Source organism: Pseudoduganella sp. GW821-FHT12E03, assembly GCF_058807115.1.
Genome location: NZ_JBXAQJ010000002.1, coordinates 647622 through 762964 on the forward strand (window position 1 = coordinate 647622; position 115343 = coordinate 762964).

The window sequence follows — 115343 nt, forward strand, 5'->3', positions numbered from 1 at the left end:
TTTTCACGCGCCGTCAGTTCCACGATTTCCGGCGTCAGGCCATAGCCGTATTCGAAGCGGTTGGGAACGATGAAGTCCACCATTGCGCCCAATTGCCGCAAGCCGCGCAGCGCCACCGCGCAGGCGGTCGCGCCGTCGCAGTCATAGTCGGCCACGATCACCATGCGTTTATTCGCGGCAATCGCATCGGCCAGGAAGACGGCGGCCTTGTCGATGTGCAGCAAGCCACCGGGCGGTGTCAACGCGCCCAGTTCACTGGACAATTCCTTCGGGTCGGCCAGCCCGCGCGCCGCGAACAGGCGCGCCAGCACAGGGTGGATGCCACCCTGGCGCAGCATTTCGGATTCGCGGAAAGGAATGGGGCGGATGGCAATACGGGTCATGCGATTAAACCTTGCAGGGAAGGGCTGCGCCAGAATTTGCGCAAGGCGCCTTTGGTGATCGTGTACGTGACGGCATGGGTGCGGCTGGTCAGCACCAGGTCGAGGGCCTTGACGCGACCGCTGCGGAGCGCCTCCAGCAGCGGCGCAAACCATTGTTCCTCCAGCTGCTGCATGTGCATCAGCCATGCCGACCAGTCGGCCTCTTTGCCGGAGGGCAGGGCGGCGCCCAGCACGGCGATGGTGTCGGCCGGGCCAGCCAGCACCGCAGCGGCATCGGCGCCACGCAACGCCGGCGTGGCCAGCACGGACAGCCATGGCAGGCATGCGATTTCCGCCAGTTCCGGCAACGCAGGCGGCGCACCTTCGGATCCGCCCCACATCCAGAACGAATTCACCGGCGCCAGCCCGCGCTGTTCACGGGCCTCGTTGACAGCCTGCGCGTGCCACAGCATTTGCACTTCATTTTGCAGCTTGCGGAAGTCGCGTTTGGCCGGGCCGTCCGGCATCCAGTCGGCCAGGTTTTCACCGATGGCGGCATCGGGTGACGCGGTGCGCATGGTGCGCCAGTCGTCGGCGCGCATGAACCACGTGGTGGCGTCGCCATACAGCAGGGTCTTGCCCACTTCGTCGAAATACGGTTTCGCGGCATCGAACAGCGCGCGGGCATCGGCGTCGTCCAGGCGCAGGTTGCGCAGGTCGCCCAGCACCATGTGGGTGCGGGCCAGCGCCAGGTGCACCGGATGGACCATGAACCACCAGCCTTCCTGCTGCGGAAGGCCGAGCGCGCGCATGGCGGCATGGGCCAGTGGCGGCTGGTCGCCGGCGGTTCCGGCCAGGCGCTGCGCCAGCCAGGCTTCATGCGGCAACAGCCGCGCATCCGGTTCGGTGACAGTGAGGGTGCGTGTGGAATGCCTGCCGAGCAACATTGCCAGTGCCGGCGCGGTATAGGCGCGGGTCAGGTCTTTGGCAAGTTCGGTGGGGATCAGCGCGTGAGGGACGACGACGGTAAGCTGCTTCATAGCCTTCCATTTTACCGTAGCCGACCGCCGCGATGGCCGCAACGTTATCTGTTTCACGCATGAAACGCTGCCAATGTGGCAAAATTCGGGCTCATTCTGATTTTGACCGGGTCCCATGACTTCACCCAGCAGTACCGGCGGCGCCAGCAAGCCAGCGAATGTGTCATTCGAATGGCTGGTCGGCCTGCGCTATACGCGCGCCGGCAAGCGCAGTGGCCGCAACAGTTTCATTTCCTTCATCTCGGCCATTTCCATGACCGGCATCGCGCTGGGCGTGGCGGCGCTGATCGTGGTCTTGTCGGTGTATAACGGCTTCCAGAAGGAAGTCACGGAACGCATGCTGTCCGTGCTGGCGCACATTGAAATGTATGACGTGCGGGGCGGCGGCATGAAGGACTGGCAAGCGGTGGCGCGCCAGGTGGCGCAGCACAAGGAAGTCAAGGCCGCCGCGCCGTTCGTGGAAACCCAGGCCATGCTGGTGCATGGCAGCGATAAACTGCGGCCCGCCATCGTGCGCGCCATCCTGCCTGAATTCGAAGGCAAGGTATCCGGCGTCACGCACCTGGCCAAGCAGGGCAGTTTCGACGGGCTGCGTCCCGGTTCCTACAACATCGTGCTGGGCGTGGAGCTGGCCAAGGCGCTGGAAGTCACGGTGGGCGGCAAGGTCGCCATGGCGCTGGCGCAAAGCGGGGCCAATCCCGCCGAGGCTTTGAGCGCCGCGCCATCGATGCGCATCTTCACCGTGGTGGGCACCTTCGAGGCCGGTCACAATGAATTCGATTCCGGCCTGGCGTACATCGCGCTGGAAGACGGCGAACGCCTGCTGGGCTTCGACGGCCCGTTCGGCCTGCGCCTGCGCGTGGCCGATACGCACCGCGCACCCGTGGTGGCGGCGGAACTCAAGCAGATGATGGCGGGCGGCATGCTGGTGCGCGACTGGTCGCAGTTGAATGCCAACTGGTTTGCCGCCGTGCACACGCAAAAGAACATGATGTTCATTATCCTCACGCTCATCATCGCGGTGGCGGCCTTCAACCTGGTGGCCACGCTGGTGATGACGGTGACCGACAAGCAGGCCGACATTGCCATCCTGCGCACCCTGGGCGCGTCGCCAGCCTCGGTCATGAAGATCTTCATGGTGCAGGGCGCGCTGGTGGGCGTACTGGGAACGGCCTTGGGCGTGGCGGGCGGCGTGCTGCTGGCGCTGAACGTGGATGTGATCGTCCCGGGCATCGAACGCCTGCTGGGCATGAAGTTCCTGTCGAAGGACATTTATTTCATCAGCGCGGTGCCGTCCGACCTGCGCTGGGGCGATGTGGGCGCGATTGCCGCCACGGCGGTCGGCCTGGCGTTCGTCGCCACGCTGTACCCCAGCTGGCGCGCGGCGAAAGTCAAACCAGCCGAAGCGCTGCGCTACGAGTAAGGGCTTGAGCATGTTATTGAAAAAACTCCCTTACGAATGGCTGATCGGCTTGCGCTATACGCGCGCCGGAAGGCGCAGCGGCCGCAATGGTTTTATTTCGTTTATCTCGTTTATTTCGCTGGCCGGCATCGCGCTCGGCGTGGCGGCGCTGATCATCGTGCTGTCGGTCATGAACGGCTTCCAGAAGGAAGTCACGGACCGCATGTTGTCGGTGCTGGCGCACGTCGAAGTGTTCGAGCCCGACACGGGCATGCCGGACTGGCGCGCCAGCGCGCGGCAGGCGTTCAAGCACCCGGAAGTCAGGGGCGCCGCACCCTACGTGGAAACCCAGGCCATGCTGCAGCATGGCGCCGAAGCGCTGCGCCCGGCCGTGGTGCGCGGCGTGCTGCCGCAGGAGGAGCCCAAGGTGTCCGACGTGGCGGGCCGCACGCGCTATGGCAGTTTTGACGCGTTGCAGCCGGGCGAATTCCGCATCGTGCTGGGGATCGACCTGGCGCGCTCGCTGCAAGTCAATATCGGCGACAAGGTCACCATGATGCTGGCGCAGGGCACGGTGACGCCGGCCGGCGTGGTGCCGCGCATGCGGGCCTTCACGGTGGCCGGGGTGTTCCAGGCGGGCCACCAGGAATTCGATGCCGGCATGGCGTTCATCCACATCGAGGATGCGCAGCGCATGCTGCGTTTGTCCAGCCCCGCCGGCCTGCGTTTAAAACTGGCCGACATGCACCGCGCGCCGGAAGTGGCGGCGGAATTGAAAACCATGATGGGCGGCGGCTTGCAGGTGCGCGACTGGTCCAAATTGAACGCCAACTGGTTCGCGGCGGTACAGACGGAAAAACGCATGATGTTCATCGTGCTGGCGCTGATCGTGGCGGTGGCCGCGTTCAACCTGGTATCGACCCTGGTGATGACGGTGACCGACAAGCAGGCCGACATCGCCATCCTGCGCACCCTGGGCGCGTCGCCGGCGTCGATCATGAAAATCTTCATGATCCAGGGCGGCATTGCCGGGATCATGGGGGCGGCGGCCGGTGTGCTGGGCGGCGTCGTGGTGGCGCAAAACATCGACATCATCGTGCCGTTCATCGAACGCGCGCTGGGTATCCAATTCCTGTCGCGAGACATTTATTACATCAGCACCGTGCCGTCGGACATGCGCTGGCCGGACGTGATCCGGATCGGCATCGTGTCCGTGATCCTGGCCTTCGTGGCCACGATTTACCCCAGCTGGTGGGCGGCCCGTGTGAAACCTGCAGAGGCATTGCGCTATGAATGACATCAACAATGGCGCCGCCGTACTGTCGTGCCGCGGCCTTGGTAAAACCTTTACGCAGGGCGCGTATTCCGTGCCGGTCCTGCGCGGCATCGACCTCGATGTGCGGCGCGGCGAACGGGTCGCCATCGTCGGCGCCTCCGGTTCCGGCAAATCCACCTTGCTGCATTTGCTGGGCGGGCTCGATACGCCAAGCACCGGCATGGTGTCCCTGCTGGGCAAGGATTTCGCCAGCCTCGGCGAAGCGGCGCGCGGCGATTTGCGCAATGCGTCGCTGGGCTTTGTCTACCAGTTCCACCACTTGCTGCCGGAATTCTCGGCGCTGGACAATGTCGCCATGCCGCTGATGATCCGGCGCATGAAGCGGACAACGGCGCATGAACAGGCGCAGCAGATCCTGGCGCGGGTCAACCTGGCCAAGCGCGTCACGCACGTGCCGGGCGAACTGTCGGGCGGCGAACGGCAGCGCGTGGCGCTGGCCCGCGCGCTGGTGACGCAGCCGGCCTGCGTGCTGGCCGACGAGCCGACCGGCAACCTCGATCACCAGACGGCCGAACAGGTGTTCGACCTGATGCTGGAATTGTCCCGTACCCTGGGCACGGCCTTCGTCATCGTCACGCACGACGTGGAACTGGCGCGCCGCTGCGATCGCGTGCTGCGCCTGACCGACCAGGGGTTGCAGCAGGAATCCTGAGGAGCCGGACCATGTGGATCGATACCCATTGCCACCTCGACGCCCACGAATTCGGCACCCGTGCGCACGACATCGCGGACGAAGCGCAACAGCAGGACGTCGGCATGATCGTGATCCCCGCCATCGACCGGGGCAACCTGGCAACAGTGGCGCAGTTGGCGGCACAGCGCGGCAACACCTGTTATGCGCTGGGCATCCACCCGATCTGCGTGCCGAATGCGGCGCAAGACGATCTCGCCGTGCTGCGCGCGCGCGTGGAAGCGGCCATGGACGATCCGCGTTTTATCGGTATCGGCGAAATCGGGCTGGATTTCTTTATCCCGCTCCTCAATGAACCGGCCATGCGCGACAAACAAATCCTGTTTTTCCGCGAACAGTTGCGCATCGCGCGCGATTTCAACCTGCCGGTGCTGACGCACGTGCGCAAGTCGCAAGACCAGGTCTTAAAACACGTGCGGCAAATCACGCCGAATGGCGGCATCGCGCACGCCTTCAACGGGAGTTTCCAGCAGGCGCAGGGTTATATCGACGTTGGCTTCAAGCTGGGCTTCGGCGGCAACCTGACCTTTACCCGCGCCTTGCAAATTCGGCGGCTGGCCACGGACTTGCCGCTGTCGGCCATCGTGATGGAAACCGATGCGCCCGACATCGCACCGGCTTGGGTCCATCCGGGTGTCAATACGCCGGACCAGGTGCCGCGCATTGGTGACGTGCTGGCGCAGTTGCGCGGTGTTGGCGTGGATGAGGTGAGGGATGTGACGACGGCCAATGCCAGGGCGATCTTGCCGAGGATGGCGGCGTTGCTGGGCGGTTGAGCCGGTAGCTGCTGACACCTGGTCATGGGGCCACCTATCCCTCAAATGCGGTATGACTAACGGCTGCTACGCTATACGAAGCCGCACGATCCGCTGATATCGCATACTAAAATCCCGCCGGTGTAGTGGTCCGGGATGATCCGTGCATCCGCGCTCCTGTGCCAAGTCAATTCCTTACGGCTCGCGCGCTCCGATACTGACCCTTTCCCCCAAGGGAGGGCGCCATGGCCCGAAGCGCGATGGTAGGGTTCGTTTGCGGCGCGTTGTTGCTGCAAACGCAGGCGGCACTGCCGTCCCATCCCGCTGCCGCACTGGCTGGCGTGCTGGCACTGGCCACGTTGATGCCTTGCGTCTTGCACAGGTTGCCCAGGCAACGCGGTGTCACCCTCCCGCGGCACGGCGCCAGCGTCGCCTGCGGGCTGGCCACCGGCTTTTTCTGGGCCGCGCTGCTGGCCGCTGGCGCGCTGTCCGATCAATTGTCCCAAGCCGACGAAGGCAGCGACCTCACCATCACCGGCATCATCGCCAGCCTGCCCAACCGCTCGGCGCAGGGTGTGCGTTTTAATCTCGATGTGGAACAGGTCAAGGGCAACAGCACGCCCATCCCGCCCCGCATAGCACTGTCCTGGTTTGCCGGCTATCGAGGGGAGGTCAACGAGATCGGCGACGTACAGCCGGGTGAACGCTGGCAACTGACGGTGCGCTTGCAGCGCCCGCATGGCAACGCCAACCCCCATGGCTTCGATTACGAACTCTGGCTGCTGGAGCAAGGTATCCGGGCCACCGGATATGTGCGGCAGCAGGCCGGCAACCGGCGTTTGTCCACTTTCATCCCTGGCTTCGGTATTGTGGTGGAGCGGGCCCGAGCGACATTGCGCGAGCGTATCTGGCGCGCTTTGCCGGACCGTGACTATGCCGGCGTCATTGTGGCACTGGTGATCGGCGACCAGCGCGCCATCAGCCAGTCCGACTGGGAAGTATTCAACCGCACCGGCATTGCCCACCTGGTCAGCATTTCCGGGCTCCACATCACGATGATCGCGGGGTTGGTGGCATGGGGCGCGGCGGCGCTGTGGCGGCGGTCGTTTTTCACGCAAGCGCAATTGCCGTTGCTGCTGCCCGCGCAAAAGGTGGCGGCGGTGGCGGGTTTGCTGACGGCATTGACCTATGTGCTGCTGGCCGGATTCGGCGTGCCTGCGCAACGCACCTTGTACATGCTGGCCGTGATTGCCGTGGCGCTGTGGCTGGACCGGCTGGCCGGTATTACGCACGTGCTGTGCCTGGCCGCTTCCGTCACCGTGCTGCTGGACCCGTGGGCCGTGATGTGGCCGGGTTTCTGGCTGTCGTTTGGTGCGGTCGCGGCGATCCTGTACGCGACGGCGGGACGGCCGGGGCGCCCGTACGTGATGGCTGTGGCGGGCGACTTAAATATGCAATTAACGAACAGTCGTGGAGCGGCGGCCACCCCGGTCACCAACGGCGGCGGCAGGGCAGGTGGCGAACCCGGCGCCAGGTTGCGTGGCTGGCTGGCCAGGGCCGTTGCCGGACTCAAGGCGGCGGCTCATGTCCAATATGCGGTGACGGTTGGGCTGGTGCCGCTGACCATGCTGCTGTTTGCCCAGTTTTCACTGGCCAGCCCGATTGCCAATGCCATAGCGATTCCCGTGATCAGCCTGCTCGTCACGCCGCTGGCGCTGATCGGCAGTTTGCTGCCGGAACTCATTGGTTTTCCATTGCTGCGGCTGGCGCACGGCGCCGTATGGCTGCTGGCGCAGGCATTGCAATGGATCAGCGCGTGGCCGCACGCGGTCTGGTCGGCGCCTGCGCCGCCGGTGTGGGCATTTATCTGGGCATTGGCAGGAACCGCCTGGATGCTGGCGCCGCGCGGCTGGCCGGTACGCTGGCTGGGCCTGGCCACTTGGCTGCCGCTGTTGCTGGCGCAGCCGGACCATCCGCCGTCCGGGCAATTCCGCGTGATTGCCTTTGATGTCGGGCAGGGCATGGCGCTGCTGGTGGAGACCGCAAGTCATCGCCTGCTGTACGACACCGGGCCGGCGTATGCCGCCGAATCAAACGGCGGTAACCGGGTCATCCTGCCGTACTTGAAAGCACGCGGCATTCACCGTCTCGACGGCGTGGTCGTCAGCCATAGCGATAGCGATCATGCCGGTGGCGCGCTGACGGTCTTGCAAGGCAGGGAGATCGGCTGGATGGCGTCGTCGCTGCACCGCCACCACCCGCTGGTGCAGGCCGCCCGGCAGCATGTACCCTGTGCGGCGGGCCAGCACTGGCGCTGGGACGGCGTGGACTTTGAGTTCCTGCATCCGCCGGCGGGCAGTTACGGCGACTCCGCACTGAAACCCAACGCGCGCAGCTGCGTGCTGAAGATCGGCGCCGGCGGCAGGGCGGTGATCCTGGCCGGCGATATCGAGGCAGCCCAGGAAGCGCAATTGCTGGCGGGCGTCCCGGGCAGCCTGCGTGCGGATGTATTGCTGGCGCCGCACCATGGCAGTGGCACGTCGTCTACAGAAGCCTTCCTGCGTGCGGTGGGGCCATCCGTCGCGTTGTTCCAGGTCGGCTACCGCAATCGATATCACCATCCACAGCGCCAAGTCTGGGCACGTTATGATGCGCTGGGCATCCGGTCGCTACGGACGGACGAAGAGGGGGCTGTCACGCTGTCATTCAGTAAGACGATTTCGGTGGACGCTTATCGGCGCGACCATGCGCGGTATTGGTATGGGCGCTGAAGTATTAACCACTTGCAAAACAACCAAGCGCCCTGATCTTCTCTGTCTGCCCAGCCACGAAGGATCGCCATGCTGTTCCCCCGCCACCCGAAACCCGTGGTCCCGCAAAAAGCCGTCGCCACCCAGGTCGTGCAGCAGCGCCAACAGGACAAGACCGTGGACAAGCACGTCCTTATCATCGACAAACCCGCACCACCAGCGCCGCCAACATCGGCCAGGGATTAGAGCAAGCGTTCTATTTATTAATGACGCAGCCTCTTTACAATGTATTCAAACGAGGAGGCGCACGCCGTGAAAAAACCACAAATCCATTTTGCCCACGCCAACAGCTACCCGGCGGGCACCTACCGCAAGCTGTTCGACTTGCTGGGTGAGCATTACCACATCGGTGCGCTCGACATGCATGCGCACAACCCCGCCTATCCGGTCCGGACCGGCTGGCCGCACCTGGTGCGGGAACTGGTCGATGAACTGGAAAAAAACTACACGGAACCCGTGATCCTGCTGGGCCATTCGCTGGGCGGCATGCTCAGTGTCATGACGGCGGCCCGGCGGCCGGACCTGGTGCGTTGCGTGGTGATGCTCGATTCGCCGGTGGTGGCGGGCTGGCGTGCGCTGGTGCTGCGCGTGATGCGCAAGACGCCGATTGCCGACAAGTTTTCGCCCGCGCGCTTTTCCGCGCGGCGCCGCAATGTCTGGCCCGATGCCGACGCGGCCTACCAGCACTTCGCATCGAAAGATTTATTCGCCGCGTGGGCGCCAGGCGTGTTGCGCGACTATATCGATGCCGGCCTGACGGCGCACCCGGACGGCGTGCAACTGCGCTTTACGCGGGAAAACGAGACCGCGGTGTACCGCAGCCTGCCGCACCATGTGGGCAAGCTGGTGGGCGGCGGCTTGCAGGTGCCGGCCGGTTTCATAGGCGGCACGGAATCCGAGGAAAACCGCATGGCGGGGCTGGAAGCGACGCACCGACTGGTCGGCAAGCATATCCGCATGCTGCCCGGCGGCCACCTGTTCCCGATGGAGTCGCCGGAATTGACGGCGCAAACCGTGCATGAACTGATCACGGAATTGCTGGCGACAACCGGCAGCCGTGACGCGTATCATCGCCGCCGCAGGGCGTAAGAAATAGGCCGTAGATTGCAAAATTATTCTTGAACTCGGGGCTTTCTTGTAAAATCCCGGGTATTCGGGCCCTGGCGCCTGCCTGCAATCTTGAATAAATGGTTTTGCGATGACGATTAAGAGCGACAAATGGATACGCCGCATGGCGGAGCAGCATGGCATGATCGAGCCCTTCGAACCGGGCCAGGTCCGCACCCAGGATGGCCGCAAAGTGATTTCATATGGCACCTCGTCCTACGGCTACGACATCCGCTGTGCTGATGAATTCAAGGTCTTCACCAACATCAACAGCACCATCGTCGATCCGAAGAACTTCGATTCCAATTCATTCGTGGACATCAAGAGCGACGTTTGCATCATCCCGCCGAATTCGTTCGCGCTGGCCCGCACCATTGAGTATTTCCGCATCCCGCGCAATGTGCTGACCGTGTGCCTGGGCAAATCGACCTACGCGCGCTGCGGCATCATCGTCAACGTGACGCCGTTCGAACCGGAATGGGAAGGCTACGTGACGCTGGAGTTTTCCAACACCACGCCGCTGCCGGCAAAGATCTACGCGGGCGAAGGCTGCGCCCAGGTACTGTTCTTCGAGAGCGATGAAATTTGCGAAGTCTCGTACAAGGACCGCAACGGCAAATACCAGGGCCAGCATGGCGTGACCCTGCCGAAAGCGTAAGCTTACGCCAGGCATCCAAACAGCGCGGCTTGTGCAAACAAGGCGCGCTGTTTTTTATTCGGCAACCGGTAAGGTAATTTGCACGCACAGCCCGCCGCCTTCGCGGTTGGCGGCGGCCAGCGTGCCGCCGTGGGTGTGCACCACTTGCTGTGCGATGGCCAGGCCCAGGCCGTGACCCTCGACATCTTTTGGCGTGTCGGAGCTGCGGTAGAAGGGCTGGAATATGGTCTGCAAGTCTTGCTCCGCCACGCCCGGGCCCCGGTCCAGCACGCGGATATGCAGGCGCTGCTTCGCTTCATCGGCGTCCAGTTCCACCCGCACCGTGCCGCCTTCCGGGCTGTGCTTGATCGCATTGCGCACGATGTTTTCAATCGCGCGCGCCAGCAAGTCGGCCTGGCCCAGTACGGCGACATCGGCTTCGCCGCGCAATTCGATCGCGCGGTCCGACGATGCCGCTTCGAATTCCGCGTCCGCCACGATTTCATCGAGCAGTTCGGCCATGTTGACGGCTTCCTTGGGCGTCGTGACGGAACCGGATTCCAGGCGCGCCAGTGTCAGCAGCTCGCCCACCAGCTTATCCATGCGCACGCTTTCACGTTCAATGCGCTGCAGGGTGGCATGGGCTTTGTCCGGCTGCTGGTGCGCCAGTCCGATCGCCGCTTGCAGCCGTGCCAGCGGCGAGCGTAGTTCATGCGACACGTCATGCAGCAGCCGCGTCTGGCCATCGATCAGGCTGCGCAGGCGCGCGGTCATGTGATCGAAATCGCGGCCCAGGTCGGTCAGTTCATCGCCGCGCTTGCCCGCCGTGTGCGCAAAGCGGGCTTGCAGGTCGCCGTGCGACGCCGCTTCGAATGCCTGGCGCAGTGAACGGATCGGCCGGGCGAAATACCAGGCCAGCAGGGCGGCGAACAGCAGGCTCGCGATGATCGCTGCCGCAATCGGAATGAATGGCGTCAGGGGCTGGAAGCGCTGCGGCGGTCCGCCAGGTCCGTCGCCCCCGCCGGGACCACCCGGCCCCCCAGGTCCGCCCGGCCCGCCGAAGCCTTCCGGTCCGCCCGGGCCACCGGACCCGCCGGGGTTGCCGAATCCGCCTCTGCCACCATGGCCGGCAGATCCGTCCGGCCCGCCCGGCGCACCGGCACGCCCGGTGCCACCGGCCATCGGCGGCTCGGCGCCTTCGCCGGCGCCGGGAGCGCGGCCGCCCGCATCGTAGCCGGGACCGCCGCGCGGCCCGTAAGGCCCACCGTCGCCGGCATGCAGCATGTCGTTGCGTGGCCCATGGCGTCCGCCGGGGCCGTCTGGCATCTCGCCGGGACGGGGACCACGCATACGTGGTCCATCCGGTGGCGGCATCCCCGGCTGGCCGAATGATGCCGATGCCGCCGTGGTGATACCGGCCAGCCCCGCGCCGGAAAACAATTCCGGGGATCCGGGCCCGATCGGGCCGGGCATGTCCCGCTGCGGCAGGAACAGCAGATAGCGGTGCCCGTCGGGCGCCTTGACTTCGCGTACCACGCGCTGGCGGTCGCCCTGTTTCAGCAGATCGCGCGCTTCCAGCACGGCGTTTGGCTTGACGATCCGGCCCAGCAATTCATGGCCCAGTTCATCGACCGCATGGACGCGGTGCCGGTCCATATTTTCCAGCAAACTTTGCATGGCTTTGACGCCGCCAAATTCCAGCGTGGCGGCGGCCGAGGCGATCGCATCTTCCGCGCGGGGACCGGTATCGATATCGAGCCGGCGCTGTTGATAGGCGTCGCGGTTTTTCAGCCACACGGCGCCGCCGATGGCCACCGTGGCTGCCAGCTGCGCCAGCAGGATGGAAAAGAAAAACTTCCAGAACAGGCGGCCCACGTTTAATCCTTGATCAGCTGGTATCCGAGCCGGTAGACGGTTTGCAGGCAGGAACGGCCATCGGCGATGGTGCCGAGCTTGTGGCGCAGGCTGCTCAGGTGGACATCGATATTGCGGTCAAAGCGCGCCATTGGCCGCCCCAGGCCCTGTTCCGACAAGATGTTCTTGCTGACGGGCTTACCCGCATTCCGGGCCAGCACTTCCAGCAAATTGAATTCCGTGCTGGTCAGGTCGATGTGGTTGCCGGCCCAGGTGGCACGGCGCTGTTCCGGCCACATCGTCAACTGGCCCACCACCAGCGGCGCGTTGTTGGCGGTGTCCGCGGGGGCGGCCAGCGTGCGGCGCAGGATGGCGCGGATGCGGGCCGTCAGTTCGCGCGGGGTGCAGGGTTTTGCCACGTAATCGTCGGCGCCCAGTTCCAGTCCCACGATGCGGTCGGTGTCGTCGCCGCGCGCGGTCAGCATCAGCACCGGGATATTGCTGTGGGCGCGGATGCGGCGCAGGGTTTCCAGGCCGTTCATGCGCGGCATCATCACATCCAGTACCGCGATGGCATACAGCCCCGACAGCGCGGCGGCCGCGCCGGCCTCGCCGTCGTGCGCGGTTTTCACGTCAAAGCCCTCCTGCTCCAGGTATTCCTGGAACATGCCCGTCAGTTCGATGTCGTCATCTATCAGCAGAACCTTGCTCATCTTGCGGCTAATCGTAAAAGTGGTTGAATTTTGATGATTCATCATACCCCACAAGGATGAAGCGATTGTGGGCATTTACCCGCTTTTACACCCACCCCGGTAGGGTGTCTTTACACGGTTTTACGTTGTGCTTACCGCGCTTTACATACCCTCGCCGGACAATGGCTGCACTGATCAATCAACGAGGAGTCGCGATGAAAACCAATCAAAAGCATCACCGCATCGTACAACAATGCATGCTGGCCGCCGTACTGGCGCTGCCGTTCGCCATGGCCACCGCCGAAGATGCACCGGCCGTGGCGGCGCCAGGCGGCTACGGCGGTGCACCCGGCATGAGCGCCGATGCGCCGCCACCACCGGGCATGGATGGCAATATGGGCGCCATGGGCGGCATGGACGGTGGCCGCATGGGCCGTGGCCATGGCGGCCCCGGCATGCCAGGCCGTGGCGCACCCGGTGGCGCCGAAGGCGGTCCAGGGCCCCATGGCCCGCAAGGCCACGCGAACGGCCCGCAACGCTTGGGCCCGCCGCCGGGCGGTCCCGGCATGCCGCCGCCATTCCTGCATGGATTGAGCTTGACGGAATCGCAGCAAGACAAAGTCTTCACCATCCTGCACAGCCAGGCCCCGTACGTCCGCGAACAGGACAAGGCGCTGCACAAGGCGCGCGAAGCGTTGCATGTGCTGGCGTCCGCCGCGCAGTATGACGACGCAAAAGCCGCCACGCAGGCCCAGGCCGCCGCGCAGGCCATGTCGAACCTGGAACTGGCCCGGGTCCGGACCGAACAGAAATTGCTGGCGGTGCTGACCACGGAGCAGCGCAAGCAAGTCGAGCAGCGCCTGGCCGGTTTGCCGCAACGCGGTCCACGTTCCTGATCGGAGGCGCCATGACGATCGGTTCCGTGACTTCTTCCAGCGCCGTCAGCCAGGCCGCGTGGGTATCTCAAGTGCAACAACAATCCGGCGCGGGCAGCGCCGGTCCCGTCCATCGTCCGCCGCCACCACCAGACGGGGGCGCCTTGATTGGCGCCGTGGCGGATGCGCTGCAATCCATCGGTGTGACCACCACTGGTGCGGCGGACGATGGTTCGCAGACGGCTGCCAGTACGGAGACGCAAGGCAACGCCGCGCAGGCGCTGGGCAGCTTCCTGCATGAATTGATGGGCGCGCTGCATGAACAGGGGAGCGCCGCGCCATCCGGCGGGCAGGGTGGCCAGCCACCGGATGGCCAGGCGTATGGCCCGCCAGGCGGCGGCCCCGGCGGGCCGGGGGGCCCCGGTGGCGGTCCGGGCCGCCTGGCGGCGGACTTGCAGAGCCTGATTTCCAAACTCGCCAGTGGGTCCACGGACAGCACCGGCAGCACGGATGCGGCGGACAGTGCGGACAGCACGGCAAGTACGGACGACGCGGACAGCGCCGGCACGGCGTCCGCCACCGCCACCAGCACGCTGGAAAGCGCATTTGACAACCTGTTGCAGGCACTGGGCGCCGACTCTTCCGACGCCGGCGGCAAACTGTCCAGCTTCCTGCAGACGCTGGCGGACAAATTGCCCGGTGCGGGCAGCAGCGGCAACCTCATCAACACTTCGGTATAAGGAAACACCATGCACTCCCACGACCATGACCACGGCCTGCAGGCCGATCTCGATAAAATGCTCAAGCTGTCCATGGGCCGGCGCAAATCCATGCTGTGGCTGATGGCGGGTTCCGCCGCCGCGCTGCCGGTACTGGGTTGTGGCGGGGGCGGCAGTGACGCCACCACCAGCAGCACCACCAGTACATCCACCAGCACGTCCACCAGTGGCACCACCACCACCACCGGCACCACCGGCACCGGCACGGGCACGGGCACCAGCACCACGGGCTCTTGCAGCGTGATTCCGGAAGAAACCGGCGGCCCGTATCCAGGCGACGGCACCAACAGCAACAGCAGCGGCGTGGTCAATGTGCTGACCATGAGCGGCGTGGTGCGCAAGGATATCCGCAGCAGTTTCAATGGTCCGACCGGCACGGCGGCAGGCGTTCCGCTGACCATCAAACTGAAGATCCTGAACGCCAACAATGCGTGCGGCAATGCAAGCAACTTTGCCGTGTACCTGTGGCATTGCGACCGCGAGGGCCGCTATTCGCTGTATTCGTCCGGCGTCACGGACCAGAATTACCTGCGCGGTGTACAGGAGGCCGACGCCAACGGCGAGCTCACGTTTACCACCATCTTCCCCGGTTGTTACGATGGCCGCATGCCGCATGTGCACTTTGAAGTGTATGCGACCCTGGCGAAGGCGGCGAACGCATCGAACCGGATCAAGACGTCGCAGTTCACGTTCCCGATGGCAAGCTTGAACGAAGTCTATGCCACCAGCGGCTATGCCACCAGCGTCACCAACCTCAGCCGCATCAGCTATGCGACGGATAACATCTTCAGCGATGGCTATTCGCTGCAGCTGGCTAGCATGACGGGCAATGCCACCGATGGTTATGTGGCGACGCTGACCCTGGCGGTGGTGGCCTAACCCGGCCGGCGGGACGACATCCCAGGTTCCTGCCTTCACTGCAAAATCCGCAGGGCGGTTCGCATGCGAGCCGCCTGCATGCGCCCCGTTGTCGCCGGCATGGCGGCTTCCGCCGTGCGGAAACCGCCCTACGGACGCCGCGCCGAAGCTACTTTCGCCGGTATCCCCGCATTCCTCGGCGAGCGCGAAGCTACGTTCGCCGCCATCTCCCCGTTTCCCCGCTAATCCTTCTGGCACGGTGCTTGCACCAACCCCTGCACAGGCGCCACGGCGCCATGCCCAGGGAACCCGCCATGAACGCCAACCGCCGCCTGCTCAGTTACCTGCCCGATCCCGCCTGGAGCGTGTACACGCCCAGCGGCCGTGAATCCGACGCGGAGCTTGCCGATGGCGCAGCCTTGCTGGAAGCAGCCGACACCGGCCGCTTGCCGGCTTTCAGCGCCGGCCTGGTGGCCGATGGCCACCCCAGCGGCCGCACGGTGCTGCGGACCGCGCCGGGCCGCCTGCTCAGCAGCACGCTGGCCACGCTGGCGGGCCAGCTCTGGCCGGCTGGCGGCGCGGGCGTCAAGCGCAAGGCCATCGCCCTGTTCGGGCTGGAGCTGGAAGGCTTGAGCCCTGAAGACAAGCAATTTGAATATGCGCGCCATCTGGCCCGCTTCATGCGCGAAGCCGTGCACGAATTGCAGGCCGGTGGCGCCGCGTCCGATGCGCCACGGCGGGTACAGGCCGCGCTGGCGCTGGCGGCGCGGCGCCACGCGCCGGGCTTGCTGCACTATGCGGGCCGCGCCACCGCACCGGAATAAACCGATTGTTGGTCCGGGCGGCGTGTCCGTTCCGGCGTTTGTCGTTGTACCTTCACCGGAGACTATCATGCATGACATCGATCGCACGACCCTGGAATTCGGCCAGGAAATGGGTTACGAAGGCGAACAGTTCGAGTTCGGCCAGGGAGAGTGGGGCGGCGAAACGGGCTTGCTGTCCGAAGCCGAGGAAATGGAGCTGGCCAACGAATTGCTGTCCGTGACCAATGAAGCGGAACTGGAACAATTCCTGGGCGGCTTCCTGAAAAAAGCCGCAAACTTCGCCGGCAATGTGATCCGCTCGCCGGTCGGCCAGGCAGTGGGCGGCGTGCTGAAAGGCGTGGCGAAAAAAGCCTTGCCAATGGCGGGCGGCGCGATTGGCGGCTACTTTGGCGGCCCGCTGGGCGCCAAGATCGGCAGCGGCCTGGCGTCCGCCGCAGGCAGTGCGCTGGGCCTGGAAGCGGAAGGCGAATTGTCCGGCGAAGACCGCGAATTCGAAGGCGCCCGCACCTTCGTGCGGCTGGCTGCCGACACGGTGAAAGGCGCTTCGCAGGCGCGCGGCGGCGATCCCCGTGCAATCGCCCAGCAAGCCGCCACCGCCGCGGCGCGCAAGCATGCGCCGGGATTGCTGGTCAAAGGCGGCGGCCAATGCGCACCGCAAGGGCGCGGCGGCATGGGCCGTGGCGGTAACGGCGCGGGCGCCATGCAGGGCGGCATGGGCGCCGGCAATGGGGGCGCCGGCGGCGCTGGCGGTGGTTCGGGGCGCTGGGCGCGGCAGGGCCGCAACATCATCCTGTACGGCGCGTGATCCATCATGGCCATCAGTCCTTACGCCGCGTGGATGCTGGGGCAGGAAGCCCGCTCCCTGCTGGTGCGCCTGGCGCGCGTGCGGCCCTTTGCGCTGATCGAGCCCATGGTGCCCGCCGCCGCGCTGTCGCCTGCATCGCAAGGCGCCATCGAGGCGCATCTGGCGCAGGGCAGGCGCACCTTGCGGCGGCTGGTCGATGGCTACCTGGCCTGGCTGCGCAGTCCCGCCGGCCGCAACAGCAGCGCAGCGGAAGCCCAGCGCCGCTTTACCGTGCTGCGGCTGAAATTCAACGCGGCGCTGGCGCAATTCGATCTGTTCAACGACGTCATCACACAGCGCAGCGAACACGAAAACGGCGTCTGGCTGTCCGGGCTCGACGTGGTGTCGGATGACGCGCTGCGCCTGCCGGGCAAGCCGTATAGCGCGCCGCCCGTGATTTGCTACCTGGACCGGGGCCCGGGGGCGGCCATCCGGCGCGCCCGTACCCGCCTGCCGGGCGGCGGCGACAACCCGGTCGCCATCATCCGCGTGCCGCGCGAGCGCATGGTAGGCAGCGGCATCGCCTCATCGCTGGTGCATGAAGTGGGACACCAGGGTGCGGCGCTGCTCGACCTCGTCAATTCATTGCGGCCGGTGTTGCAGGGCATGCAGCGCGGGGCCAGCGGGCCGCCGCGCGTGTGGCGGCTGTGGGAGCGGTGGATTTCCGAAATCGTGGCGGATTTCTGGTCACTGGCGCGGGTCGGCGTGGTGGCGACCCTGGGCCTGATGGGCGTGGTCAGCTTGCCGCGCGTATTCGTGTTCCGGCTCGATACCGAAGACCCGCACCCGATGCCGTGGATCCGGGTCCAGCTCAGTTGCGCGATGGGCCAGTTGCTGTATCCGCACCCGCAATGGCGAAGGCTGGCGCAGCTGTGGGAATCGTATTACCCGCTGACCGGCCTGCCGCCCGCGTTGCGCAAGCTGATGCGGGAGCTGCAAGCGAGCATGCCGGCGCTGGCCCGGTTGCTGGCGCGGCACCGGCCTGCCGCGCTGCGCGGCAGGGCGCTGGCCGAGGCGCTGGGTGTGACGCAGCGCCAGCCGCGCCGCCTGATGCTGCTGTTTTCACTGTGGCGGCGCGCGCCGCAGCGGCTGTATGACGCGGCGCCTTCGCTGGCCTTCGCTGTCATCGGGCAGGCGCGGGCCGATGGCCGCCTCGACCCGGAGGAGGAAAGCATGCTGCTGGCGCGGCTGCTCACGCACTGGGCATTACGCAGCACGCTGGACACGGGGCGGCGATCCGCCACCTGTGCCGTGGTTCCGTAGCAATCGACCAAGGAGAGTGACATGGCAAACATCAAGAATGCGGCCGCCACGGCAAAGAATATGCGCGGGGCGATCCAGGTGACGGTGCACGACACGCAGACAGGCGCGCCGATCGTCAATGCCGCCATCAAGCTGTATGAAGCGTATAACCGGCAGGGCGAACGCATGCAGGCCTGCGACGTCGGTGAAGTCAAGAAATGGGTGCCGGACGAAACCTTGCTGGTGGCGACCGGTTTTACCGGACAGGATGGCGCCGTGCTGTTCGACCAGCGCCAGCCGGGCGCGTATATCGCCGCCTATGACAACATCGTGCCGATGCGCATGGATGCGCTGTATTACCAGTGCGCGGCCGTGCAGCACGGCTGCACGGAAAACATTTGCTTTGATTTCGCGTTCAACCCCACGGTGGCGGTGTCGTATGAAAGCAATTGCCTGCCCGCCGGCGAACACTGCGCCTTTGTCGGCGACAAGGCCTTCGCCGAAGTGCACGTCGATGGCGATGGCGTCCTTGACGAATCGCTGGTGCGGGTGGTGGCGCGCTCGCCATGGCTGCAGCGCAGCGATGAACGGCATACGTTCGTGGCCAACCTGCGCCATAGCGGTCTGCTGCGGTTTGAAGCGCAAGTGCTGTTTGCGCGGCGCGGTTCACCGGCCGTCATCGTGGTGGGACAAGACCCGGCGCCGGGACATGGCCATGCCTTGTCCGCGGCCGGCATGCCGATGGCGCGCAATGGCGCCGGGGCGTCGCTGACGGCCGAGGAACTGGCCGGCGTGCTGTCGCCCGGCAGCATGGCGGGATTGAAAGTGGCGGCCGATGTGGAGGTGGAGCAGCGCACGCCGACCCCGATTTCCGGCAACGTCGGGGTGTCGCTGACGCGTTCCGAGACCGAGGCGACGGAAGACTTGCCGTTGTGGACCCTGATCCGCAACAGCACCGAGGCGCTGGGCTTCAATAATTACCTGAAATTCATCGACCAGCTGTTTTGCGACGCGCCGGTGCAGGTGTCGGAATTCGAGCGCCAGCGCTTTGTCGCCAAGGGCGCCATGTTCAACAACCTGAAAGGCCGGCGCCTGCTGCCCTTCAACGATGCGGATTCGTACCGCGTGCTGAAAGCCGCGACCGAAGCGTTCGTGATGGTCAACTGCGGCATCCTCAACCTGCCGCTGGCGTTCAATCCGACGGAAGACGCGGCCTACCTGGACCGGCGCGATATTCCCAATGGCGCCGACCTGGCGCAGGTGCTGGCCAGCGAATACCTGGAAGTGGTCGATGGCACCACCTTGACCTTGCCCTATCTGGCGGTGATCCGCCGCAAGCTGCCCGATATTCCGATCCACCTGGGGCAGAAGGAAGCCGACGCCGACCTGTGCTTCGGCCTCATCCAGGAACGCTTGTCGAGTCCCTGCCTGCTGGAGCTGATCTGGTCGTACTGGCAGGAAGAGGGCATGCTGGTGCAAACCATGAACGCCATCACGCAGCGCTTCCAGAACCTGCGCGCGCCGGGCATCGGCCCCGATCCGCTGGCCAACACGGAAATCGACATGTTGCGGCCCCTGAACAACCTGCTTTGGGGGTATACGCAGGACGAGCAGCACCGGCTGTCCGTGGTGCGCCGCAATTACGAATATGACCACCATTACGGCGTCCGCCTTGATGGCAAGGCGGTGCGCCAGTTCCGCCCGGCCGACAGCCGCTCGAAATTCCTGGAAGCGTTCCATCACCTGCTGCGCCTGCTGACGGCGTTTTACCGGCAGGATGACGATACCACCGTCAAGGCCGACGCTTTCCCGGTATTGAATGCGCTGAAGGAAATCCACCTGATCCTGTCGCAGGGCGCGCACAACCAGTTTGGCGACCTGCCTTCCACTGCAAGGATCGAAATGCTGATGCAGCAATGGCTGCTGGCGCGGCCGGAATTCCGCGAATTCCTGCCGACCCGGGTCATGGTGGCGTATCCGGAACCGTGGATGGACCGGGTCGATGCGATGAAAAAACTGCAGAACTGGACCGATACCAGCGTGGTGCATTTCCGCTCGCTGGCGCTGTTTGGCGAACAGTTGTTGCTGTCTATCCGCTATGGCAACTGGAGCGATGTCTACGAATCCACGCAAGCATTTAACTGGGCGCGCTTCTGGCGGCCGCAGGCGCAGGGCTATATCCACGCCTACCGCGCGGCCACCGGGGTTGACCTGTCGGTTGACGGCGCCGATCCGGCAGCCGATGCAACGCTACCGTCCGTCCTGCTGCGGCAACGGCTGACGCAGCAGCATCAGCGTGCCTAGGCCGGGACAGCGCGGATGGCAGGACGCCGGCGCGGACTTCCGCAGCGCGCTGTACCTGGGGTTGCGCCATGCAGCACCCGCCGGCCGGACCTGGCGGGCGGCGCTCACCCTGGGGATGCCGGCGGCATTGCAGGAACCGCCCGGCGCGCTGGCGCTGGCGCGGGAACTGGCGCAATGGCAGGACTGCGAAGCGGCGACGTTGCTGCCATCGACCCTGCACCTGTACCGCGACGTGTTTGCCTTGCTGGCGCGGGGAGAAATTGCCGCCAGGCCGGCGTTGCTGATCGATGCCGCCGCCTATCCGATTGCCCGCTGGGGCGCGGAGTGGGCGGCGTTGCGCGGTGTGCCGGTGCGCCGGTTTCGCCATGGCGACGTGCCGCAACTGGAGCGGATGGCGCACCAGGCGCGGCAGGGCGGATGCATCCCGGTGGTGCTGGCCGACGGCTATACCCCGGGCGATGCGTGGCCGCCGCCGTTGCGGGCGTACCTGGACATCGTCGCGCCGATGCAAGGCTGGCTGGTGCTTGACGACACGCAGGCGCTCGGTGTGCTGGGGCCGGACGGTGGCGGGTCGGTACGGCTGCACGGGTTGCAAGGGATGCCGTTGCTGGTGGGCGCTTCGCTGGCAAAAGGGCTGGGGGCGCCGCTGGCCGTGCTGGCGGGACCGGCGCCGGCCATCGCGGCGTTCGAGCGGCACAGTGAAAGCCGGGTGCACGCCAGCCCGCCATCGATCGCGGTGATTGCCGCGGCGCGCGCGGCACTGTACATCAATGCGCGCGATGGTCCCCGCCTGCGGCGCACCTTGCAGGCGCGGATCCGGCAGTTGCGGCACGCGCTGGCGGCGGCGAGGCTGGCATGCCATGGCGGCGGCTTTCCGGTGCAACTGGTGCCGTTGCCGGGCATGCCGCAAGACGCCGCGGCGGCACTGGCGGAGCATGCGTGCGCCGTGTTGTTGCGGGTGAAGAATGGACTGGCGCTGGGGCTGCTGCTGCGTGCCGACCACAGCGAACAGGATGTGGCGCGGGTGGCGGCCATGCTGGCGCAGCGGCTGGGCAACTTGGGAGACGGACATGACGACGGAATTCGAGATACTGCCGTTTTCGGCTGAATGGCAGGAGATGGAACATCCTTTCGCGGCGGAGAGCTGGTCCGGCGAAGATGAAGAGGGAGAACGGGGAATGCGCGCGCCACGGGGCGGGGCTGGCCGGGCGCGCGCGCCGGCGGCAGGGGGCGCCGGACGTAAGCCGGGGCGGGTTGCCAGGGGCGCGCAGGGGGCGGGCGGCAAGGCCTCGGGCATGGCCGGCAAGGGCATGGCGGCACGCGCGGGCGGGATGCGCGGCAAGCCAGGCGCAATGGGCAAAGCGGCGTTGGCCGGCAAAGGTGGCGCAGCTGGGCAAGGGCGCAAGGGCGGGATGGGCGGAATGGGCGCGGCCGGGGGCAGGGGCGGCGCGGGCGGGAGCGCCGGTATGAGAGGCCGGGGCGGTGCGGGGATGGGGGGCAGGTGGGCGCAGCCCGGACCCGGTGTTGGGCGGCCGCGCAGGTGGCCATATCCCTACGGCTGGACCGGCCCGGTTGGCGGCTATTGGCCGGCTGGCGTGGTGGTGCAGGAACCCGACTGGCTGGCGGTGGCCAATGCGCCGCCGGCGGACGAACCCGGTGGGGCGGACGGCGGCGATGCGGGGTTTGATGCCGACGATGGTGACGGTGGGAACGATGGCGGTATGGATACCGGAGCCGGCCGCGACGATGATGGCGGCGATGGCGCCGGCGAATGGTAATGGAGGTGTGTCATGTACAGTAAAGAATGCCAATGCGCGTCTTGCCGCAACACGGCGGCGGGCGGTTTTGAAGTCATGGAATTTGAGCAGGCGTTTTCCTATGAGTCGGAAGCGCCATACAGTGAGCAGGAGGAAACGGAACTGGCGATGGAACTGTTGTCGGTCACCAGCGAAGCGGAGCTGGAACAATTCCTCGGCAACGTCTTCAAGAAGGCGTGGAAGGGCATCAAGAAAGTCGCCAAGCCGCTGGGCGGTGCGCTGAAAGGCATCGCCAAGGCGGCGTTGCCGATGGTGGGCGGGGCGCTGGGGTCATTCATTCCCATCCCGGGTGTCGGCACCGCGCTCGGTTCCGCCCTGGGCAGCGCGGTCAGCAAGGCGCTGGAAGTGGAAATGAGTGAAATGGGCGAACTGGCGCAGGAAGACCGGGAATTTGAAATGGCGCGGCGGGTGGTGCGCATCGCCGGCACGGCCGCCAACCTGGCGGGCGACAGCGATGGCAGCCCGCAAGCGGTGCGCAGTGCGCTGCTGCGGGCGGTCCGCGCCCATGCTCCGCATTTGTCCGCCGTGGCGGGACGCTACAGCGGCCAGGGCGCACCGGCGCCAACGCATGAAGTGATGGAAGGCGAAGCCTATTGCGGCCCATGGCGCAAACGCCGCGCGGAGCGTTACCCGCTGCTGGAATTGCCTTGAACGGCGCGGGCGGCCATGATCATCGATTGCCACTGCCATGCGGGCCCTGGCGACGGCCTGTCCGGGCCGTGGGACAGCGACGCCACCCTGGCCCGTTACCTGCGCCGCGCGCGCCAGGCCGGCATCGCCCGCACGGCGCTGCTGCCCGCGTTTCACAGTGATTACGCGCTGGCCAACCGCGCCGTGGCGCGGCTGGTCGCGGCCAGTCCGGGGCGCTTTTATGGCTACGCCTTTGTCCACGCGCGGCGCGACCGTGGCCGCATCGACGCCATGGTGCGCATGGCGGTCGAACGCTACGGCTTTATCGGTATCAAGGTTCACAGGCACGATGCCCGCATCAGCGGCGAAGTGTGCGAGGCGGCGCGGCGCTACCGGCTGCCCGTGCTGTACGACCCGGCCGGTGAAACCGCGGTGGCGGAATTGCTGGCCACGCAGTATCCGGACGTGAATTTCATCTTGCCGCACCTGGGCAGCTTTGCCGACGACTGGGCGGCGCAACTGGCGCTGATCGACCACCTGGTGCGGCATCCGAATATCTACGCGGATACGTCCGGCGTGCGCCGTTTTGATTTGCTGGAACAGGCGGTGCGGCGCGCCGGACCCCATAAACTGTTGTTCGGCAGTGACGGGCCGTGGCTGCATCCGGGGCTGGAACTGGAAAAGATCAGATTGCTGGGGTTGGCGGCGGCCGATGAAGCGCTGATCACGGGGGAAAATTTCCAGCGGCTCGTGGGTGAATAGACGGGGACGGCCGCCGCCTTGCCGCTGCGCGGCGGCGCCACCCGTGCGGCGCCATAGAAGGGGCGGGCCGGCCCGTGGCAGTGTGGGGGAGCGCGTCAATGGTAAGCCGGCCCGTCCGGCTTGCCCTTGCGCCGCATCTGCAGCGCGCGGTCGCTGATGCCCAGCAGGGCGGCGGCGCGCTGGTTGTTGCCGTGTTCCGCCGCCAGGGCCAGGCGCATGGCGGTGTCGGCGGCGGCCTGGCTGATGGCGGGCAGCGACATGCCGAGATCGAGCGCATGGCGCACGGCGTCCGTAAAACCCTGGTCGGGCCAAGTGGCGCCGCCATGCAAGCGCTCGTCGGGCGGGACATCGCCGATAGTCAGCGGGCCCAGCCCGCAGTGGCGGTGCCAGATGCGGGCCACGGTCTGGCGCAAGTCGCGCACATTGCCCGGATAACTGCGCGTCAGCAGGTATTCACGTACGGCGGGATCGAGTTCGTGCGGGTGGTCGGGGTCGAGCTGGTGCAGGAAGTGGGATACCAGCGGCAGGATATCGCCCGTGCGTTCGCGCAGTGGCGGCGGGCGGCAACGCCAGCCGGCAATGCGGTAAAACAGGTCGGCACGGAAGGTGCCTGCCGCGACGCACGCATCGAGGTCGCGGTTGGTGGCGCAGACCAGGCGGAAGCGGGTCGGTTGCCAGTGATTGCCGCCCAGCCGCTTGTATTGCTGCTCCTGGATCACGCGCAGCAATTGCGCCTGCAATGCCAGTGGCAATTCGCCGACTTCATCGAGGAACAGGATGCCGCCATTGGCCTGCGCAAAAGCACCGTCACGGGCGCTGGCGGCGCCGGTGAAGGCGCCTTTTTCATGGCCGAAGAATTCACTGCCCGCCAGTTCCGGGGACAACGTACTGCAATCGAGCAATACCAGCGGCGTGCTGTCATCGTGCCCCGGCAGCGTGCGTCGGTCGAGGTGATGGATCAGCTTGGCTATTTGTTCCTTGCCGGTGCCGGTTTCGCCGGTAATCAACACCGGCGATTGCGTCCATGCCGCCACTTCCACCACGCTGCGCACCAGCGCGCGCCAGGCCGGGCTGTCGCCGACCAGGCAAGTGCGCACCATCTCGGACAGCATCAACTTGCGCACCGCGCCCCACCGTTGCAGGCGGGCGGCGGCTTGGGCCGCGATATCCGCTGCGCCTTCCGGCGCGCCGGGCCACAGCAGCAGGTCGGCCGCGCCGGACTCCAGCAGCGCCCAGCCGTCATGGGCCGGCAAAGCGGCACAGCAGACCGCCAGCACGGGCTGGTCGCCGTACCGCTCCGATGCCAGTCTGGCGCCGGCGGCACCCGCGCTGAATGTGGCCAGGGCGGCAAGCGCGGCGGCGGCCTGGCTGTCCCACTGGCTGAACAGGAACACCGGCGTCGCGCCGGGATCGCTGTTCGCCTGCCGCACACCAACCCCGGCCAGGCCCAGCCCGGCGGCGAGCGCGTCGGCAGCACCATCCGGCAAGGGCGCCATCGGATGCAGGGACGCGGTCAGGGTGTCTTCGTCCTCCATGCCTTCAAGTTAGGCAGGGGGACGGCCGGGCGGTTGAGGAGACGCAAACATGTCGGCCCCTTTGGCGGCAGTGAAAGATTGTCGAAACATTACGATTCTACGCCGCGCAGCACCCGATGGCGACAGCAATGCCATAAAAGCAACTCTGCCGCAACAGTCTCCCTATAACGGGGAATGCGAACGATAGTACGTTTGGGGCCAGGCCCCGAAATGTCGAGTAGATCGTTGCCGAAAAAAAGGGCCGGTGCTAGCCGGCCCTGCAGGTCACACTGAAACAGCGCGCCAGGTTATTGCTTCACGCAATCCACGAAGTAATCGCGCTTGCCATTGACTTCGCGTTTCACGAGGCCGTGCACGTCGGTCTCGAAGCCCGGGAAGCGTTCGTTGAAATCACGGGCAAAGCGCAGGTAATCGACGATGGTCTTGTTGAAGCGTTCGCCCGGGATCAGCAGTGGGATGCCCGGAGGATATGGCGTCAGCAGGATTGACGTGATGCGGCCTTCCAGCTGGTCGATCGCGACGCGTTCGATTTCGCGGTGCGCCATCTTGGCAAACGCTTCCGACGGTTTCATCGCAGGAATCATGTCCGACAGATACATCTCGGTGGTCAGGCGCGCCACGTCATACGCTTTGTAGAAATCGTGGATTTGCTGGCACAGGTCGCGCAAGCCCATCGATTCGTAGCGCGGATTGGCGGCCGCGAATTCCGGCAAGATGCGCCACATCGGCATGTTCTTGTCGTAATCGTCCTTGAACTGTTGCAGCGCGGTCAGCAGCGTGTTCCAGCGGCCTTTGGTAATGCCGATGGTGAACATGATGAAGAACGAATACAGGCCGCATTTTTCAACGATGACGCCGTGTTCCGCCAGGTATTTGGTGACGATCGATGCCGGGATGCCGGTTTCGCCAAACTGGCCGTCCAGCGACAGGCCCGGGTTGACGATGGTGGCCTTGATCGGATCGAGCATGTTGAAGCCCGGCGCCAGGTCGCCGAAACCGTGCCAGTTCTTGCTTTCTTCGGTGAAGATCCAGTCGGCCTGGGTGCCGATGCCTTCTTCGGCAAAGGTGTCCGGACCCCAGACCTTGAACCACCAGTCTTTGCCCCATTCCTCGTCGATTTTCTTCATCGCGCGGCGGAAGTCCAGCGCTTCCAGGATGGATTCTTCCACCAGCGCGGTGCCGCCCGGCGCTTCCATCATGGCGGCGGCCACGTCGCACGACGCGATGATCGAGTATTGCGGCGAGGTCGAGGTGTGCATCAGGTACGCTTCATTGAAAGCGTCCTTGTCCAGTTGTACGGATTCCGAATCGCGCACCAGCACTTGCGACGCCTGCGACAGGCCAGCCAGCAGTTTGTGGGTCGACTGGGTCGAGAAGATCATTGATTCCTTGGCGCGCGGACGGTCCTTGCCGATCGCGTGCATGTTCTTGTAGAAATCGTGGAACGTCGCGTGCGGCAGCCACGCTTCATCGAAGTGCAGCGTGTCGATTTCACCGTCCAGCATTTCGCGCAGGGTTTCCACGTTGTAGACCACGCCGTCATAGGTCGATTGCGTGATGGTCAAAATGCGCGGTTTTTTGTTCGCCGCGTCGCGCGCGAACGGGTTGTTTTCAATCTTGCGCTTGATCGATTCCATGCTGAATTCTTCCAGTGGAATCGGACCGATGATGCCCAGGTGGTTACGGGTCGGCATCAGGAACACGGGAATCGCGCCGCACATGATGATCGAGTGCAGGATCGACTTGTGGCAGTTGCGGTCCACCACCACGATGTCGCCCGGCGCCACGGTCGAGTGCCAGACCATCTTGTTGGACGTCGAGGTGCCGTTGGTGACGAAGTAGCAGTGGTCGGCGTTGTAGATGCGCGCGGCATTGCGCTCGGACGCTGCCACCGGGCCGGTGTGGTCCAGCAGCTGGCCGAGTTCTTCCACCGCGTTGCAGACGTCGGCGCGCAGCATGTTTTCACCAAAGAACTGGTGGAACATCTGGCCGATCGGCGACTTCAGGAACGCCACGCCGCCCGAGTGGCCCGGGCAGTGCCACGAGTACGAACCGTCGTTGGCATAGTGCACCAGGGCGCGGAAGAACGGCGGGGCCAGCGAATCCAGGTACGATTTGGCTTCGCGGATGATGTGGCGCGCCACGAATTCCGGCGTGTCTTCAAACATGTGGATGAAGCCGTGCAATTCGCGCAGGATATCGTTCGGGATGTGGCGCGACGTGCGGGTTTCGCCGTACAGGTAAATCGGGATGTCCGCGTTCTTGTAGCGGATTTCCTCGACGAACGCGCGCAGCGACTTCAGCGCGTCATCGGTTTCTTCCTTGGAACCACCGCCGAATTCCTCGTCGTCGATGGACAGCACGAAGGCCGAGGCGCGCGACTGCTGCTGGGCGAACTGGGACAGGTCGCCGTAGCTGGTGACGCCCAGCACTTCCATGCCTTCTTTTTCCATCGCGGCGGCCAGGGCGCGGATACCCAGTCCGGACGTGTTCTCGGAACGGAAATCTTCGTCAATGATGACGATAGGGAAACGAAATTTCATGGATGTCTTTCTCCAAAAGAACAACCGCCCCGGGATCGTTCAAACTCCGGAGCGGGCTGGGCGCCGGTTAAGGCGCAAAAAATAAGAGCGCGATTCTCGCAGAAATTCCGCTGCTTTTGGGAAAAAAGTTGCCGAATTTTTTGCCTAAACCGCATTCATCTTAGCGGAACTGTGTGAAACCGCTGTGACAACAGGAATTTATTAATGCCCGCCGCCCAGGAAGGCCAGCGGATCGACATGGGCCCAGGCGCAAACGCCCAGCACCACGCCGGCCGCCGCCACGCCATACGACGTATACAGCAGCCACTTGCGGTGCGTCAGCAGGGTGATCGCCGCCAGCGAGATGGCGATCTGCACGGCGGTCGTCGCCAGCGCCCACTGGTGGTGGGTGTGCATCATGGCGTCGGATTTCTTGTTCCATTCGGCCGACGAGGCTTCCCACTTTTCCGCGTCTTTCTTGATGTCTTCCTTTTCCGTCTTGTAGCGCGTCACTTCGGCCTTGTACTTTTCAGGATCGACGCCCGGCAGGATCATGGCCAGTTCGGCCAGGTTTTGCTTCGACGACTTGGACTGGTAATACGACCAGCTGTTGGCGGCCTGAGTCTTGTCGATGGCGGCATTGTTCTTGTACATGGCCGCTTCGTTTTGCGTCGCGCCGCCCTGGTAGCCGAACAGCGCGCCGACCGTGGCCAAAATGGCGGTGGTGACGGCGATATTGCCGGCGAATTTGTCATTGCTGTGGCCAGCGTGTTCGACCGCATGGTCGTGCGGGCCGTGGACGTGGAAACCGTGTCCGGACATGGAGGGACCTCGTAATGAAATGGAAAACTGGTTATTTACGCAGGGTGACGAACGCGTATGGCAGGCCGGTGGCCGATACATGCGGCTCGCGCGCGGTTTCGCGCCATTCCGGGCCAAGGGCAGGGAAGTGGGCGTCGCATTCGTAGGCTGCCTGGATTTCCGTGATGATCACGATATCGGCCAGCGCCAGCGCCTGTTCATAGACCTGGGCGCCGCCAATGATGTAAGCCTGGGCATCGCCGGCCACCAGCGCGCGTGCCGCTTCGATCGAGTGCACGGTCTCAACACCGTCCGCGCGCCAGCCGGCGTTACGCGTGATGACGATATTGCGGCGGTTCGGCAGCGGACGGCCGATCGATTCAAAGGTCTTGCGGCCCATGATGATGGCGTGGCCGGTGGTCAGGCGCTTGAAATGCGCCAGGTCTTCCGGCAGTTTCCACGGCAGGGTGTTGTTGATGCCGATGCCGCGCTTCTGGTCGGCGGCAACGATGATGGCCAGCTGGGTCATTGTTCAGTTACTGGGTGAATGCGTGAGCCCAGCATTATATATGGTCTGTCCGCCAACCCTGTGGCCAGTCTGCCATGCCACTGTGTCTATAAGACTTGGCGCTTCAACCATATCCCGTTGTGTGTCCGCCTCAATCGCGGCGGCACGGCAAGACGTTTCGAGCCATTGTGATTATTCGTGAGAATTAAACGAACTTTTTTCAGTATTGTGCCTGTAGCCCCAGAAAAATTAATTCCAAGAAACGGCTTTGATCAAGGTTCTCACTCTGGAGGGAGACAATGAAACACCCACTCAGGCACGTACTTGGAGACGTGCAGCATGCAATTCTGGCGTTGGCGGATGGCGCCCTGTTCCACGGCGTGGCCATCGGTGCGGCGGGGGCCACAAGCGGCGAGGTGGTCTTCAACACCGCCATGACGGGTTACCAGGAAATCCTCAGCGATCCCAGTTACAGCCGCCAGATCGTCACACTGACTTATCCCCACATCGGCAACACCGGTATCAATACCGAAGATGGCGAATCGCCGCGCATCCATGCGGCCGGCCTGGTCATCAAGGACTTGCCGCTGTTGATGTCGAATTTCCGTTCCACGCAGTCGCTGCCGGAATGGCTGCGCGAGCAGGACATCGTCGCCATTGCCGGCATCGATACCCGCAAGCTGACCCGCATCCTGCGTGAAAAAGGGGCGCAAAACGGCGCCATTGTCACCGGCGACGACGCGGTGAAAACCGCGGAAATCGCGCTGGAACGGGCGCGCGCGTTCCCGGGCCTGAACGGCATGGACCTGGCCCGCACGGTCACCACCAGTGCAGCGTTTGAATGGCGCGAAACCGAATGGATGCTGGGCCGCGGCTTCGGCCACCAGCATGCGCCCCGCTACCACGTGGTGGCGTATGACTTTGGCGTCAAAACCAATATCCTGCGCATGTTGGCCGAACGAGGCTGCAAGGTAACGGTGCTGCCGGCCGAAGCGGGCGCCAAGGCGGCGCTGGCGCTGCAGCCGGACGGCATTTTCCTGTCCAACGGCCCGGGCGATCCCGGTCCCTGCGATTATGCGATCGATGCCGCGCGCGAATTGATGGACAAGGGCATCCCGACCTTCGGCATTTGCCTGGGGCACCAGATCATGGCGCTGGCCTGTGGCGCGCGCACCGTGAAAATGAAGTTCGGCCACCATGGCGCCAACCACCCGGTGCAGGATGTCCTCACCGGTGAAGTCATGATCACGTCGCAAAACCACGGCTTCGCGGTCGATGCCTCGACCCTGCCGGCGCACTGCAAGATCACCCACGTGTCGCTGTTTGACGGCTCGCTGCAAGGCTTCATGCGCCTCGATAAACCCGCATTCTGCTTCCAGGGCCACCCGGAAGCGTCGCCCGGTCCGCATGACCTGGCACCGTTGTTCGATAAATTCATTGCACTGATGGGAGCCAATCAACATGCCTAAGCGTACCGATATCAACAGCATCCTGATCATCGGCGCCGGCCCCATCGTCATCGGCCAAGCCTGTGAATTCGATTATTCCGGCGCGCAGGCTTGCAAGGCGCTGCGCGAAGAAGGGTACAAGGTGGTGCTGGTCAATTCGAATCCGGCCACCATCATGACCGACCCGGACATGGCGGACGTGACCTATATTGAGCCCATCACGTGGCAAGTGGTGGCCGCCATCATCGAGAAAGAACGGCCGCAAGCCGTGCTGCCCACCATGGGCGGCCAGACCGCGCTTAATTGCGCACTGGATTTGCACCACCACGGCGTGCTGGAAAAATTCAACGTGGAGCTGATCGGCGCCACCCCGGAAGCCATCGACAAGGCGGAAGACCGCGCCAAGTTCAAGGCCGCGATGACGCGCATCGGCCTGGGCTCGGCCCGTTCCGGGATTGCCCACACGATGGCCGAAGCCTGGAGCGAGCAGGAAAAGCTGGGCTTCCCCGTCATCATCCGGCCCTCGTTTACGATGGGTGGCAGCGGCGGCGGCATTGCCCGCAACGCGGAGGAATTCCTGGCCATTTGCACGCGCGGCCTGGAACTGTCGCCGACATCCGAATTGCTGATCGAGGAATCGCTGCTGGGCTGGAAAGAATTCGAAATGGAGGTGGTGCGCGACCGCAAGGACAACTGCATCATTGTCTGCTCGATTGAAAACCTGGATCCGATGGGCGTGCATACCGGCGACTCGATCACGGTGGCGCCGGCGCAAACCTTGACGGACAAGGAATACCAGATCATGCGCAACGCGTCGCTCGACGTGCTGCGGGAAATCGGCGTCGACACCGGCGGCTCCAACGTGCAGTTCGCGCTGAACCCGCAAGACGGCCGCATGATCGTGATTGAAATGAACCCGCGCGTGTCGCGTTCGTCGGCGCTGGCGTCGAAAGCCACCGGCTTCCCGATTGCCCGCGTGGCGGCCAAGCTGGCGGTTGGCTATACGCTCGATGAACTGCGCAACGACATCACGGGCGGCGCCACCCCGGCATCGTTTGAACCGGCCATCGATTATGTCGTGACCAAGGTGCCGCGTTTCGCCTTCGAAAAATTCCCCGGCGCCGACCAGCGCCTGACCACGCAAATGAAATCCGTGGGCGAAGTCATGGCGATGGGCCGCACCTTCCAGGAATCGTTCCAGAAAGCGCTGCGCGGGCTCGATATCGGCCTCGACGGCCTGCGCCGCGCCAATACCGGCGCCGCCGTGATCGCGCAGGAACTGGCGCAGCCGGGACCGCAGCGCATCTGGTACGTGGGGGAAGCGTTCGCCCAAGGCATGACGCAGGGCGAAGTGCATGAACTGTCGAAGATCGATCCCTGGTTCCTGGCGCAAATCCACGACCTGGTGGAAGTGGAACAGTGGGTCCAGACCCAGACCCTGGAAGGGCTGGACAAGCCGGTGCTGTACCGCCTGAAGCAGCAGGGCTTTGGCGACCGCCGCCTGGCTGCGCTGTTGAACACCTCGGAAACCGCGGTGCGCACCCACCGCCAGCTGCTGGGCGTGCGTCCCGTCTATAAGCGGGTCGACACCTGCGCCGGCGAGTTTGCCACCCGCACCGCGTACATGTATTCCACCTATGACGATGAGTGCGAAGCGCAGCCGACCAATAAAACCAAGATCATGGTGCTGGGCGGTGGCCCGAACCGTATCGGCCAGGGCATCGAATTCGATTACTGCTGCGTGCACGCGGCGCTGGCGATGCGCGAAGACGGCTATGAAACCATCATGGTCAACTGCAACCCTGAAACGGTGTCCACCGATTACGACACCTCGGACCGGCTGTATTTCGAATCGCTGACCCTGGAAGATGTGCTGGAAATCGTGGAGCTGGAACGCCCCGCCGGCGTGATCGTGCAATACGGCGGCCAGACCCCGCTGAAGCTCGCGCTGGACCTGGAAGCCAATGGCGTGCCGATTATCGGCACCTCGCCGGACATGATCGACGCCGCGGAAGACCGCGAACGCTTCCAGCAACTGCTGCACGAACTGGACTTGCGCCAGCCGCCCAACCGCACCGCCCGCACCGAGGAAGACGCCGTGCGGCTGGCAGAAGAAATCGGCTATCCGCTGGTGGTGCGTCCGTCGTATGTGCTGGGAGGCCGTGCCATGGAAATCGTCCATGAGCGGGCCGACCTGGAACGCTATATGCGCGAAGCCGTGAAGGTGTCGCACGACTCCCCCGTGTTGCTGGACCGTTTCCTCAACGATGCGATCGAGATCGACGTCGATTGCGTGTCGGACGGCATCGAGGTGGTGATCGGCGGCGTGATGGAGCACGTGGAGCAGGCCGGCATCCACTCCGGCGATTCGGCCTGTGCGCTGCCGCCCTATTCGCTGGCGCCGGACACGGTCGAGGAGATCAAGCGCCAGACCGCGCGCCTGGCGCGCGGGCTGGACGTGGTGGGCCTGATGAATGTGCAATTCGCCGTGCAGCGGCTGAAAGTCGACGGCCGCACGCACGACCAGGTGTTCGTGCTGGAAGTGAACCCGCGCGCCTCGCGCACGGTGCCGTTCGTGTCCAAGGCCACCGGCCGGCCGCTGGCGAAAATCGCCGCGCGCTGCATGGCCGGTGAAACCCTGGCGGAACAGGGTATTTCCGGCGAAGTGGCGCTGCCGTTCTACAGCGTCAAGGAAGCCGTGCTGCCGTTTGGGAAGTTCCCCGGTGTCGATACCATCCTGGGGCCGGAAATGAAATCCACCGGCGAAGTGATGGGCGTGGCGCCGACCTTCGGTGAAGCGTATTACAAGGCCCAGCTGGGCGCCGGCGTGCGCCTGCCGCACGGCGGCACCGTGTATTTACGCGTACGCCAGGGCGACCAGGCGCGCACGGTGGCGCTGGCGCGCGACCTGGCCGCCGCCGGTTTCGACCTGGCCGCCAGCCACGTGACGGCGCAAGTCGTTGCGGCCGGCGGGGTGCCGGTGCGCGAAGAACAGGATGACGTGGTGCTGGCGCTGTTGAAGGAAAAAGCCATCGCCATGGTGGTGGTGACGGTCGATGAAAAGCGCTCCGCGATCGGTTCGTCGCGCGCCCTGCGCGTGGCTGCGCTGGCCTCCGGCGCGGTCTATTACACCACCATCGCCGCCGCCGAAGCATGCGTGGAAGCGCTGAAATATGCGCAACAGCCGCCCAGCCTGTATTCCGTGCAGGCCTTGCACGCGCTGGCGGCCGAAGCGAAGGAGGCCGTGCCGTCCGCACCGCAGCAGGGCCGCCGTGTGCCTGGCGTGGACGACCTGGCCGCCGCCGCGTTCAAGCTGCCGGAGCGGCGCCGCAGCCTGCGTGAACGCAGTGTCGGTGTGCCGCCATTAAAACTGTTCATCCGCCAGCCATTCACGGAATCGGATGCGCGCCAGCAGCGCATGATTGCCGACATCCTGACCCTGATCGATACCGCCAACGGCATTCCCTATCCGTTCAAGTACCTGACCGGCACGGAAGCGGAAAGTGCCGACACGTTCCGCGCCGCGTTTGAACGCAACCACCAGCAACCCTTCACGCCGAAGAATTTCCGGCGCCACCGCCTGGCGCTGCTGGAGCAGGCCGACGTGATGATCAACATCCGGGTCGGCATGAGCGAGTCGAGCGCGTTTGAACTGGCGTACCACGTGTTCAAGGGGCGCGCCACGCCGGTGCTGTTCCTGGTGTGGAAGGGCGCGCCGATCAAGACCACCCTGCTGCGCGAACTCGATGACCTGGTCGACGTCACCTATATCGAATTTGAGGAAGTAGAAGAGCTGAGGGGCGCGATACACCGCTTCTTCAGTGGCAAATCCCTGCAAGTCCTGGAAGCTTGCGGTTAATACAAGGAGTGCGACATGCTGGCTAATTTTAAGATCAAGAACCTGGTGATCGGTGCGCTGGGATTCCTCAGCGCCCTGATGCTGGTGATGGGCATCATGGGTATTTATGGCGCCAACAAATCCGTGGCGATGCTCAGCGAGGTCACCCTCAGCGATGAACAAAACGCTACCGCCCGCACGGCCATCCGGCTCGATATGGAGACCAACCGCAGCCAGATCCTGCAGGCCTTGCAGCACAACCCGGGGTTCGACTGGGCCAAGCTGCACGACCATCCGCTGACCAACCACTGGACCATCATCGACACCACGTCGGCGCGGCTGGCCAAGAGCTGGGATACCTATCTGGCCAGCATCAAATCCGAGGAAGAGCGCAAGCTGGCGCAAGAGTGGTATGCAAAAAGCGGCGGGCTGGGACTGGACCACATCAAGGCCGCCGCCACCGCCATCAAGGCCGATCAGTGGGATGACGGGGAAATGGTCTTGATCAAGAAAATTAATCCGACGTACCGCGTTGGCGATGAGGCAATGAAAGCCTTCACCGCGTTTGCCGACAAGCGGTCCAAGGAAAATGAAGAAGCCGTGCAAGCGAGCCTGGCTTCGACCCGCAACACCATGATCGCGGTGGTGATCATAGGCGCATTGTTGGGCCTGTGCGCCGGCGTGATCGTGGTGGGCGCGATTTCCGCACCGCTGCGCGAAGCGATGGATGTCGCGCACCGGGTGGCGGAAGGCGACTTGACGGGCAAATCCGAACCGCACAGCAACAACGAAATCGGCTCATTGCTGAAGGCGCTCGACAAGATGAAAGCCAACCTGTCCGAGATCGTGGGCGAAGTGCGCGGCAGCACCGATGTGATTTCCAGCGCATCGGGCCAGATCGCCGCCGGCAACATGGACTTGTCGAACCGCACCGCACAGCAGGCGGCTTCGCTGGAAGAAACCGCATCGTCGATGGAACAGCTGACCGGCACCGTCAAGCAAAATGCCGACCACGCGCGCCAGGCCAACCAGCTGGCGCAATCGGCATCGCAAGTAGCCAGCCGTGGCGGCCAGGTGGTGTCGCAAGTGGTGGAAACCATGGGCTCGATTAACGATTCGTCGAAGAAGATTGTCGACATCATTGGCGTGATTGACGGCATTGCGTTCCAGACCAATATCCTGGCGCTGAATGCCGCGGTGGAAGCCGCCCGCGCCGGTGAGCAGGGACGTGGCTTCGCGGTGGTGGCGTCGGAAGTGCGTTCGCTGGCGCAGCGTTCGGCCGCGGCGGCCAAGGAAATCAAGGCGCTGATCGATGATTCCGTGGACAAGGTCGACTCCGGCGCCAAGCTGGTGGACCAGGCCGGCGCCACGATGGAAGAAATCGTCACCAGCATTGGCCGTGTCGCCAGCATCATGGGTGAAATCACGCAAGCCAGCCAGGACCAGACTGCGGGCCTGGACCAGATTCATTCCGCCATCAGCCAGATGGATGGCTTGACCCAGCAAAACGTCGCGCTGGTGGAAGAAGCATCGGCTGCCGCCGATTCACTGTACGAGCGCGCTGCGGGCCTGCAGCAAGTGGTCAGCGTGTTCAAGGTGGATGCCTCCATGCTGCCGCCGTCGCTTGCCGCGCCCCGTGCGCCGGTGAAATCGGCCGCCAAGCCAGCCGCCAAGCCAGCCGCGAAGGCGGCGTCGGTGCGCCAGATCGCCAACCGCGCGGGCAAGCCTGCGGCGGCGCCAAAGAAGGCCCAGGCCGTGGCCAATGGCGCCAACGACGACTGGGTGGAATTCTGACCGTGTCTCCTCCGGCTGCCACCCCTTAGGTGGCCGGTTTCGCGGCTGCGCGCTCCCCGCGCAGCCGTTTATTTTTATTCGTTTGCAGGTGCGGGGCGTTCAGGCCGGGCGCCGCGGCTTATTGAGCCAACTGTTCCCACGCCACTTGCCAGTAACCGTTGCGGGTCGCGGTTTTCGCTTCCAGCACAGCGGCCGGCAGTTTGACGTCCAGCGCGGCAATGCGGTCCGGGTCGAGCAGGATGGTGGGCCGTTCCTGGCGCAGGATCGGCAGCACGTCCGGTTTAGTGTGGAATTTCAGGATCTTGGCCGCATGCTGGCCCGCCAGCGCGCCGACCTTGCCAAACTCCGCGCCCATATACAGCGCCGCGCCCGGCACGCGCACCATGGCCAGGGTCACCACCGGCACCTTATTTTCCTTGCCATATTCGCCCAGGTCGATCGCCGCCTCGTAGCGGTGCAAGCCATAGTACGTATCGAGCGGCACGGCAAACAGGTTGACGCCGCTGCCGCCATCATGCAATGCCTTGATGGACGGGATGATGCTGTCGGTCTTGGCCACCAGTTTGGACGTGACGGCCATCCCGAGCGGCTTGGCGCTGACGGAAGCAGCCGCCACGTTGGCCACGCCGTTTTCATCGTCGGTATGGATCATGCCGATCTTGCTGGCATTGGGGAAGATCCGCTGCACCATCTTCAGCGAATCCTGCATGCTGGTATACAGGGTCGATCCCGTGACACCGGGGCCGCCGTCGACCAGCGACACGCAGCCGGCATCCTGCGGATGGGCCACGGCGGTAAACACCACCGGCACCCTGGCGTCTTCCAGGATGCCACGCGCGTATTTGGTGGCCGGGGTGCCGATGGTCAGCACCAGGTCCGGCTTGGCGGCCGCCATGCGCACGGCTTCCTGCCGCACTTTCATCAGCGCGCCGATGCGGTTCCAGAAGCCGCCGCGTTCGATGTCGAAATCGACTTTGACGCGGTTGACCTTGAGGTTCTTGCCGGTGGCGATGCCTTGTTCCTTCAGGGTTTCCAGGAACCCGTTGTACGCTTCCTGGTATGGTTCGATGTCCGTCACCTGCAGTACTTCGACCCGGTATTCATGGGGCGTTTCCATGGTTTCCAGCGGCAGGGGTTCGATGGCGAAGACCGGCAGGGCGGCGAAGGCGGTGGCCAGCAATAAGGGGAGGGTGAGCTTTTTCATCAGGTCCGGAGAGTCAGTGTCGATGGCCTATTTAATCAAGAAATAGTAATAATTCGGCAAGTATCGACAGACTTCACGAGCCAAACTGCATTCCATGACGGCCATTACAACAGTCGGCGGGGGATGTAACTGTTGGCAAATTTCGCAACATTGGCACGGGAGCTCTGTTAACATGCGGACTTTATCAAGATGCAACAGGAGTTTTTATGCACGCAATGACTTCCCTGGCTGCGGCCGGCCTGATTTCCCTGGCAGCGCTGATTGCCGCCACGCCCGCCGCCAATGCAGCGTCCCCGGCTCCGGCCGCTGCCTCGGCGCCCGATGCGGCGGCCATCAAGGCCACCCACGACATGCTGGCCGCCATGCAGGCGGAAAAACTGGTGCGCATGGTGGCCGGCAGCAGCCGCTTCCCGAACGAACAAGCCCGCACCGCCGCGCTGGCCAAGGTGGAAAAGCTGACGCAGACGCCGGCCGAAGTATATAAACGCCTGGCGGCCCCGGTCGCCAAGGTGGTGTCGGCGGAAACCGCCGCCGAGATGGCGCGTTTTTACCAGACGCCGTATGGTCAGAAAGTCGTTTTCCAGAAGTACAACAGCCGTGCCAGTTTTGGCGGCGCGGCCGCGCCGCAGGTCAGCAAGGAAGAAAAGGCGGCATTGAAAAATCCGGCCTATGTCAAAGCCAGCAAGGAGCTGGAAGCGGCCGAACCGGCCATCCGCCACGAAGTGTTCGTGTTGATCAAGAGTGTGCTGAAGTCCGCATGATGGTTTTGCCCACCACGGAAGCGCACTGGCAAGCGTTGAGATCCGTACGGCTGGCCGCGCTGCTCGATGCGCCGACCGCCTTTGGCATCACGCATGCGCAATCGTCCGCCAATACCGACGATGATTGGCGCGCCCATGCGGCGGGACGCAAGGGCATTGCCTTTTTCCTGGCGTTCGATGGCGATGACGCGGTTGGTCTTGCCGGGGGGATGACGGGCAGCGACGGCACACACCAGCTGATCGCGATGTGGGTGCGGCCGCAATACCGGGGTTCCGGCATTGCCGCGCAACTGGTTGATGCGGTCAAAGCCAACGCGGTGGCGGCGGGGCATGTGCGGGTGGTGCTGGACGTGTCGCCGGAAAACGCGCCGGCGGCGCGCTTTTACCAGAAGCAGGGCTTTGTGTTCCTGCCCCACTGGGAACCGCTGGCCAGCCATCCGCACATCCAGGTGCAGCAAATGGCGTGGCTGGCCACGGTGTGAAGGTCAGACCGCCATCGGCGCCGTGATCGGCGCATGGTGCCGGTAGCCTTCCAGCGAGAAATCGGAAGGTTCGACTTTTTCCAGCCATTCCGGCTCGTATTTTCCGGTCTTGGCAAAGTCCGGCACGCGCTCGGAAATCACCAGCTTCGGCGCCGGGAACGGTTCGCGCTGCAACTGTTCCCGCACCATGTCCAGGTGGTTTTCATAGATGTGCGCATCGCCGATGAAATAGCTGAACCAGCGCGGCGTATAGCCCGTCAGGCGGCCGACCAGCGCCAGCAGCGCCGCGCCTTCGGCCAGGTTGAAGGGCGTCCCCAGGCCGATATCGTTGCTGCGCACGTACAGGCACAGGGAAATTTCTTTCGTCGTGGCGTTCGGGATGAACTGGTACAGCAAGTGGCAGGCCGGCAGCGCGACCTGGTCCAGCACGGCCGGGTTCCAGCCGTGGAACAGGATGCGGCGGCTGCCCGGATTGTTGACGATGGTGTCCAGGCATTCGCGCAACTGGTCGATGGCCTTGTACATCAGCACTTTATTCACGCCATCTTCCACCAGCGGGGCGACCACGCGGAAGCCATTGCGCTGCGCGTCGCCGATCTGTGCATCCGCATCGGCATCGAGCAGCTTGTAGCCGGGCCACTGGCGCCACTGCACGCCGTACACCGGGCCAAGGTCGTCCAGGCCGGTGCGGTGCGGGTTGTCCAGCCACTGCTGGTTTTCATTGGCGTTCTGGTCCCACACTTTGCAGCCCAGCGCGCGGAAGTCCGCCGCGCTGCTGGAGGCGCGCAGGAAGGCGCACAATTCACCGACCACGGATTTGAACGCCAGCTTCTTGGTCGTCACCGCCGGGAAACCGTCCTTTTGCAGGTCGAAACGCATCATGGCGCCCGGCACGCTGAGGGTGCGGATGCCGGTGCGGTTGTCTTGCCAGCTGCCGGTGTCGAGGACAGTGCGGATCAGGTCCAGGTATTGCTGCATTCAAATCTCCAACGGGTACGGTATTTTACAAAGAGCCGATGATTGTAACAGGCGGCTGCACGGGACGATGCGCCGCCACGCGCGCGTCAGCGCTTGCCGCGCTTGCCGGTGTCGCGCGCCGTGGCTTTGGCGGCGGCCCTGGCGACGGATTTGGCGCCACGGCCGCCGGTGACGACCACCGCGCCTTTCGGCACGGCGCCAGCACCGCCGGCGCCCCGTGCGCGGCCCTGCGGTGGCGAAGCGAAGCTTTTCCCCCGTGCCGTGCCGGCCGCCGCAGGGTTGCCTGCCGCCGCTTTGGCGGCGCGCGGTTTCGGCGCCGGTTGCGCACCGGGATAACTGCCGTCGCGGTCGGTGCGGAAGCGCGGATCGGCGCTGAGCGGCTGGTCCGGGTCGGCATTGAGCTTGTCCGGCGCGCCGCGTTTGCCGCCGGCATCGTTCTTCGCAGGCTTGGCGCCTGGTTTCCCGCCGGCCTTGGCGGCGGATTTCGCCACCGGGGCGGTGTCCGGCACGCGGTGTTCCGCTTCAAATCCAGCCACCTCGGTGCGCGGCAGCACTTGCCGCGTCAGCTTTTCAATTGCGCGCAAGGGTTCGGCTTCATCCGCGCACACCAGCGACAGCGCCTCACCTTCCATGCCGGCACGGCCGGTGCGGCCAATGCGGTGCACATAGTCTTCCGCCACGGTCGGTAAATCGAAATTCACCACCAGCGGCAGCGCTTCGATATCGAGGCCGCGCGCCGCAACGTCGGTCGCCACCAGCAATTGCACTTGTCCGGCCTTGAAACGTTCCAGCGCGCGCAAGCGAATATGCTGGGCGCGGTCGCCGTGGATCGCGTCGGCCTTGAAACCCTGTTCCTGCAATTGTTCGACCAGCACGTCCGCGCCCTTGCGGGTTTTCACGAACACCAGCACTTGTGGCCAGTCGTTCTTGCGCAGCAGGTGCAGCAGCAGCGGCGCCTTGCGGCGCTTGTCGGTGGTGATGGCCCACTGGCGCACCGTCGCGGCGGCCTGGTTGCGGGGACTGGCCTGGATCGTGACGGGGTCTTCCAGCAGGATTTTCGCCAGCTCGCGGATCGCTTCCGGGAACGTGGCGGAAAACAGCAAGGTCTGTTTCTCGTCCGGCAGCGCCAGCAAAATCTGTTCGAGGTCGTTGGCAAAGCCCAGGTCCAGCATGCGGTCCGCTTCGTCCAGCACCACCGCCTGCAACTGATCGAACCGCACTTCGCCCTGGCCCATCAAGTCCAGCAGCCGGCCCGGTGTCGCCACCAGCACATCGAGACCCTTGCGCAGCTTGGCGATTTGCGGCTCGATCGGCACCCCGCCATAGGCGACGAAGGCGCGCATCGGGATATTGCGGCCATAGCTGCGAAAGCTCTCGAACACCTGCTCGGCCAGTTCGCGCGTGGGCGTGAGCACCAGGCAGCGCACCATGCCGGGCGCGGCGCGCTCGCCGACCGTGGCCAGGCGCTGCAGCAGGGGGATCGCAAAGCCGGCGGTCTTGCCGGTGCCGGTCTGCGCGGCGGCCAGCAAATCGCGGCCTTCCAGGATGGCGGGAATCGCCTGTTGCTGGACCGGTGTCGGTTCGGAATAGCCGACCGTGGCAAGCATGCGGATCAGCGGGTCGATCAGGCCCAGGGAATCAAAAGTCATGGTTTCTTTCAAAGTTCGTTACACCACAGCGCCAGGGCGCTGTGCAGGCGCGCATCATCGAGCGCCATCAGGTTGTCGCCGACATACCATTCCGTAAAACAGTGGCCGGGCAGTTGCGCAGGGCTGGCGCGGTTGAACAGCCAGACGCCGTGCTGCTGGGCCACCTTGATGCGCAGCTCGATGGCGCGCTCGCGGCTGGCCGGCATGTGGACGTGCAGCATATTGGCTTGCGGCCAAGCCGGGTTCGGCGTCAGTTTGGGGAAGGCGCGCAGGATCTCAACCAGTTCCAGCGTGCGGCGGTAGTAATGCGGCATCGCCGCCAGCCGCGCATCGAATTGCATGGCCGCCGCCACGATATACGGCGAGCGGTGGATCACATTGCCGCCGGATCGGCGGAACCATTCGGCCGCCACGCCGGTAAACGGCCGCTTGCCCAGCAACACCGCGCCACCCAGGCCGGCAATGCCCTTGTACAGCGAGACGTACACACTGTCGAAACCGGCGCAGATTTCATGCAGGGGTTTGCCATAGGCCGCCGCGGCTTCCCACAGCCGCGCGCCATCCATGTGCAGGTGGATACCCTGTGCGTGGCAATATGCCTTGATGGCGGCCAGTTCGTCCCATGACGGGCTCTGGCCGCCGATTTCGCGGGCCGGCAACTCCAGCACCACGGCGCCCAGCTTGTCGGGGATGGCTTTTAAATCGTCCAGGGTCCACGGGCGGTGCGGATCGCCGAGTTGCAGCGCATCGAAGTGGCCAAGCAACTGGTGGTTGCCCCGTTCATGCCTGAAAATGTGCGCGGTCGGGTGCAGCGCCACCAGCCGGCTGCCCCGTTCCGCGCACGCCAGGCGCAGTGCGGTCACTTGCGTCATGGTGCCGGTGATGCAGAACACGCTGGCCTCACAACCCAGCAGCGCGGCGATTTTTGCTTCAAACGCCTGGATCAGGTCCCCGTCGCCATAGACGTCATGCGCCACATGGTGCTGCTCGCACCATTCGGCCATGGCATAAAACAGTTCGGCGGGCGTTTGCTGGCGGTGACCCGGCAAGACGGTATGGCAGCTCTGGCGCAATTCGGCGTCGGTCACGGGGTTCTCCTGGAAAGGATGGCATTTTAACCGACGACGTAGAGTTGAAGGTGTCAAGCCTGTCCGATGCTATTCTGTTTCCTCGCTCGCGCTGTACGTTTCTCTGCTGCTGCACGCCGACGGGCATGTTCGACCAGCGCGTTGGTAATTATTTGGCGCAGCTCGGGCGTAAAGCGGGCAATCTCTTCCTCTTGCAGCAGATCGGCTTGGCACATCAGCAAGATATGCCAAGTGGCAGTGGAGCGCCTGAAGTCATTGAATATCTCCGCAAGCTCATTATCCCGCTCATGAACATGCCGATAGAGGGCGATGTAACGCTGGTGCGAGGACATTTCCGGTTGTTCCAAAAGACCATCGATTTCCTTGAGAATCCGAGTGCAAAAACGATCCAGCGCGATTGGCTTGAGATCGCGAAACACTCGCCAGTCTGCTTCGTCGATAGGTTGCATAACTCCTCCCCTGAATTATGCTGATTATCGCTTACCTTTTTTGTTGGCGCACTTCGGTGACCAGCGTCGGCAATTCCCATGCGCCGCCGGCGGCAATGGCTTTGCACATACCCGTAGTGGACGATTCCGTCAGCACGAATTGCGCGCCATTCCACGTCCATTGGCTGGAATTCATGCAGTCACCGATGCCCCGGCCTTTGAATACGCCCGAAACGATGCCCGCCGCATACCCGGAACCCGCGGCAGTGACCAGTTTGGGGCCGTACGGCGGGCGTACGTTGATGATCCAGTAGCCATGGCTGGTGTTGTACGGCGCCAGGAAGCACATGGTGGAAGCAAGCGCCAGGTTGGCATTCAGGCGTGTGACGGTTATTCCGTCGCTGTTGAGCGGGCCGTGCAAGTCTTCGCAAACTGTTATCGGCGTGGCGGCGCGCAAGGCCGCCAGCAAGGCTCTGCGTGCACTGCCTGGCAGCCGAATGCTTTTGTCGGAAGGGGAAAACGCGTACACGACCGGAGCAGCTTGCGTTGCAGGCACACTGGACTCGGTGGCTTGGCCGGGTTTGTACAGCGCGCCGCTGGTGCCCAACCGGCCCTGGAATTCATCCATTTTCAACAGGACGGCGGCAGCACCTTTGCCAGAGAGTTCCCACAAAGTGGTGCCGGCGGTCCATTCGATCTTGCTGTTGCCCCTGAGCGCTCCCAGGAGAGCCGCAGTCTGCGCGTCATCTAGTTCGGTGCTGAGGGAATTGCGTTGCAGGCGCAGCGTGCCATGGTCACGGTCGCCAATGAACATGCTAACTTCGAATGTTTCCGGCAATTGATCGAGGAATCTGGCGTCTCCAAGGCTGCCGATCATCAGCGTGGCGCTGACCGATTGTTCGGGTCCGGCCAACCGCGTCAGCAGGATGGAAACGGCCTCGTTATAACGGTCGTCCTGATATCCGGCAGCGCGGCAGGTGCCGGTATTGTCACAGGCCAGTTCCCAGTCATGGTGCTGGAAGTAGATACCGGCAAACCCGGCGGCGCCTGCGGCCGCCGGCATCAATGCCAGCACAGCGGTCAGCGCCAGGGCGCTGCGGACATTCATGCTGTTTTAGTGCACCACTTGCACATTATGGAACTGCAGCGCCGCCAGGTTCGCATAGATGCCACCCAGCGCCACCAGTGACGCATGGTTGCCGGTTTCGACGATCTTGCCGTCTTCCATCACGATGATGCGGTCGGCGCGCTGCACGGTGGCCAGGCGGTGGGCGATGATGACGGTGGTGCGGCCTTTCATGGCAGCTTCCAGCGCGCCTTGCACCAGGCGTTCGGATTCCGCGTCGAGCGCGCTGGTGGCTTCGTCCAGCAGCAGCAGCGGCGGGTTTTTCAGCAGGGCGCGGGCAATCGCGATGCGCTGGCGCTGGCCGCCGGACAGGCGCACGCCGCGCTCGCCCAGGAACGACTGGTAACCGTTCGGCAAGCGTTCGATGAATTCGTGGGCGGCGGCCATTTTCGCGGCCTGGATCACTTCTTCATCGGTGGCGCCGGCGCGGCCGTAGCGGATGTTTTCCATCGCGTCGGTCGAGAAGATCACGGTGTCCTGCGGCACGATGCCGATCGCGTTGCGCAGGGTGTGCAGGTCGAGCTGCCGGATATCGACGCCATCGAGCTTGATCGAGCCCAGTTGCGGGTCGTAGAAGCGCAGGAACAACTGGAACAGGGTGGTCTTGCCGGCGCCGGAAGGACCGACCACGGCAATGGTTTCGCCGGGTTTGATGTCCAGATTCAGGTGCGACAGGGCCGCCGTGTCGGGGCGCGACGGGTACGAGAACGTCACGTCGCCCAGCGCCAGGGCGGCGCCGTTGGCGGCGCGCGGCGGCAGCGCCAGCGGGTGGGCCGGCGACTGGATGTCGGATTTCACGGACATCAGTTCCAGCAGGCGTTCGGTGGCGCCGGCGGCGCGCTGGGCTTCGCCCATCACTTCGGACAAGGCGCCAATCGCGCCGGCCACGGTGGTCGCATACAGGATGAACTGGCCCAGCTCACCGCCCGTCATGGTCCCTTCCAGCACGGCATGGGCGCCCAGCCACAGCACGAACACGATGGTGCCGAACACCAGCACGATGGCCAGCATGGTTAAAAACGCACGGGCGCGGATGCGCTGCATCGCCGTGGTAAATGCGTTTTCCACCGAGGTGCTGAAACGCTCGGTTTCGATTTTCTCGTGGGTAAACGCTTGCACGGTCGGCATCGCGTTGAGGATTTCACCGGCCACGGCGGAGGCATCGGCAATCCGGTCCTGCGACGCGCGCGACAGCTTGCGCACGCGGCGGCCAAAGCCGACGATCGGCACCACGATCAGCACCAGCAAGCCGAGGATGATCGACGACAGTTTGACCGACGTGAAGAACAGCATGGCCAGGCCGCCCAGGAACAGCAGCACATTGCGCAGCGCCATCGAGATACTGGTGCCGACCACCGCCTGGATCAAGGTGGTGTCGGTGGTGATGCGCGACAGCACTTCACCGGTCTGGGTGGTTTCAAAGAATTCGGGACTTTGCGTGACCACGTGCCGGTACACCGCGCTGCGGATGTCGGCCGTCACGCGTTCGCCCAGCCATGACACGGTATAAAAACGCGCGGCGGTGGCCAGTGCCAGCACCGTGGCCACGCCAAACAGCGCCAGGAACACGGCGTTGACATGCTCGATGTGGTTGCCAGCCGAGCCGGCGGCGCCGAAGCCCAGGTCGATCATTTGCTTGAAGGCGACGGGAATCGCCAGGGTGGCGCCGGCGGCCACCACCAGCGCCACGCCGGCCATGGCGAATTGTTTTTTATACGGACGCAGGAAAGGCAGCAAGCCTTTCAGGGCGGCCAGGCTGCCTTTTTTTTGTTCGCGCGCTTCGGTATGGGCGGCGGCCGGCGCCGGATTGGCGTTGTCGGCCGGGTTGGTATTGCTGTTGCCTGCGATGCTGTTATTCATTGAGCGTTCTAATCGTTACAGTTTCATGGGCCGTACATAGCCGGTCAGTTCCAGGTAGCCTTTGCCGGCCTGGACTCCGTCACGCTGCACGGTCACCGCGCCTTCCCAGTACACCGCGCCCGTGCTGCGGCGCGAATCGAGCTCCTGGTCGTCCTGCAGGGGCGCGATCTGCCACACGGCGTCGCCGGTGGCAAGCTGGATGGCAACGGGATACTCGGCATTGGTGCGGGGCGAACGCCACCGCCTTTGCGGGGTAAAGCTGACCTGGTCCTGCGCGTAATGCGTGATCTTACCGGATGCGTCGCGCCATGTCGCGTGCGCCCACAGTTTACCACCTGTCTTGCTACGCATATGAAAGGCCATCAGCGCGCCGCCGTCGGCGAGGTTGATGCCGGCCCAGTCCCAGCCCACCGCGTCCGGGTCCAGGTAGGCGCTCGACCATTCATGGTCCAGCCAGGTCACGCCGGTCACCGGCATCTTCACCGGCACCGTCGCCGGCTTGACGCCGCCTCTGGTGATCGTGCCGGTGGTCTCCAGTTGCGGTTCGCTGTAGTAATAGCTGGCGCTGAGCGGATCGGGGCTCTTGCGCGAATAGCCGTTTTCCCCCTGCGGCATCACTGGCTGGCGTGGGCGCAGGGTCAAATCCAGCGTAAAGCCGCTGGCGGCCAGGCTCACGTGGTAGGCGCCGTCGGGCTTGCGCACCATGCGCCAGTCATCGAGTTTCACGTCGGTGTCGCCGGTCTTCGCATAGGCCAGCCCGAATCCTTCACGGGCCGAGCGCTGGTCGTGCTGCAACTTGCCGGTGGCGGCGTCGGACAGCGCCGCGTGGCCGATGATCAGCTGGCGCGGCGCGAAGCTGCTGGGATTGGCGGAATCGTGCGGCGGCGCGACGCGGAAAAACGTGACCTGGTAGCCCAGGTCCTTGCCATCCGGGGTTTTCACCCAGCCCGTGGCGTACCACCATTCGGTCTTATAGGCGGGATGGGCGCCGAAATCGCGCGGGAATTGCAAAGTCCGCCCGGGCGGCAGCGGGGTCACGGCCGGATAGACCGGCGGCGCCGCCAGGGCGGGGGCGGCTGGCAGCAGCGCCAAGGCGCTCGCGACCAGCATCAAGGACAGCAGCGCCAGGGCGCGCGCCACGAACATGCCGGTGGCGCCGGCGCCAATCGGCGCGCCGCCGCGCGGGTGTGGCCGGTGGGTGGGCAGTGTGTGACGATGCGGCATTACCAGTCCTCCCTGACCGCGCGGATCGGTTCCCCGGACAGCGCGCGCCGCCCCGAAGCCAGCGCCGTCAGCGCCGATGCGGCCAGCAGCGCCGCCGCCACGGTACCCAGCAGCGGCCATGGCAGGTGCAATTGCATGGTCCAGTGGAACGATTGCGGGTTGACGATAAATACCAGCACCAGGCTGATGACCCAGCCCAGTACGGCCCCGGTGGCAATGCCCAGTCCCGTCAAGGCGCCTCCCTCGACGGCGAGGATGGCGAGAATCTGGCGGCGCGTGACGCCGAGATGGCGCAGCATGCCGAATTCACGGGAGCGCGCCAGCGTTTGCGCGGAAAACGTGGCGGCCACGCCGACCAGGCCGATGACGATGGCGATCCCTTCCAGCAAATACGTGATGGCGAAGCTGCGGTCGAACATTTTCATGCTGAGGGTGCGGATTTCCGATAGTTCGTTGAGTTCCAGCGCGGCGCCGAACGGCAGCGCCTTCAGGGCCTGTTTTAAGTCGTCCATGCGGGCGCCGCCGGCCAGCCACAGCGCCACGTTATTGATATCGACGTCACCGGTCAGCGCCTGGTAATCGCCAAGCCGGATTTGCACGGCACCATGGGTGCGCGCATAGTCGCGCCAGATGCCGGCCACGAAAAAATCGCGCGGTATGCCGGCCAGCGGCAAGCTCAGGGTGGCGCCGGGCCGCACGTTATACAAGTCCGCCATCGGTTCCGATACCCAGACCGGCATGCGGCCCGCCGGCACGGGCAGCGAAGGACCGGCCATGGCCAGCACGGATTCCGGCCGGGCGGCATCGACATTGCGGGCCATCAGCAGCACTGGCGGACGGGCCGGATCCAGCTGCAAGGGTTTGGCGCGCAGGAAATCCGCCTTGGCGATGCCGGGCAGCGCCTGCATCAGCCGCTGTTCGTCCGGCGTCAGTCCGGCCGTGCCGCCGCCGCTGGCGCTGCTGGCATACAGGTCGGCCGGCAGCACGTCGAGCAACCATTGATCGACCGAGACCCGGAAACTGGCCACCATGATCGCCATGGCCACCATCAGGCTGAAACTCGACAGCACACCGCCCAGCGCCATGCCGGCCTGCCCCGGCGCATTGGCCAGCCGCGCCAGGGTCAGCGCGGCGACCGGCGAGGCCTTATCCTGGCTGCCCGGTCCCTGCTGCCACAGTGCCGACAGGCGGCGGAACACCAGGCCCGCCAGCCGCGGCATCAGGGCAATCGCGCCGACCAGCATCAGCGCGATCGACAGGTAGCCGAAAATCGGCAATTCCCACAACGGCGGCAATTGCGACAACAGCGCCGCCAGCGCCAGGCAGGCCAGTCCGGGCCAGGCGGGGGCAAAGCGCGCCAGCGCGGCTTCTTCCGCGCCGGCCTTGAGGGCGATGGCGGGGCGGGCGCGCGCCGCTTCCAGCGCCGGCACGGCGCTGCCCAGCACCGACACGCCGACACCCAGCGCGAAATACACCAGCGCCGCCACCGGCGTGAAGCGCACTTCCGGCTGCCCGCCGGAAAACAGCCCGGCACCGAGGTCGCCGCCAAACACTTGCAGTGCCCCGGCGGCCAGCAGGTAGCCGGCCACCATGCCGAGCACGCTGCCGATCACGCCCAGCGACAAGCCCTCCAGCATCACCTGGCGCAGTAACTGGCCCCGCTCCAGGCCCAGCACGCGCAACAGGGCAAACTGGCTGCGGCGCCGGATCACGGCCAGGGCCTGGGTGGAAAACACCAGGAAGGCGCCGGTAAACAACGCCACCAGCGCCAGCACCGACAGGTTGACGCGGTAGGCGCGGCTCATATTGTCGTTGCGGCTGTTCTGGTCGTCGTCATTCGGGCTGCCGACATGGAAACGGCCCGGATAATCGCGCTGGAGGTCGCGCGCCAGCGTGTCCTTGAAAGCGGCGCGGTCCACGCCTTCCTTCAGCTTGAGGTCGATCCGGGTCAGCTTGCCAAGCCGGTTAAAGCGCCATTGCGCGGTGCCAAGGTCCATCACGCCCAGCCGCTGGCCGGTGCGGGCCCGCGCCAGGGGGCCTGCCACCCGCAGCGCCAGTGCCTGGGTGCCGGCGCGCAGGGTCACGCTGCCGCCGGGCGGTGCATTGAGCCAGGTTTGCGCGGCGGCCGATAAAAACACGGTATCGTCGGCCAGCGCATCCATTGGATGGTCTTCGGCGGGAATCCCCATCAAGTCCGGCGTGATGGCGCCGGCGCGGAACATGTCGATGCCGAGGATTTCCAGCGGGGTGCGCTGGTTCGGGACGGAGGCGTGGATTTGCAGCACCGGCGACGCCACGGCCACGCCGTCGCGCTGCGCCAGCAAGGGATACACCTGTTCGTCGAACATGCTTTCCGTGCCGCTGACCTGGACGTCGGCCTGGCCGGACAGGCTTTTCACGGCGGACGAGAATTCATTGAAGGCGGCGGCATTGATCAGGTGGATAGCAAAGCCCAGCGATACGCCGATCGCGATGGCCAGGATCGCGGACAATGCCCGCACCGGGTGCGAACGCCATTCGCCAAACAGCAGCCAGCCGGCCAGGCGCCGGCGCTGCACGCCGCCGCGTGGTTCGCGGGCAGGCGCCATCAGCCGGGGCACTCCAGCGCCAGCCGGTCGGCGGCGCGCTGGGCCTTGGTTTTGGCGCGGTCCAGGTTTTGCACCACGGCCCCGCGCACGTCTTCATCGGCCCATTTCTTTTCCAGCCGCAGCCGCGCGCATTGCTTGTTGCGCGCCTGCGCGGCGCGCGCGGCCTGTTGCTGCGCGCGGTCATCGGCGGCTTCGCGCTTGTGGCGCTCGCGCTCGAGCGTGTTGGCTTCCTTGCGCATGCGCTTTAACTCCGCCGCCGATTCCGGGTTGGCGGCGGGCGCTTCCGGCACGGCGATCACGGCTGCCGTGCCGCTCTGGCAAGGCTGCTCCGTGTAGGTGACCTTGCCATCCACCGTGCATTTGTGCACGGTTTGCGCGTGGCTGGCCGGGGATGGCAGCCATGCGGTCAGGAGGATCAACAATGAGGCGGGCAACATGGCCGATCGCGGCAGGCGCAGGGTATTCACAGGATTTTCCCCGGATTCATGATGTTGTGCGGGTCGAGCGCCTGCTTGATGGCGCGCATCAGTTGCAGTTCCAGCGGCGATTTATAGCGCGCCAGTTCATCGCGCTTCAACGCGCCGATCCCGTGTTCGGCCGAGATCGAACCATCGAAATGGTCGACCGCGTCATGCACAACGCGGTTGACTTCGGCCTGGTTGGCCAGGAACGCTTCGTGGCCGATGCCGTCCGGCGGCGCCACATTGAAATGCAGGTTGCCGTCGCCCAGGTGGCCGAAGCACACCAGCTGGCAGCCGGGGAACGCGCGCTGCAATTGCGGCGCCGTCTGCGCAATAAAGGCGGGGATGGACGACACCTGCAGGGAGATATCGTGCTTGATATTCTTGCCGGCCTTGGCTTGCGCCAGCGGGATATGTTCGCGCAATTGCCACAGCGCCTGCGATTGCGCGATCGACGACGCCACCACGGCGTCATGAATGATGTGGCGTTCCAAGGCTGCGCCGATGGTCTGCTCCAGCAGCGCCACCGCGTGGGCCTCGGATTCGCTGCTCGACAGTTCCAGCAAGACGAACTGCGGATGCGCCGCGGTAAACGGCTGCGGCAACTGGGGGAAGTGGGTGCGCACCAGGTGCAGGCAAAACGCCGACATCAGTTCAAAACCCGTCAGGCTGGCGCTTGCGCGGTCTTGCGCCAGCTTCAGCAGGTCCAGCGCGGACTCCGGGGAGGGCAGGGCGGCCAGCGCCGTAATGCAGGCTTTGGGCTGCGGATACAGTTTCAAGACCGCGCCGGTGATGATGCCCAGCGTGCCTTCGGCGCCGATATACAGGTCGCGCAAGTCGTAGCCGGTATTATCCTTGCGCAGCGCGCGCAGCCCATTCCACACGTCGCCCTGGGGCGTGACCACTTCCAGGCCCAGGCACAGTTCGCGCATGTTCCCGTAGCGCAGCACGGCGGTGCCGCCCGCATTGGTGGCCAGGTTGCCGCCGATGGTGCAACTGCCTTCGGCCGCCAGCGACAGCGGGAACAAACAGCCATGCTCCTGCGCGGCTTGCTGCACCGCTTGCAGGATACAGCCGGCATCGACCGTCATGGTGCGATTAAAGGGATCGACCTGGCGGATGCGGTCCAGCCGCGCCAGCGACAATACGATGGCCGTGCCGGTATCATCGGGCACGCTGCCCAGCACCAGCCCGGTCTTGCCGCCCTGCGGCACCACGGGTACACGCCATTGGGCGCAGGCGCGCACGGTGTCGGCGACTTGTTCCACCGTCCCGGGACGCAGCACGGCCAGCGCGCTGCCGGTAAAGCGGCCGCGCCAGTCCGTCAGATAGGGCGCCATTTCGCCGGCATGCGTCAACACATACTGGTCGCCCAGCAAGGTGCGGCAGTGCGCCAGGAAGGCGTTCGCGGAAGCGGTGGACAGGGCGGTGGTCATCATTTGGCCGTGGTGTTGACCTTCTCCAGCAAATCCTTGGCGATCTTGCGGGCCGCCTGTTTATAAGGGCGCACATACATGACGGCGCAAATGAAATACACCACGACGATCGCGGCTTCGCCCCAGCCCAGCCAGGCGGAAGTGGCGCCGAGGTCGCTCCAGCCGCGCACCACGCCTTCGGTGAAGTACAACAACACCATCATCGAAGTCCACTGCAGGGTGTAAATGTCGCGCTTGATGATGCCGGCCAGCGGGAACAGCAGCGGCGCGGCCTTCAGCGCCAGCCACGAACCGCCCGGTTTCAGCGGCGCCAGCACGGTTTCCCACGCGATGCACCACAGGATCAGCAAGCCCATGCTGGCCACCGCGCCGATATGGAAGAATTTTTGTTTGTTGTCGATCATGGGACTGTTCATGTTGGGCTCCGCAACTTCCAGGCGGTTTCCGCCAGCCTTTTTCCTTGTGCCACCGCCAGCTTTTTCTCATCATCCGTCAGCGGCAGCTTGCCGTCCAGTCCCGCCCAATGCGTGGCGCCGTACGGCGATCCGCCGCTGGAGGTGGTCATCAGTTCGGGATTGGTATAGGGCAAGCCCATCACCATCATGCCATGGTGCAGCAGGGGTATCATCATGGTCAGCAAGGTCGATTCCTGGCCGCCGTGCAGGCTACCGGTCGAGGTGAAGACACAGGCGGGTTTGCCCGCCAGGGTGCCGGACACCCATTCGGCCGAGGTGCCATCCCAGAAATACTTCATGGCCGACGCCATGTTGCCGAATCGGGTAGGCGAGCCCAGCGCCAGTGCCGCGCAGTCACGCAAATCGTCGAGTTCCACGTACGGGGCGCCCTGGTCCGGCACATTGGACGCGGTGGCTTCGGCCACGCTGGACACGGCCGGCACGGTGCGCAGCCGCGCTTCGCAGCCGGGCACGCTGTCGATGCCCTGGCCGATCAGCTCGGCCAGGCGGCGCGTTGCGCCATGGCGTGAGTAATATAAGACAAGAATGATAAGGTCTGGGGTGGTCATTGCATTATTGTATGTTAATCCGGGGCATGGAGCCTATAGTGGCGGGCTGCGCTCTGGACGTCTGTTATCTGCTTTTCACATAGTTCATCCGCAAAACCGCATAGCTCGGCGCTATCATGTACCCATAGAATCGGGCGCTACTCCCGCGCCAGTCCATGCCGCCGTGCCGCTGTCAGAATCCATGAGCACCATGTTCAAACACTGGCGATTGGCTATGCCGCTGCGCCAGGCTGCGCGGCCATGCAACCTTAATCGCTGGCAGGGATGCCAGGTCACGCACAACCATGATTTCCAAGCACATACACTTCATCGCCGGGCTCGCCATCGCCGGCATTATCGCCGCCGCGGGACTGGTGTCGCCGGCGGCGGCCGCATCGCCGGCCTACCAGGACTACCTGCTGGTGCACTTCACAGGGGAGGGGCCCGATGGCGAGCAACTGTATTTCTCGGTCAGTCCGGACGGCTACCGCTGGACCGACCTGAATGGCGGCCGTCCGGTACTGCGCTCGGCCCTGGGAGAGAAGGGCTTGCGCGACCCCGCCATTGTGCGCGCGGCCACAGGCGGAAAATTTTATATCCTGGCGACCGACCTGCGGATAGAAAGCGGCAAGGGCTGGGATGTGGCGATGCATAAAGGCAGCACCTCGATGGTGGTGTTCGAATCGGACGACTTGCTGAACTGGTCGGCGCCCCGGCTGGTGAACATTGCCGGCGATATTCCCGATGCCGGCTGCATGTGGGCGCCGGAAGCCATCTACGATGAAGCGGCGGGCGACTATATCGTGTATTGGACCACCATCAGCCCGAAGGATGGCATCACCAAGCCGCGTATTTATTATTCCCGCACCAGGGATTTCGTCAGTTTTACGCCGTCGCGGTTGTATATCGACCGGCCCGGCACGGTCGGCCTGCTCGACACGCAAATCGTCAAGGTGGATGAACCAGGAACGCCGTACCGCTATTACCGTGCTTCCGGCGACGGCCAGATCACGCTGGAAGGGGCCAACGAGATCCTGGGCGAGTGGCGCCGGATTGGCGACCTGCGGGCGGTGGGGCTGAGCGGCAAGGATGTCGAGGGTCCGATATTGTTCCGCATAACCCAGACCGGTGAATGGGGTCTGTGGGTCGACCAGTATGCGAAAAACCGTGGCTACCTGGCCCTGGCGTCGCGCGATCTGTCCAGGGCGGAGAACTTCAAGGTTGTCGACCCGGCGCGTATTTCGTTTGGCGCCGGCAAAAAGCGGCACGGTTCCATCCTCAACATTAGCGCCGGTGAATACCGGGCGCTGCAGGCCAAATGGGCGGGCAGGCCGCTGAACTGAGGCGAGTTACTTCCCGTCAGCTGCCAGCGGCATTTACCGGGCCGCCACCGGCCGTCCTGTCAAGGCGGATTAACCGCGCCAGCGCAAGAGTCCGCCCTCAAAAATCTGTAGACATGCATCTGGCAATGCTTTAGGATTTGATATCGATAACACGCTGCTGTCGCAAAACAGCACCGGCGAGGGCGGCTTAAAGCCGACCCGCCGCCCGCAGCACCAGAGCACGTACTCTTGTGCTTATTTTTTTGGGCAGTGCTGTATGTTATATATAAGATACAAAAATTGGCCGGCGCGATTTTAAGCGTGTTTTTTTGAACATGATTGTCTTTTAAATATAAAAGTCCGCGTGGCGCCAGTGGTAGTCACATAAGGCTTCATAAAATGGAGGGGAAAAAATGAAAAAGCACAAATTAGACTTGCCGTTAAAGCGCCTGGCCGCGCTGATCGTTTCAGCGGGCATCGCCACGGCGCTGTTGCCACTGCCGATGCAAACCGCCCAGGCGGCCGACAGCATACAAACGCTGGCCACCAGTTACCTGCCGGCGCTCAGCGAACGGGTCGACGCCAGCGGCTTCCGCCATCCCGGCATCAATGTCACCAAGGGCGTCCTCGAGAACATGCGGACCCAGGTGCGGGCCCAAAAGGAACCCTGGACCACCTATTTCAACAACATGCTGTATTCCAGCGCCGCGTCGAAGACGCCGTCGATCAAGAACGTCAATGCCAGCGACGCCTCGAAGCCGCGTTACTTCGGCATCAGTGCGCAGGGGATTGAAGCGCTGTTCATCTCTGATGCGCGGACGGCCTACACGCAGGCCTTGCTGTATTACGTGACCGGCGACGCGACCTACCGCTATAACGCCATGCGCATCATCCGCCTGTACGCGCAGATGGACCCGGCGCAGTATGTGCATTACGTCGATTCCCACATTCACACAGGCATTCCTCTCAGCTGGATGACCAGCGCGGCGGAAATCCTGCGCTACTCCAGCACCACCGACCCGGCGCTGGAATGGACCGATGCCGACACCGCCAGTTTCACCACTAACCTGGTGCTGCCGGTCGTCCAGACGTTCAATAGCTGCAATTGCCGGTTCATGAACCAGCACCTGTACACGACGATCGGGGCGATGTCAGGGTATATATTTGCCGAAGACCGGGAAAAGTATAACGAGACCGTCGAATGGTTTACCGTTAACAAGGATGCGGTGGACCAGGGCCAGAACGGCGCCATCCAGCAATTGTTCCGCCTGGTGACGAAAAACGACTTGACCGGCGAGGACGTGCCGCCGGTGGTGCAGCACGTGGAAATGGGCCGCGACCAGGCGCACGGTGCCGGCGACATCACCAATGCGGCCATCCTGGCGCGCATGATGATGGGGCAGGGCACCAAGGTCGATCCGGTGCTGGGCACGGTGTCGACGGAAGCGAACGCGGTCGGTCCGTATGAATTCCTCAACGACCGCATCCTCGATGCGGCGGAAAATTTCGGTTCCTATATGACGGGCTATGACATCCCGTGGGTGCCGACCGCGTCGCATACCGATGCCGCCGGCAATCCCACCGTCGTGTACCGCTTCATCTCGGGCAACTATCGCGGCAGGACCGGGTCGAATACCTGGGAACCGTACTACTACTACCAATATGTGCGCGGTGTCGACATGGCGCAGCGCGCCCCGAACTTCACCAAGTTCTTCACCAAGCGCTCCTCCTATAACTGGGACAGCGCCGATGGCGGCGGCGACTTCTGGCTGTTTATCCCGAAGGAGGCCGCCGAGCTGGAGGGCGCCAGGAACCTGGTCAAGCCGATCTCCGATCCGTATCGCGAAGCAGAAGACCGTTTCACGGCGTTGGACGGCAATTCGGTCGCCGCGAAGGACGATACCGGTTCCCATGTCGCGGTGACCGCGACGTCGGCAGGCAGCAAGCTGGTGATTTTCGGTTATGGCTATGGCGCGACGAACTATGGCATCCGCGTCCGCACCAACGGCACGGCCTCGATGGACATTTACGGCACCGTGTACCCGCTGCCGGATACCAAAGGGCAGTGGCGCTATGTGATCATCCCTGGCGGTGTCAATGACTTCCTGCCGCTGGCGATCACCGGCAATGGCACCAAGGTCGACATCGACCATCTGCATATCCAGTCCAGCACCGCGCTGACACCGCCCGCGTTTACGGCTGGCAATGCCGATCTGGCCCTGTACAGCTATGCGGGCACCTCGCTGACGACCACGCTGAGCTTCGCGGCGACGGACGCCAATGCCAGCGATGTGCTCACCTACCAGGCGGACAACCTGCCGCAGGGTGCCTCGCTCAACACCAGTACCGGGGCGTTTTCCTGGAAGCCGTCGGTCGCCGGCACCTATACCTTCCTCATCGGCGTCTCGGACGGCACCGCTGTCTCCATGAAGCGCGTCACTGTCGTCGTCAGCACCGACCGGCAGGCGGCGGTCGACCTGGCGGCGGCCGCGTACAATCCGAACACGCCGTACGTCGTATCGTCCGTCCCGCCCTACAACGCCGCGTATGCGGACATCGTGAGCGTGATCGGCAGCGCAAGCGACGACGTCTTCTTCCAGAAGCTGGCGGCATTGCGCACGGCGGTCGCGGGGCTGCAGGAATTAACGCCGGTGCTGAGCGATGGAAGCATCGATTTTGCCAAGCTGCTTTACGCGTCGAACATGGGCGCCGACGCCAGGTTCTATGTCGATAACAATCCCGGTTCGTCGGTCAATTTCGGCTACGCGAAGAATGGCGCCATCACCATGGACTTCGGTCCGAGCTTCAAGGTGTCGCCCAATCTGTTTCAGCTGCAGGCGGTACAGACCTTCCCCGAGCGTGGCGGCGGTATCGCCATCTACGGCTCAAACGACAGCGAGAACTGGACCCGTTTGACTCCCGGCCTGTCCACCGTGGTGGACGAGATGCAGACGCTGGAAGTGCAGGAGGACTTGAAGAACAGGCGCTGGCGCTTCATCCGGATACAGGTGCTCGAACCGACCAGCCCGCTGCTCCAGTTGGGCGAATTCAGGATCTACGGCGCGCGCCACGAGACGGTCAACAAGATCAAGGCGCTCTCGATCAGCTCGGCGCAAGCGCTGCGCAACCGCGTCATCGCGGGCGATACCGTCAAACTGTCGTTCGTGACGACGGAGCCGGTCAACAGCGTGGCGGCCACGATTCAAGGGATCCCGGCCACCATCGCCACCACCGACAACCTGAACTGGACGGCGTCGGCGATCGTCAGCGGCGCCACTGCGCCGGGCGCCGTGAAATTCCTCGTCAACTACAAGACGGACGGCGGCCTGGATGCGGAACCGACCTTCCTGACCACCGACGCCACCGGCTTGTTCATTTCCGACCAGACCAATTACCTCGGCAATCTGCTCGCCATCACGACCGTGACCGATTCCTCCGGCAGGAACACCAGCGATGCGCTGACAACGGTCAACAAGTTGTTCGACAAAAACCTGGGCTCGGCCACCGACTACCGCGTCAATGGCAGCGGCTACGGCGGATGGGTCGAGTTCGACTTCCGCGGCGGAGGCGCGGCCAAGCTGTCCAGGGCGGAAATTATCGGCAACCAGGACCAGTACTACACCCGTGTTGGCGGCACCGTGATCCAGGGCTCCAACGACAAAGCGGCCTGGACCACGATTTCCAACGGCGCCGGCGCCACCATGGACTGGCAGACCCTGAACATCACCGATCCGACGCCTTACCGTTACATCCGTGTCTTCAACGGCAACAACTGGTATGGCACGATGACCGAGCTGCGGCTGTATGGCGTGGCGGAATCGACCAATATGATCGCATCGGCCTCGATCAGCTCGGCGCAGGCCCTGCGCACCCGGATCGTGCCCGGCAACACCGTCAAGCTGACCTTCACCGCCAAGGAGGCCATCAACAACGTCACCGCCACGATCCAGGGGACTGCCGCCACGGTCACCACCACGGACAACATCAACTTCACCGCCACGGCGACCCTGCCCCAGGGTGTCACGGCCGGCGCGGTGAACTTCGCCGTCCATTACAAGACCCAGGCAGGCAAGGATGGCTACCCGGGTAACGTGACCACGGACGGCACGTCGCTGAACCTGGTCGACGAGTCGGATACGATCAAAAACGTCAGCACCATCGCCACGCTGATCGACTCAACGACCAATCGCCCGGCGGCGTCCACGCTGGGCTATGTGAACAGTCTGTTCGATGGCAACCTGGGCTCCGGCTCCGATTTCCGCAACGGCACCAGTTCCGGCTATGGCGCCTACATTGAATTTGACTTCAAGGCCGGCAACCAGGTGACCCTGAGCAGCGTGGAACTGGTGGGCAGCCAGGACCAGTATTCCAGCCGCATGGCCGGCGCCGTGATCCAGGGTTCCAATGACAATACCAACTGGACCAACCTGACCGCGTCGGCGGTGAATTCGCAGGATTGGCAGACGCTGAAAGTCACCAGCCCGGCGCCATACCGCTACCTGCGTATCTATAACGGCAACAACTGGTTCGGCACCATGAAGGAAGTGCGCTTCCACGGTTCGGTGCATGGCGCCGATACCACAGCGCCGGCCACCACCGACAACGCGCCGCAAGGCTGGGTCAATACCGACCGCATGGTGACCTTGACGCCGGTTGATGACGGCTCGGGCATCCAGGCGACCTATTACAAGGCCGACGGCAGCGCCCAGCAGACCGGCAAGGCGGTCCTGTTCAGCACGGAAGGCAACCATTCGCTGGTGTACTGGAGCGTGGACTGGGCCGGCAATATCGAGGCGCAGCGCAGCGTGTCCGTGAAGATCGACAAGACGGCGCCCGCCACCACCGCCAGCACCAGCCCGGTCTTGCCGGCCAGCGGCTGGTACAGCGGCGACGTGACGGTGAACATGGCCGCCGCGGATGCCGGTTCCGGCAACGCGACGACGTATTACACGCTCAATGGCGGTGCCCAACAGACGGGCGGTGCGGTGACCTTGAGCGCCAAGGGGACGCATAACCTGGTGTACTGGAGCGTGGACCAGGCTGGCAACGTCGAACCGTCGCGCGCGCTGTTACTGAATGTCGGGCCGATCGACATGACGGCCAGCGTGCAGATGACGCAGGTGGGCGCGACCCTGAACCGTGCCACCGGCAAGTATGTCGGCAGCGTCAGGATCACCAACTCGACCGGCTCGACGCTGAACGGCCCCCTGCAACTCAGGCTGGGCAACATGGCCGGCGGTCTCGTGCTGGACAACGCCACGGGAACGGATGCCAGTGGCGCACCTTATGTCTCGCTGGCCGGCGGACTCGCCCCGGGTGTGGCGGTGACCGTGAACCTGACGTTCTCGAACCCGAACCGGGCCGTCATCGCTTACACGCCGCAGCTGTTGCGCGGCTCCTTATAAGGAAGATCCATCGTGCATAACGATATCAAGACCAAGACCGCTACTTTCCTGGGCCGTGCCGCGCTGGCCCTGGCGCTGGCGGCGGGCTGCGGCCTGGCGTCGGCCCAGAACATGGTGCAAGACATGGCCAGCACACAGCCGGCCGCCGCCGGCCAGGCTTCCCGCACCGAATGGTGGCGCGAAGCCCGCTTTGGCATGTTCATCCATTGGGGGCTGTATTCGATCCCCGGCCGCGGTGAATGGGTCCAGTGGAACGAGCAGATTCCCAACAATGAATACGCCAGGCTGGCCGGCCAGTTCAACCCCAGGGGGTTTAATCCCGATACCTGGGCCGAATTGGCAAAGGCGGCCGGGATGAAATATACGGTGCTGACGGCGCGCCACCATGATGGCTTCGCGCTCTTCGATGACGGCGCCAATCCTTACACCAGCGTCAATGCCGCCGCGCACCGCGATTTCGTCGCCGACTATGTGAAATCGGTGCGCAAATCAGGGCTGGGCGTGGGTTTGTACTACTCGCCGATGGATTGGCGCTTCCCCGGTTACATCTTCCCCGACCTGCAGCGCGAGAGCGCGGAAGCGATGCGCGCGCAATACCATCGTCAGATGGAACAACTGCTGTCCAACTACGGGAAAATTGACGTGCTGTGGTTCGATGGCGGCGAAACCGACTGGCTCAATTTCGGCGGCGAGTGGAAGGGCGCGGCATGGAGCAAGCGTCCGGATGGCCAGCACTACACCGGGAGCTTCAGCTGGCAGCACGACAAGGTCCACACCATGCTGCGCCGCTTGCAGCCGGAAGTCGTCATCAACGGCCGCGCCGATATGGACGAGGATTTCCGCTCGCGTGAAGGCGAGGGGGCGCTCGGCGACTTCGACAACCAGCATCCGTGGGAGCTGTGCACGACGCTTGCCGGCGCGTGGGGCTACCAAGCCGGCAAATTGCCGCAACCGCTGGATCACTACATCCGCCTGCTGGTGAACGTGGTGGGCCGCGATGGCAACCTGCTGCTGAACGTTGGTCCACGTCCCGATGGACAGATCGATCCGCCCCAGGCGGAACGCTTGCGGGAAATCGGCGCATGGCTGGCCAAATACGGCCAGAGCATCTACGCGACCCGGGGCGGCCCGTTCCTGCCCGGAGAGTACGGTGCATCGACGCACCGTGACAGGACGATTTACGTCCACGTACTGAAGTGGCCCGGCGACAAGCTGGTGCTGCCGGCGATCCCCGCCAAAGTCTTGCGCGCGCAGACACTCGGAGGTGGCAAGGCAGGCTTCGTCCAGACCGCGCGCGGCATCGAATTATCGGTACCGCCCGCGGCACGCGATAAGATGGATACCATCGTCGCCCTGGAGCTGGACGTGCCGGCCAGTGGTATCAAACCGGTCAAGGCTTTGACTACGCGGAATTGAACCGTGGCCCTGCATCGCGGGTGATCCTCGATTGCAGAGCTGGTCGCTGGTCTGGGGGATCGCATCGGCACCGTGTATCACCTCACCGCCACGCGCCTGACCGTTGTGACCGGGGCCGAACATCCGCGTAATATAGACTATTTATTTGTCTAAGTAATTGAAAATCAATGAAAAATTGCTGTTAAGCGGGGATGGCATTATTATATAGGCCACACGATTTTTAGACAGCTTCATGGTTAACAAGATGATCTCCCCGCTGATTTCCCCCCTGCTGGCGTCAGTTTCGCGCAATGTGCAGGATGGTGTCGGCGCCGTACGCTCGCTGACATGGCGGGAAATCCGCGACATGCTGCGCTTTGCCAAGCGCCGCCTGCGCGAAGAAAGCTTGCCGCAGGTGGCGGGCAGCCTGACGTTTACCACGGTGTTCGCCCTGGTGCCGCTGGTGACGATCGCCCTGGCGATTTTCACCACCTTTCCGATGTTTGCCGTGCTGCGCAAGGCGCTGGAAGCGTATTTTGTGCAAAACGTGATGCCCAAGCAGATCGCCACGCCGATCCTCAACAACGTCACCATGTTTGCCAGCAAGGCTACGCGCCTGTCCGCGGTGGGTGCGGTGGCGCTGGTGTTTACCTCGGTGGCCATGATGGGCACCATCGAAAAAGTCTTCAACCGCATCTGGCGCGTGAAGGCCGAGCGCAGCTGGACGCGCCGCATCCTGGTGTATTGGGCGCTGCTGACCCTGGGGCCGGTGCTGGTGGGGGTGTCGCTGACGATGTCGGCGGACGTGTACATGGCGACCAGCGACCTGGTCGGCGATGTGCCGATCCTGGGCGCGGTCCTGTACACATTGCTGTCGTTGACGGCCACCACGGCGGGCTTCACCCTGATGTACACGGTGGTGCCGAACCGCCATGTGGACTGGCGCGACGCGCTGTGGGGCGGGTTGCTGGCGGCGCTGTTCTTTGAACTGGCCAAGCGCGGTTTTGCGGTTTTCATTACGCAATTCCCCACGTATTCCAAGATTTACGGCGCGCTGGCCGCGCTGCCGCTGTTTTTGATCTGGATTTTCCTGTCCTGGCTGATCACCCTGATCGGCGCGCTGTTCGTCGCGGCGCTGCCGGTGGTGAAATATGAACGGTGGTGGCATGAAGCGCCGCCGGGCGGGGAATTTGTCGATGCGATGGCGTTATTGAAAGTGTTGTATGCGGCGTCACGCTATGGCGACACGGCGCTGGTCAGTACGGCGGCGATCCGTTCCTGCACGCGGATCGGCTTCGATGAACTCGATATGCTGCTGGACCGCATGGCGGCGCAGGGCTGGGTCGGCAAGGTCAAGTCGGAAGCGCCGCCACGCGTGCAGTGGGGCAAGCGGGTCAGCGAAGGGGCGGATAACTGGGTTTTGTTGGCCAATGCCGAGCGCCTGACCCTGGCCGACGTGTACCGCGTGTTCGTGTTTGGCGGCATGGCGGTCAATGCCGGCGTGGCCAATGACAGTGACGATGAAGCCGACCGCCTCGCCGCGCAGGAAGCGGCGCAACTGGCGCGGCATGTGGAAAACGCGGTGGAGCAGGGGCTGGAAGTGACGCTGGTGCAGCATTTTGAGGGTACTGCCGCCTAGCCAGCGCAGTATCGTAGGGCGGCATTTACAATGCCGCCGTGCATGCGCCGCGTTGACGCATGCACGGCGGGTTCGTGGAACCCGCCCTACGCAGCTGCGGTGTCGCTAGCTAAACAGCCCCGGGGCGCTTAGCGCAGGAAAGCGGCCAGCGCGTCCAGCACCGCATCCGGCTGTTCCTGCATCATCGAATGTCCCGCATCGACGGTGACTGTCTTCGCCTGCGGGATCGCCGCCAATAAACCCTTGGCGGACTTGGGCGACGTCATGACATCCTTTGCGCCAAACACGAACAGGGCAGGGCAAGTCAGCGATTTCGCGGCAGCTTCTCCGTTGGCATACGCATTGCACGCATAGAAATCCGTATAAAACAGCTGCTCGGGATTGAGCTGCGACATGCGCTGCATCAGCCGCCGCGCGCCGCCCATGACGGAAAAGCCGGGGCCGGGGCAGGATGGTTTTTGGGCGATCGATGCGTGACTAAAAATGTTGACCATGTCGATCGCCGCCTGCTCATTGTCGCGCGAAGTGTTCAGCAGCGCGTCGGACACCTTCATCGGGAAGGTGGCGCCCAGCAGCGCCAGTTTTGTCACGCGGTCCGGCGCCTTGTGCGCGGTTTCCAGTGCAATCAATGCGCCCATGCTGTGGCCCACCAGCGCGGCGTGCGAAACGCCTGCCGCCGCCAGCACCACCAGCATCCAGTCCGCCATCGCTTCCACCGACTGCAGCGCCGCGCCTTTGCTGCGGCCGTGGCCCGGCAAGTCCACCGCCAGCACGCTGTAGCCGTGGTGCGCCAGGTAGCGGCTTTGCAGCGCCCACACGGAGTGATCGTTTTGCGCGCCGTGGATGAACACGACCGTGGGTAACGAAGGATCGAATGCTTTGCCGCCTGTGTACGCATACGATGCGGCGCCATGAATATCGAAGATCATGAGTTACGCTCCCTTCTGCGCCAAGGCGGTGGCCAGTTTCAGGCCGCGCGCCAGGTCTTCCAGCAAGTCCGCCGGATCTTCCAGCCCGACCGACAGCCGCATGGTGCCTTCGGTGATGCCGGACGCCGCCAGCTGCGCGGCCGGGACACGGAAATGCGTGGTGGAAGCCGGATGGATCACCAGCGATTTCGCATCGCCGACGTTGGCCAGGTGCGAAAACACTTTCAAACTGTCGGCAAAGCGCCGGCCCGCAGCGCGGTCGCCTTTCAGGTTGAAGGAAAACACGGCGCCGCAGCCTTTCGGCAGCAGGCGTTTGGCCAGTTCATAGTCCGGGTGCGAGTCCAGTTCTGGATACGACACCGATTCCACGGCCGGATGCGCCACCAGGAATTCCACCACCTTGCGGGTATTAGCCACGTGGCGCTCCATGCGCAGGCCCAGGGTTTCGATGCCCTGCAGGATGGCAAAGGCGTTATGCGGGCTCATGGCCGCGCCGAAATCGCGCAAGCCTTCGCGCCGGGCGCGCAGGGCAAAGGGCGCGACCGTGGATTCTTCCGCAAATACCATGCCGTGGAAGCCGTCATACGGTTCGCACAGTTCGGCGAAACGGCCGGTCTGGTCGTAGGCGGCCTGCCAGTCGAACGTGCCACCATCGACCAGCAAGCCGCCGATGGCGGTGCCGTGGCCGCACAGGAACTTGGTGGCGGAGTGGAACACCAGGTCGGCGCCCAGGTCGAACGGGCGCATCAGGTACGGCGTGGTGAACGTGGCGTCCACCATCAGCGGCAAGTGGTGTGCGTGCGCCAGCGCCGAGATGGCCGGGATGTCGAGCACGTCGAGGCCGGGATTGCCCAGGGTTTCCGCGAACAGCACCTTGGTTTCCGGGCGGATCGCGGCGCGCCAGGCGTCGACGTCGCGCGGATCGACAAACGTGGTCTCGATGCCAAAGCGCTTCAGTGTATAGCTGAGCAGATTGTGCGAACCACCGTACAGCGCACGGGACGCGACGATGTGCGACCCGGCGCCTGCAATGGTCGCCAGGCCCAGGTGCATGGCGGCCTGGCCGCTGGCGGTGGCAATGCCGGCCACACCGCCTTCCAGCGCCGCGATGCGTTCTTCCAGCACGGCATTGGTGGGATTGGAAATGCGCGAATACACGTGGCCCGCGCGCTCCATATTGAACAGCGAGGCCGCGTGATCGGAATCGCGGAAAGCAAAGGACGAGGTGAAGTGAATTGGTGTGGCACGGGCGCCGGTGGCCGGATCGGGCGCGGCGCCTGCGTGTAAAGCAAGCGTATCGAAACCAGGGTATTGGGGACCGCTCATAATCGCTCTCTGGGGTGGTTGAGAAGGTTTTGGTGGCGGAATCGTACTCTGAAAATTCCACTCTGAACAACAGCATTGCAAAGAGTGAAGATTTCATTCAGTGCAATACTGGATTTTTTCCACCCCATACGTTACATTCGGTCATAAGGCTAACAAAAACAACAAAACTCAATTCACCGACAGGACGGCCCAAAATGAAAGTCTCCGAAATTCTGCAAGTCAAAGGCAATATTCTCTACACCATAACCCCGGACCAGCCGCTGGTGGAAGCCGCGAAAACCATGGCGGAAAAAGATATCGGGTCATTGGTGGTCATGGAATTCGGCGACCTGGTTGGTATGCTGACCTTCCGCGAAGTACTGAAGGCGCTGCATGAAAATGACGGCTCGGTCGGTGGCGGTACGGTGCGCAAGCATATGGAAGACCATCCGATCACCGTGACGCCGGATACCGAAGTCAATGAAGTGCGCCGCATCATGCTGGAAAAGCATGCGCGCTATTTGCCGGTCATGAATGCGAAAACCCTGCTGGGCGTGATTTCGTTCTACGACGTGGCGCGCGCCGTGCTGGAAGCGCAAAGCTTTGAAAACCGCATGCTGAAAGCCTATATCCGCGACTGGCCGGCGGAACAGGAACAGCCTGCCGATTAAATCCCGCCACGCGCCCATAAAAAAACCGCTATCACGATAGCGGTTTTTTTATGTTTGAAAACTTAAGCAGTCACGCCACGCCTTCCAGCGCATCATTACTGAGCCAGCCATTCAAGGCATCGGCCGTCATCGGGCGGGCAAACAGGAAGCCTTGCGCCAGCGGGCAGCCCAGCGATTGCAGGATTTGCGCTTGCCGTTCGTCTTCCACGCCTTCGGCAATCACGGCCAGGCCCAGGTTGCGGCCAAGCTGGATCACCATTTCCGCGATCGAGCTGCCGCGCGCGGAACCGGTGATTTCCGTCACGAAGGCGCGGTCGATTTTCAGGCGGTCGATTTGCAGCCGCTGCAAATACGACAGCGACGAGAAACCGGTGCCGAAGTCGTCGATGGCAATCGAGACGCCGGTCTGCTTGATTTGCGCCAGCATCCTGATCAGCATGTCCGGCTCTTCCATGGCCATCGATTCCGTGATTTCCAGCTCGACGAATTCCGGCGGCGCGCCCGTGTCGGCCAGCGCGCGCCGCAGCATTTCCAGGAAATACGGGTGGCGGAACTGGACTTGCGAGACGTTGATCGACATTGTGAAGTTGTCGTGGCCGGCGGCGCGCAAGCCCACCAGTTCACGGCACGCGGTGCGCATCACCCATTCGCCCATGTCGATGATCAGGCCCGAGTATTCCGCGATCGGAATGAATTTGTCCGGCGACACGAACTTGCCGTCCGCGGTTTGCCAGCGCAGCAGCGCCTCGGCGCCGACCGGCCGGCGTGTGACCAGGTCGATTTGCGGCTGGTAGACGACGAACAGCTGGTTCTGGCCAAAGGCTGTGCGCAGCGCGTGCATCATGCGCACGCGCTCGCGGATTTCCACGCCCATGCTGCGCGAATAATAGAAGTGGCCGGCGCGCTGCATGGACTTGGCGCGCTTGAGCGCGATATCGGCGTCTTTCAGCGCATCGGCGCCCGATCCCTCATGTTCGGCCAGCCGCACCAGGCCCAGTGTGGCGGACAGTTGCACGTCCTGGCCGGCAATGCTGAACGGCACCTGGAACAGGCCGAGGATGGTGGTGGGATTGACTTGCGCGGCGTCGCCCAGCACGCAGAAGATGTCGCCGCTGATGCGGGCCACCGTCAAATGCTGGCCCAGGCGCGATTGCAGGCGTTCGGCCACGGCCACCAGCAATTCGTCGCCGAACTGATGGCCCAGCGCATCATTGGTTTCCGCAAAGTGGTCGAGGTCGACCAGCGACAGGGTGGCGTCGTCCTTGCCGGGACCGGCCAGCGCCGCATCGAGGATTTCCACCAGCCGGGTCCGGTTCGGCAGCTTGGACAGCGCGTCGTAAAACGCGGCGTTATGCAGGTGCGACACCAGTTCCACGTTATCCAGGCCGACCGCCACGTTGCTGCAAAACACTTCCAGCAAGCGCTGTTCGATTTCCGTCAGCGCGCGCGTGGTATGCAGAAACGCGACAAACGCGCGGCTGGCTTTGCCCGCGAAGTACAGCGTGACCGCATCGTCGTCATAATGGTTGCGCCGTTCCGCCAGCGTGTGTTCCATCGCCGACGCAATGCGGGGCTCCGTCTCGCACGTCATTTGCGAATTGTTGTGGCGCACGTATTCACCGGCCGCGGCCATCACCACCAGTTCATGGCAACCGTTTTCCGGGCATTCCTGCACGCACAGCACGCCGTTGGTTTCCTGGCCCAGCAGGTGGGCGATTTGCGTCAGCACGCCGGCGGCAAAGTTTTGTACGCCGTGCAGCGACATCAATTCAGTGCTGGCGTGCACGATGCGGTCCAGGCCGCGCCGGCTGTCATTGATCTTGCGGATTTGCTCGTAGGAGCGGATCGCGGCGGTCACCGTGGTGAACAGCTTGATGCGGGTCAGCTCGGACTTGGTCTTGTAATCGTTGATGTCGTAATCGCGGATCGCGTCGATTTCCGGCGCATAGCCCGGCTGGCCGGTGCGCAGAATGATGCGGACATCGGCCAGTTTCAGCGTTTCCCGGATATAGCGCACCAGGTGCAGGCCGGCGTCGTCCTGTTCCATGACGACGTCCAGCAGGATGACGGCGATTTCTTCTTCATGGCGCAGCATTTCGCGCGCCTGGCCAGCCGAATACGCATGCACGAACTCGAGCGGCCGGTGCTGCATGTCCAGGTTGCCCAAGGCAAACGTGGTAGTCGAATGGACGTCCTCGTCATCGTCGATGATCATCACCCGCCAGACTTCGCGGGGAGCGTGCGTCGCCGGTGCAGCTGGATGCTCTTCTAGAAATACCAGATCGTCTTGATCGTCCTTGGCCGGGGCGTGATTCTCAAGGGATTGGGGCATGTGTCGCTTCTCCGGAGGACTCGGGTGTACTTGAATCAAGTATATAGCGAATTGTTAAAGAGAACGATCATTTCAACGTTTTCCCGTAGCCAATAAGTCGCAATTTGCAAGGTATGTCGCGCGGCGCGCCACAAATTATTTGGCGGGCAAGGCAAGTGTTAAATTTATGGTGATGTATGGAAATTTTATTTGCAATCTTAATTACTATTTGTGGCCGCTAGTTCGGTACCGATAGGAACTATTTTGGCTGGGTGGCAACGGCTTTTGCCGATGGCTGGTAAAATCGGACTTCCCCCAGTTTTTCACATCTCTCGACATGTCCGGCAATTCATTTGGCAAGCTGTTTTCAGTAAGTACTTTTGGCGAATCGCACGGAGTGGCGATTGGTTGCGTGATCGACGGCTGCCCGCCCGGCATGCCGCTGTCGGAAGCGGATATCCAGCCTGAACTGGACCGCCGCAAGCCAGGCACGTCGCGCCACGTGACGCAGCGCCAGGAACCGGACCGGGTGGAAATCCTGTCCGGCGTGTACCAGGGCGTCACCACCGGCACCCCGATTGCGCTGCTGATCCGTAACGAAGACCAGCGCAGCAAGGATTACGGCAATATCGCCGAGAGTTTCCGTCCCGGCCACGCCGATTACACCTACTGGCACAAATACGGCGTGCGCGATCCGCGCGGCGGCGGCCGTTCGTCGGCGCGCCTGACCGCGCCGATTGTCGGTGCGGCGGCGATCGCCAAGAAATGGCTGCAGCAGCAATATGGCACCGTGTTCCAGGGTTGCATGAGCCAGCTGGGTGAGATCGGCATTCCGTTTGAATCGTTCGAGCACGTGCCGAATAATCCCTTCTTTGCCGCCACGGCCGATGCGGCGCTGATCGCCCGCATGGAAAGCTACATGGATGATTTGCGCCGCGACGGCGATTCGATCGGCGCGCGCATCGACGTGGTGGCGAAGAATGTGCCGGTCGGCCTGGGCCAGCCGATTTACGACAAGCTCGATGCCGATATCGCGTATGCCATGATGGGCATTAACGCGGTCAAGGGCGTGGAAATCGGCGCCGGCTTCCAGTCGGTCTCGCAGCGCGGTTCCGAACATGGCGATGAACTGACGCCGCAAGGTTTTGTTGGCAATAATGCCGGTGGCGTGCTGGGCGGGATTTCCACCGGCCAGGACATCACGGTATCGATCGCGATCAAACCCACGTCGTCGATCCGCACGCCGCGCCGCTCGATTGACAAGGATGGCAATCCGGTGATGGTGGAAACCTTTGGCCGCCACGATCCGTGCGTCGGCATCCGCGCCACGCCGATCGCCGAAGCCATGCTGGCGCTGGTCTTGATGGACCACGCGCTGATGCACCGCGCGCAGTGCGGCGATGTGAAAGTGGCGACGCCCGATATTGCCCGCGCCGGGTAACCCGTAGGGAGGTTTTCGCAAAGCGAAAGCCGCCATGCATGCGTTCATGCGGCGGTCGATGCCGCCAGTCTGCGGGCACGGCGGCTTTGCGTTCCGCAAAACCGCCCTACGTGATCATTGCCATGCCCACCCAGTTCTTCAATTACTCCGCTTTTCTCTTCTTCTATTACGCCCACGCGGGCACGTTCTCCAGCTACGCCAGCCTGTTTTACGCGGACAAGGGCATGACCGTGGCGCAAATCGGCGTCCTGATGGCGCTGATCCAGGTGATGCGGATATTCGGTCCCAACCTGTGGGGTTGGGTGGCCGACCACAGTGAACACCGGGTGCGTGTGCTGCGCATCACGGGACTGGCCGCGCTGGCGGCGTTCTCCGGGTTTTTCATCGGTACCGAGTTTGCCCATTTCTTCGTGGCGATGGTGGTCTTGAATTTATTCACCAGCGCGCAGGGGCCCTTGTGTGAAGCGCTGATGCTGTCGGAGATGCGCGGCGACATGACGCACTACGGCCGCATCCGCCTGTGGGGCTCGATCGGTTTCATCATCATGATGATGGCGACGGCCTATGTGCTGGACTGGTTTGGCACCAGTGCGCTGCCCTGGTCGGCGGGCGCGCTGCTGCTGTGCACGTGGATGGCGGCGCTGCGCTTGCGCGATGTGCCGCGCCAGCCGCACAAGGGGGAGGCGCCGTCCTTGCTGTCCGTGCTGCGCAAGCGCGAAGTGATCGCCTTCTTTACCTCGTCGGCGTTGGCAATTGCCGCCCACATGGCGCTGTACACGTTTTATTCCTTGTACCTGGCGCGGCATGGCTACAGCAAGGCGCTGATCGGCGCCATGTGGTCGCTGGGCGTGGTGGCCGAAGTGGTGCTGTTTTATTTCCAGGGGCCGCTGCTGAAAACGTGGGGCGTGCGGCGCCTGCTGATGCTGACCTTCGTGGCCGGCACGGTGCGCTTCGCCATGATCGGCGCGGGCGCGCAATGGATCGCGGTGCTGGTGGCCGCGCAATTGCTGCATGCCGCCACGTTCGCGCTGCACCATTCGGCCAGTGTGCTGGCCATGCAGCGCTGGTTTGCCGGGCCGCTGCAGGCGCGCGGGCAGGCGCTGTATATCAGCCTGTCGTACGGCATCGGCGGATCGCTGGCTGGGGTGGCGCTGTCGCGCTGCTGGGAGCGCTTTGGCGCGGAATCGATTTACTTCGTGGCGGCGCTGTTGTGCGTGCTGGCGGGGATGGTGTCGGCGCTGTCGTTCCACTGGCAGCGCACCGACAACCCGGTGTGAATATCAAGCGACCTTGTTGCTGACCGCTTCGAGCTGGTGGCGGCGCTCGATGGCTTTCACCACCAGGGCGCGGATATCGTTGAGCAGGGTGAATTCCGTCTGGCTCAGCTGGATCGGCGGGAAGGATTCATCCCAGTCGCCATACAAGAAACCGGCCGGCTGCGAATTGGCCAGCAGCGGCAGCACCACGAAGCTGCGCGCTTCACTCAAGGTTTCGCGCCACCAGCCGGGCAGCTTGGCGGCGAACTTCGGGTCCTTGGCGTTTTCAATGAAGATCACGCGGTCGCTGTTGAGCGCAGCATGGAATACGTTCGGCTCATAAATGTCCGGGAATGTCATTTCCGGCAGGCGTTCGCGCACACCGTCGCCAAAGCTCATGCGGGCGGCATAGGTGCCTTCGCGGCGGTTGCGCACGAAGGCCACGGCGCGCGAGAATTCCAGGCCCTGGTGCACGGTTTCCAGTGCAATCGAGACCATTTGTCCCGGCATCGCGCTGGCCGACATGTCGCGCATGTCGTTCAAGCCGCTTTGCAGGATCTTGATGCCTTCGGCGCGCTGGCGCGTCTTGGCCAGTGCCTTGGCGCTGCGCTCGGCCGGCTTGGACAGCGGTGCGATGGTCAGGTCGGCGGCGGCAACAGCCTTGGCCTTTTCTATGGCCGCGGCCATTTGTTCGGGTTCGACGCCGAGCATGGCGGAATAGCTGGCCGTGATGCGTTTGACTTCCTCGGCGCCGGCGGCATCGTCATGCCACAGCGATTCCGCGCATTGCGCGGCCATGGTCGAAAGGCCGGCAATCCAGTCGGAGGCTGTGACTTCCTGGCCTTCTTCAAAGGGACCGACGGTGCGCATGCCACTGACCAGGTTTTTCGGCAAACCCCAGTGGGCGGCGGCGGCGCTGCCGACTTCTTCCAGCGACAGGCCCAGTATCTCGAGCGAGGCGTCGTCTTCGCGGCCTTCGCCGGCCCGCTGTTGCATCAGCGTCCAGCGCTCCGGCATGTAATACGTGATCATCATGCGGCCCAGCGTGTGCAGCATCGAGCACACCACGGCTTCCTCGCCGTGCACGCTGTGCGCGCTTTCCGCCACTTGCTGCGCCACGATGCCGGCCAGCACGGCCTTTTCCATTTCCACGTGGGCGATGCCGGAGTTGGGCGAGGTGGAAGTCATTTCCTCCACCAGTTTCAAGCCCAGCGCCAGGTGGCCGATGGCGTCCGTGCCCAGCACCAGCACCGCTTTCGAGACGGTGTTGACGTGCTGGCCGAACGCGGAATACATGCCGCTGTTGGCCAGGCGCAGTACTTTTTGCGTCAGGACCGGATCGGACAGCACCGTGCGCGTCATGTTGAATTCGACGTCATCCTCGCCGCGCATAGCCGACAGGATGGCGGTAATGGCTTTTGCGAAACCGGGCATGTCGCCCTGCATGCGGGTGCGGTCCCACAGCAGGGACAAGGTCTTGCCGCCGTCGGCGTGGCCGTTGGCGCTCATGCGCCCACCTGCCGCAGGTCGCCCGGCATCAGGCTGGCGTATGTGCGCTCGCGCAGCGCCGCCAGGGCGGTGGAGGCCGCCATCGGCTTGCCGGTCAGGTAACCCTGGATGTATTTGCAGCCGCGCTGTTCCATGTACGCCAATTGTTCATCGGTTTCCACGCCTTCGGCCACCACCGATAAATCGAGGTGCTTGGCCAGGTCCAGCACGGCATTGCAGATCGCGCCGTCTTTTTGCGAACCAGGCAGATCGCGGATAAAGGCCCGGTCGATTTTCAGGACGGAGATCGGGAAGCGTTTTAAGTACGCCAGCGACGAATAGCCGGTGCCAAAGTCGTCAATGGCGATGCGCGCCTTGCGCTCCGCCATCTTGGCCAAGATCGTTTCGGCGTGCGCCGGGTCGATCATCAGGGTGCCTTCAGTAATCTCTAAAACCAATTGCTCACCAGGTAGGCCGGAAAACGCGATGGCGTCGTCCAGCACGTCGAGGAATTTATCGTTGCGGAATTGTCTGGGGCTAATGTTAACAGAAATATACAAATTCCGCTTAGCAACTTCCTGGAATTGCTTCAGTTGCACGCAGGCCGACTTCAGCGCCCAGGCGCCCAGCAGGTTGATCAAGCCGTTGGTTTCCGCGATGGGGATGAAGCGGCCGGGCGGCACCATGCCCAGGGTTGGATGCTTCCACCGCATCAGCGTTTCAAAGCCTTCGATTTCGCGCGTGCTGGCGTCGACAATCGGCTGGTAATACAACATGAACTCGCCTTCGCGCACGGCCGAGAACATCGCCGCTTCCAGCGAAATATCGTGTTCCGGCGGACCGCTGTGCTGCGCGTTATAGACCACGGCGCGCGCCTTGCCGGTGACTTTGGCGCGCGATAGCGCGGCGTCGGCCATCGCCACCAGCCGCACTTCGTCTTCGGCGTGCTGCGGATACACCGCCACGCCGACCGAGGCGCCGATATAGATGGTGTGCCCTTCGATTTCAAACGGGGCTTGCAGGGTGGCCAGCAGGCGCCCCGATACCAGCTTGATTTGCGGTTCCGTGAACGTGCCTGGCAACACGGCGACAAATTCATCGCCGCCGACCCGGGCCAGCGTATCGCTGTCGCGCAGGGTTTTGCGCAGGCGGCTTGCCGCCATGCGCAACACCGCGTCGCCGATCGGGTGGCCCAGGCCGTCGTTGACTTTCTTGAAGGCGTCCAGGCCGACACTGGCGACGGCAAAGCCCTGACCGGAGCGGCGCGCCTGGGCGATCGTCATGCGGATCCGGTCGGCCAGCAGCAGGCGGTTCGGCAATTCCGTCAGTGCATCGTGGGTCGCCATGTGGCGCAACCGTTCTTCCGTCGCATGCTGCGCCGTCAGGTCACGGCCAATGACGAGGAATTCCTGGCGCGCGCCCACTGTGTACAGCGAAATGCGCAATTCAAACCAGATATCCGTTTCGTGCACGCGGAAGCGCGCATCGACTTTATCCGCCATGCCCGATTGCTGCACAGCCGACAGCGCCGCGCGCAGCGGCGCCTGGTCGGCGTCGTAGGCCAGCGCGGGCAACAACTGGCCATACAGCGAAGGCACTTCCGCCATCGTGCAGGCGCGGCGGTTGGCATACTCGATGTGACCGGATAATTGCAGGCGAAATACGATGTCGCCAGCCTCTTCTAGCAGGCTGTCCATGTCGTTTTGGCTGTCGCGTAGCGGCACGGTTGAAGGGCTGGGTAACATCGTCACTGTCTAATTTGTTGAGGCGCAGGGCGTAGCCCGGGCGATTGTTGCAAAACCAGAACGAAATGTATCACCGATGCGCCATTAAAAAAATGAAATATGACAACTTTTACACGTGTTTTCAGAAAAAAGCCTGCATCGGGACCGTTATTGCGTCGAGGCGCCCATATAGCAGGGTAGCAGATGGCAATCATGGTCGTACAGTAAGAGGAAATAATCTGCTGCACAATTTCCACGTTTAATTTATTCAAGCAAATGCTTGTTATTTTCCAGGGTCCGCATTACGCTGTGCGGATTCCCCCGAATGGAGCCTTGCCATGCAGTTCGATACGCATACCGTCCTGAACCAGCCAACAGCACTTGCCGATGTGAATTTGTTCCAGGCCGATGTGGCATTGCGCGAGGCGCTCGAGCGGGAAGGGGGCGCGGCGGCACACGATGCGCTGCTGCGCCTTGGCCAGCAATTGGGCAGTGCGGACATACTGGACCTGGCGCGGGTTGCCAACGCCAACAAGCCCGTGCTGCATAATTTCGACCGCACCGGCAAGCGGATCGACCAGGTGGAATTCCATCCCGCATGGCACCGCTTGATGCAGTTGCTGATCGAAAACGGGGCGCATGCGTCCGCCTGGGATGGCACACCGGGCGCGCAAGTGGCGCGCGCCGCGAAATATATCCTGTTCGGCCAGGTGGAAAACGGCGCCCAGTGTCCGGTGACGATGACTTACGCATCGGTGGCGGCGCTGCGGCACGCGCCGGCGCTGGCGGACAAATGGCTGCCGAAAATCCTGTCGCGCCACTACGATCCCCGCCCGTTGCCGCTGGCGCAAAAACGCGGCGCGCTGATCGGCATGGGCATGACGGAAAAGCAGGGCGGCTCCGACGTGCGCGCCAATACCACCCGCGCCGACGCCGTGTTGCCGGCGGAGGCGCTGGCCGTGTTTGGCGCGGAAGACAGCGCCGGCGTTTACCGCCTGGTTGGCCACAAATGGTTTTATTCGGCGCCGCAGTGCGATGCCCACCTGGTGCTGGCGCGGACCGAGGCGGGGGCCAGTGGCGGCCTCAGTTGTTTCCTGGTGCCGGGCTACCTGCCGGACGGCAGCCGCAACCAGGTGCGCGTGCAGCGCCTCAAGGACAAGCTGGGCAACTGCTCCAATGCCTCGTCGGAGGTGGAATTTGCCGGCGCGTACGGCTGGCTGGTGGGAGCGGTGGGGCGGGGCATTCCGACCATCCTGGAAATGGGCAGTCTGACCCGGCTCGATTGCGTGATCGGCAGCGCCGCCACCATGCGCGCGGCGCTGACCCACGCGCTGCACCATGCGCGCCAGCGTCACGTCTTTGGCAAGCTGCTGTCGGAGCAGCCGCTGATGCGAAACGTGCTGGCCGACCTGGCGCTGGAATCGGAAGCGGCGACGGTGCTGGCAATGCGGCTGGCGCGCTGCTTCGACCATCCGGACAACCCGCTGGAAACCATGCTGGGGCGGATTTTGACGCCCGCCGGCAAATATTGGGTGTGCAAGCGCGGCCCGGCGTTTGGCGCGGAAGCCATGGAAGTCATCGGCGGCAGCGGCTATGTCGAGGAGAGCCCGCTGGCGCGCATGTACCGCGACTTCCCCGTCAATTCGATCTGGGAAGGGTCCGGCAACATCATGTGCCTGGACCTGTTGCGGGCATTTGGCAAGAGCCCGGCGGCCGGCGAAGCGCTGGCGGCCGAGCTGGTGCTGGCCGGCGACGCCGATCCGGATTTCAACGCGTACCGCGCCGCGCTGCTGGCGGACTTGCGCGCCATGGCGGGGCAGGCGCCCGACGAATTCGGCGCGCGGGTGCTGGCCGAGCGCATCGTGCTGGCGGTGCAGGCGGCGCTGCTGCTGCGCCACGCGCCGGCATGTGTCAGCGCCGCCTTCGTGGCGTCGCGCATTGCGCGCGAGCCGGGCGGGGCGTTTGGACGGCTGCCGGCCGAAGCCGATTGCGCCGCCATCCTGGCGCGCGCCTTGCCGGCATAATAAATTCGTGAAAACCATTCCCCAGCCCGTGCCGGGCTGGGATAATGCCGGGTATAACCATATAGATATAGGTTCCCCGATATGAAACAAGATCCACGCTTCCCCAACCTCTTCATCACCGATCACCCGCTGATCCAGCACAAGCTGAGCCACATGCGTGACAAGGCGACGTCGACCCGTACCTTCCGCGACTTGCTGAAGGAAATCACGCTGTTGATGGGCTATGAAATCACCCGCGACCTGCCGCTGACCACGCGTGAAATCGAAACCCCGCTGATGACGATCCAGGCGCCCGTGATTGCCGGCCGCAAACTGGCCATCATTCCCGTGCTGCGCGCCGGCATCGGCATGAGCGACGGCTTGCTGGATCTGGTGCCGTCGGCCCGCGTCGGCCACATCGGCGTGTTCCGCGATCCGGAAACGCACCAGCCGGTCGAGTACCTGGTGCGCTTGCCCGACCTGGAAGAGCGCATGTTCATCCTGTGCGATCCGATGGTGGCGACGGGCAATTCGGCGGTGCACGCGGTGGATGTGCTGAAGAAACGCGGCGTGGCCGATGACCAGATCATTTTCCTGTCGCTGGTGGCGGCGCCGGAAGGCATCACCGTGTTCCAGAACGCGCATCCGGGCGTGAAGATTTATTGCGCCTCGCTCGATTCGCACCTGAACGACCACGCTTACATCGTTCCCGGCCTGGGCGACGCGGGCGACCGCATTTTCGGTACCAAATAAACCATGGCGCCCGTCCAGGATCCGAATTTCCGCGACCGCCTGAACGCCCTGTCGGAAAAATACGGGGCGACGATTCCCGCCACCATGGCGGCAATTTCCAGTGCGCTGTCGCATTGCAGCAACGCTGATGCCGACGAGCAATCACTGCATAAATTGCATGAATTGTTGCATGGCGTGGCGGGTTCGGCTGCAACTTTCGGTTACCCCGTGCTGGGAACCGAGGCCCGCCGGCTGGAGCAGGAAGTCCGGCCACTACTGGGGAAACGCCCGGTCGATATCGCGCACTGGCAGGCGCTGGCAGCCATGGTTGCGCAGTACTTGTCCTGGGCAGAAGTGGATCCCAAGGCGCCGGATTTTAGAACTTGAGCTCGGCCTCAAATGTCGTCGGGATGATATTCGTCAACCGTGTTCTTGAAATTTTGTCTATAGTGACATTCATGCCGCGCGAAACACGTGCTCGGACGACGCAACATAGTTTGAACGTCACTCCCTGCATTTATTTTCGTGGAAACGGGACAACCCGGTTTTATTCGGTATAATGCGGGATCGTTAGATTCAGAGTAGTGCAGCTTAGCTGGCTTACTTGCTTCAAACGATATCACGGGCGCAAGCCCAAATTAACTGTGAAATAGGAATTGTAATGGCAACTGGTATCGTAAAATGGTTCAATGATTCGAAGGGTTTTGGCTTTATCACCCCTGACGAAGGCGGCGAAGATCTGTTCGCTCACTTCTCGGCGATCCAAACCCAAGGCTTCAAATCTCTGCAAGAGAACCAGCGCGTATCGTTCGACGTAACCGCTGGCCCAAAAGGCAAGCAAGCATCGAACATCCAACCGCTGTAATTCAGCGCTGGATCCAACGATAAGAAAATCCTCGGTCAACGAGGATTTTTTTTCGTCTGGAAGCTGGTAGATGGAGCCCGACAGACCGTCGCGAGCTCCTTTTTTTACGTCGCCTTCTTCCAATACCCTGGCTGCGAATACGAGCGGCGCAGGAAGTCCACAAAGGCGCGGATGCGCAGCGGCAAATGGTTGCGCTGGGCAAACACCGCGTAAATGTCATTGCCGGGCGCCGAAAAATGCTCCAGCACCGGCACCAGCCGTCCCGCTTCGATATCGGCCCCCACTTCCCACATCGAGCGCCACGCCAGTCCTTTCCCCTGTAACACCCATTCGTGCAGCACTGCGCCGTCATTGCAACCCATGTTGCCTGACACTTTCATGGTGGTCACCTTGCCGTCGACCTTGAAAGTCCAGCCGCGCTGACTGCCGTCGCTGCTGATGGCCAGGCAATTGTGTTTGGCCAGGTCGTCCAGGGTGCCGGGTGTGCCATGCCGTTTCAGGTAGGCCGGGGTGGCGACGATGACGCGATGGTTGTCCGCCAGCTTCACGCCCACCAGGCTGGAATCCTGCAGCGAAGCGATGCGGATCGCCACATCGACCCCTTCGCCGATGATGTCGACCACCCGGTCACTGAGGTTCAGGGTGGCGCGCACATCGCGGTGTTCGGCCAGGAACGAGGGCAGCAGCGGGGCCACGTGCTGGCGGCCAAACCCCGCCGGCGCCGACACCAGCAAGTGGCCTGTTGCGCGCGCGCTGCGCTCGGCCACCGCGCTTTCCGCATCTTCGAGTTCCGTCAAAATGCGCTGGCAATCTTCAAGGAATGCAGCGCCTTCGTTGGTCAGGGCCAGTTTGCGGGTGGTGCGCTGCAACAGTTTCACCCCCAGCCGCTGCTCCAGCGCATCGAGCCTGCGCCCAATAACGGCGGGCGCTATGCCTTCCGCGCGGGCGGCGGCGGACAGGCTGCCTTTGGCGACGACATCGACGAACGTGGAGATTTGCCTGAACTGACCCATTCAACGGTTCCTTTTGATTTGTGCAAAAAACGCATAGATGATGTGATTTTTAGTCTTGTTTCCATAACTTATTAGTGAATATACTGCAAAAACGATGTGGGCGTAAAAGCCTATACTGAGGATTCCATCAATACGAAAGAACGGAGATCACATGTCGCAAGCCACCATTCAACTGCCAGCAGGTATGGAAATCACGGGTGCCATCAAGCCCGGTTACGAAACGGTACTGACCCCTGAAGCGCTGGCCCTGGTGGCCAAGCTGTCGCGTGCATTCGAACCGCGCCGCCAGGAATTGCTGGCGGCCCGCGTGGCCCGCGCCAAGCGCCTGGATGCAGGCGAGCGTCCTGACTTCTTGAAGGAAACCGCTCATATCCGCGAAGGCAACTGGACTATTGCGCCGATCCCGAAAGCCCTGGAATGCCGTCGCGTGGAAATCACCGGCCCGGTCGACCGCAAAATGGTCATCAACGCCCTCAATTCCGGCGCCGACAGCTACATGACCGACTTCGAAGATTCGAACACGCCGAACTGGGATAACCAGATCTCCGGCCAGGTCAACATGATTGATGCAGTGCGCAAAACCATCGCACTGGAACAGAATGGCAAATCGTACAAACTGAACGACAAGACCGCGACCCTGGTGGTGCGCCCACGCGGCTGGCACCTCGATGAAAAGCACGTGCTGGTCGACGGCAAGCGCATTTCCGGCGGCATCTTCGACTTCGCGCTGTTCATGGTCCACAACGCGAAAGAACAGCTGGCACGCGGTGCCGGCCCGTACTTCTACCTGCCGAAGATGGAGTCGCACCTGGAAGCGCGCCTGTGGAATGACATCTTCGTCATGACGCAAGATGCAATCGGCATCCCGCAAGGCACGATCAAAGCCACCGTGCTGATCGAAACCATCCTGGCCGCGTTTGAAATGGATGAAATCCTGTACGAACTGCGCGAACACAGCTCGGGCCTGAACGCCGGCCGCTGGGATTACATCTTCTCCTGCATCAAGAAATTCAAGCTCGATAAAGACTTCTGCCTGGCCGACCGCGCCAAGGTCACGATGACCGCGCCGTTCATGCGTTCGTACGCGCTGCTGCTGCTGAAAACCTGCCACAAGCGCAATGCCCCGGCGATTGGCGGCATGGCCGCGCTGATCCCGATCAAGAACGATCCGGAAAAGAACGAAGTCGCGATGGGTGGCGTGCGCAACGACAAATCGCGCGATGCCACCGACGGCTACGACGGCGGCTGGGTGGCGCACCCGGGCCTGGTGGAGCTGGCCATGGGCGAGTTCAAGAAAGTGCTGGGCGATGCGCCGAACCAGATCAGCAAACAGCGTCCGGACGTCAACGTCACGGCGGCCGACTTGCTGAACTTCCAGCCGGAAGCGCCGATCACCGAAGCGGGCCTGCGCTACAACATCAACGTGGGTATCCATTACCTGGGCAGCTGGCTGGGCGGCAACGGTTGCGTGCCGATCCACAACTTGATGGAAGATGCGGCCACGGCAGAAATCAGCCGCGCGCAGGTATGGCAATGGATCCGTTCGACCAAGGGTGTGCTGGACAACGGCGACAAAGTCACCGCCGAACTGGTGCTGAAGATGATTCCGGAAGAATTGCCGAAAATCAAAGCCACGGCGCCGGACGGTTCCAGCCCGAACTATGAGCGCGCGGCCCAGATCTTCGCCGACATGTGCACGTCGGACGCGTTCGCGGAATTCCTGACCTTGCCGCTGTACGAAGAAATCTAAGCCGGCCAGGCCACACCGCCTTTACGGAACGCAGCGTGGTTCCGTAGGGCGGATTGCGCACGGCGCAAGCCGCCATGCCTGCGTCAACGCGGCGCACGCAGGGCGGCATTGTCAATGCCGCCCTGCGGGTTCCGCGTCTACACGGCGATCAACGCCGTATCACTGCTGCTTGCGCTGCGACAGCGCCGGCTGATCCAGGAATGCCTGCAACACCCCCTCGTCGATGCGGTTGCCGGCAATGCGCCACAGCAGCGAATCGATCCGGTCCGCGCCCCAGAAGAATTCCCCCTCAAATTCAAACGTCGGCACGCCAAAGATGCCGCGGCCAATCGCCACTTCCGTGGCGGCCGCCAGTTGCTGCTTGACTTCCGGCGTCACGGCGGCGTCGGCCAGCGCTTCGCCATCGAGCCCGCAATCATTGGCCAGCACGATCAGCACGTCGGCTTGCGACACATCCTTGCCGCGTTCCCAGCACGCCGCATACATGGCCACCACGAAGGCCTTGCGCTGTTCCGGATCGGTAATCGCCGTCGCCATGCGCAGCGCCATCAGCGGATTGAACGGATGCCCGGGCGGTCCGACAAATTTCAATCCCATTTCCGCCGCCAGCCGCATCACGTCGCGGAAGGTGTGCACGCGCTTGGCGGGAATTTCCGCCGGCCCTTTATTGCCATGCGCGGTCAGCATGGCGGCAAACAAGATTGGCTGGAATTCGACCCGGCAACCGGCTGCTTCGATGCAACTGATATCCTTGGTCGCCAGCCAGGCGAAAGGACTGATCGGGTCGAAATAAAACTGTACCAGCGGCCGTTCGCTCATGTTGTCTCCTCAGAAAGTGTTTTTCCATTGCCGCAGGGCCGCAAACACGGCCACGGGCGGTTCGCCACCTTGCAATTTTCCTGCAGAAACTAATTGTGCCGCGATTTGCGGTTCGGCATAGCGCAGGAACGGATTGGTGTTGCGTTCCATCGCAATCGTGCTGGGCACCGTCGGTTCGCCCCGGCCGCGTTTGCGGCTGTCCGCCTCGATGCGCGCCTGCAAAGCGCTATTGCCGGGTTCCACCGCCAGCGCGAAGCGCAGGTTGGACAGCGTGTATTCGTGGGCGCAAAAGACTTTGGTGTCGGCCGGCAGCGCCGCGAGTTTGTCCAGGGAAGCCGTCATTTGCGCCGGGGTGCCTTCAAACAAGCGGCCGCAGCCTCCGGCAAACAGGGTGTCGCCGCAAAACAGCCAGGGCTCGCCATCGGTCCGGACATAGGCGATGTGGCCGCGCGTGTGGCCCGGCACGTCAAGCACGGACAGGCGCAGCGCCAGACCCGGCACCTCGACCGTGCCGCCCTCGGCCAGCGGATGTGTGACGGCGGCGATGCCGTCCTGTTGCGGACCGAATACGGGCACGTCATATTGCTGCAATAATGCAGGTACACCGCCGGTATGGTCGGCGTGGTGATGGGTGAGTAAAATGGCGGTAAGCGTCAGGTGATGGACACGCAGCGCGGCCAGGATCGGCTGGGCATCGCCCGGATCGACCACGGCGGCGTGGACGCCATCGTGGATCAGCCACAGGTAATTGTCGTTGAAGGCGGGTACCGTGAGGACGCTGAGCGGGGCGGGTAACAATGAGTTCATACAGTCGGGGAACGTGGCATGGATAGCGCCGCATCTGAAAAATCCATTATAGCGCTGGACTCCTGGCTGCAAACCCCGGCCGGCGTCTACGTGCGCGCATGGGAACAAGCGCAGCTCGATGCACTGACGGCCGATATTTTCGGTTATAACGCGCTGCAGATCGGCTTGCCGCAAATCGATGCGCTGGCCGCCAGCCGCATGCCACGCAAATGGCTGGCCGACATCCGCCCGCGCCCCCGGCTCGACAACGTGACGGAATTGCGCCAGGTGGCCGTGACGTTTGACTATGCCGAGCTGCCGTTCGCCTCGCAAAGCCTGGACCTGGTGGTATTGCCGCACGTGCTGGAGTTCGCCGCCGAGCCGCACCAGGTGCTGCGCGAAGTGGAACGGGTACTGATCCCGGAAGGGCAGGTGATCATTTGCGGCTTCAATCCGGCCAGCCTGTGGGGGCTGCGCCAGGTGACGGGAAGGCTGACCGGATCGCACTTCCTGCCCCCGGCCGGTGAATTCATCTCTATGCCGCGCATGCGCGACTGGTTAAAATTGCTGAATTTGGGCGCCACCACCAGCCATTTTGGCTGTTATGCGCCCGCATGCCGCACTGAAAAGTGGCTGCAGCGCTATGCCTTCATGGACCGCGCCGGAGCCCGCTGGTGGCCCTACCTGGGCGCCGTGTATATGGTGCATGCGATCAAGCGCGTGAAAGGCATGCGGCTGATTGGTCCGGCATGGACGAAAAAACGGGTGGCGGCACCGGTGGCCGTCCCGGCAACGAACAGAAGGCGGGAATCGCAGGATGGAAAAGGTTGAAATTTTTACCGACGGTGCATGCAAGGGCAATCCTGGCACCGGCGGCTGGGGCGCCTGGCTGGTGGCAGGCGAAGCGCAAAAGGAAATGTTTGGTGGCGAGCACAACACCACCAATAACCGCATGGAATTGACGGCAGTCATCGAATCGCTGAAGGCCTTGAAACGCCCGTGCGAAGTGGTGCTGCACACCGACTCGCAATATGTGCAAAAGGGTATCAGCGAGTGGATCCATGGCTGGAAACGCAAGGGCTGGGTCACGGCCGCCAAAGAGCCCGTGAAAAACGCGGATTTATGGCAGGCGCTGGACCAGGTCCAGGCCGTGCACAAGGTCGACTGGCGCTGGGTGCGGGGCCACAATGGCCATCCCGGCAATGAAAAAGCCGACCAGCTGGCGAACCTGGGCGTCGAATCCGTTCGCCGCAAGTAGCAAGCCGCCGCGGGCGCTCTGCTATACTGCCGCCCCGCCTGTCCATTCCCTAGCCAACCATCACCATGCGTCAAATCGTCCTCGATACTGAAACCACCGGCATCAACCCCAAGCAGGGCAACCGCGTCATTGAAATCGGCTGTGTCGAGCTGGTGAACCGCATGTTGACGGGCAATAATTTTCACGTTTACATCAATCCGGAACGGGATTCGGAAGAGGGCGCGCTGGCGGTGCACGGTCTGACCACGGAATTCCTCCGCGATAAGCCGAAATTCGCGCAGATCGCGGAAGATTTCCGCCAATACGTGCAAGGCGCGGAACTCATCATTCATAACGCGCCGTTCGACATGGGTTTCCTGAACCACGAGTTCAACCTGCTGAAACTGCCGCCGTTCGACAGCCAGATTCACGGCGTGATCGATACGCTGGCCCAGGCCAAGGAAATGCGTCCGGGCAAGCGCAATTCGCTCGATGCGCTGTGCGACCATTTCGGCATTTCCAATGCCCACCGCAAGCTGCACGGCGCATTGCTGGATGCGGAATTGCTGGCGGACGTCTACCTGGCCATGACGCGCGGCCAGAACAGCCTCGGCATGGATGTGGAAGAAGAAACCGTCGCGCACGATGGCGCGCTGGAAGACGTGGCGCTGGGCGAGATCGTGGTGCTGGCCGCATCGCAGGAAGAACTGGCCGCGCATGAAGATATCCTCAATGCGCTGGACAAAGGCGTCAAAGGCACGTGCGTCTGGCGCACCGTGCCGGAACCTGTCCCGGCAGCCTGAGGCCGATCCGGCAGTTTTCACAGCCGTGGCGGCGGCGGTTACACCATGCTCTAAAGTGCAATAGACGGCATGTTCCGTTTCCATGACAATCGGTCAAGTTCGTTAAATAGCCCGTCATGTCCGCCGACCTTTCCGCCTTGCCACCGATTGCGCGCCGCGTTTGCGCCGCGCTCGGCTTGTTGTTGGTGTGCGCGCACGCGCGGGCGGCCGATGTGGTGCACTGGAACCGGCCCGCGTCGGAGACCGACCAGCGCCGCAGCTATGCCGAGCAATTGCTGGCCACGGTGCTCGAACGCACCCGGCCTGAATTCGGCGACTACGTGATCGACTATGCCCCGGTCCACATGGAGCGGCCGCGCCAGCTCAGTGAAATGAAGGAGGGCGACCTGCTCAATGTCACGTCGAATCCCGCCAACCCGGTATGGATGCGCGAACTGACCGCGATCCGGATCCCGATCGACCTCGGTTTGCAATCGTGGCGCCTGGCGCTGATCCACCGTAAGAACCAGGGCAAGCTGCGTGCCGTCACGGGCGCCGCCGACTTGAAACCCCTGCGCGCCGGGGCGAACAGCGTGTGGGTATCGGCGGTGACGCTCAAGGACAACGGTTACACGGTCGTCACCGGCAATAATTACGAAGGCTTGTTCACCATGCTGATGGCGGACCGCTTCGATTATTTTCCGCGCGGCGTCAATGAAATCTTCCCGGAATTCGATGCGCGCACCCGGCAGCATCGCGACCTTGCGATTGACGATGGCTTGCTGCTGTATGACGCGGCGGCTTCGCTGTTTTTTGTGTCGCCCAAGGCGCCGCGCCTGGCCGCGCGCATCAAGGCGGGGATGGAATCCATGCTGAAGGATGGCTCGCTGGAGCGCTTCCTGCTCGAGCACCACAAGCCCGTTTTGCTGCGCGCCCGCCTGTGCCAGCGCCGCCGCATCGATATATCGGTCCAGCCGCCGGACCCGGGCATGGCGGCCCGCAAGGAATTGTGGTTTGACCCGTTCGATCCCCGCCACGGGCTGTGCCCGGCGCGTACGGTCGGGCCGCGCTAGTTGGTGTGACTTGTGGCCATCTAGTCCGAATTGACGTAGGTGCGCGCGCGCCTTTGACGAATAATCCCCTGCACACAACGATCAACTGTCGGGGGAATACCATGAAGCGTAATCTGAAGATCGGCGTCCGGCTGGGCCTGGGATTTGCCGCCGTCCTGGCCCTGATGGCGGCGATCCTGGCCACCGGCCTGGTGTCGCTGGCCCGTATCGGCAGCCACACGCATGACATCGTCCACGATAAAAACGTGAAAATGGCGGCCGCCAACGCCATGACCGGCCACGTGCGGGCCATTGCGCTGGGCGCGACCGCGATGATGGTGGTGCCGGATCTGCAAATCAACGATGAACTCGACAAAGTCGCGGCCGCGCGCAAGCGCTATGGCGCGGCGCGCGCCGCGCTGGTGGCCTTGCCGATGGATGCGCGCGAACAGCAATTGCTGGCGCTGGCCGACGAGGCGCTGAAGGCCAGCCTGGCGAAAAACGAACACATGCTGACCCTGCGGCGCAACGGCGAGACCCAGGATGCCGCCGCCTACCTGACCGACCAGGCCGGTCCCGCGCTGACGGCGGTGCTGGCCGCCTTCGACCACCTGATCGCCCATGAAACCACGCTGGCCACGCAGGCCGGCGCGCAAGCGTCGCAAGTCGTGACGGCCTCGCAAGGCACGTTGCTGGGACTGGGGCTGCTGGCCGTGGCGCTGGGCGTCGCGGTGGCGTGGTTTATCACCCGCTCGATCACCGCGCCGCTGGGCCGCGCCATCGCGGTGGCGGAAACCGTGGCCGCCGGCGACCTGTCGTCGCGCATCGAGGCGCCGGCCGGCGAGGTGCCGGGCGGCGATGAAACCGGCCGCCTGCTGCGCGCATTGCGGGCCATGAACGGCAGCTTGCTGGACGTGGTGGGGCAAGTGCGCGCCGGCACCGATGCGATTACCACCGCGTCGGGCGAAATCGCGGCCGGCAATATGGATTTATCGGCACGCACCGAACTGCAGGCCGGCTCGCTGGAACAGACCGTGGCGGCCATGGACGCCCTGACGGCCACCGTGCAGCGCAATGCCGGGCACGCGCAGCAGGCCGACCGCCTGGCGCAATCGGCATCGGACGTGGCGGCCAGGGGCGGCGCCATCGTGTCGCAGGTGGTCGACACCATGGGCGCGATTCACGCCTCGTCGCGCCGCATCGTCGACATCATCGGCGTCATCGATGGCATTGCGTTCCAGACCAATATCCTGGCGCTGAATGCGGCCGTGGAAGCGGCGCGCGCGGGCGAGCAGGGCCGGGGCTTTGCCGTGGTGGCGTCCGAAGTGCGTTCCCTGGCCCAGCGCTCGGCCGGCGCGGCGCGGGAAATCAAGGAATTGATCGCGGCGTCGGTCGCCAATGTGGAAGCCGGCTCGAAGCTGGTGGGGTCGGCCGGGCAGACCATGGACGAGATCGTGGGCAGCATCGGTAAAGTCGCCGGCATCATGGGCGAGATCACCGCGGCCAGCCAGCGGCAGACCGAGGGCATCGGCCAGATCAACCAAGCCCTCGCGCAACTGGACGGCATGACCCAGCAAAATGCCGCGCTGGTGGAACAGGCGGCGGCCGCTTCGCACAGCCTGCGCGGCCAGGCCGATACGCTGGGCGCGGTGGTGTCGTTCTTCCGCACCGGCGCGGCGGTGGGTCAGGACGCGCCCCGGCTGGTGGTGCATCATGCCAGCAATGAAACGGCGGTGTTGGAGCGGCGTGCAGCTTGATAGTTGTTGTACCCAGAAAACTATTTCAGAAAGACAATAAACATTCCACTCTCCCATGCTATTCTGCGGACGACCGCCTCGAGGGCGGTCGTTCGATAATAACAAGGAGGTGTGCATGAAATCTGCCGTATTTTCCCTGCGTCGTACCTTGCAAGCATTACCCGTGGCCGCCCTGCTGGCAGCCGCGGTGCCCGCATCGGCGGCGGTCGTCACGTACGACCTGGCCCCGGCATCCTATATCAAGCAGCTGTACACCATGACCACGCCGGCCAGCTATGCCAGCTGCAAGCCGACCACGACCGAAGCCACGATCGCCTGCTACCTGATCGAGTCGCTGAACCGTGACAAGATTCCATTTAATTCCGTCAATGTGGTGCTCAACGGCGCCGGTTCCGCCTATACCGTCAGCATCGACAGCGCCGATGCGCGCGCGGCGCAATACCAGGCGGCGCAAACCACGTTCCTCGACCAGGGCCACGCCGGCCAGGCGCTGAACGGCGTCACCGCTTGCGAAGCCGACAGCACCTGCTGGCAAGTGCAGCCGCAGGACCCGAAAGGCTGCCCCGGCCCATGGCAATTCTGGCTGCCGCTGGGACTGCCGATGGTGTCGCAAAAGGCGGTCATGATGCTGCACTATCCGCCCTACACCTCGTTCCAGGCCTACGATTACCTGAACAACGCGACCCTGAACCGCTGGGAGCGCATGCTGACGTCGGTGGGCGTGCCGGCGGACCAGGTCAACCTGTATGAATCCATTGTCGACGTGATGCCGATTGCCGCGCCGGGCAGCGGTGAAACCGCGTGCCTGACGCCGGCCATGTCGGAAACCTATTTCGGCAACGCCAGCGCCAACCGCAATTACATCGCGCCGATGCTGACCTTGCTGGCCAATCCGCCGGTCAACGCCGGTAAAAAGGGCACCGCGCCGGTGCTGGTGTTCGGCAGCGAGCCGCGCCAGGTCTGGGCCAGCATGAACAAGCTGTCGTCGTTCAATGTGCTCGACGTCGGCACCGTGACGATGCCGGGCGATACCAAGCCGACCGCGTACATTGGCGCCAACCATCCGATCGCGGCCGTGTATGACACCTGCACCAGCACGCCGAACATCGTGCAAATGGAAATCCAGGACTTGACCACCGCGTGCTTTGCTCAGCTCATGAGCTCCGATCCAAGTGCGGATCCGGTGAAGGTCAAGAATACGTGCTATGCGCTGCAAAGCCAGAACAAGGCCGCCATCTGCATCAACGCGATGATGGACATGAGCAAGAAGCCATACTGGACCTGGGCGCAAGCCAAGACCTGGTGCGACGCCAACAATAACAATCCGTGCCCGTCCAGCCCGACCAAGGCTGCCAAGGCGAGCAAGGCCAAGGCGGTGAAAAAGCAGTAAGGCAGTAATGCTGTCACCACGGCGGGGGACTGATCCGGCCCCCCGCCGCACGCCTACACCCGCACCACAATTTTCCCGACCTGGTTGCCCGCCTCCAGATAGCGGTGCGCCGCCACCATGTCGTCAAACCCGAACACGCGGTCGATCACGGGGCGCAATGCGCCACTGGCCAGCCCTTGCGCAATAAAGGCCTTGGCGGCCTGCAGCCGTTCCGGCGCCATGGTGATTTCAAACAGTTCATAGCCTCGCAACGTCAAGTGGCGCGCCAGGATCTCCATCACCGGCACCGGTATATCGCGCGGATCGAGCGCACCATACTGGTAGTACGTGCCTTGCTCCGCCATGGCGCGGATCAGGTCGCGCGCCTGTGGCCCGCCCACCGGGTCGAACACCAGGCGCGCGCCGTTGCCGCCGGTCAGATGCTGGATGCGTGCGGTCATTTCCGTGTCCCCGCTGAGCAGCACGTGCGCCGCGCCGGCCGCCTTCAATGCCGCCACCTTGGCGTGGCTGCGCGTCAGCGCGACCGGCGTGGCGTTGAGCATGTTGGCAATCTGGATCGCCGCCACGCCGACACTGCTGGCCGCCGCGCCGATCACCACCGTATCGCCCGCCCGCAGTCCGCCCATCCGCACCAGGGCGCCATATGCCGTGGTGTAGGACATCCACGTGGCGGCGGCTTCCTCATAGCCGACGCCGTCCGGGATGGGCACGATGGCGTGCGCGGGGGCGTTGACGATTTCTCCGTACATGCCGTAGTCCGTAAACGAAAACGCGGGAATCACGCTGACCCGGTCGCCAATGGCACATTCCGTGACTGCCGCGCCGATGGCGATAATGTCGCCGGCGGCCTCGTAACCCAATTGCGCGGGAAAGACGGGATCGATCACATAGTGGCCGGAACGGTACATGCTCTCGGCACGGTTCAGGCCGATGGCCTTGACCCGCAGTTGCACCTCGTGCGGGCCTGGCGGCGCCACTGTGGCATCGGCAAATTGCAGTACGTCGGGGCCGCCGGTTTGATTGAAATAAATGACTTTAGACATGGTTACACCTCGTTTTCAGTGAATGGGAGTGTCAGCGCTGGAATAAAGTCTATCGGGGATCAGGTATCGCCAGTGGCGAGAGTGATTTGACAGATTGGTGAATAGAAAGCGCCAATTGGTGTTTCAGCGTAAAATTTCCGCACCACCTGATCGCTATCGACCGCCATGTCCGAAGACCGCCTGAACGGCATCGCCACTTTCCTTGCGGCCGTGGAGGCCGGCAGCTTTGCCGCCGCCGCCGTGAAGACCGACGTCACGCGCTCCGCCGTGGCGAAATCCATTGCGCGGCTGGAGGCGCGGCTCGCGGTCCGGCTGTTTCATCGCACCACGCGGCAGCAGATACTGACTGCGGAAGGCGAGCGCTATTACGAGCACTGCAGCCGCCTGATGACGGAGTTGCGCGACATGGAATCTGCCCTGCACGAAGGGCTGCGGCAGCCGGAAGGGCGCCTGCGGGTCAGCGCATCGATCCTGTTCGGACGCCGCTGTGTGGCCCCGGTGCTGCGTTCCCTGGTGCGCGCTTATCCCAAGCTGACGCTGGAAGCGGAATTCACGGACCGAGTGGTCGACGTGGTGGCGGAGGGATTCGACGTGGCGGTCCGGATTGGCCGGCTGGCCGATTCCACCAGCCTGGTGGCGCGCAAGGTCGGTGTGCAGCGCATGGCGATCTTTGCGTCGCCCGCCTACCTGGACGCCCATGGCCGTCCGGCCAGCGTGGCGCAACTGAAGCAACACCGGGGCATCGTGTACGGACGCACCATCGAACGGCAATCATGGCGGGTGCGTGATGTGGACGGGACCAGCGACGAGGTGCGGCTTGAGGGCAGGGAACGTTATGACGATTTGCAGGTCGTGGCCGATGCCGCGGTCGAGGGCGGCGGCATGGCGTGGTTGCCCTACTGGATGGGGGCGCCCTATGTGGCGGCCGGGCAGCTGGAACTGGTGATGGACAGCGACCGGGTGCGGTCGGTGGATATTCACGTGGTATGGCCGCGCACGCGCTATCTGCCGCAGCGGACCCGGGTGCTGATCGATGCGCTGGCGGCGGACATTCCCGGGCTGATGGCGGCAAGCTGATGGCCCGCTGCCCATCGCCGCTCAATACCAATCAACAACATGAGTGCATCTGATCATCCCTGATTCTTATACTGTCGGGGCTGTATGACTATTTCAGATCACAAGGAGACTCCCGATGAATTCCCCGAAGGCGCGCCGCTTGCTGCCCGGGTTGGTGTTTGCCAGCCTGCTTCCCGTTGCCCTGTCCGTTCCCGCGCAGGAAGCGCCACCCCCGCAAGAAAAAGGCCCTGCCGCGGCGGACGCCATGTTGCATACCCTGGAAGTACGCTATGCGACGCCCTACAAGGCCATGGAGACAGCGGAAGTCAAGGCGGTGCTGGACCGCGTGTTCGCTTATCTGGACAGTACGACCCCGGCCGCCCTGATCCACAAGAGTACCGGCGCGCCGGTCACGGACGTGACGAAGGCCGATCCGGACACCGTGCTGAAACCAGGGGACTTCCGCCTGACCAGCTATGAATGGGGCGTGACATACCTGGGCATGCTGGCGGCCGGTGCCGCCACCGGCGACAAGCGCTACACGGATTATGTGCAGCAGCGCCACCAGTTGCTGTCGCAACTGACCCGGACGTATTTGCCGGTGGTGCAGGCCGATGTGAAGAATTCCACGGCGCCGATCAAGAGTTTCCTGAATCCGCACGCGCTCGATGACGCTGGGGCGCTGTGCCACAGTTTCATGAAGGCCAAGTTGGGCGGGATGGCCGTCGACTACAGCCAGATGGTCAAGATCTGCGGCGACTTCGTGACGAAGAAGGAATACCGCTTGAAAGACGGCACCCTGGCGCGCGGCGGCCCGGATGGCAAGGGCGGCGTAAAAATGCGGCCGCTGCAAGACACGCTGTGGCTCGACGACATGTTCATGGGCGTACCGACCATCGCGTACCTCGGCAAATATACGGGCGACCGCAAGTATTACGACGATGCGGTCAACCAGGTGCAGCAATTCTCCAAGCGCATGTTCAACCCCGCGCTGGGCTTGTACATGCACGGTTACGTGGAAGGCTTGCGCGACCACCCCGAGCTGCGCTGGGCGCGCGCCAATGGCTGGGCCGTGATGTCGATGGTGGAAATCCTCGAAGTGCTGCCGAAAGACCACAAGGGTTATAACGCCGTGCTGGCGCAGTTGCGCGCCCACATCAAGGGGCTGGCCGGCTACCAGGGCAAGGATGGCTTCTGGCACCAGCTGATCGACCGGAACGACACGTACCAGGAAACCTCGGCCACGGCGATTTATGCCTATGCCATCGCCCGCGCCGTGAACCGTGGTTATGTCGATGCGCAAATGTATGGCCCGATGGCCAACCTGGCGTGGAACGCGGTGGCAGGCAAGGTCCTGGCCAATGGCCAGATCGAGGGCATCTGCGTCGGCACCGGCATGGCGTTCGACCCGGCGTTCTATGCCTACCGCCCGACCAACGTCAAGGCGGCGCACGGCTATGGCCCGGCGTTGCTGGCCGGCGCGGAAATCATCGAGATGAACAAGAAGGTCAAGTTCGGCCTCAATGACAGCGGGCTGATGTTCCAGGGACGCCGCTGACCTGGGCGGAGGCGGGCAGGCCCCGCCTCCAGAGCGCACTCGGCAATGAAGATCGTTATCGGAAATGCACCGTTGTCCGGCACGGCGCGATAAAATTCGGGAGCCTTCCTCATTCCGACTGCGCGGGGCCCGCGATGGACGTACCGTCTTCCAGCCGATTCATGCCAGGGCGCCGCCGGCGCTATGCGGCGCGGCGGATTGCGGCCAGCCTGGCGCAAACCTTCATTCCGCCCAGGCGGTTTAGCGCGCCCGCCGTGGAAGCGGCCTTCCTTGCCCATTATGGCCGCCGCTTCGCGCCGTTGCGGCGGGTCGGCATCGCGTTCGGCTGCGTCATGTGGGCCTGCTATGCCTTGTGGGATTTGCAGCATGCCCCCCATCCCGGTTCCCCCCTGCTGCAAGCGCCGGTCTGGCAATTGCTGGCGCTGCGCGGCTTGTCGCTGGCCATCCTGGTCGCGATCGGCGTGGTGTCGCTGCGGCCAGGCTTTCACGATGACCGGATCGCCCATGCGCTGTTGCTGGCCGGTACCGGGACGATCTCCCTGACCCTGATCGGCATGACCGTGCTGCTGGGGGAGCCGGCCGGGTATATCGACTACTTTGTCGCTATTTACCTGGTGCTGATCTTTGAATTCGCCTTCCTGCATTTGCGCGCCAGGCCGGTCTTGCTGCAAATGATCGTCCTGATCGCGCTGGTGCAGGTGTTGCAGCACCTGCACTGGCTGGGCATCCCGTTTCACTTCCTGCTGCCCGAACACTTCCTCGGCAGCGAATTGTTCTTCAGTTCATTCTTCGTGATCGGCGGCGGCGTGTGCATCAAGTTCGAGCGTTACGCACGCCGCCAATATCTGCAGTCGCAAGCGCTGGCCGCCGCCAACTCCGCGCTGCAAATGAAGAACGACTTGCTGGCCAGGGAAAAGGATGAGCACGCAAGCAAAGCGCTGGCCATGGTCGAGCTGAAGGAAGAGCAGCGTGCGCTGGCGGCGCGGCTCAACCATGAAAAATCCGAATTCCTGGCGAACGCGGCGCATGACTTGCGCCAGCCGCTGTTCGGCCTGGCGCTGTCGCTGGAATCCATGCGGGAAGCGCTGGCCCGGCACGATCCGGTGGAAGCGGCGCGCCTGTTGCCGCTGGCGCAACTGGCGTCGAGCAGGATGAACGTGACGTTCAATGCGATCCTGGATTTGTCGCGCCTGGAATCGGGTTTCATCAAGCCGGCCATCGTGTGTTTTGACGTCCGCGAGTTGCTGGCGGAAGTCGTGGCCGACCTGCAGCCATTTGCCGACAGCAAACGGGTCGTCCTGCGGCTGCGCATGGCAACAGGACATGCACAGCCGCTGCTGGCGGCCAGCGACCGCGTCCTGCTGGGACGGGCTATCCGCAACCTGGTCAGCAACGGCATCAAGTATGCGCGCGCGGATGCCGCGCCATCGCCGGCCGTGATCCTGGGCGCCGTGCGGCTGCAAGGGCGGATCCGGATTGACGTTACCGACAACGGTATCGGCATTCCGTGCGCGGAGTGGGAGCGTGTCTTCCAGCCGTTTGTCCAATTGCACAATGCCAGCCGCGATCCGGCCAACGGGCTCGGACTGGGCCTGTCGATCGTCAACGCCATGATGTCGATCCTGGACGGGCACCGGATCGAATTCAAGTCGTGCGTCGGCAAGGGCACCCGCTTTTCCATCGACGCGCCACGCGCCACGCAACTGGCCCCGCCCGGCGCGCAGGGACCGCCCGCCAACGCCCCCGCCATGGCGCTGCGCGGCACGTATATCGTGCTGGTGGAAAGCGACCAGCTGGTGCGCACCGCGCTGGAAGCCCTGTTCGTGCAATGGGACATCGTGGCCGATTGTGTCGCCACGCCCGGTGCCTTGCACGGCTTGCTGGACGACCTGGAACGCATCCCCGACCTGGTGATTTGCCAGAGCCGTTTTCCGGACGGTGGCACGGCGAACGATGTGCGGGCCGCGCTGCAGCACTACCTGCAACAGGTTGGTGGCGCGCATGCGATACCGATGCTGGCGCTGTGCGGCGAGCCGGAGTTGCCGCCGGCCGGGGCAGGGTGCGCGGCAATGTTGCTGCGTCCGGTTGATCCGTTGCGGCTGAGGGAAACCATCGCCGCGCTGGTGGCGGCCGGCGGCCATCGGCAGGCCGCCGTCAGCTTCTTGGAATAACCAGGCCGCGCCGGGCCATTTCCACGATGAGTTCGGCGCGCCGGCGCACGCCGAACTTTTCCAGCAAGTCGCTGCTGTATTCCTTCACCGTGCTTTCCGCCAGGTTCATGTGCCGTGCGATGGCTTTGTTCGGCAAGCCCTGGCAAATATAGGACAGGGTTTCCACCAGGCGTGGCGACAGCCCCAGGCTGTCCAGCGCCACCGGTTTCGCGCCCGCCAGCGGCGCCGGGCTGTAGCCGCCCCGGCCCAGCGCGGAATTCGGCAAATAAATCTGGCCTTGCATGATGGTGTCCAGGGCCGCGCGAAACACATCGGCGCCGCGCTCCGTGCGTTTCGAAATGAAACCCACGGCGCCGGCCTTGATGCATTCCAGTACGGTTTCGCGGTCGTCGTGGTTCGACAGCATCACGGTCTGTACCCCGATTTCCTGTTCCGCCAGCCAGTGCAGTACATCGAGGCCGGTGCTGGCGCCCCCAAGGTGATAGTCGAGGAACAGCAATTCATAGCCACCCCGGCCGAGGTACGCCTTGCAGCTGCCGACATCCGACGCCTCGTCGATCTCCAGCGTCGGCGCCGATTGCAGCATCAGGCTTTTCAGCGCCTGCCGGGTCAAGCCTTCGTCCTCAACCAGCAGCGTCTTCTTGAAGTGGGTGGGGGTCATGGTGTGGACTCGCCGGGGATTTCCCACATCCTACCCCATCGGGCTCAAGACACGATCCCTACCAAAGCAGGGCTCCCGCCGGAGGCCGCCTTGCGCAGGCCCCGCAACAGGCGTGAGGCGGGTTATCGGCGCAGGGTGGACGCACCACAATGGAGTTGCCGGGATACTCCAGGCAGTCCAATTTTCTTGAAAGGGATGTACCTATGAAAACGAAAAACTTCATCAGCCTGGTGGCCGGGGTGGCCAGCCTGGTGGCTTGCAATCTGGCGATGGCGGAAAGCCACCAAATTCCTTTGGGATGGGGCAATATCACCCCTTGCACCCGTACCGTCTGGCGTAATGATGGTCTGTTTGGATTGCCATCGCCAACGCTCGAGACAGCGGAGCAGCGCGTTTCAGCCTATGCGGTGATTGAGGCGCCGACCTTGCCGGGCATTCAAAACGATGTCCAGCAATGCGCGGTGCAGGGCGCCGCGGCGGCGACCCTGGCCGCGATCGTGGCGTCACCCGGCGGCGCCATGCCGGCCTTCCAGGCCCAATTCGAAAGCTGCATGCGCGAGCGGGCGTCGGAGTATTTCTCGCTGTCGCTGCAATTGTCGGACGGGGAATGCCAGTGGTAGGTGCCACGCCCGGCGTGGCACCTGATTCGTTGAAAGGGGAGGAAAAAAATGCGTTTCAACCTGTTAAAACACTGGATCGGTTTCACCCTTATCACGTCCAAGATTGCCAGCGTGTCGGGTATTGCGGACTACTGCGAATGAGTGTTGTGTTTGCTTGATAAGATTCATATTTTTACTATACTCACCGAGGTCCGGTGCAATGCCGGACCAGTTGAAATCACGCCGCTATCCGCTGGCTTGCCGGCCTTGGGTATGCCACTTGCGATGCGATACTTAGAAAAGCGCCGCCGGCAAGGCGGGGCATGCGGGGAGGGGCCTATGAGCAAGATTTCGGCTGCCATGGTTGGCGTCCTGGCGGGGGGCATGGTGGTGTACGCTGTGTTTGCCTGGGTGTTTTACGATGTCGACATCAGCGGGTTTGCGGGCCTCGTCGGGATGGGCGCGGTCATCGGCGGCGCCCTGGGCGCACGATTCGGCGGCGGAGCTGCCAAGGGCCAGGAGAGCGGCGATGCGCGCCGCTGACGCGTGGCGCGGCGCCCGCCGCGTGCTGGCAAGCCTGCCGGTCGCGTTGCTCCTGCTGCTCGGCGGATGCGCGGCGCAGTTCCCGGACGGTACGGGGCAGCGCGACGGCGTGGTCGTTCACACGTGGTCGCCGGTGTCAAAGCCCGTCCAGGCCGCCTGGGAGGGCCCGCGCACGCTGCTCTACACCTATGTGCTGTCCGGCGATGCGGCGGCCGGCACGGCGCAGGATAGTCTCCGGCATGCCCGGGCGCGCCAGGCGCTGGCCAAGGTGTTGCGGGAGGTCCAGGCCAGCCAGACCGCCCAATCGCTCGGCGAGGCCGGCCTGTTGCGGCAGGCGAACCAGTTCATTATTCCCGCCCGCGATTACCGTGGCGGCGAGCTCGCCCTCGGACATTACGACTTTGCCCTCTCCGCGGGTTTCCTGAACCGGGTCCGTGTGGCGCTGAATGACGAGGCGTTGCGGCGGCGGCTTGATCAGCTTGGCCCGTTCCTGATCGCCACGCGGCGGCCCCTCAACGAGATGGGCATCGCGCAAGGTGGCAATCGGTCCGATCCGCCCGCGTTGGTGATGCTGGTCGACCTGAGCGGCGCCCACCCGGAAGCCATGGCCGCCTATATCAATGGCTTCAAGGATGCGGTCCGCAACACGGCGCCGGACCAGCTGCGGCAATTGTCCCCATTGCGTGCCGAGTTTGCTTCCCTCTTGTTGAAGCTGAATGAGGCGCTGCCGTTTGTCGCCGAGGCGTACGCGGACACGAACAAAATGCTCTCCGCGGCGGGTGGGACAAAAGGTGAGTGATGAACAAGCTGTTGCGCCGAGGCTGGTGGGCCGTGCTTGCTGTCGCATGGGCCTGCGTTGCGCTACCGCTTCCGGCGCGGGCGGAACTCACGCCGCCTGACCTGGAGCGCTGGATCGCGCCGGCATTTTGCCGGATCGCACCGTGGGCGGGTTCGGCCGGCCTGGAGATGGCCAGCGTCAGCTACCACGCCAACCGCAACCGGGAAGCTGCCGCCCAGTTCGATACTGTGCGGCGCAGCAACGGGGATGCCGCCGTCCGCATCGCGGCGGCGATTGGCCAGGCGCGTGCGCTGAAAGTCATGGCGTGCGACGATGAAGCCATGGCGGTGCTGCGCGCCGCGCTGGAGCCGGACCGGCCGCGCACCGCCGCGCACTGTTTTGCACTGTCGCGCCTGGCCCGCCTGACGGTAACGCGGCAGGTGGACGAGGCCGATCGCATGGCCGTGGACGCGTTGCGGTGCGCGCGGGAAACCGGCGCGGACAGTACCGCCAGCGAGGCGCTGACCACGCGCGCCATCATCGCGCTGGCGCGCGGCAGCTGCACAGAGGCGGGCACACAGTTGCGCGACACGCTCAGCGGTTCGGTACAGCCGCTGGCCAGGGCGGAGGCGCTGCGCACACGGGGACAGTGGCATGAAGCATGCGAGCGGGATGTCGGGGCCGCCCGCGGCGCCTACCTCGCCAGCGCCCAGGCGGCACGGACGGCGCGCGATGCGGAGGCGCTGGCGCTGGCGCAGATACTGCACTCGCAGGCGCAGGCCGCTACGGCGCCTGAGGCCGGGTTAATGGACGAGGAACTGGAGGCCGCGTACGCATTGGCGAGCGCCGGCGAGTTACGGCGCACGATAGGCAGTGCGCTGCATTACCATGCCTTACGGCTGGCGCGCGCCGAATCGGGCGTGGCGCTGGGCGAAGCTGTGCGGGAACTGGAGGCCAGTGCGGCGATTCACGCGGCGATCGGCCATCGGTCCCAGGAGCGGCTGATCCGGCTGGCTGCCGGCAATGCCTATCTGGCGCTGGGCGATCACGCCGGTGCGCGGGCGGCGTTTATCCGCAGCAGGGAACTGGCGTTGGCATCCGGCTTGCAGCGGGAGGCCGCCAAGGCCTTGCAAGGGTTGGCGGCGATCGAGCGGCTCGCCGATCCACCCCGGTTTGGCGCGGCGAAGGAATTGATGCGGCAGGCGCTGGCCGAGTTACGCCAGGGTGACGATGCGCCGTCGGATATGGCGCGCGCGCTGCACTCACTGGCCACCATCGAGATGGCGCTGGGCGAACAGGCATCGGCTTCAGCGCATTTCCGGGAAGGCTTGCGGCAGGCGGCGCTGGGGCGCGACAGCGAAGCCGCAGCCCTGCTGCAAGCGAGCCTGGGCTGGGTGGAGTGGCACGCCGGACGGCTCGCGGAGGCGAACGCGGCGTGGCGCATTGCCGTGGCCGGCGGCTCCGGGCAAGCCTATGCGATTGGATGGTGGGGGCTGGCGCGTGCGATCCGGACGCGGTTCCCAAGCATTGCAGCCGGACGCTATGCGCGTGTGATCGACGCAGTCGAACGGATGCGCCCGGCCGGCGCGGACGACAAGGCGCAGCAAGTGTTTGAGCGGCGTTTCTCGGAGGCGTATCGCGAATACGCGGCGCTGCTGATCGACCTGGAACGATACGAATTGGCGCACCACCTGGCCATTCTGATGAACCGGCGGGAGCTGATTGAGCAGCGCTGGACCAGCGGCACGCGTGGCGGCCAGGCGGAGGTGGCGTTCGGCGCGCCGGTCGCGTCCGATCCGCTGGAAGCGTGCCCCAAGGAAGTGGCCGAGCGGGAGCGGGAGTTATTTGAGCGCGCAGACAAGCTGGCGAGCTGGCGCATTGCCGCGCCCGCGGCCTGTTGCCTGGAGGATGGTGGTGTCGAAGCCGGCGCGGAATGCGGCGGCGACCCGGCGCTGGCGGGGTATTGCCAGTGGCGCCAGGGCGTCCGGCGCGCCGAACGGGATGTCATGCGGCTGCAGAATGATTGCCTTGACGAGATCGTGCGTACGACCAGCGCGGGCGGCGGGCCCCATTTCTCATTGAGAAAGGACGAGTTCCGTGCGCAATGGTCGCGCGCCGTTGGCGACGCGGCGATGCATCTGGTGGTAACGATCTTCGACCAGGGACGCTTGCGGGTGCTGGTGCGCGGTCCGGCGCAGGGCAGTTACCGCTCCCGTTCAGTCCCTGTGACGGCGGAGCAGTTGTCGCGCATGACGGCGGCGCTGGGCGATGCCTGGACCCTGGCGGCAAACCAGGTGCGCATGAGCGAGGGGCACGCCAGGGAGGAAGCGCTGGCGGCGGCCGAGGCGCGGATGCGCCAGGGCGTGCTGCACGAACTCTACGCTTTGCTGTTCGCCGGCTTCGACCCGGCCGCACTGCCCATTGCCCCCAAGCCTGGCAGCATGGTGGCTTTTATCAACGACCCGCTGCTGCGCAATGTGCCGATGGCCGCGCTGCACGACGGCAAACGCTATCTGGGTGAGCGCTTCGCGATTGTCCAGGTTACCCGGCAGTCCGTGGTGGCGCCGCCGGCGGCCGGCCAGACCGTGGAATCCCTGGTCATGGGGGTATCGAAGCCGGATTTGCCCAATGTAGAAAGCGAGGTCACGGAAGTCGCGCGCGTGCTGGGCACGGAAGCCTTCCTGAACGAGCAAAGTACGCGCCGGCGCCTGCTGGCCTGGCTGCGGGACCGTCCCCGGGGCGGCCTGGCGCTGCACCTTGCCGCGCACGGATCGATGGGGGGCAGTAGCGCGAGCGCCAGGATCAAGCTGTGGAATGGCGAATTTCTCAGTGGCTCGGACTGGACGGATCAACACGGGCAATGGCGCCAGCTGCGGCTGGTCGTGTTCAGCGCCTGCGTCAGTGCGGTGTCCGGCGCTGACTTGGAGCTGGGCCTGGCCGGAGTCGCGGAGCAAGGGGCGGCGAGTGTGCTGGGTAGCCTGTGGAATGTCGATGACCGGAGTACCGGCCGCTTGATGACAGCTTTCTACGAGAACTGGCGCAAGCGGCCCGAGGCCGGTGTCGCGGACGCGCTGGTTCTGGCCCAGCGCGCCATGCTGAAGGAGCGCACGCATCCCTATTTTTGGGCGGCGTTTATTTTAGTGGGGAGGTGGGACTGATGAACAAGTTCAATATGGACATGCGTAAGGGCGCGCTGCCGTTGTTGGTAGCCGCGCTCAGCATGGCGGCCGGTTGCGGCCCCATGGTCATGCGTGACGGGAATGGTTCATGGCATGCGAGCAGCGTGCCCTTGCCGGACCGCGGCGTTGCGAGCCAGGGCGGGTGGGGCGGCGCCAGCCTGGGCGAGACGGGCGCTGCCCCGTCATCGTTCGGGAGCGGCGGCGGCCCGGGCGGCCCGGGCGGCGAGCCGGCGGGAGGGCGGAAGGGAACCGATCCCAACGACGGATGCCGCCTGCCGCCGTGCGTGGTGGTGGTGAATCCGCAGCCGTCACCCAGTCCTCCGATCAAACCTGTCCCGCCGGATTTACGGGCAGCGCCTGATCGGGAGGCTGCCGTGACGGCGAAACGCGAAGCGCTGGCGGTGCCGGGGGCCGGGCGCAAGGCGAACGCCGTGTCCCCCCTCGTGAAATCCCGGCCCAAGGGCCTGGAGAAGGGGGGAGCGATCGGGCGGCAGTGAACCGGCTTGTTGGCGGCCCAAGTGGCCGGGTGATGCTTCGATGTCAGCGCTGAACCATAGCCACAGCCTCCGGCATCACAAGAAAAAGCGCGAAGGTTTCCGGAGCGATTTGTTCGATTTCGATTGAGTCGTGCTTGGCACCCGGCGCCTTCCCAGCTGAGCTGGAAGGCGATGGTGTGGCGTCCTGTGGCGCGGGGCGCCGCCCTGGAAGCGGTGCAGCCAGTCGCGGAAGCGGCTGTGGCAGGCGTTGACGTGCCGGGCCTGGGCGCACCGCGCTTGCGCGCAATGCCGTTCAAACAGTGCGTGGCGTTTGCCTGAGCCGAGCGCTCTACCCGGGGGCGGACAAGGGCAGTTCAATGGAAAACGTGGCGCCGTTGCCGGCTTCGCTGTGGCAGGTAATGCGTCCACCCAGCAACCCGGTCACAATGTTGTGCGCGATATTCAACCCCAGGCCGCAGCAGCCACCCAGCTTGGTGGTGAAAAACGGATCGAATACCCGGTCAAGGTGGCGCGCGTCGATCCCGGCGCCATTGTCCGTGACCGTCAGCAGCGCCCCGGCCACGCCATGCGGTTGCGCCGCGATCTGTATGACGCCGCCCTGGCGGCCATCGAATGCATGGACCAGGCAGTTGGCCAGCACATTGGCGAGTACCTGGCCCCGGGGCGAGGGGATAGCTGTCCAATACGATGTCCGGGGCGATGTCCGTCTGTATGGCTACGGCGGCATGATCGAGGCTGCGCAGCGCAAGCAGCGCTTCCTCTACCACATGACTCAGCACGAACCTGCGGCGGTCGGCGCCGGCCGGGTTGACCGCGATTTGCTTGAAGCTGCCGATCAGGCCGGCCGCGCGGCCAAGGTTACGCAACATGACGGCGTTGGCTTGCTGCGTATCGGCGATGAACTGTTCCAGTTCGGACTTGCGCAAAGTCTGCCCTTGCGTGCGGTAGCGCGTGGCCAAGGTCTCTGTTTGCTCGCCCAACGTGGACGCCATGGTCATGCAGTTGCCGATCGGCGTATTCAATTCGTGCGCAATGCCGACCACGATCGAGTTCAGCGCGATCAGCTTCTTGCTGCGCACCAGTTCATCCTGCGCCAGTTTCAGCGCGGCCAGGGCCTCGGCCAATTCCAGGTTAGTGTCGGTCAGCGCGCGCACCGCGTCTTCCGCGCGCTCCTTGGCCACATTGAGTTCCCAGGTGCGCTGGTCGACCAGCTCGCGCAAATGCACGCGATGCAGTTCCAGTTCGGCCTCCCGCTGCGCCCGGTCAATCGCGATACTGGCGATGTGGGTTGCCACGTCGAGCAGCGCCAGGTCATTGGGGTTGGGGCTGCGCACCTCGCGGTAATACATGGCGAACGTGCCCAGCACCGTCCCGTTGTCCAGCATGATCGGGCGGGACCAGCACGCCCGGAAGCCATGCGGCGTCAACAGCGCCTTATAGGGTTGCCATAAGGGATCAGTTTCGATGTCCGCGACGATCACGGTTTGCTTGCGGAACATGGCCGAGCCGCACGAACCGACGTTCGGTCCGATCTCGAAACCGTCGAGCGCCTGCATGTATTGAGCGGGCAGGTTGGGACCCGCCCTGCACCGGATGGTTTTGCCGTCGTCGTCGAGCAGCAGCACGGAACAGTACAAGCCTTGCTGTTGCGCTTCAATCAGCAGCGCCAATTGGGTCAAAATCGGATGGAGCAACGCGCCGCGTGCAATCAGTTCCAGCAGCCGGTTTTGGCCAAGGTACAAGTTTTCCTCGGCCAGGATTACCTGCGCTTCGATGTCGGCACCAGGATCCATTTCAACGCTGCTCCTTTGGTTGATCGCAATGACGGGGCGCCTTGCATGGTTTCGCTGGGCAGCGGCGCGGATGCTGTCTTTATCTTCGCTCTATCCCATGCGGGGGGCAAACGCCCCGCAGGCGGGGCAATCAGTTTGTTGTCAATGAGCAACTGTCCGCAAAGCGCCGATTTTCTGACGAGAGCATCGCCGCGTTGCTGGAGCGGCGCACCGCGCGCTGAAAAGCCGCCGCGCATGCTACGCTTTCGATGCATTATTTAAAATGCAAACTTATCTATTTGTTCATTTCACTTTGATACTTGAGGACGCTATGCTGAAAATATGGATGGCAGGGGCAATGATGGTGGTGAGCGCAGGCGCGCTGGCGGAGCAGAAATCGTTCGATATCGTCTACAAGGGTTTTTATGCCTTGCATGCGGATGAGTTTCAGCCTGACACAACGCTGACCGTGTCGATTATTGTCGATGACCGCGATGGGAACGGCGTGTATTCGAAAGATGAACTTTGGGAACTGTCGGCCAGCAACATCCATTACACCAATGGGGCTTGCAACTATCTCAGCTGCATCGATTACTTCAACTGGACGCCGGGCCAGCTCCCCAGCTACAGCGCCCGCTACCAGCGGCAGGACCTGTTCAACTATACGCTGACGGGGATTGTCACCGGTACGGCTTACCGGGAATTCTATTCCGATGGCGGCGGCTTCAGCTCCAGCAAGACTTGGGAGTGGACCGCAGCGACCCAGACCGCGATCATTCCCACCAGCCCGGTACCGGAACCGTCGGGCTACGCCATGCTGGGCGTCGGGCTGGCGGGGCTGATGACGCTGGCGCGCCGGCGGCAGGGGCTGGGGGCATAGGGCGTCAGCGCACGGATGGCCAGCCCGGCCGGGCGGCCATCCGGTGCCGCACCCGATTTCCTGATCGCCAGGTCATCGTTGCGCAGGCCTTGCCGCCGTTTAATTGGGGCCAGCCTTGCGCAGGTTGGCGATCAACGCGGCGGGCACCTGGATCACTGTCCCGTGGCGCATGCGCTGTGGCGTACCTTCGTCGGGGAAATGCATCTTTGCGCTCACGTCTTCCCAATGCACCAGGTCGCGCGTGCGCATGGCGCCATAGTGCCGTGTGGAGTAGGCATCGTAATAAACGACCAGGTCCTTGCCGATTTGCACACCTGTCGGTCCTTCAACCCACAGGCCGGGCGGCGTGACCGGCTTGCCGGGATTGCCGAACGGGCCGGTCACACTGGCGGCCGATGCCAGTTGCAGATATTTGCGCGGCGGCTTCACGGTTTCATCCTTGACCAGCAAATGGTTTTTGCCATTGAACTTGATGAAGGTGGCATCGATCACGCTGAAGCCGGGATCGTAAAACAGTTTGGTGGGCGTGAAGGTCTTGAAATCGCGGGTGGTGGTGGCGTACATGCGGTGGTTATACTTTTCTTCAGAGGTGCCATCCGTTTCAGTGAATTTCCCGGGCACGGTGGACGCCCAGAAAATCACATATTCACGCAGGTCCGCGTTGTAGGTGATTTCCGGCGCCCACGCATTGAGCACACCCGCCTCGTGCGCCATCACCGGCAATTCCTTTTGCTCGGACCAGTGGATCAAATCCATCGACGAGGCGTAGCCGATGTTGTTTTCGTTCCATCCGGAAGTCCATACCATGTGGTAGGTGCCGTCCGGGCCGCGCACGATGCACGGGTCGCGCATCAGCCGGGATGTGCCCACCTTCGGCTCCAGGTAGCTCTTGCCACCGCCCAGCTTTTCCCACCGATAGCCATCACTGCTGGCCGCCAGATGCAGGCCGTCCTCGCCATTCTGGACGAAATAGGCGAACAGGTAGGCGTCGGCGGCCTGGACGTTTGACAAGCCGAGGGCCAGCAGCGATACGCACAGCAGTTTTAGTGTATTCATGGTCGGTTTCATCTTTTCGCTTCCATTATTGGTGTTATCGATAACATATTGTAGCAAACTTCCAGGCGCTGTCTGCAACAATCGTGGAACTTCGCCAGCCGCCCCCGGGCCAAGGAATCGGATCCCTACACCGACGAGTAATTCCGTTGTGCGTGCTTTCAGTTTTTTGGGTGCAGCTTCTCCAAATTGCGGTCATGCGACATTCGGTGAGAATTTCCGCCGATTCTTCGCGGTACAGTATGTGTGGCTTCCATGTGGAAACCATATTAACCCCGGAGAGACCAGATGCTGCTTGCCCGCATTTCGTCCTGCCTGCGCATCCTACTGATCGTTTTTCTTGCCCAGTCGTTCGCTGTCAACGCGGCAACAACCACACTTGTATGCGCGGACGTTTGACCTGGATGGGCGGCTGGTCACTTACCCAGGCCTTCACCGACGATGGCTTGGGCCGGTTGCTGACTTACACCGGCAACACCGGTACGCCAAGCTATGCCTATGACGCCACCGGGAATCTTACCGACTCAATCGTCTTCGCTTTCTTTCATGTCAACGTCGTCCGCCGGACCATCGGGATCGGATGCGATGCCTTTCCCTTTATCGGGAGCCTCATCCTCCGCGCCTTCGCCCTCGGCATCACGTTCGTCGTCGTCGTTATCGTCTTCATCCTCCGCTTCCGCCATCATTTTCAGTCGGACGAGAATTTTTTCAATGATGAGTGAGCGCATCTGCAGGGGATAGTCTGTCTTCTCTATGTTCGGGTAAGCTTTTTTAATCAGCCTGTTTTTGCACAAACTTGTTACGTAGGCACGCAAGTTGCAATAGGTTGTCGTTTTTCCTCTGACCACTTCAACGACAATATCGTCTTCGGCGTGCAACGTTGCGAGGTATTTTCTGCGTAGGTCCATGTAGGGCGATGCCGCATTCCCGCTGACGGTCACCTTTAGGATTTCCGGCGTCCCCTTGAAATCCTGGTTATTTTTCCTGGCTCGGCGCTTGACGAATTCCGCCGCCAGGAAGCGGTTCGACATGTCGACGTCTTCGGACGAGGTGATAAAGCATGGGTCGTAAAACAAATTCTTTTTGACCGTTACCACTTGCTCTATGGGACGGCCGGGCAGCCCCTCCGTGGCTTTCGTCACCGTCAACTTTCCGTCGTGCCCGCTAAACTCCCTGCGGGGAACGCCCGATCCGTGCCCCGCCGCCGTATAGCGAAAGTCGGACTGGATATCGATTTTGTCTTCTTTATCGGTATCGTACGCATCGGCAACCTCCTTGTCATCGAGCACGTTGTGGTCGCATAGCACCACCATGTCCCGCCTGCCGTACAAATCGCCGACAGCCTGCGCCGCCAGGCGGGAAATACCAAAGCCATAGACCTCCGGCTTCGACGTCCAGCAAATCAAACCGACACCGGACAAGGAAAATGAGCTTTTATAATTTTTTTCGGTGTAGTTCTTCGCCTCCGACGAATGAATCACCAGATAGGTGGGGCGCTCGCGGGCGCGCGCCGCCCATAACAGTTTTGCCAGCTGCTCCTGGTTTTGAAACGTGCCAGGATATCCCACGGACGGTACCGCAAGGATTTTTCGCTCGAACAGCTCGGGGGCGCAATCCGCCGGCACTAACTCTTGCAGTTGAAATTCAATGACGCCGCCGCCCCCCCGCCTCGCACGGATGGCCTGGCAAACGTCCCTGTTCAAAATTTTCGAACACTTCACTGGACTATATTTTTCCGCCCCGAACGGACTTTTTTCGAAGCGGGGATTGAGGGAGATTCTTGCGACGGCCAAGTTCTTGCCCTCACTTTTTTTCAGCTTGCCCATACGTTCCGGCTCAGCCGCCGTACTGGATGAGGTCGCCGTGCTGGACGAAGCTGCTGAGGGCTTGGCTGCGGGGTATTGCAGATCAGCCCGCCACCGGCACGGCTGCGTCGTGCCGGTGCTACGCTGGGCAGCCACACTGTCGGCATACTTGCTGGTGATACGATCCAGTTTCCTCGCTTTTTTCCCGCGCCACTGGCGCTTTGGCACCGGCACGGAACCGTCATCTTCCTCGTCGGGGATCGCCAGTTCGCCATCGTCGTTTGCCAGGTGGGCGCCGTCGTCGTCAAAGTCGTGGAAATACACAGTCGACCTGCCCATGCTTCTCAGGTACCTGGCAACGGCCGTTTCAGCCTCACTGCTATTCCAGGCTTCGCCGGCCTGTGGCGCGGGCTTACTGTCGGACCACCCGCCGGCCGTCGCCTGCGTGACGTTCGGCGGCCCCAAACTTGATGCGGCGGCCGGCGGACTGGAGTTCCCGGGATAACTTGCCGCTGCCGGCACGACAGCGGCTGGAAACCATCCGAAGGGGCCAAAATGACTGGAACAGCTGTCCTGGGCGGAATGGCTGGAGCTCGACGATGAGGAGGCATCGCCCCAGTGATAGCGAACCGTATGGCGTCCGATTTGCAGTTCTCCTGTGCGTCTCATCACTCGCTGGCTATCGACGGTGCTCCCGTCGACGTTAACGGATGGCCCGCGAACAACGGAGAATGTCAGCGTCGTAGTCTTATCGTCGTAGATCAAATAGGCGTCCAGATCGTTTATGTCGGCAAGCTGTATATGATCAAACGATGACGGCCCAAAATGCAGCACGGTCACATGGGGCTGGATGGATGTGCCCTTACCATCAACGGAAACTATGAACGGCATCGGAGTATGTCCAGTTGTTAAGATGGCGCGTCAAATTTCGCGGAATATTCAGCAGACTCTTCTTCGGCAACCACAAAACCGGCTACCGCCAGTACGTTGTTGATCAACACATGTTCCTCGACCGGCATGATGAACAGCGCTTCGAAATCCGGATGCTGGTCTAGCCCAGGACCAAATAGGAAGTCCAGCTCGACATATACCCGTAAGCCCCGGTCACTTTCAACTCCATAACGCTTTGCGCTCTGCAACGCCGCTTGCATCCGTCGCAGTAGCGTCGCATCCGATTGCGGCGCCTGTTCGTCAACAAACTCATTCCTTATTGCTGGTAATAACCGCAGAGCAAATTGCGTCAGTAGTGCCGCTCCGACCGCGTCGATTTGCTCTTTCCGCACAGTAAACATATCTTTCGCTCCTGATCGCGTTCCGATAGATTCGGTGAGGTTTCCCGGCGCCGGAAAGGTTAAAATAATCTTAACACTCCATGCCGGGTTTCAGCCATGCAGATCCGCATTTCCAACCATCCCGTCCGCCTCGAATTGCGCGTCTTCCGCCCTACCGGCGGCAACAGCGCGATCGTCCATGGCAGTGAAAACGATACGTACCGCTACCTGAAGGCACACTTGCTCCAGCCATCGGTCATGGCTGAATTGCGCAAGCTGCTGGTGGAATGCGGCACAAGGCCGATGGGGTCGGATGACGACGTACTGCATGAAGCCGCCTCCCGGATCATGATGGAACGCCTGTTTCTGGTGCAAGCCGAACACGCTTCCGCAGGAGGGGCCACGGACGGTGGCATGGCACCGGAGGCACATGCGGCGGCTTTGAAACGTCCGGCGGTCCGGCTACCGATGCCACTGCCGCTGCCGCGCAAACCGCAGGCCACGGAGGCGCCGGCACCGACGCCGGAACTGACGGCTTTCTTGGAGCAGGACGTGCAGGCAGCCGGTCTGGAACAGGCCGCTATTGACGCCACGCTATTTTGCGAAGTGTGCGAATGCGCAGCGCGCGCAGCGGCGGAGGCGAAATGAGCGCACCATGGGAAAGTGGCGCGCATGCGATGACGGTCGAAGAACTTGCCGCGCAGCTCTGGCCCAACGGCAACAGCCTGAAAGACCAGCAAATCCACCTGCTGGCCGATGGCGCGCGCAGCCCCGACATCGCACCGCTGATCCGCTTCGGCAAGCTCGATTTCACTTGCCTGTTTGCGGAGCCGCTGAGCCCGCGCCTGAGGGCCGCGGCACCGTACCTGATCCACCTTGCGGCGGGCTCACCGCAGACGTGCGAATGGCTACAACGTAGTATCGAGGCCCCGCTCGGTATCTTCGTGGCCGCGCCGGCACAGGTCACGACGCAGCAATTGCGGCTGCATTTCAAAAAAATTCTGTGGGTCCACGACGAACAGGAGCGCAAGCTGTATTTCCGCTTTTACGATCCGCGCTTGCTGCCGCTCTACCTCCCCACCTGTACGCCGAAGGAACTCGACATGGTGCTGGGGCCGGCCCAGCAGTGCTGCTGTATCAGCGCAGGCCGCCTGCTGCGGTTTGCGCGCGGGCCTGCGGGGCAGGATCAATCTCCGCCAAGCGGCCGGCGCGTTGGGCCATGCCAGTGTTGATACGACCATCGCCTCTTTCAGCTCCCTAATACCTTCGCGTGCAAAACCGCTCCGTATCTGGGCATTCGCCCCGCCCGGCGTTGCCTTCCGTGCTACTTGTCCGCATCCAGGAGCCGCGCGAGGCGTTTTATCGTTCGCTGGCCAAGGTCCGCAGGGGCTATGCTATTAACTGGGGTTGAAAACGCAACCAGTAAAACGCAATTCGCGCTGCATAACCTGTTGGGACTTGCTCGTCGTGACAAATGCGGGACGATGGGGGGCGTTCGGGGTGACCGGATCACGTAACTTGAAGATGGCCACAGCTTCTTGCAGGGAGGCGGCTTGCTGTTGCAGGCTTTCTGACGCGGCGGCAGCCTGTTCCACCAGTGCGGCGTTTTGCTGTGTCATTGTTTCGATTTGCCCGATGGCCTGGTTGACTTGCCGGATGCCGGTACTCTGATCCTGTGCCGCCGACCTGACACTGGCCATGATGCCGCTGATCCGACCGACGCTGGCCACGACATCGCGCATGCTGATTCCTGCTTCGGTCGCCAGTGCATTGCCGGCTTCAACCTTCTGCACGCTGTCGCTGATCAATCCTTTGATTTCCTTGGCTGCCGTGGCGGAGCGCTGTGCCAGCGTGCGGACTTCAGCGGCTACGACGGCAAAGCCGCGCCCCTGTTCTCCGGCACGGGCGGCTTCCACTGCGGCGTTCAGCGCCAGGATGTTGGTCTGAAATGCGATGCCATCGATCACGCTGATAATGTCGACAATGCGGCGCGAACTGTCGTTGATGGCCTGCATGGTATCCACGACCTGGGCGACGACTTGCCCGCTGCGCGCTGCCAGATCCGTGGCGGTGCCAACCAGGCTCTCGGCTTCCTGTGTATTGGCCGCGTTGTGGTGCACCGTGGCGTTAATCTGGGCCATCGATGCGGCGGTTTCCTGCAGGTTGTTCGCCTGCGCTTCCGTGCGCAATGACAGATCTGCATTACCGCAGGCGATATCGCTGGACGCGTCGCCGATTGTATTAATACTGCCGCGTACGCTGCCGACAATGCCGACCAGGCTGTCGTTCATGCGCTGCAGCGCCCGCATGAGTTGCGCAGTTTCACTGCTGCCCGCGGACTCGATGTGTGTGGTCAAGTCACCCTGTGCAATGCGTTCGGAAATCCTGATCGCTTCCTTGAGCGGCGTACTGACTGAGCGGGCGATCATTTGCGCCAGGAAGCCGGCGAGCATTATCAAACTCGCCATCGCGATGACCATGGTCCAGCGCGTGGTGCGCAAGTCGCCGACCTTGTTTTCCAACATGCGTTCCAGCAGTTGGCTGGCGGTCTGGTTGACGGCGAATTGCGCGTCGATGGCGGCGGTGGTTTGCGCCACATAGTCGGCGCCGGCAAATTCCAGTGTATTGGCGCGGACGATATGGGTCGTAGCCAGTTGCATCGCCTGATCGGTCATGTCATAGGTTTGGCGCCATTGCGCCGCCAGCTTGTCGCGCAGGACCGGGTTGGCGGCAAACGCCTTGTTTAAGCCCGTGCTGGTTTGCGACAGGCGGTCTTGCACCCGCCCGATGATCGCCGCCAGCGCTTGCCGGTCTTCCAGCGAGGCGCCATGTTTGGCCAGCATCCCCGCGCCCTTGGCGCGCATTTTTCCGGTTTCTTCCGTCAGGTACGGCAACTGGTAATACATCGATTGGATCAATTGATAGGAATCGACATCGGGGTCCAGGCTGAGGCCGAACAGGTCGCTGGTCAGGTCACTCACTTCCAGCAGTTTCGGCATCAGTGCGGTGTGCGCCGCATAACTTTCCGACACGGTGATGGTGCGCGCCCGGACGCGGTTGCGTAATTCCTGCCACGCGCGTTTCGGTATGGACCACGCGTCCGCCACCGCCTGGTTGTTAAAGCCTTGCACCAGCGCGTCAAATTTCTCATACGCCAGGTCGGCTTCCTGTTGTTTGGCGTCACGCATGGCACTGACGTCATCGATGCCCCCCAGCAACAGCGCGGACAAGCCGCGATGCTGCTGGGTCAACTGGACAACGTGCAAGATGGCGGCGGCAGGGGGCAGGCCGGCGTGCTCATTCAAGGCGGCCTCCAGTGTTTTGCCGCCTTCGCGCATATATAAGGTTGCGGGTATGTCCGCCAGCACCAGTGCTATGACGCTGAGTATTACAAATTTCTGCCATAACAGCAGCCTGTTCAAGATGGAACGCATGCTCACGATACTCCCCCCAATGAATGATTATTTTAGTTGGCGCTTTATCACTTCTTGTTTATTTCAATTGCATCGTCATTAATGTTTGAATTTAATCATAATTTCAGGCTGGTCTTTCGGTGTGGTTGCTATAATAATGATAGCGCTATCAGTATTTCTGCACTTTAGCATGCTATTGATTTTTGTAAAGTATTTTTCGCCGGATCTGTTTGCCTGTCCCACAAATCATGGGCTACCGGCCCCGCCAGTCCAAGTACTGAGAATGGCTTCGGTTCAGGGGCGTATCACGCTGATAACTTCGTTTAAAAACAATGGGTTAATAATCAATCGGCAGTGCTGCGCAGGTGGAATGTAAATTGCTTTTACTGCTAGGCTGGACTTCGACATTTCACTTGGAGAGAAAAATGAAGCAAAAGCGTCCCCTGACAGTTTATATATTATGTGCAATGGTTGCCGGTATCTTGGTTGGCTATGCTTGTCATGAAACATTCCCCGACCAAAAAATAACAGCGCAGATTGCGTCGCACATCTCTATCGCCGCCGATGTATTTTTACGCCTGATAAAAATGATCATCGCGTTGCTGGTTTTTTCAACGTTGACAATCGGTATAGCCCATTTGGGCGACGGCAAGGCAGCCGGGCGCATTGGCGCCAAAGCAATGTGCTGGTTTGTGATTGCGTCGTTACTGTCGCTGACGTTGGGCATGGTGCTATCCAACCTGATGCAATTGGGCGCCAACCTGGGATTGCCCCTGCCTGCGGCCGATGCCTCGACCGGCCTGAAAACCGCGGCGTTCACGCTCAAGGATTTCGTTTCCCACGTGGTGCCGAAATCGCCGATCGAGGCCATGGCGAACAATGAAATTCTGCAGGTCTTGGTATTTTCCATCTTCTTTGGGGGCGCACTGGGTGGCCTGGGCGAATCCGGCAAGAAGCTGGCGGCTGTCATCGATCAGTTGGCCCATGTGATGCTCAATATCACTGGCAGCATCATGAAACTGGCGCCGCTGGCGGTATTTGCCGCGATGGCCTCGGTCGTGACGACGAACGGCCTGGGCATCCTCGCGACCTTCGCCAAATTCATGGGTGGATTTTATTTGGGCCTGTTTTTGCTGTGGTGCCTGTTGATTGCCGGCGGCTTTGCCTTTATCGGTGCGCGCGTGTTCAAGCTGGTGGGCTTGATCCGGGAACCGTTCTTGCTCGCGTTTTCCACTGCCAGTTCCGAGGCGGCCTATCCCAAACTGCTCGATGCGCTCGATAAATTTGGTGTGCAACGGCGTATTTCGAGTTTTGTTTTACCAATGGGCTACTCGTTCAACCTCGATGGTTCGATGATGTATTGCACCTTTGCGGTGCTGTTCATTAGCCAGGCGTATGGCATCGATCTGCCACTGAGCACGCAAGTCACGATGTTGCTGGTGCTGATGCTGACGTCCAAAGGCATGGCGGGCGTGCCAAGGGCGTCCTTGGTCGTGATTGCCGCAACGTTGAATCAGTTCCATATTCCCGAGGCAGGGCTGTTGCTGTTGATGGGGGTTGACCAATTCCTGGACATGGGCCGCTCGGCGACCAATGCGGTCGGCAATGCCGTGGCGACGGCTGTCGTCGCGAAGTGGGAGGGCGCCCTCGATACCAGTGAAGAAGAGGGCGCGGCAGCCGTCGTGCGCATTGCGTAAGCGCCAAGGCAGTTTTTGCAGGCACGTTCGGCAGGCATCAGCAGTCTGCTCGTACGGTGGCTGACCATCGCAATATAACGAGGAGATTATCCATGCCGGATGGGGTACGGGTCTTGTTTATAGGGAATGATGCCGTGCTGCGCACTCGTTGCGTGTTGGCGTTGCGTCATGCGGATATCAATGTCAAAGGCTTTCATTCCGATGCGTTGACGCCAGACATGGCCAGCCGCGACCTGTCAGGAATCGTTGTCGCTGATTTGTGCCAGTCATTGACGGCGAACCACAAGCTGATGCGTGCGTTGCAAGCAGCACCGCTTGAGTTGCCTGTGATTTTGGTGGAAGAAAGCCGTGGCAGCCTGAACGTGCCGGATGCGCTGCGCGATCGGGCCTTTGACATCATTACCAAACCTTATTCTGCCGACCGGCTGGTGGACTCCGTGCGGCGGGCATTGGCGGCGCGCAGCCGCGGAGTGTCCGGGGCGGCGCGCGCCTGGCGCCGTATCGAGAAGCAAATGGAAGCGCATTTGCTGGGTAATTCAGTGGCCATGCAGCAATTGCGGCGCCAGATTGCCGAATTATCCGACGCGCCAGTGAATGTCTTGGTCCGTGGTGAGCTGGGCAGCGGGAAAAGCGTGGTTGCCGAACGCCTGCATCAATTCAGCCGACGCAAGAAGCATCCCTTTGTGACGATCAAATGCGGCGAACTTTCCTCGATTGGCGGAGATGGCGCTACCTTTGGCATCAATCAATATAGTGGGGTGCCAGGCGCGTCGCGGCGCTACATGAGCAAGATTGAGCAGGCGCACCGGGGGACCTTGTTCCTTGATGAAATCGAGTGCTTGCCGCCTGATTTGCAAATAGCGCTGTCTAGCGCCGTGGCGGAGCGCACAACGGATCCACTGCGGATGCAGCCGCCCAGGCAACTGGACTTGCGCATCATCGCGTCCACCAAGGGAAGTGTGGGTGGGGTGGCGCTGCAGCCGGCATTCCGGAGCGGGTTATATGAGCGCCTGAACATGATCGTGCTGGACGTGCCCCCGTTGCGTGAGCGGGGGGATGACATTCCCTTGTTGCTTGAGCATTTCATGATCGATGCCGCGCACCGTTATGGCAAGCCCGTGCCCGCGGTGCCGGCCGCGCTCAAGAAGATGCTGAAAACGCACCCGTGGCCAGGCAATGCGCTGGAACTGCGCAACGTCGCGGTCCAGTTCGTACTGGGACTGCCGATCCACTACACGCACAGGTAGGGCGTGCCGCTGGCCAGCGCAAATCAGGTCGTGACTCGTTTCACTGCGGTGCGTCTCCTCGCGGGCTTACTGTCGAGATACGGGCCGTCGGAGGTGCCGACCTTGATTTGCGGCTGCCATAACACCTGCAGTTTGCTGCGGCGCTCGCCATCGAGCAGCGCCAGGATCATGTCCGCCAATTGCTGGCCGATCTCTTCCGGGCCAGGCTGGATCACTGCGGTGACGCTGGTGCCCAGCAGCGTGTCGGAAGGCAAGCCATCGTAGACGATGATCGACAAGTCTGTTCCGGGCACGATCCCGGCGTCCAGCACTGCGCGCATGACACCGGTGCCGGCCAGGTTGTTGTCGACCACGATCGCGCTGGGAGGATGGGCCAGGTCGAGCAACCGGGCGACGCAATCATAGCCGCTGCGGCGGTCGAATACGTCTTGCAGCAGGTATTCCGGCGTCACTGCAATGCCCGCCTCGGCGAGCGCCTCAAGATAGCCGGCTTTGCGTTGCACGGAAAAATTCAGCGTGGAGGAGGCGCTGATCAACGCTATCCGCTGGTGCCCCAGCGAAAGCAGGCGATTGACGGCAGCTTTCAGTCCGGCATGATTGTCAATGTCAAACCATGGATAGCGCTCGCAACCCTTGCTGCGGCCATACGCTACAAAGGGGAAATTGTTATCCAGAAGAAATTCCAGGCGGGGATCCCGCTCAAGGGTTTGTGCAACGATCAAGCCATCGACCCGGCGGCGGCCCAGCATGCGGCGGTAAGCCCGCAATTCATCGCCTTCCACTGCCGAGGAAATCACCAGATCCATGTCTTCCTGGTCGAGCCGGATCGCAAGATTGGCAATGGTTTTCAAAAATGCCGCGTCGCCCAGGCCCCGGCTGCTGATCGGGTAAATGATCCCGACCGCATCCATTTTTCCGGTGACCAAGCCGCGCGCGGAAATATTGGGGCTGTAGCCAAGGGATTGCGCTTTGGCCGCCACCATGGCGCGGGTTTTTTCGGACACTTCCGGGTAGCCATTCAAGGCGCGGCTCACGGTAGTAATGGACACGCCTAGCGATCTTGCAATTTCTTTGAGCGACATATAGTTTCGGTTAAGCACAGTGTAATTGCACAGTGGAATTTCAATGCCAGCCTCGGGCCGACCTGGTTGTCAATTATTGGACCGCTTGGCCTGCGCCTGTCTGAAGATCTGGACATTGGCGCACATGATAATACAAAGTCAGGCCGCGCTCGTGCCGGGGCTGGGCATCCCGCCCGGCGTTCCCTCGATGAACTAATGATGTTTACTTCTCATAACGTTTTGGTTAAAATCCAAAACGTTATGAATTAAATCGTCCGTATTTTGAGCGAGTGAAAATAAATGATGCCGCCAACGCCGTCCGCGTCCGTCGAACTCACCGAGCGGAAATTGAAGCATTGCGACGCTTTCCTGGCCGCGCTGGATGGGGCGATGCCTTGGCCGGGGCTGGTGGCCGCGATGGCGCCGCTATTGCTGAAGCAGGGCGGATGGTATGCGGCGATCGACGTCGAGCGCCTGTTGCGCATGTATGTGGTGCGGCGCTGTTACGCATTGTCGACCGAGCACCTGGTATTGGCCATGCTGACCGTCCGTGCAGTGCGGAAATTTGTCGGCGGTGAACCGGAGCCGGCCTGGGATAGCGCGACGACGTTGCGCCTTCAGCTATTGGCAGAGCAGTTCGGGCAAACCGAATGCATTTTTAATGAGTTGAGTGCGCATTTTGCCCAAGTCAGCTTCCCCACGCCCGAGTGATCGATGCCTGCGAAAAAAAACAGTGCGCGTCAGGCTGAAGCAGCGTTGACGATGGAGGATTTGGCAAAGCTGATTGGTGTCTCGTCCATTACCGTGTCGCGCGCGCTGCGCGACAGTCCGTTGGTGGCGCGGGACACGCGCGAGCGCGTGCGCCGGATTGCTGCCGAGCAGGGCTACCGCCTGAACGTCAGTGCGCGCAATCTGCGTATGCGCCGCAGCTATTCGGTCGCCGTGGTGGTGGAAATGACGCCCGTGCGGGGACGCCCCATGTCTGACCCCTACCCGATGGAATTGTTGGCCGGCATTACGCAAGAGTTGACCATCGCCGGCTACAGCGCGGTACTGACGTCGCGCCAGTTGCTTGATACGGGGCCGGTGCAGGGCGCCGACGGCATGATTTTGCTGGGGCAGGGGCTGCATGGCGAGGCGGTCAAGACGTTGCACCAGGCCGCCATGCCACTGGTGGTGTGGGGCGCGCCGATGCCGGAGTCCGATTGCATCGTGGTCGGCAGCGACAACCGCGCGGGCGGGGTCAGCGCGGCGCGCCGGTTTGTCGCACGCGGCCGCCGCAATGTGGTGTTCCTTGGCGACGTCGATCACGCCGAAGTGCGCGAGCGCTGCGCCGGCTTTGTCGATACGCTCGGCAAGCGCGCGGCGGTACGGATTGTGCGCCCCAGGGCGTTTACCTTCGAGGCTGGCTATAACAGCATGCACGCGCTGCTGAAAGACAAGCCGGCGGCTATCGACGGCGTGTTTGCCGCCAGCGACTCGCTGGCGATGGGGGCGATCCGCGCCCTGGCCGAGCACAGCTTGCGGGTGCCGGAAAAGGTCTCCGTCATTGGCTATGACGATACGCCTGGGGCAGCCAGTTTTGTGCCGCCATTGACCAGCGTCTACCAGTCATTGCGTGACGGCGGGGCG

95 protein-coding genes and 1 pseudogene (2 of these 96 cut by a window edge) are annotated in these 115343 nt (G+C 63.2%); 58 read left to right on the top strand and 38 right to left on the bottom strand.

Annotation, left to right across the window (positions count from 1 at the left end; genetic code table 11):
* Nucleotides 1–383, bottom strand: the beginning of a protein-coding gene (recJ, locus tag AC1RRC_RS06585) for a single-stranded-DNA-specific exonuclease RecJ (RefSeq protein ID WP_493054458.1). It extends 1312 nt beyond the left edge of the window; only the first 383 of its 1695 coding nucleotides appear in the window; it begins with the start codon at nt 381–383; the stop codon falls past the left edge of the window.
* Nucleotides 380–1402 carry a hypothetical protein gene (locus tag AC1RRC_RS06590; protein ID WP_493054459.1) on the bottom strand — a complete coding sequence of 341 codons (1023 nt, stop codon included), beginning with the start codon at nt 1400–1402 and terminating at the stop codon, nt 380–382. Before AC1RRC_RS06590 ends, recJ begins: the two co-directional genes overlap by 4 nt.
* 115 nt (nt 1403–1517) lie before the next feature.
* On the opposite strand from AC1RRC_RS06590, the gene AC1RRC_RS06595 reads away from it, so the two are divergent.
* From AC1RRC_RS06595 to dcd, 8 genes are all read left to right on the top strand, one after another.
* Entirely contained in the window at nt 1518–2825 is a 1308-nt protein-coding gene (locus AC1RRC_RS06595) for a lipoprotein-releasing ABC transporter permease subunit (protein WP_493054460.1), read from the top strand.
* Nucleotides 2826–2835: 10 nt separating this feature from the next.
* Nucleotides 2836–4101 carry a lipoprotein-releasing ABC transporter permease subunit gene (locus AC1RRC_RS06600; RefSeq protein WP_493054461.1) on the top strand — a complete coding sequence of 422 codons (1266 nt, stop codon included), beginning with the start codon at nt 2836–2838 and terminating at the stop codon, nt 4099–4101.
* Entirely contained in the window at nt 4094–4792 is a 699-nt protein-coding gene (gene lolD / locus AC1RRC_RS06605; RefSeq protein WP_493054462.1) for a lipoprotein-releasing ABC transporter ATP-binding protein LolD, read from the top strand. The genes AC1RRC_RS06600 and lolD overlap by 8 nt, the downstream gene beginning before the upstream one ends.
* A gap of 11 nt (nt 4793–4803) precedes the next feature.
* Nucleotides 4804–5607, top strand: coding sequence for a TatD family hydrolase (locus AC1RRC_RS06610; protein WP_493054463.1), 804 nt, complete (start codon nt 4804–4806; stop codon nt 5605–5607).
* 224 nt (nt 5608–5831) lie between these two features.
* Nucleotides 5832–8357 carry a DNA internalization-related competence protein ComEC/Rec2 gene (locus tag AC1RRC_RS06615; protein ID WP_493054464.1) on the top strand — a complete coding sequence of 842 codons (2526 nt, stop codon included), beginning with the start codon at nt 5832–5834 and terminating at the stop codon, nt 8355–8357.
* Nucleotides 8358–8426: 69 nt separating this feature from the next.
* Entirely contained in the window at nt 8427–8582 is a 156-nt protein-coding gene (locus AC1RRC_RS06620) for a hypothetical protein (protein ID WP_493054465.1), read from the top strand.
* Between the two features lie 66 nt (nt 8583–8648).
* Nucleotides 8649–9485, top strand: coding sequence for an alpha/beta fold hydrolase (locus AC1RRC_RS06625; RefSeq protein ID WP_493054466.1), 837 nt, complete (start codon nt 8649–8651; stop codon nt 9483–9485).
* A 109-nt stretch (nt 9486–9594) separates the two neighbouring features.
* Nucleotides 9595–10161: a dCTP deaminase gene (dcd, locus tag AC1RRC_RS06630; RefSeq protein WP_493054467.1), complete on the top strand. Its 567-nt coding sequence runs from the start codon at nt 9595–9597 to the stop codon at nt 10159–10161.
* A gap of 54 nt (nt 10162–10215) precedes the next feature.
* On the opposite strand, the gene AC1RRC_RS06635 is transcribed toward dcd, so the two are convergent.
* Nucleotides 10216–12015: an ATP-binding protein gene (locus tag AC1RRC_RS06635; protein WP_493054468.1), complete on the bottom strand. Its 1800-nt coding sequence runs from the start codon at nt 12013–12015 to the stop codon at nt 10216–10218.
* A gap of 2 nt (nt 12016–12017) precedes the next feature.
* On the bottom strand, nt 12018–12707 hold the full coding sequence (locus AC1RRC_RS06640; protein ID WP_493054469.1) for a response regulator: 690 nt from the start codon (nt 12705–12707) through the stop codon (nt 12018–12020).
* A gap of 194 nt (nt 12708–12901) precedes the next feature.
* Between AC1RRC_RS06640 and AC1RRC_RS06645 the strand changes: the two genes are divergently transcribed.
* From AC1RRC_RS06645 to AC1RRC_RS06695, 11 genes are all read left to right on the top strand, one after another.
* Complete coding sequence (locus AC1RRC_RS06645) at nt 12902–13582, top strand: Spy/CpxP family protein refolding chaperone (RefSeq protein WP_493054470.1); 681 nt, start codon at nt 12902–12904, stop codon at nt 13580–13582.
* Nucleotides 13583–13593: 11 nt separating this feature from the next.
* Entirely contained in the window at nt 13594–14301 is a 708-nt protein-coding gene (locus AC1RRC_RS06650; RefSeq protein ID WP_493054471.1) for a hypothetical protein, read from the top strand.
* Between the two features lie 9 nt (nt 14302–14310).
* Nucleotides 14311–15219 (top strand): dioxygenase family protein, encoded by a 909-nt coding sequence (locus AC1RRC_RS06655; RefSeq protein ID WP_493054472.1) that lies wholly within the window; start codon nt 14311–14313, stop codon nt 15217–15219.
* A gap of 293 nt (nt 15220–15512) precedes the next feature.
* Nucleotides 15513–16022, top strand: coding sequence for a hypothetical protein (locus AC1RRC_RS06660; protein WP_493054473.1), 510 nt, complete (start codon nt 15513–15515; stop codon nt 16020–16022).
* Between the two features lie 67 nt (nt 16023–16089).
* A complete protein-coding gene (locus tag AC1RRC_RS06665; protein WP_493054474.1) occupies nt 16090–16827 on the top strand; it encodes a hypothetical protein in 738 nt (245 codons plus the stop codon).
* 6 nt (nt 16828–16833) lie between these two features.
* On the top strand, nt 16834–18129 hold the full coding sequence (locus AC1RRC_RS06670; protein WP_493054475.1) for a hypothetical protein: 1296 nt from the start codon (nt 16834–16836) through the stop codon (nt 18127–18129).
* A 21-nt stretch (nt 18130–18150) separates the two neighbouring features.
* Nucleotides 18151–20412: a hypothetical protein gene (locus tag AC1RRC_RS06675; protein WP_493054476.1), complete on the top strand. Its 2262-nt coding sequence runs from the start codon at nt 18151–18153 to the stop codon at nt 20410–20412.
* Nucleotides 20405–21520 carry an aminotransferase class I/II-fold pyridoxal phosphate-dependent enzyme gene (locus AC1RRC_RS06680; RefSeq protein WP_493054477.1) on the top strand — a complete coding sequence of 372 codons (1116 nt, stop codon included), beginning with the start codon at nt 20405–20407 and terminating at the stop codon, nt 21518–21520. The genes AC1RRC_RS06675 and AC1RRC_RS06680 overlap by 8 nt, the downstream gene beginning before the upstream one ends.
* A gap of 10 nt (nt 21521–21530) precedes the next feature.
* A complete protein-coding gene (locus AC1RRC_RS06685) occupies nt 21531–22190 on the top strand; it encodes a hypothetical protein (protein ID WP_493054478.1) in 660 nt (219 codons plus the stop codon).
* A 12-nt stretch (nt 22191–22202) separates the two neighbouring features.
* Nucleotides 22203–22880 carry a hypothetical protein gene (locus AC1RRC_RS06690; protein WP_493054479.1) on the top strand — a complete coding sequence of 226 codons (678 nt, stop codon included), beginning with the start codon at nt 22203–22205 and terminating at the stop codon, nt 22878–22880.
* Nucleotides 22881–22895: 15 nt separating this feature from the next.
* Nucleotides 22896–23621, top strand: a complete 726-nt coding sequence (locus tag AC1RRC_RS06695; protein WP_493054480.1) for an amidohydrolase family protein — start codon at nt 22896–22898, stop codon at nt 23619–23621.
* Between the two features lie 95 nt (nt 23622–23716).
* On the opposite strand, the gene AC1RRC_RS06700 is transcribed toward AC1RRC_RS06695, so the two are convergent.
* From AC1RRC_RS06700 to AC1RRC_RS06715, 4 genes are all read right to left on the bottom strand, one after another.
* Nucleotides 23717–25156: a sigma-54-dependent transcriptional regulator gene (locus tag AC1RRC_RS06700; protein WP_493054481.1), complete on the bottom strand. Its 1440-nt coding sequence runs from the start codon at nt 25154–25156 to the stop codon at nt 23717–23719.
* A 287-nt stretch (nt 25157–25443) separates the two neighbouring features.
* A complete protein-coding gene (locus tag AC1RRC_RS06705) occupies nt 25444–27699 on the bottom strand; it encodes an Orn/Lys/Arg family decarboxylase (RefSeq protein ID WP_493054482.1) in 2256 nt (751 codons plus the stop codon).
* Nucleotides 27700–27900: 201 nt separating this feature from the next.
* Nucleotides 27901–28500, bottom strand: a complete 600-nt coding sequence (locus AC1RRC_RS06710) for a DUF4337 domain-containing protein (RefSeq protein ID WP_493054483.1) — start codon at nt 28498–28500, stop codon at nt 27901–27903.
* Between the two features lie 31 nt (nt 28501–28531).
* Nucleotides 28532–29008 (bottom strand): dihydrofolate reductase, encoded by a 477-nt coding sequence (locus AC1RRC_RS06715; protein WP_493054484.1) that lies wholly within the window; start codon nt 29006–29008, stop codon nt 28532–28534.
* A gap of 278 nt (nt 29009–29286) precedes the next feature.
* On the opposite strand from AC1RRC_RS06715, the gene carA reads away from it, so the two are divergent.
* The 3 genes from carA to AC1RRC_RS06730 are packed head-to-tail and all read left to right on the top strand — an operon-like array spanning nt 29287 to nt 36067.
* Nucleotides 29287–30456 carry a glutamine-hydrolyzing carbamoyl-phosphate synthase small subunit gene (gene carA / locus AC1RRC_RS06720; RefSeq protein WP_493054485.1) on the top strand — a complete coding sequence of 390 codons (1170 nt, stop codon included), beginning with the start codon at nt 29287–29289 and terminating at the stop codon, nt 30454–30456.
* Complete coding sequence (gene carB, locus AC1RRC_RS06725) at nt 30449–34294, top strand: carbamoyl-phosphate synthase large subunit (protein WP_493054486.1); 3846 nt, start codon at nt 30449–30451, stop codon at nt 34292–34294. The genes carA and carB overlap by 8 nt, the downstream gene beginning before the upstream one ends.
* A gap of 15 nt (nt 34295–34309) precedes the next feature.
* On the top strand, nt 34310–36067 hold the full coding sequence (locus AC1RRC_RS06730) for a methyl-accepting chemotaxis protein (RefSeq protein ID WP_493054487.1): 1758 nt from the start codon (nt 34310–34312) through the stop codon (nt 36065–36067).
* Nucleotides 36068–36185: 118 nt separating this feature from the next.
* Here the strand turns inward: AC1RRC_RS06730 and AC1RRC_RS06735 are convergent, their stop codons facing one another.
* Nucleotides 36186–37271 (bottom strand): ABC transporter substrate-binding protein, encoded by a 1086-nt coding sequence (locus AC1RRC_RS06735; protein WP_493054488.1) that lies wholly within the window; start codon nt 37269–37271, stop codon nt 36186–36188.
* 206 nt (nt 37272–37477) lie between these two features.
* Between AC1RRC_RS06735 and AC1RRC_RS06740 the strand changes: the two genes are divergently transcribed.
* Nucleotides 37478–38032 (top strand): hypothetical protein, encoded by a 555-nt coding sequence (locus AC1RRC_RS06740; RefSeq protein ID WP_493054489.1) that lies wholly within the window; start codon nt 37478–37480, stop codon nt 38030–38032.
* Complete coding sequence (locus AC1RRC_RS06745; protein ID WP_493054490.1) at nt 38029–38514, top strand: GNAT family N-acetyltransferase; 486 nt, start codon at nt 38029–38031, stop codon at nt 38512–38514. The genes AC1RRC_RS06740 and AC1RRC_RS06745 overlap by 4 nt, the downstream gene beginning before the upstream one ends.
* A gap of 3 nt (nt 38515–38517) precedes the next feature.
* Here the strand turns inward: AC1RRC_RS06745 and AC1RRC_RS06750 are convergent, their stop codons facing one another.
* From AC1RRC_RS06750 to wrbA, 12 genes are all read right to left on the bottom strand, one after another.
* Nucleotides 38518–39492, bottom strand: coding sequence for a thymidylate synthase (locus AC1RRC_RS06750; RefSeq protein WP_493054491.1), 975 nt, complete (start codon nt 39490–39492; stop codon nt 38518–38520).
* A gap of 86 nt (nt 39493–39578) precedes the next feature.
* Nucleotides 39579–41141: a DEAD/DEAH box helicase gene (locus tag AC1RRC_RS06755; RefSeq protein WP_493054492.1), complete on the bottom strand. Its 1563-nt coding sequence runs from the start codon at nt 41139–41141 to the stop codon at nt 39579–39581.
* Nucleotides 41142–41149: 8 nt separating this feature from the next.
* Nucleotides 41150–42229: a threonine aldolase family protein gene (locus AC1RRC_RS06760; RefSeq protein ID WP_493054493.1), complete on the bottom strand. Its 1080-nt coding sequence runs from the start codon at nt 42227–42229 to the stop codon at nt 41150–41152.
* Nucleotides 42230–42282: 53 nt separating this feature from the next.
* Complete coding sequence (locus tag AC1RRC_RS06765) at nt 42283–42678, bottom strand: hypothetical protein (protein WP_493054494.1); 396 nt, start codon at nt 42676–42678, stop codon at nt 42283–42285.
* A gap of 31 nt (nt 42679–42709) precedes the next feature.
* Nucleotides 42710–43765, bottom strand: coding sequence for a DUF1176 domain-containing protein (locus tag AC1RRC_RS06770; RefSeq protein ID WP_493054495.1), 1056 nt, complete (start codon nt 43763–43765; stop codon nt 42710–42712).
* Nucleotides 43766–43771: 6 nt separating this feature from the next.
* Entirely contained in the window at nt 43772–45643 is a 1872-nt protein-coding gene (locus tag AC1RRC_RS06775) for an ABC transporter transmembrane domain-containing protein (RefSeq protein WP_493054496.1), read from the bottom strand.
* 15 nt (nt 45644–45658) lie between these two features.
* Nucleotides 45659–46753: a lipocalin-like domain-containing protein gene (locus tag AC1RRC_RS06780; RefSeq protein ID WP_493054711.1), complete on the bottom strand. Its 1095-nt coding sequence runs from the start codon at nt 46751–46753 to the stop codon at nt 45659–45661.
* Nucleotides 46754–46866: 113 nt separating this feature from the next.
* Complete coding sequence (locus AC1RRC_RS06785) at nt 46867–49455, bottom strand: FtsX-like permease family protein (RefSeq protein ID WP_493054497.1); 2589 nt, start codon at nt 49453–49455, stop codon at nt 46867–46869.
* The gene (locus AC1RRC_RS06790; protein ID WP_493054498.1) at nt 49455–49922 is read right to left on the bottom strand and encodes a DUF4124 domain-containing protein; all 468 of its coding nucleotides are present in this window, start codon (nt 49920–49922) and stop codon (nt 49455–49457) included. The genes AC1RRC_RS06785 and AC1RRC_RS06790 overlap by 1 nt, the downstream gene beginning before the upstream one ends.
* The gene (locus AC1RRC_RS06795) at nt 49919–51355 is read right to left on the bottom strand and encodes an FAD-binding oxidoreductase (RefSeq protein ID WP_493054499.1); all 1437 of its coding nucleotides are present in this window, start codon (nt 51353–51355) and stop codon (nt 49919–49921) included. The genes AC1RRC_RS06790 and AC1RRC_RS06795 overlap by 4 nt, the downstream gene beginning before the upstream one ends.
* Nucleotides 51352–51768 carry a DUF2069 domain-containing protein gene (locus AC1RRC_RS06800; RefSeq protein WP_493054500.1) on the bottom strand — a complete coding sequence of 139 codons (417 nt, stop codon included), beginning with the start codon at nt 51766–51768 and terminating at the stop codon, nt 51352–51354. The genes AC1RRC_RS06795 and AC1RRC_RS06800 overlap by 4 nt, the downstream gene beginning before the upstream one ends.
* Nucleotides 51765–52376 carry an NAD(P)H:quinone oxidoreductase gene (gene wrbA / locus AC1RRC_RS06805; RefSeq protein ID WP_493054501.1) on the bottom strand — a complete coding sequence of 204 codons (612 nt, stop codon included), beginning with the start codon at nt 52374–52376 and terminating at the stop codon, nt 51765–51767. The genes AC1RRC_RS06800 and wrbA overlap by 4 nt, the downstream gene beginning before the upstream one ends.
* Nucleotides 52377–52660: 284 nt before the next feature.
* On the opposite strand from wrbA, the gene AC1RRC_RS06810 reads away from it, so the two are divergent.
* From AC1RRC_RS06810 to AC1RRC_RS06825, 4 genes are all read left to right on the top strand, one after another.
* Nucleotides 52661–53698 (top strand): glycoside hydrolase family 43 protein, encoded by a 1038-nt coding sequence (locus AC1RRC_RS06810; protein ID WP_493054502.1) that lies wholly within the window; start codon nt 52661–52663, stop codon nt 53696–53698.
* 392 nt (nt 53699–54090) lie between these two features.
* Nucleotides 54091–59082 (top strand): OmpL47-type beta-barrel domain-containing protein, encoded by a 4992-nt coding sequence (locus AC1RRC_RS06815; RefSeq protein WP_493054503.1) that lies wholly within the window; start codon nt 54091–54093, stop codon nt 59080–59082.
* Between the two features lie 12 nt (nt 59083–59094).
* Complete coding sequence (locus AC1RRC_RS06820; RefSeq protein ID WP_493054504.1) at nt 59095–60498, top strand: alpha-L-fucosidase; 1404 nt, start codon at nt 59095–59097, stop codon at nt 60496–60498.
* Nucleotides 60499–60730: 232 nt separating this feature from the next.
* Complete coding sequence (locus AC1RRC_RS06825; RefSeq protein ID WP_493054505.1) at nt 60731–62116, top strand: YihY family inner membrane protein; 1386 nt, start codon at nt 60731–60733, stop codon at nt 62114–62116.
* A gap of 128 nt (nt 62117–62244) precedes the next feature.
* Here AC1RRC_RS06825 and AC1RRC_RS06830 read toward each other — a convergent pair whose 3' ends face one another.
* The gene (locus tag AC1RRC_RS06830; protein WP_493054506.1) at nt 62245–63045 is read right to left on the bottom strand and encodes an alpha/beta fold hydrolase; all 801 of its coding nucleotides are present in this window, start codon (nt 63043–63045) and stop codon (nt 62245–62247) included.
* 3 nt (nt 63046–63048) lie between these two features.
* Nucleotides 63049–64371 (bottom strand): O-acetylhomoserine aminocarboxypropyltransferase, encoded by a 1323-nt coding sequence (locus AC1RRC_RS06835; protein ID WP_493054507.1) that lies wholly within the window; start codon nt 64369–64371, stop codon nt 63049–63051.
* Nucleotides 64372–64565: 194 nt separating this feature from the next.
* Between AC1RRC_RS06835 and AC1RRC_RS06840 the strand changes: the two genes are divergently transcribed.
* The gene (locus AC1RRC_RS06840; RefSeq protein ID WP_493054508.1) at nt 64566–65021 is read left to right on the top strand and encodes a CBS domain-containing protein; all 456 of its coding nucleotides are present in this window, start codon (nt 64566–64568) and stop codon (nt 65019–65021) included.
* A 70-nt stretch (nt 65022–65091) separates the two neighbouring features.
* Here AC1RRC_RS06840 and AC1RRC_RS06845 read toward each other — a convergent pair whose 3' ends face one another.
* Nucleotides 65092–67353, bottom strand: a complete 2262-nt coding sequence (locus AC1RRC_RS06845; protein WP_493054509.1) for a putative bifunctional diguanylate cyclase/phosphodiesterase — start codon at nt 67351–67353, stop codon at nt 65092–65094.
* 316 nt (nt 67354–67669) lie between these two features.
* Here AC1RRC_RS06845 and aroC point away from each other — a divergent pair, with 316 nt between their 5' ends.
* Both aroC and AC1RRC_RS06855 read left to right on the top strand, forming a co-directional pair.
* Nucleotides 67670–68773: a chorismate synthase gene (gene aroC / locus AC1RRC_RS06850; RefSeq protein WP_493054510.1), complete on the top strand. Its 1104-nt coding sequence runs from the start codon at nt 67670–67672 to the stop codon at nt 68771–68773.
* An 86-nt stretch (nt 68774–68859) separates the two neighbouring features.
* Nucleotides 68860–70050: an MFS transporter gene (locus AC1RRC_RS06855; RefSeq protein WP_493054511.1), complete on the top strand. Its 1191-nt coding sequence runs from the start codon at nt 68860–68862 to the stop codon at nt 70048–70050.
* Nucleotides 70051–70053: 3 nt separating this feature from the next.
* On the opposite strand, the gene AC1RRC_RS06860 is transcribed toward AC1RRC_RS06855, so the two are convergent.
* Nucleotides 70054–71538, bottom strand: coding sequence for an HDOD domain-containing protein (locus AC1RRC_RS06860; protein ID WP_493054512.1), 1485 nt, complete (start codon nt 71536–71538; stop codon nt 70054–70056).
* A complete protein-coding gene (locus AC1RRC_RS06865) occupies nt 71535–73214 on the bottom strand; it encodes a putative bifunctional diguanylate cyclase/phosphodiesterase (RefSeq protein WP_493054513.1) in 1680 nt (559 codons plus the stop codon). Before AC1RRC_RS06865 ends, AC1RRC_RS06860 begins: the two co-directional genes overlap by 4 nt.
* A gap of 365 nt (nt 73215–73579) precedes the next feature.
* Between AC1RRC_RS06865 and AC1RRC_RS06870 the strand changes: the two genes are divergently transcribed.
* From AC1RRC_RS06870 to AC1RRC_RS06885, 4 genes are all read left to right on the top strand, one after another.
* The gene (locus AC1RRC_RS06870; protein ID WP_493054514.1) at nt 73580–75265 is read left to right on the top strand and encodes an isovaleryl-CoA dehydrogenase; all 1686 of its coding nucleotides are present in this window, start codon (nt 73580–73582) and stop codon (nt 75263–75265) included.
* 81 nt (nt 75266–75346) lie between these two features.
* Entirely contained in the window at nt 75347–75997 is a 651-nt protein-coding gene (gene upp, locus AC1RRC_RS06875; protein WP_493054515.1) for a uracil phosphoribosyltransferase, read from the top strand.
* Nucleotides 75998–76000: 3 nt separating this feature from the next.
* Entirely contained in the window at nt 76001–76363 is a 363-nt protein-coding gene (locus AC1RRC_RS06880; protein WP_493054516.1) for an Hpt domain-containing protein, read from the top strand.
* Nucleotides 76364–76637: 274 nt separating this feature from the next.
* The gene (locus AC1RRC_RS06885) at nt 76638–76841 is read left to right on the top strand and encodes a cold-shock protein (protein WP_154378486.1); all 204 of its coding nucleotides are present in this window, start codon (nt 76638–76640) and stop codon (nt 76839–76841) included.
* 104 nt (nt 76842–76945) lie between these two features.
* Here the strand turns inward: AC1RRC_RS06885 and AC1RRC_RS06890 are convergent, their stop codons facing one another.
* Complete coding sequence (locus AC1RRC_RS06890; protein ID WP_493054517.1) at nt 76946–77854, bottom strand: LysR family transcriptional regulator; 909 nt, start codon at nt 77852–77854, stop codon at nt 76946–76948.
* Between the two features lie 151 nt (nt 77855–78005).
* Between AC1RRC_RS06890 and aceB the strand changes: the two genes are divergently transcribed.
* Nucleotides 78006–79604, top strand: coding sequence for a malate synthase A (aceB, locus tag AC1RRC_RS06895; RefSeq protein ID WP_493054518.1), 1599 nt, complete (start codon nt 78006–78008; stop codon nt 79602–79604).
* Between the two features lie 159 nt (nt 79605–79763).
* Here aceB and AC1RRC_RS06900 read toward each other — a convergent pair whose 3' ends face one another.
* Both AC1RRC_RS06900 and gloB read right to left on the bottom strand, forming a co-directional pair.
* A complete protein-coding gene (locus AC1RRC_RS06900; protein ID WP_493054519.1) occupies nt 79764–80423 on the bottom strand; it encodes a 2-hydroxychromene-2-carboxylate isomerase in 660 nt (219 codons plus the stop codon).
* A gap of 9 nt (nt 80424–80432) precedes the next feature.
* Nucleotides 80433–81230, bottom strand: coding sequence for a hydroxyacylglutathione hydrolase (gene gloB, locus AC1RRC_RS06905; RefSeq protein WP_493054520.1), 798 nt, complete (start codon nt 81228–81230; stop codon nt 80433–80435).
* Between the two features lie 18 nt (nt 81231–81248).
* Between gloB and AC1RRC_RS06910 the strand changes: the two genes are divergently transcribed.
* From AC1RRC_RS06910 to AC1RRC_RS06935, 6 genes are all read left to right on the top strand, one after another.
* Nucleotides 81249–82040 carry a class I SAM-dependent methyltransferase gene (locus AC1RRC_RS06910; RefSeq protein WP_493054521.1) on the top strand — a complete coding sequence of 264 codons (792 nt, stop codon included), beginning with the start codon at nt 81249–81251 and terminating at the stop codon, nt 82038–82040.
* Complete coding sequence (gene rnhA, locus AC1RRC_RS06915; RefSeq protein ID WP_493054522.1) at nt 82027–82467, top strand: ribonuclease HI; 441 nt, start codon at nt 82027–82029, stop codon at nt 82465–82467. The genes AC1RRC_RS06910 and rnhA overlap by 14 nt, the downstream gene beginning before the upstream one ends.
* A 65-nt stretch (nt 82468–82532) precedes the next feature.
* Nucleotides 82533–83249, top strand: a complete 717-nt coding sequence (dnaQ, locus tag AC1RRC_RS06920) for a DNA polymerase III subunit epsilon (RefSeq protein WP_493054523.1) — start codon at nt 82533–82535, stop codon at nt 83247–83249.
* 116 nt (nt 83250–83365) lie between these two features.
* A complete protein-coding gene (locus AC1RRC_RS06925) occupies nt 83366–84301 on the top strand; it encodes a hypothetical protein (RefSeq protein ID WP_493054524.1) in 936 nt (311 codons plus the stop codon).
* A gap of 101 nt (nt 84302–84402) precedes the next feature.
* Entirely contained in the window at nt 84403–86037 is a 1635-nt protein-coding gene (locus AC1RRC_RS06930) for a methyl-accepting chemotaxis protein (RefSeq protein ID WP_493054525.1), read from the top strand.
* 115 nt (nt 86038–86152) lie between these two features.
* Nucleotides 86153–87427, top strand: a complete 1275-nt coding sequence (locus AC1RRC_RS06935; RefSeq protein WP_493054526.1) for a hypothetical protein — start codon at nt 86153–86155, stop codon at nt 87425–87427.
* 53 nt (nt 87428–87480) lie between these two features.
* On the opposite strand, the gene AC1RRC_RS06940 is transcribed toward AC1RRC_RS06935, so the two are convergent.
* On the bottom strand, nt 87481–88470 hold the full coding sequence (locus AC1RRC_RS06940; protein ID WP_493054527.1) for a zinc-dependent alcohol dehydrogenase family protein: 990 nt from the start codon (nt 88468–88470) through the stop codon (nt 87481–87483).
* A 165-nt stretch (nt 88471–88635) separates the two neighbouring features.
* Here AC1RRC_RS06940 and AC1RRC_RS06945 point away from each other — a divergent pair, with 165 nt between their 5' ends.
* From AC1RRC_RS06945 to AC1RRC_RS06955, 3 genes are all read left to right on the top strand, one after another.
* Nucleotides 88636–89547 (top strand): LysR family transcriptional regulator, encoded by a 912-nt coding sequence (locus AC1RRC_RS06945; RefSeq protein WP_493054528.1) that lies wholly within the window; start codon nt 88636–88638, stop codon nt 89545–89547.
* Nucleotides 89548–89662: 115 nt separating this feature from the next.
* On the top strand, nt 89663–91084 hold the full coding sequence (locus AC1RRC_RS06950; protein ID WP_493054529.1) for a glycoside hydrolase family 88/105 protein: 1422 nt from the start codon (nt 89663–89665) through the stop codon (nt 91082–91084).
* A 161-nt stretch (nt 91085–91245) separates the two neighbouring features.
* Nucleotides 91246–93255: an ATP-binding protein gene (locus tag AC1RRC_RS06955; protein ID WP_493054530.1), complete on the top strand. Its 2010-nt coding sequence runs from the start codon at nt 91246–91248 to the stop codon at nt 93253–93255.
* Here the strand turns inward: AC1RRC_RS06955 and AC1RRC_RS06960 are convergent.
* The gene (locus tag AC1RRC_RS06960; RefSeq protein ID WP_493054531.1) at nt 93239–93916 is read right to left on the bottom strand and encodes a response regulator; all 678 of its coding nucleotides are present in this window, start codon (nt 93914–93916) and stop codon (nt 93239–93241) included. The two genes, AC1RRC_RS06955 and AC1RRC_RS06960, sit on opposite strands and share 17 nt — an antisense overlap.
* A gap of 203 nt (nt 93917–94119) precedes the next feature.
* Here AC1RRC_RS06960 and AC1RRC_RS06965 point away from each other — a divergent pair, with 203 nt between their 5' ends.
* The 6 genes from AC1RRC_RS06965 (at nt 94120) to AC1RRC_RS06990 (ending at nt 99830) form a co-directional block, all read left to right on the top strand.
* Complete coding sequence (locus AC1RRC_RS06965) at nt 94120–94536, top strand: hypothetical protein (protein WP_493054532.1); 417 nt, start codon at nt 94120–94122, stop codon at nt 94534–94536.
* Between the two features lie 318 nt (nt 94537–94854).
* The gene (locus AC1RRC_RS06970; protein WP_493054533.1) at nt 94855–95058 is read left to right on the top strand and encodes a hypothetical protein; all 204 of its coding nucleotides are present in this window, start codon (nt 94855–94857) and stop codon (nt 95056–95058) included.
* Nucleotides 95045–95857, top strand: coding sequence for a hypothetical protein (locus tag AC1RRC_RS06975; RefSeq protein ID WP_493054534.1), 813 nt, complete (start codon nt 95045–95047; stop codon nt 95855–95857). Before AC1RRC_RS06970 ends, AC1RRC_RS06975 begins: the two co-directional genes overlap by 14 nt.
* On the top strand, nt 95857–98994 hold the full coding sequence (locus AC1RRC_RS06980; RefSeq protein WP_493054535.1) for a CHAT domain-containing protein: 3138 nt from the start codon (nt 95857–95859) through the stop codon (nt 98992–98994). The genes AC1RRC_RS06975 and AC1RRC_RS06980 overlap by 1 nt, the downstream gene beginning before the upstream one ends.
* Nucleotides 98994–99512, top strand: a complete 519-nt coding sequence (locus tag AC1RRC_RS06985) for a hypothetical protein (RefSeq protein WP_493054536.1) — start codon at nt 98994–98996, stop codon at nt 99510–99512. The genes AC1RRC_RS06980 and AC1RRC_RS06985 overlap by 1 nt, the downstream gene beginning before the upstream one ends.
* Nucleotides 99513–99683: 171 nt before the next feature.
* Nucleotides 99684–99830: a hypothetical protein gene (locus AC1RRC_RS06990; protein WP_493054537.1), complete on the top strand. Its 147-nt coding sequence runs from the start codon at nt 99684–99686 to the stop codon at nt 99828–99830.
* 10 nt (nt 99831–99840) lie between these two features.
* Here AC1RRC_RS06990 and AC1RRC_RS06995 read toward each other — a convergent pair whose 3' ends face one another.
* A complete protein-coding gene (locus AC1RRC_RS06995; RefSeq protein WP_493054538.1) occupies nt 99841–100152 on the bottom strand; it encodes a sensor histidine kinase in 312 nt (103 codons plus the stop codon).
* Between the two features lie 634 nt (nt 100153–100786).
* Nucleotides 100787–101305, bottom strand: a pseudogene (locus AC1RRC_RS07000) (GAF domain-containing protein); the annotation flags it as partial.
* A 310-nt stretch (nt 101306–101615) separates the two neighbouring features.
* Between AC1RRC_RS07000 and AC1RRC_RS07005 the strand changes: the two are divergent.
* Complete coding sequence (locus AC1RRC_RS07005; RefSeq protein WP_493054539.1) at nt 101616–102164, top strand: PEP-CTERM sorting domain-containing protein; 549 nt, start codon at nt 101616–101618, stop codon at nt 102162–102164.
* A 99-nt stretch (nt 102165–102263) separates the two neighbouring features.
* On the opposite strand, the gene AC1RRC_RS07010 is transcribed toward AC1RRC_RS07005, so the two are convergent.
* From AC1RRC_RS07010 to AC1RRC_RS07020, 3 genes are all read right to left on the bottom strand, one after another.
* A complete protein-coding gene (locus tag AC1RRC_RS07010; protein WP_493054540.1) occupies nt 102264–103220 on the bottom strand; it encodes a glycoside hydrolase family 43 protein in 957 nt (318 codons plus the stop codon).
* A 521-nt stretch (nt 103221–103741) separates the two neighbouring features.
* Nucleotides 103742–105913: a hypothetical protein gene (locus AC1RRC_RS07015; protein ID WP_493054541.1), complete on the bottom strand. Its 2172-nt coding sequence runs from the start codon at nt 105911–105913 to the stop codon at nt 103742–103744.
* A 17-nt stretch (nt 105914–105930) separates the two neighbouring features.
* A complete protein-coding gene (locus AC1RRC_RS07020) occupies nt 105931–106314 on the bottom strand; it encodes a hypothetical protein (protein ID WP_493054542.1) in 384 nt (127 codons plus the stop codon).
* Between the two features lie 96 nt (nt 106315–106410).
* On the opposite strand from AC1RRC_RS07020, the gene AC1RRC_RS07025 reads away from it, so the two are divergent.
* Together AC1RRC_RS07025 and AC1RRC_RS07030 are read left to right on the top strand one after the other, a co-directional pair.
* Nucleotides 106411–106941 carry a hypothetical protein gene (locus AC1RRC_RS07025; RefSeq protein WP_493054543.1) on the top strand — a complete coding sequence of 177 codons (531 nt, stop codon included), beginning with the start codon at nt 106411–106413 and terminating at the stop codon, nt 106939–106941.
* Nucleotides 106938–107525: a DUF4123 domain-containing protein gene (locus tag AC1RRC_RS07030; protein ID WP_493054544.1), complete on the top strand. Its 588-nt coding sequence runs from the start codon at nt 106938–106940 to the stop codon at nt 107523–107525. Before AC1RRC_RS07025 ends, AC1RRC_RS07030 begins: the two co-directional genes overlap by 4 nt.
* A gap of 165 nt (nt 107526–107690) precedes the next feature.
* On the opposite strand, the gene AC1RRC_RS07035 is transcribed toward AC1RRC_RS07030, so the two are convergent.
* A complete protein-coding gene (locus AC1RRC_RS07035; protein WP_493054545.1) occupies nt 107691–109598 on the bottom strand; it encodes a methyl-accepting chemotaxis protein in 1908 nt (635 codons plus the stop codon).
* A 533-nt stretch (nt 109599–110131) separates the two neighbouring features.
* Here AC1RRC_RS07035 and AC1RRC_RS07040 point away from each other — a divergent pair.
* Both AC1RRC_RS07040 and AC1RRC_RS07045 read left to right on the top strand, forming a co-directional pair.
* Entirely contained in the window at nt 110132–111403 is a 1272-nt protein-coding gene (locus AC1RRC_RS07040) for a dicarboxylate/amino acid:cation symporter (protein WP_493054546.1), read from the top strand.
* Between the two features lie 92 nt (nt 111404–111495).
* Complete coding sequence (locus tag AC1RRC_RS07045) at nt 111496–112650, top strand: sigma-54-dependent transcriptional regulator (RefSeq protein WP_493054547.1); 1155 nt, start codon at nt 111496–111498, stop codon at nt 112648–112650.
* Nucleotides 112651–112673: 23 nt separating this feature from the next.
* Here AC1RRC_RS07045 and AC1RRC_RS07050 read toward each other — a convergent pair whose 3' ends face one another.
* Nucleotides 112674–113732 carry a substrate-binding domain-containing protein gene (locus AC1RRC_RS07050; RefSeq protein ID WP_493054548.1) on the bottom strand — a complete coding sequence of 353 codons (1059 nt, stop codon included), beginning with the start codon at nt 113730–113732 and terminating at the stop codon, nt 112674–112676.
* Between the two features lie 279 nt (nt 113733–114011).
* On the opposite strand from AC1RRC_RS07050, the gene AC1RRC_RS07055 reads away from it, so the two are divergent.
* Both AC1RRC_RS07055 and AC1RRC_RS07060 read left to right on the top strand, forming a co-directional pair.
* Nucleotides 114012–114422, top strand: coding sequence for a transposase (locus AC1RRC_RS07055; RefSeq protein WP_493054549.1), 411 nt, complete (start codon nt 114012–114014; stop codon nt 114420–114422).
* A gap of 51 nt (nt 114423–114473) precedes the next feature.
* Nucleotides 114474–115343: the 5' portion of a LacI family DNA-binding transcriptional regulator gene (locus AC1RRC_RS07060; protein WP_493054550.1), read on the top strand. It continues 90 nt past the right edge of the window; the window shows 870 of its 960 coding nt (coding positions 1–870); the start codon lies at nt 114474–114476; its stop codon lies beyond the right edge, outside the window.

What these genes read in the sequence shown, in the direction of transcription:
- AC1RRC_RS06600 (WP_493054461.1), top strand. Translation starts at nt 2,836, where the DNA reads ATGTTATTGAAAAAACTCCCTTACGAATGGCTGATCGGCTTGCGCTAT.
- AC1RRC_RS06705 (WP_493054482.1), bottom strand. Translation starts at nt 27,699, where the DNA reads ATGAAATTTCGTTTCCCTATCGTCATCATTGACGAAGATTTCCGTTCC.
- AC1RRC_RS06880 (WP_493054516.1), top strand. Translation starts at nt 76,001, where the DNA reads ATGGCGCCCGTCCAGGATCCGAATTTCCGCGACCGCCTGAACGCCCTG.
- AC1RRC_RS06615 (WP_493054464.1), top strand. Translation starts at nt 5,832, where the DNA reads ATGGCCCGAAGCGCGATGGTAGGGTTCGTTTGCGGCGCGTTGTTGCTG.
- AC1RRC_RS06970 (WP_493054533.1), top strand. Translation starts at nt 94,855, where the DNA reads ATGAGCAAGATTTCGGCTGCCATGGTTGGCGTCCTGGCGGGGGGCATG.
- AC1RRC_RS06900 (WP_493054519.1), bottom strand. Translation starts at nt 80,423, where the DNA reads ATGAGCGAACGGCCGCTGGTACAGTTTTATTTCGACCCGATCAGTCCT.
- AC1RRC_RS07015 (WP_493054541.1), bottom strand. Translation starts at nt 105,913, where the DNA reads ATGCCGTTCATAGTTTCCGTTGATGGTAAGGGCACATCCATCCAGCCC.
- AC1RRC_RS06750 (WP_493054491.1), bottom strand. Translation starts at nt 39,492, where the DNA reads ATGCAGCAATACCTGGACCTGATCCGCACTGTCCTCGACACCGGCAGC.
- AC1RRC_RS06985 (WP_493054536.1), top strand. Translation starts at nt 98,994, where the DNA reads ATGAACAAGTTCAATATGGACATGCGTAAGGGCGCGCTGCCGTTGTTG.
- AC1RRC_RS06595 (WP_493054460.1), top strand. Translation starts at nt 1,518, where the DNA reads ATGACTTCACCCAGCAGTACCGGCGGCGCCAGCAAGCCAGCGAATGTG.
- AC1RRC_RS06785 (WP_493054497.1), bottom strand. Translation starts at nt 49,455, where the DNA reads ATGGCGCCTGCCCGCGAACCACGCGGCGGCGTGCAGCGCCGGCGCCTG.
- carB (WP_493054486.1), top strand. Translation starts at nt 30,449, where the DNA reads ATGCCTAAGCGTACCGATATCAACAGCATCCTGATCATCGGCGCCGGC.
- AC1RRC_RS06745 (WP_493054490.1), top strand. Translation starts at nt 38,029, where the DNA reads ATGATGGTTTTGCCCACCACGGAAGCGCACTGGCAAGCGTTGAGATCC.
- AC1RRC_RS06715 (WP_493054484.1), bottom strand. Translation starts at nt 29,008, where the DNA reads ATGACCCAGCTGGCCATCATCGTTGCCGCCGACCAGAAGCGCGGCATC.
- AC1RRC_RS07055 (WP_493054549.1), top strand. Translation starts at nt 114,012, where the DNA reads ATGATGCCGCCAACGCCGTCCGCGTCCGTCGAACTCACCGAGCGGAAA.
- AC1RRC_RS06775 (WP_493054496.1), bottom strand. Translation starts at nt 45,643, where the DNA reads ATGAATAACAGCATCGCAGGCAACAGCAATACCAACCCGGCCGACAAC.
- AC1RRC_RS06795 (WP_493054499.1), bottom strand. Translation starts at nt 51,355, where the DNA reads ATGATGACCACCGCCCTGTCCACCGCTTCCGCGAACGCCTTCCTGGCG.
- AC1RRC_RS06860 (WP_493054512.1), bottom strand. Translation starts at nt 71,538, where the DNA reads ATGAGCGCCAACGGCCACGCCGACGGCGGCAAGACCTTGTCCCTGCTG.
- aroC (WP_493054510.1), top strand. Translation starts at nt 67,670, where the DNA reads ATGTCCGGCAATTCATTTGGCAAGCTGTTTTCAGTAAGTACTTTTGGC.
- AC1RRC_RS06740 (WP_493054489.1), top strand. Translation starts at nt 37,478, where the DNA reads ATGCACGCAATGACTTCCCTGGCTGCGGCCGGCCTGATTTCCCTGGCA.
- AC1RRC_RS06730 (WP_493054487.1), top strand. Translation starts at nt 34,310, where the DNA reads ATGCTGGCTAATTTTAAGATCAAGAACCTGGTGATCGGTGCGCTGGGA.
- AC1RRC_RS06650 (WP_493054471.1), top strand. Translation starts at nt 13,594, where the DNA reads ATGACGATCGGTTCCGTGACTTCTTCCAGCGCCGTCAGCCAGGCCGCG.
- AC1RRC_RS06735 (WP_493054488.1), bottom strand. Translation starts at nt 37,271, where the DNA reads ATGAAAAAGCTCACCCTCCCCTTATTGCTGGCCACCGCCTTCGCCGCC.
- AC1RRC_RS07005 (WP_493054539.1), top strand. Translation starts at nt 101,616, where the DNA reads ATGCTGAAAATATGGATGGCAGGGGCAATGATGGTGGTGAGCGCAGGC.
- AC1RRC_RS06710 (WP_493054483.1), bottom strand. Translation starts at nt 28,500, where the DNA reads ATGTCCGGACACGGTTTCCACGTCCACGGCCCGCACGACCATGCGGTC.
- AC1RRC_RS06755 (WP_493054492.1), bottom strand. Translation starts at nt 41,141, where the DNA reads ATGACTTTTGATTCCCTGGGCCTGATCGACCCGCTGATCCGCATGCTT.
- AC1RRC_RS07010 (WP_493054540.1), bottom strand. Translation starts at nt 103,220, where the DNA reads ATGAATACACTAAAACTGCTGTGCGTATCGCTGCTGGCCCTCGGCTTG.
- AC1RRC_RS06665 (WP_493054474.1), top strand. Translation starts at nt 16,090, where the DNA reads ATGCATGACATCGATCGCACGACCCTGGAATTCGGCCAGGAAATGGGT.
- AC1RRC_RS06700 (WP_493054481.1), bottom strand. Translation starts at nt 25,156, where the DNA reads ATGGAGGACGAAGACACCCTGACCGCGTCCCTGCATCCGATGGCGCCC.
- AC1RRC_RS06940 (WP_493054527.1), bottom strand. Translation starts at nt 88,470, where the DNA reads ATGTCTAAAGTCATTTATTTCAATCAAACCGGCGGCCCCGACGTACTG.
- AC1RRC_RS06685 (WP_493054478.1), top strand. Translation starts at nt 21,531, where the DNA reads ATGGAACATCCTTTCGCGGCGGAGAGCTGGTCCGGCGAAGATGAAGAG.
- AC1RRC_RS06935 (WP_493054526.1), top strand. Translation starts at nt 86,153, where the DNA reads ATGAAATCTGCCGTATTTTCCCTGCGTCGTACCTTGCAAGCATTACCC.
- rnhA (WP_493054522.1), top strand. Translation starts at nt 82,027, where the DNA reads ATGGAAAAGGTTGAAATTTTTACCGACGGTGCATGCAAGGGCAATCCT.
- AC1RRC_RS06660 (WP_493054473.1), top strand. Translation starts at nt 15,513, where the DNA reads ATGAACGCCAACCGCCGCCTGCTCAGTTACCTGCCCGATCCCGCCTGG.
- AC1RRC_RS06690 (WP_493054479.1), top strand. Translation starts at nt 22,203, where the DNA reads ATGTACAGTAAAGAATGCCAATGCGCGTCTTGCCGCAACACGGCGGCG.
- AC1RRC_RS06825 (WP_493054505.1), top strand. Translation starts at nt 60,731, where the DNA reads ATGGTTAACAAGATGATCTCCCCGCTGATTTCCCCCCTGCTGGCGTCA.
- AC1RRC_RS06830 (WP_493054506.1), bottom strand. Translation starts at nt 63,045, where the DNA reads ATGATCTTCGATATTCATGGCGCCGCATCGTATGCGTACACAGGCGGC.
- AC1RRC_RS06955 (WP_493054530.1), top strand. Translation starts at nt 91,246, where the DNA reads ATGCCAGGGCGCCGCCGGCGCTATGCGGCGCGGCGGATTGCGGCCAGC.
- AC1RRC_RS07040 (WP_493054546.1), top strand. Translation starts at nt 110,132, where the DNA reads ATGAAGCAAAAGCGTCCCCTGACAGTTTATATATTATGTGCAATGGTT.
- gloB (WP_493054520.1), bottom strand. Translation starts at nt 81,230, where the DNA reads ATGAACTCATTGTTACCCGCCCCGCTCAGCGTCCTCACGGTACCCGCC.
- AC1RRC_RS06885 (WP_154378486.1), top strand. Translation starts at nt 76,638, where the DNA reads ATGGCAACTGGTATCGTAAAATGGTTCAATGATTCGAAGGGTTTTGGC.
- AC1RRC_RS06980 (WP_493054535.1), top strand. Translation starts at nt 95,857, where the DNA reads ATGAACAAGCTGTTGCGCCGAGGCTGGTGGGCCGTGCTTGCTGTCGCA.
- aceB (WP_493054518.1), top strand. Translation starts at nt 78,006, where the DNA reads ATGTCGCAAGCCACCATTCAACTGCCAGCAGGTATGGAAATCACGGGT.
- AC1RRC_RS06590 (WP_493054459.1), bottom strand. Translation starts at nt 1,402, where the DNA reads ATGAAGCAGCTTACCGTCGTCGTCCCTCACGCGCTGATCCCCACCGAA.
- AC1RRC_RS06950 (WP_493054529.1), top strand. Translation starts at nt 89,663, where the DNA reads ATGAATTCCCCGAAGGCGCGCCGCTTGCTGCCCGGGTTGGTGTTTGCC.
- AC1RRC_RS06675 (WP_493054476.1), top strand. Translation starts at nt 18,151, where the DNA reads ATGGCAAACATCAAGAATGCGGCCGCCACGGCAAAGAATATGCGCGGG.
- carA (WP_493054485.1), top strand. Translation starts at nt 29,287, where the DNA reads ATGAAACACCCACTCAGGCACGTACTTGGAGACGTGCAGCATGCAATT.
- AC1RRC_RS06865 (WP_493054513.1), bottom strand. Translation starts at nt 73,214, where the DNA reads ATGGACAGCCTGCTAGAAGAGGCTGGCGACATCGTATTTCGCCTGCAA.
- AC1RRC_RS06645 (WP_493054470.1), top strand. Translation starts at nt 12,902, where the DNA reads ATGAAAACCAATCAAAAGCATCACCGCATCGTACAACAATGCATGCTG.
- AC1RRC_RS07025 (WP_493054543.1), top strand. Translation starts at nt 106,411, where the DNA reads ATGCAGATCCGCATTTCCAACCATCCCGTCCGCCTCGAATTGCGCGTC.
- AC1RRC_RS06930 (WP_493054525.1), top strand. Translation starts at nt 84,403, where the DNA reads ATGAAGCGTAATCTGAAGATCGGCGTCCGGCTGGGCCTGGGATTTGCC.
- AC1RRC_RS06965 (WP_493054532.1), top strand. Translation starts at nt 94,120, where the DNA reads ATGAAAACGAAAAACTTCATCAGCCTGGTGGCCGGGGTGGCCAGCCTG.
- lolD (WP_493054462.1), top strand. Translation starts at nt 4,094, where the DNA reads ATGAATGACATCAACAATGGCGCCGCCGTACTGTCGTGCCGCGGCCTT.
- AC1RRC_RS06765 (WP_493054494.1), bottom strand. Translation starts at nt 42,678, where the DNA reads ATGCAACCTATCGACGAAGCAGACTGGCGAGTGTTTCGCGATCTCAAG.
- AC1RRC_RS07020 (WP_493054542.1), bottom strand. Translation starts at nt 106,314, where the DNA reads ATGTTTACTGTGCGGAAAGAGCAAATCGACGCGGTCGGAGCGGCACTA.
- AC1RRC_RS06960 (WP_493054531.1), bottom strand. Translation starts at nt 93,916, where the DNA reads ATGACCCCCACCCACTTCAAGAAGACGCTGCTGGTTGAGGACGAAGGC.
- AC1RRC_RS07050 (WP_493054548.1), bottom strand. Translation starts at nt 113,732, where the DNA reads ATGTCGCTCAAAGAAATTGCAAGATCGCTAGGCGTGTCCATTACTACC.
- AC1RRC_RS06945 (WP_493054528.1), top strand. Translation starts at nt 88,636, where the DNA reads ATGTCCGAAGACCGCCTGAACGGCATCGCCACTTTCCTTGCGGCCGTG.
- AC1RRC_RS06800 (WP_493054500.1), bottom strand. Translation starts at nt 51,768, where the DNA reads ATGAACAGTCCCATGATCGACAACAAACAAAAATTCTTCCATATCGGC.
- AC1RRC_RS06890 (WP_493054517.1), bottom strand. Translation starts at nt 77,854, where the DNA reads ATGGGTCAGTTCAGGCAAATCTCCACGTTCGTCGATGTCGTCGCCAAA.
- AC1RRC_RS06975 (WP_493054534.1), top strand. Translation starts at nt 95,045, where the DNA reads ATGCGCGCCGCTGACGCGTGGCGCGGCGCCCGCCGCGTGCTGGCAAGC.
- AC1RRC_RS06620 (WP_493054465.1), top strand. Translation starts at nt 8,427, where the DNA reads ATGCTGTTCCCCCGCCACCCGAAACCCGTGGTCCCGCAAAAAGCCGTC.
- upp (WP_493054515.1), top strand. Translation starts at nt 75,347, where the DNA reads ATGAAACAAGATCCACGCTTCCCCAACCTCTTCATCACCGATCACCCG.
- AC1RRC_RS06780 (WP_493054711.1), bottom strand. Translation starts at nt 46,753, where the DNA reads ATGCTGGTCGCGAGCGCCTTGGCGCTGCTGCCAGCCGCCCCCGCCCTG.
- AC1RRC_RS06835 (WP_493054507.1), bottom strand. Translation starts at nt 64,371, where the DNA reads ATGAGCGGTCCCCAATACCCTGGTTTCGATACGCTTGCTTTACACGCA.
- dnaQ (WP_493054523.1), top strand. Translation starts at nt 82,533, where the DNA reads ATGCGTCAAATCGTCCTCGATACTGAAACCACCGGCATCAACCCCAAG.
- AC1RRC_RS06990 (WP_493054537.1), top strand. Translation starts at nt 99,684, where the DNA reads ATGGTGTGGCGTCCTGTGGCGCGGGGCGCCGCCCTGGAAGCGGTGCAG.
- AC1RRC_RS06695 (WP_493054480.1), top strand. Translation starts at nt 22,896, where the DNA reads ATGATCATCGATTGCCACTGCCATGCGGGCCCTGGCGACGGCCTGTCC.
- AC1RRC_RS06910 (WP_493054521.1), top strand. Translation starts at nt 81,249, where the DNA reads ATGGATAGCGCCGCATCTGAAAAATCCATTATAGCGCTGGACTCCTGG.
- AC1RRC_RS06670 (WP_493054475.1), top strand. Translation starts at nt 16,834, where the DNA reads ATGGCCATCAGTCCTTACGCCGCGTGGATGCTGGGGCAGGAAGCCCGC.
- AC1RRC_RS07045 (WP_493054547.1), top strand. Translation starts at nt 111,496, where the DNA reads ATGCCGGATGGGGTACGGGTCTTGTTTATAGGGAATGATGCCGTGCTG.
- AC1RRC_RS06810 (WP_493054502.1), top strand. Translation starts at nt 52,661, where the DNA reads ATGATTTCCAAGCACATACACTTCATCGCCGGGCTCGCCATCGCCGGC.
- dcd (WP_493054467.1), top strand. Translation starts at nt 9,595, where the DNA reads ATGACGATTAAGAGCGACAAATGGATACGCCGCATGGCGGAGCAGCAT.
- wrbA (WP_493054501.1), bottom strand. Translation starts at nt 52,376, where the DNA reads ATGACCACCCCAGACCTTATCATTCTTGTCTTATATTACTCACGCCAT.
- AC1RRC_RS06655 (WP_493054472.1), top strand. Translation starts at nt 14,311, where the DNA reads ATGCACTCCCACGACCATGACCACGGCCTGCAGGCCGATCTCGATAAA.
- AC1RRC_RS06640 (WP_493054469.1), bottom strand. Translation starts at nt 12,707, where the DNA reads ATGAGCAAGGTTCTGCTGATAGATGACGACATCGAACTGACGGGCATG.
- AC1RRC_RS06610 (WP_493054463.1), top strand. Translation starts at nt 4,804, where the DNA reads ATGTGGATCGATACCCATTGCCACCTCGACGCCCACGAATTCGGCACC.
- AC1RRC_RS06770 (WP_493054495.1), bottom strand. Translation starts at nt 43,765, where the DNA reads ATGAATGTCCGCAGCGCCCTGGCGCTGACCGCTGTGCTGGCATTGATG.
- AC1RRC_RS07030 (WP_493054544.1), top strand. Translation starts at nt 106,938, where the DNA reads ATGAGCGCACCATGGGAAAGTGGCGCGCATGCGATGACGGTCGAAGAA.
- AC1RRC_RS06815 (WP_493054503.1), top strand. Translation starts at nt 54,091, where the DNA reads ATGAAAAAGCACAAATTAGACTTGCCGTTAAAGCGCCTGGCCGCGCTG.
- AC1RRC_RS06925 (WP_493054524.1), top strand. Translation starts at nt 83,366, where the DNA reads ATGTCCGCCGACCTTTCCGCCTTGCCACCGATTGCGCGCCGCGTTTGC.
- AC1RRC_RS06845 (WP_493054509.1), bottom strand. Translation starts at nt 67,353, where the DNA reads ATGCCCCAATCCCTTGAGAATCACGCCCCGGCCAAGGACGATCAAGAC.
- AC1RRC_RS06870 (WP_493054514.1), top strand. Translation starts at nt 73,580, where the DNA reads ATGCAGTTCGATACGCATACCGTCCTGAACCAGCCAACAGCACTTGCC.
- AC1RRC_RS06840 (WP_493054508.1), top strand. Translation starts at nt 64,566, where the DNA reads ATGAAAGTCTCCGAAATTCTGCAAGTCAAAGGCAATATTCTCTACACC.